The 114,189-nt window shown below is 72.8% G+C and carries 103 protein-coding genes, 1 tRNA gene and 3 pseudogenes (2 of these 107 running past the window's edge); 68 read left to right on the plus strand and 39 right to left on the minus strand.

From position 1 onward, the window contains the following. A protein-coding gene (locus tag KSP35_RS01825) for a hypothetical protein (RefSeq protein WP_216998544.1) crosses the window boundary here: on the plus strand, positions 1-202 show its final stretch. The gene continues 755 nt to the left of window position 1, outside the view; only the last 202 of its 957 coding nucleotides appear in the window; its start codon lies off the left edge, out of view; it ends in the stop codon at positions 200-202. Positions 203-279: 77 nt separating this feature from the next. On the opposite strand, the gene KSP35_RS01830 is transcribed toward KSP35_RS01825, so the two are convergent. The 5 genes from KSP35_RS01830 to KSP35_RS01850 form a co-directional block, all read right to left on the minus strand. Next, a complete protein-coding gene (locus KSP35_RS01830; RefSeq protein WP_216998545.1) occupies positions 280-447 on the minus strand; it encodes a hypothetical protein in 168 nt (55 codons plus the stop codon). 141 nt (positions 448-588) lie between these two features. Further along, the gene (locus KSP35_RS01835) at positions 589-1,896 is read right to left on the minus strand and encodes a hypothetical protein (protein WP_216998546.1); all 1,308 of its coding nucleotides are present in this window, start codon (positions 1,894-1,896) and stop codon (positions 589-591) included. Then, a complete protein-coding gene (locus KSP35_RS01840; RefSeq protein ID WP_216998547.1) occupies positions 1,893-3,254 on the minus strand; it encodes a hypothetical protein in 1,362 nt (453 codons plus the stop codon). Before KSP35_RS01840 ends, KSP35_RS01835 begins: the two co-directional genes overlap by 4 nt. A gap of 420 nt (positions 3,255-3,674) precedes the next feature. Then, a complete protein-coding gene (locus KSP35_RS01845; protein ID WP_216998548.1) occupies positions 3,675-4,676 on the minus strand; it encodes an HNH endonuclease in 1,002 nt (333 codons plus the stop codon). 41 nt (positions 4,677-4,717) lie between these two features. Further along, positions 4,718-5,428 carry a TIGR02391 family protein gene (locus tag KSP35_RS01850; RefSeq protein ID WP_254127148.1) on the minus strand — a complete coding sequence of 237 codons (711 nt, stop codon included), beginning with the start codon at positions 5,426-5,428 and terminating at the stop codon, positions 4,718-4,720. Between the two features lie 652 nt (positions 5,429-6,080). Here KSP35_RS01850 and KSP35_RS01855 point away from each other — a divergent pair. Further along, a complete protein-coding gene (locus KSP35_RS01855) occupies positions 6,081-7,760 on the plus strand; it encodes a phage/plasmid primase, P4 family (protein ID WP_216998550.1) in 1,680 nt (559 codons plus the stop codon). Between the two features lie 68 nt (positions 7,761-7,828). Here KSP35_RS01855 and KSP35_RS01860 read toward each other — a convergent pair whose 3' ends face one another. Next, on the minus strand, positions 7,829-8,152 hold the full coding sequence (locus tag KSP35_RS01860; protein ID WP_216998551.1) for a helix-turn-helix transcriptional regulator: 324 nt from the start codon (positions 8,150-8,152) through the stop codon (positions 7,829-7,831). 127 nt (positions 8,153-8,279) lie between these two features. Here KSP35_RS01860 and KSP35_RS01865 point away from each other — a divergent pair, with 127 nt between their 5' ends. The 3 genes from KSP35_RS01865 to KSP35_RS01875 all read left to right on the plus strand — a co-directional run bounded on the left by KSP35_RS01865 (position 8,280) and on the right by KSP35_RS01875 (position 10,112). Continuing rightward, complete coding sequence (locus tag KSP35_RS01865) at positions 8,280-9,032, plus strand: hypothetical protein (protein ID WP_216998552.1); 753 nt, start codon at positions 8,280-8,282, stop codon at positions 9,030-9,032. Positions 9,033-9,146: 114 nt separating this feature from the next. After that, positions 9,147-9,593, plus strand: a complete 447-nt coding sequence (locus KSP35_RS01870; RefSeq protein WP_216998553.1) for a hypothetical protein — start codon at positions 9,147-9,149, stop codon at positions 9,591-9,593. A 111-nt stretch (positions 9,594-9,704) separates the two neighbouring features. Then, positions 9,705-10,112, plus strand: coding sequence for a hypothetical protein (locus tag KSP35_RS01875; RefSeq protein ID WP_216998554.1), 408 nt, complete (start codon positions 9,705-9,707; stop codon positions 10,110-10,112). A 630-nt stretch (positions 10,113-10,742) separates the two neighbouring features. Here the strand turns inward: KSP35_RS01875 and sigJ are convergent. Beyond that, a complete protein-coding gene (gene sigJ, locus KSP35_RS01880; RefSeq protein ID WP_216998555.1) occupies positions 10,743-11,621 on the minus strand; it encodes an RNA polymerase sigma factor SigJ in 879 nt (292 codons plus the stop codon). Positions 11,622-11,631: 10 nt separating this feature from the next. After that, entirely contained in the window at positions 11,632-12,087 is a 456-nt protein-coding gene (locus KSP35_RS01885) for a carboxymuconolactone decarboxylase family protein (RefSeq protein ID WP_216998556.1), read from the minus strand. Positions 12,088-12,301: 214 nt separating this feature from the next. Here KSP35_RS01885 and KSP35_RS01890 point away from each other — a divergent pair, with 214 nt between their 5' ends. The 3 genes and pseudogenes from KSP35_RS01890 to KSP35_RS25450 form a co-directional block, all read left to right on the plus strand. Beyond that, positions 12,302-13,069, plus strand: coding sequence for an SDR family oxidoreductase (locus tag KSP35_RS01890; RefSeq protein ID WP_216998557.1), 768 nt, complete (start codon positions 12,302-12,304; stop codon positions 13,067-13,069). 29 nt (positions 13,070-13,098) lie between these two features. Next, positions 13,099-13,341, plus strand: coding sequence for a hypothetical protein (locus KSP35_RS01895; protein WP_216998558.1), 243 nt, complete (start codon positions 13,099-13,101; stop codon positions 13,339-13,341). Further along, positions 13,338-13,589: pseudogene (locus KSP35_RS25450) on the plus strand (FAD-dependent oxidoreductase); the annotation flags it as partial. The gene KSP35_RS01895 and the pseudogene KSP35_RS25450, both read left to right, overlap by 4 nt. Positions 13,590-13,654: 65 nt before the next feature. On the opposite strand, the gene KSP35_RS23860 reads toward KSP35_RS25450, so the two are convergent. Further along, positions 13,655-13,981 carry a YciI family protein gene (locus KSP35_RS23860; protein ID WP_254126934.1) on the minus strand — a complete coding sequence of 109 codons (327 nt, stop codon included), beginning with the start codon at positions 13,979-13,981 and terminating at the stop codon, positions 13,655-13,657. 78 nt (positions 13,982-14,059) lie between these two features. Here KSP35_RS23860 and KSP35_RS01905 point away from each other — a divergent pair, with 78 nt between their 5' ends. After that, positions 14,060-14,596 (plus strand): helix-turn-helix domain-containing protein, encoded by a 537-nt coding sequence (locus KSP35_RS01905; protein ID WP_254126935.1) that lies wholly within the window; start codon positions 14,060-14,062, stop codon positions 14,594-14,596. A 430-nt stretch (positions 14,597-15,026) separates the two neighbouring features. After that, positions 15,027-15,221 carry a hypothetical protein gene (locus KSP35_RS01910; RefSeq protein WP_216998560.1) on the plus strand — a complete coding sequence of 65 codons (195 nt, stop codon included), beginning with the start codon at positions 15,027-15,029 and terminating at the stop codon, positions 15,219-15,221. A 255-nt stretch (positions 15,222-15,476) separates the two neighbouring features. On the opposite strand, the gene KSP35_RS01915 is transcribed toward KSP35_RS01910, so the two are convergent. Beyond that, a complete protein-coding gene (locus tag KSP35_RS01915; RefSeq protein WP_216998561.1) occupies positions 15,477-17,009 on the minus strand; it encodes a tyrosine-type recombinase/integrase in 1,533 nt (510 codons plus the stop codon). Continuing rightward, on the minus strand, positions 17,009-17,407 hold the full coding sequence (locus tag KSP35_RS01920; protein WP_216998562.1) for an AlpA family phage regulatory protein: 399 nt from the start codon (positions 17,405-17,407) through the stop codon (positions 17,009-17,011). The genes KSP35_RS01915 and KSP35_RS01920 overlap by 1 nt, the downstream gene beginning before the upstream one ends. 404 nt (positions 17,408-17,811) lie before the next feature. Here KSP35_RS01920 and KSP35_RS01925 point away from each other — a divergent pair, with 404 nt between their 5' ends. Together KSP35_RS01925 and KSP35_RS01930 are read left to right on the plus strand one after the other, a co-directional pair. Further along, positions 17,812-18,645 carry an LLM class F420-dependent oxidoreductase gene (locus KSP35_RS01925; RefSeq protein WP_216998563.1) on the plus strand — a complete coding sequence of 278 codons (834 nt, stop codon included), beginning with the start codon at positions 17,812-17,814 and terminating at the stop codon, positions 18,643-18,645. Between the two features lie 78 nt (positions 18,646-18,723). Continuing rightward, positions 18,724-19,485 (plus strand): VOC family protein, encoded by a 762-nt coding sequence (locus KSP35_RS01930; RefSeq protein WP_216998564.1) that lies wholly within the window; start codon positions 18,724-18,726, stop codon positions 19,483-19,485. Positions 19,486-19,503: 18 nt separating this feature from the next. On the opposite strand, the gene KSP35_RS01935 is transcribed toward KSP35_RS01930, so the two are convergent. Then, the gene (locus tag KSP35_RS01935; RefSeq protein ID WP_216998565.1) at positions 19,504-20,367 is read right to left on the minus strand and encodes an LLM class F420-dependent oxidoreductase; all 864 of its coding nucleotides are present in this window, start codon (positions 20,365-20,367) and stop codon (positions 19,504-19,506) included. Between the two features lie 122 nt (positions 20,368-20,489). On the opposite strand from KSP35_RS01935, the gene KSP35_RS01940 reads away from it, so the two are divergent. The 6 genes from KSP35_RS01940 (at position 20,490) to add (ending at position 26,804) form a co-directional block, all read left to right on the plus strand. After that, entirely contained in the window at positions 20,490-21,452 is a 963-nt protein-coding gene (locus KSP35_RS01940) for an LLM class flavin-dependent oxidoreductase (protein ID WP_216998566.1), read from the plus strand. A gap of 133 nt (positions 21,453-21,585) precedes the next feature. Further along, positions 21,586-22,146: a dihydrofolate reductase family protein gene (locus KSP35_RS01945; RefSeq protein ID WP_216998567.1), complete on the plus strand. Its 561-nt coding sequence runs from the start codon at positions 21,586-21,588 to the stop codon at positions 22,144-22,146. Between the two features lie 63 nt (positions 22,147-22,209). Beyond that, a complete protein-coding gene (locus KSP35_RS01950; RefSeq protein WP_305853095.1) occupies positions 22,210-22,890 on the plus strand; it encodes a response regulator transcription factor in 681 nt (226 codons plus the stop codon). Between the two features lie 43 nt (positions 22,891-22,933). Continuing rightward, complete coding sequence (locus KSP35_RS01955; protein WP_216998568.1) at positions 22,934-24,064, plus strand: GAF domain-containing protein; 1,131 nt, start codon at positions 22,934-22,936, stop codon at positions 24,062-24,064. A gap of 136 nt (positions 24,065-24,200) precedes the next feature. Beyond that, positions 24,201-25,637 carry a multicopper oxidase domain-containing protein gene (locus tag KSP35_RS01960; protein WP_216998569.1) on the plus strand — a complete coding sequence of 479 codons (1,437 nt, stop codon included), beginning with the start codon at positions 24,201-24,203 and terminating at the stop codon, positions 25,635-25,637. Between the two features lie 117 nt (positions 25,638-25,754). Then, positions 25,755-26,804: an adenosine deaminase gene (add, locus tag KSP35_RS01965; RefSeq protein ID WP_216998570.1), complete on the plus strand. Its 1,050-nt coding sequence runs from the start codon at positions 25,755-25,757 to the stop codon at positions 26,802-26,804. A 2-nt stretch (positions 26,805-26,806) separates the two neighbouring features. Here the strand turns inward: add and KSP35_RS01970 are convergent, their stop codons facing one another. Together KSP35_RS01970 and KSP35_RS01975 are read right to left on the minus strand one after the other, a co-directional pair. Next, positions 26,807-27,397, minus strand: coding sequence for a TetR/AcrR family transcriptional regulator (locus KSP35_RS01970; RefSeq protein ID WP_216998571.1), 591 nt, complete (start codon positions 27,395-27,397; stop codon positions 26,807-26,809). Continuing rightward, positions 27,394-29,322, minus strand: a complete 1,929-nt coding sequence (locus KSP35_RS01975) for an NAD(P)/FAD-dependent oxidoreductase (protein ID WP_216998572.1) — start codon at positions 29,320-29,322, stop codon at positions 27,394-27,396. The genes KSP35_RS01970 and KSP35_RS01975 overlap by 4 nt, the downstream gene beginning before the upstream one ends. A 122-nt stretch (positions 29,323-29,444) precedes the next feature. Here KSP35_RS01975 and KSP35_RS01980 point away from each other — a divergent pair, with 122 nt between their 5' ends. The 6 genes from KSP35_RS01980 (at position 29,445) to KSP35_RS02005 (ending at position 38,250) form a co-directional block, all read left to right on the plus strand. Then, positions 29,445-30,470 (plus strand): zinc-binding dehydrogenase, encoded by a 1,026-nt coding sequence (locus tag KSP35_RS01980; RefSeq protein ID WP_216998573.1) that lies wholly within the window; start codon positions 29,445-29,447, stop codon positions 30,468-30,470. Next, a complete protein-coding gene (locus tag KSP35_RS01985) occupies positions 30,467-32,848 on the plus strand; it encodes a CoA transferase (protein ID WP_216998574.1) in 2,382 nt (793 codons plus the stop codon). The genes KSP35_RS01980 and KSP35_RS01985 overlap by 4 nt, the downstream gene beginning before the upstream one ends. 11 nt (positions 32,849-32,859) lie before the next feature. Beyond that, positions 32,860-34,026: an amidohydrolase family protein gene (locus KSP35_RS01990; protein ID WP_216998575.1), complete on the plus strand. Its 1,167-nt coding sequence runs from the start codon at positions 32,860-32,862 to the stop codon at positions 34,024-34,026. Further along, positions 34,026-34,814: an enoyl-CoA hydratase/isomerase family protein gene (locus tag KSP35_RS01995; RefSeq protein WP_216998576.1), complete on the plus strand. Its 789-nt coding sequence runs from the start codon at positions 34,026-34,028 to the stop codon at positions 34,812-34,814. The genes KSP35_RS01990 and KSP35_RS01995 overlap by 1 nt, the downstream gene beginning before the upstream one ends. Positions 34,815-34,903: 89 nt before the next feature. Further along, on the plus strand, positions 34,904-35,800 hold the full coding sequence (locus KSP35_RS02000; protein WP_216998577.1) for an alpha/beta fold hydrolase: 897 nt from the start codon (positions 34,904-34,906) through the stop codon (positions 35,798-35,800). Beyond that, a complete protein-coding gene (locus KSP35_RS02005) occupies positions 35,797-38,250 on the plus strand; it encodes a glycoside hydrolase family 3 C-terminal domain-containing protein (protein WP_216998578.1) in 2,454 nt (817 codons plus the stop codon). The genes KSP35_RS02000 and KSP35_RS02005 overlap by 4 nt, the downstream gene beginning before the upstream one ends. Positions 38,251-38,253: 3 nt before the next feature. Here the strand turns inward: KSP35_RS02005 and KSP35_RS02010 are convergent, their stop codons facing one another. After that, positions 38,254-40,023, minus strand: coding sequence for an ABC transporter substrate-binding protein (locus tag KSP35_RS02010; RefSeq protein ID WP_216998579.1), 1,770 nt, complete (start codon positions 40,021-40,023; stop codon positions 38,254-38,256). Positions 40,024-40,328: 305 nt separating this feature from the next. Between KSP35_RS02010 and KSP35_RS02015 the strand changes: the two genes are divergently transcribed. From KSP35_RS02015 to KSP35_RS02035, 5 genes are all read left to right on the plus strand, one after another. Beyond that, entirely contained in the window at positions 40,329-43,253 is a 2,925-nt protein-coding gene (locus KSP35_RS02015) for a nitrate- and nitrite sensing domain-containing protein (RefSeq protein ID WP_216998580.1), read from the plus strand. Positions 43,254-43,260: 7 nt separating this feature from the next. Beyond that, positions 43,261-43,680: a roadblock/LC7 domain-containing protein gene (locus KSP35_RS02020; protein ID WP_254127150.1), complete on the plus strand. Its 420-nt coding sequence runs from the start codon at positions 43,261-43,263 to the stop codon at positions 43,678-43,680. 40 nt (positions 43,681-43,720) lie between these two features. After that, positions 43,721-44,062 carry a DUF742 domain-containing protein gene (locus tag KSP35_RS02025; RefSeq protein WP_216998582.1) on the plus strand — a complete coding sequence of 114 codons (342 nt, stop codon included), beginning with the start codon at positions 43,721-43,723 and terminating at the stop codon, positions 44,060-44,062. Beyond that, positions 44,043-44,639 carry an ATP/GTP-binding protein gene (locus KSP35_RS02030; protein ID WP_216998583.1) on the plus strand — a complete coding sequence of 199 codons (597 nt, stop codon included), beginning with the start codon at positions 44,043-44,045 and terminating at the stop codon, positions 44,637-44,639. The genes KSP35_RS02025 and KSP35_RS02030 overlap by 20 nt, the downstream gene beginning before the upstream one ends. Before the next feature lie 106 nt (positions 44,640-44,745). After that, entirely contained in the window at positions 44,746-45,174 is a 429-nt protein-coding gene (locus tag KSP35_RS02035) for a PPOX class F420-dependent oxidoreductase (protein WP_216998584.1), read from the plus strand. Between the two features lie 6 nt (positions 45,175-45,180). Here KSP35_RS02035 and KSP35_RS02040 read toward each other — a convergent pair whose 3' ends face one another. Then, positions 45,181-46,704, minus strand: a complete 1,524-nt coding sequence (locus KSP35_RS02040; RefSeq protein WP_371748940.1) for a flavin-containing monooxygenase — start codon at positions 46,702-46,704, stop codon at positions 45,181-45,183. A gap of 104 nt (positions 46,705-46,808) precedes the next feature. On the opposite strand from KSP35_RS02040, the gene KSP35_RS02045 reads away from it, so the two are divergent. Continuing rightward, positions 46,809-47,429, plus strand: coding sequence for a TetR/AcrR family transcriptional regulator (locus KSP35_RS02045; protein ID WP_216998586.1), 621 nt, complete (start codon positions 46,809-46,811; stop codon positions 47,427-47,429). A gap of 44 nt (positions 47,430-47,473) precedes the next feature. Beyond that, on the plus strand, positions 47,474-47,815 hold the full coding sequence (locus tag KSP35_RS02050) for an STAS domain-containing protein (protein WP_216998587.1): 342 nt from the start codon (positions 47,474-47,476) through the stop codon (positions 47,813-47,815). Between the two features lie 36 nt (positions 47,816-47,851). Here KSP35_RS02050 and KSP35_RS02055 read toward each other — a convergent pair whose 3' ends face one another. From KSP35_RS02055 to KSP35_RS02075, 5 genes are all read right to left on the minus strand, one after another. Continuing rightward, on the minus strand, positions 47,852-48,256 hold the full coding sequence (locus tag KSP35_RS02055) for a hypothetical protein (protein WP_216998588.1): 405 nt from the start codon (positions 48,254-48,256) through the stop codon (positions 47,852-47,854). 106 nt (positions 48,257-48,362) lie between these two features. Continuing rightward, positions 48,363-48,749: a zinc-ribbon domain-containing protein gene (locus KSP35_RS02060; RefSeq protein ID WP_216998589.1), complete on the minus strand. Its 387-nt coding sequence runs from the start codon at positions 48,747-48,749 to the stop codon at positions 48,363-48,365. A gap of 115 nt (positions 48,750-48,864) precedes the next feature. Further along, complete coding sequence (locus tag KSP35_RS02065) at positions 48,865-49,800, minus strand: Bax inhibitor-1/YccA family protein (protein ID WP_216998590.1); 936 nt, start codon at positions 49,798-49,800, stop codon at positions 48,865-48,867. Positions 49,801-49,851: 51 nt separating this feature from the next. Continuing rightward, a complete protein-coding gene (locus tag KSP35_RS02070) occupies positions 49,852-50,835 on the minus strand; it encodes a YafY family protein (RefSeq protein WP_216998591.1) in 984 nt (327 codons plus the stop codon). 134 nt (positions 50,836-50,969) lie between these two features. Further along, complete coding sequence (locus KSP35_RS02075; protein WP_216998592.1) at positions 50,970-51,170, minus strand: cold-shock protein; 201 nt, start codon at positions 51,168-51,170, stop codon at positions 50,970-50,972. Positions 51,171-51,393: 223 nt separating this feature from the next. Here KSP35_RS02075 and KSP35_RS02080 point away from each other — a divergent pair, with 223 nt between their 5' ends. The 5 genes from KSP35_RS02080 (at position 51,394) to KSP35_RS02100 (ending at position 55,766) form a co-directional block, all read left to right on the plus strand. Beyond that, positions 51,394-52,908 (plus strand): AMP-binding protein, encoded by a 1,515-nt coding sequence (locus KSP35_RS02080; protein ID WP_216998593.1) that lies wholly within the window; start codon positions 51,394-51,396, stop codon positions 52,906-52,908. Between the two features lie 128 nt (positions 52,909-53,036). Beyond that, entirely contained in the window at positions 53,037-53,519 is a 483-nt protein-coding gene (locus tag KSP35_RS02085; protein ID WP_216998594.1) for a DUF983 domain-containing protein, read from the plus strand. A gap of 162 nt (positions 53,520-53,681) precedes the next feature. Further along, positions 53,682-55,196: an SDR family NAD(P)-dependent oxidoreductase gene (locus KSP35_RS02090; protein WP_217002059.1), complete on the plus strand. Its 1,515-nt coding sequence runs from the start codon at positions 53,682-53,684 to the stop codon at positions 55,194-55,196. A gap of 65 nt (positions 55,197-55,261) precedes the next feature. Next, positions 55,262-55,338, plus strand: a tRNA-Cys gene (locus KSP35_RS02095). 122 nt (positions 55,339-55,460) lie between these two features. Further along, entirely contained in the window at positions 55,461-55,766 is a 306-nt protein-coding gene (locus tag KSP35_RS02100) for a hypothetical protein (protein WP_216998595.1), read from the plus strand. Positions 55,767-55,868: 102 nt separating this feature from the next. Here KSP35_RS02100 and KSP35_RS02105 read toward each other — a convergent pair whose 3' ends face one another. The 5 genes from KSP35_RS02105 to KSP35_RS02125 form a co-directional block, all read right to left on the minus strand. Next, positions 55,869-56,951 carry an aminotransferase class V-fold PLP-dependent enzyme gene (locus tag KSP35_RS02105; RefSeq protein ID WP_216998596.1) on the minus strand — a complete coding sequence of 361 codons (1,083 nt, stop codon included), beginning with the start codon at positions 56,949-56,951 and terminating at the stop codon, positions 55,869-55,871. A 66-nt stretch (positions 56,952-57,017) separates the two neighbouring features. Next, positions 57,018-57,500 carry an Lrp/AsnC family transcriptional regulator gene (locus KSP35_RS02110; protein WP_216998597.1) on the minus strand — a complete coding sequence of 161 codons (483 nt, stop codon included), beginning with the start codon at positions 57,498-57,500 and terminating at the stop codon, positions 57,018-57,020. A gap of 32 nt (positions 57,501-57,532) precedes the next feature. After that, on the minus strand, positions 57,533-57,958 hold the full coding sequence (locus KSP35_RS02115) for a hypothetical protein (protein WP_216998598.1): 426 nt from the start codon (positions 57,956-57,958) through the stop codon (positions 57,533-57,535). Positions 57,959-58,004: 46 nt separating this feature from the next. Further along, positions 58,005-58,367: a hypothetical protein gene (locus KSP35_RS02120; RefSeq protein ID WP_216998599.1), complete on the minus strand. Its 363-nt coding sequence runs from the start codon at positions 58,365-58,367 to the stop codon at positions 58,005-58,007. Next, entirely contained in the window at positions 58,364-58,681 is a 318-nt protein-coding gene (locus tag KSP35_RS02125) for a hypothetical protein (RefSeq protein ID WP_216998600.1), read from the minus strand. Before KSP35_RS02125 ends, KSP35_RS02120 begins: the two co-directional genes overlap by 4 nt. A 136-nt stretch (positions 58,682-58,817) precedes the next feature. Between KSP35_RS02125 and KSP35_RS02130 the strand changes: the two genes are divergently transcribed. After that, entirely contained in the window at positions 58,818-59,483 is a 666-nt protein-coding gene (locus KSP35_RS02130; RefSeq protein ID WP_216998601.1) for a hypothetical protein, read from the plus strand. A 51-nt stretch (positions 59,484-59,534) separates the two neighbouring features. Beyond that, positions 59,535-60,152: a nitroreductase family protein gene (locus KSP35_RS02135; RefSeq protein WP_216998602.1), complete on the plus strand. Its 618-nt coding sequence runs from the start codon at positions 59,535-59,537 to the stop codon at positions 60,150-60,152. A 3-nt stretch (positions 60,153-60,155) separates the two neighbouring features. Here the strand turns inward: KSP35_RS02135 and KSP35_RS02140 are convergent, their stop codons facing one another. Then, positions 60,156-62,138 (minus strand): thioredoxin domain-containing protein, encoded by a 1,983-nt coding sequence (locus KSP35_RS02140; RefSeq protein WP_216998603.1) that lies wholly within the window; start codon positions 62,136-62,138, stop codon positions 60,156-60,158. Positions 62,139-62,464: 326 nt separating this feature from the next. On the opposite strand from KSP35_RS02140, the gene KSP35_RS25165 reads away from it, so the two are divergent. The 6 genes from KSP35_RS25165 (at position 62,465) to KSP35_RS02170 (ending at position 67,818) form a co-directional block, all read left to right on the plus strand. Continuing rightward, complete coding sequence (locus tag KSP35_RS25165; protein ID WP_305853096.1) at positions 62,465-63,049, plus strand: transglycosylase family protein; 585 nt, start codon at positions 62,465-62,467, stop codon at positions 63,047-63,049. Between the two features lie 388 nt (positions 63,050-63,437). Continuing rightward, entirely contained in the window at positions 63,438-64,475 is a 1,038-nt protein-coding gene (locus KSP35_RS02150; protein ID WP_216998604.1) for a sulfate ABC transporter substrate-binding protein, read from the plus strand. Further along, entirely contained in the window at positions 64,472-65,320 is an 849-nt protein-coding gene (cysT, locus tag KSP35_RS02155) for a sulfate ABC transporter permease subunit CysT (RefSeq protein WP_216998605.1), read from the plus strand. Before KSP35_RS02150 ends, cysT begins: the two co-directional genes overlap by 4 nt. Before the next feature lie 97 nt (positions 65,321-65,417). Then, positions 65,418-66,212, plus strand: coding sequence for a sulfate ABC transporter permease (locus KSP35_RS02160; RefSeq protein ID WP_371748941.1), 795 nt, complete (start codon positions 65,418-65,420; stop codon positions 66,210-66,212). 4 nt (positions 66,213-66,216) lie between these two features. Continuing rightward, the gene (locus KSP35_RS02165; RefSeq protein WP_216998607.1) at positions 66,217-67,248 is read left to right on the plus strand and encodes a sulfate/molybdate ABC transporter ATP-binding protein; all 1,032 of its coding nucleotides are present in this window, start codon (positions 66,217-66,219) and stop codon (positions 67,246-67,248) included. Positions 67,249-67,383: 135 nt separating this feature from the next. Beyond that, positions 67,384-67,818, plus strand: a complete 435-nt coding sequence (locus KSP35_RS02170; RefSeq protein WP_216998608.1) for a CBS domain-containing protein — start codon at positions 67,384-67,386, stop codon at positions 67,816-67,818. Between the two features lie 36 nt (positions 67,819-67,854). Here the strand turns inward: KSP35_RS02170 and KSP35_RS02175 are convergent, their stop codons facing one another. Next, positions 67,855-69,021 (minus strand): class I adenylate-forming enzyme family protein, encoded by a 1,167-nt coding sequence (locus tag KSP35_RS02175; protein WP_216998609.1) that lies wholly within the window; start codon positions 69,019-69,021, stop codon positions 67,855-67,857. 77 nt (positions 69,022-69,098) lie between these two features. On the opposite strand from KSP35_RS02175, the pseudogene KSP35_RS02180 reads away from it, so the two are divergent. Continuing rightward, a pseudogene (locus tag KSP35_RS02180) lies at positions 69,099-69,981 on the plus strand (1,4-dihydroxy-2-naphthoate polyprenyltransferase). A 39-nt stretch (positions 69,982-70,020) separates the two neighbouring features. On the opposite strand, the gene KSP35_RS02185 reads toward KSP35_RS02180, so the two are convergent. Then, entirely contained in the window at positions 70,021-70,893 is an 873-nt protein-coding gene (locus KSP35_RS02185) for an alpha/beta fold hydrolase (protein WP_216998610.1), read from the minus strand. A 274-nt stretch (positions 70,894-71,167) separates the two neighbouring features. On the opposite strand from KSP35_RS02185, the gene menD reads away from it, so the two are divergent. Continuing rightward, positions 71,168-73,072: a 2-succinyl-5-enolpyruvyl-6-hydroxy-3-cyclohexene-1-carboxylic-acid synthase gene (gene menD, locus KSP35_RS02190; RefSeq protein ID WP_216998611.1), complete on the plus strand. Its 1,905-nt coding sequence runs from the start codon at positions 71,168-71,170 to the stop codon at positions 73,070-73,072. Here menD and KSP35_RS02195 read toward each other — a convergent pair. Both KSP35_RS02195 and KSP35_RS02200 read right to left on the minus strand, forming a co-directional pair. Beyond that, a complete protein-coding gene (locus KSP35_RS02195; RefSeq protein WP_216998612.1) occupies positions 73,069-74,313 on the minus strand; it encodes an isochorismate synthase MenF in 1,245 nt (414 codons plus the stop codon). The two genes, menD and KSP35_RS02195, sit on opposite strands and share 4 nt — an antisense overlap. Continuing rightward, a complete protein-coding gene (locus KSP35_RS02200; protein WP_216998613.1) occupies positions 74,310-75,014 on the minus strand; it encodes a ubiquinone/menaquinone biosynthesis methyltransferase in 705 nt (234 codons plus the stop codon). Before KSP35_RS02200 ends, KSP35_RS02195 begins: the two co-directional genes overlap by 4 nt. 70 nt (positions 75,015-75,084) lie before the next feature. Here KSP35_RS02200 and KSP35_RS02205 point away from each other — a divergent pair, with 70 nt between their 5' ends. From KSP35_RS02205 to KSP35_RS02255, 11 genes are all read left to right on the plus strand, one after another. Beyond that, entirely contained in the window at positions 75,085-75,804 is a 720-nt protein-coding gene (locus tag KSP35_RS02205; protein ID WP_216998614.1) for a YaaA family protein, read from the plus strand. Positions 75,805-75,845: 41 nt separating this feature from the next. After that, complete coding sequence (locus tag KSP35_RS02210) at positions 75,846-76,856, plus strand: hypothetical protein (protein ID WP_216998615.1); 1,011 nt, start codon at positions 75,846-75,848, stop codon at positions 76,854-76,856. A 43-nt stretch (positions 76,857-76,899) separates the two neighbouring features. Further along, positions 76,900-77,646 carry a class I SAM-dependent methyltransferase gene (locus KSP35_RS02215; RefSeq protein WP_254126938.1) on the plus strand — a complete coding sequence of 249 codons (747 nt, stop codon included), beginning with the start codon at positions 76,900-76,902 and terminating at the stop codon, positions 77,644-77,646. 134 nt (positions 77,647-77,780) lie between these two features. After that, positions 77,781-79,166: a 30S ribosomal protein S1 gene (gene rpsA / locus KSP35_RS02220; protein WP_371748942.1), complete on the plus strand. Its 1,386-nt coding sequence runs from the start codon at positions 77,781-77,783 to the stop codon at positions 79,164-79,166. A gap of 177 nt (positions 79,167-79,343) precedes the next feature. Continuing rightward, complete coding sequence (gene cpaB / locus KSP35_RS02225) at positions 79,344-80,216, plus strand: Flp pilus assembly protein CpaB (RefSeq protein WP_216998616.1); 873 nt, start codon at positions 79,344-79,346, stop codon at positions 80,214-80,216. 122 nt (positions 80,217-80,338) lie between these two features. Next, positions 80,339-81,532: a P-loop NTPase gene (locus tag KSP35_RS02230; protein ID WP_216998617.1), complete on the plus strand. Its 1,194-nt coding sequence runs from the start codon at positions 80,339-80,341 to the stop codon at positions 81,530-81,532. Positions 81,533-81,696: 164 nt separating this feature from the next. Further along, positions 81,697-83,070, plus strand: a complete 1,374-nt coding sequence (locus KSP35_RS02235; RefSeq protein ID WP_216998618.1) for a CpaF family protein — start codon at positions 81,697-81,699, stop codon at positions 83,068-83,070. Next, on the plus strand, positions 83,064-85,007 hold the full coding sequence (locus tag KSP35_RS02240; protein ID WP_216998619.1) for a type II secretion system F family protein: 1,944 nt from the start codon (positions 83,064-83,066) through the stop codon (positions 85,005-85,007). The genes KSP35_RS02235 and KSP35_RS02240 overlap by 7 nt, the downstream gene beginning before the upstream one ends. Positions 85,008-85,014: 7 nt before the next feature. After that, on the plus strand, positions 85,015-85,926 hold the full coding sequence (locus KSP35_RS02245) for a type II secretion system F family protein (protein ID WP_216998620.1): 912 nt from the start codon (positions 85,015-85,017) through the stop codon (positions 85,924-85,926). 22 nt (positions 85,927-85,948) lie between these two features. Continuing rightward, the gene (locus KSP35_RS02250; RefSeq protein ID WP_216998621.1) at positions 85,949-87,442 is read left to right on the plus strand and encodes a hypothetical protein; all 1,494 of its coding nucleotides are present in this window, start codon (positions 85,949-85,951) and stop codon (positions 87,440-87,442) included. 86 nt (positions 87,443-87,528) lie between these two features. After that, a complete protein-coding gene (locus KSP35_RS02255; protein WP_216998622.1) occupies positions 87,529-87,741 on the plus strand; it encodes a Flp family type IVb pilin in 213 nt (70 codons plus the stop codon). A gap of 103 nt (positions 87,742-87,844) precedes the next feature. On the opposite strand, the gene KSP35_RS02260 is transcribed toward KSP35_RS02255, so the two are convergent. Together KSP35_RS02260 and KSP35_RS02265 are read right to left on the minus strand one after the other, a co-directional pair. Then, entirely contained in the window at positions 87,845-88,492 is a 648-nt protein-coding gene (locus KSP35_RS02260) for a response regulator transcription factor (RefSeq protein ID WP_216998623.1), read from the minus strand. 135 nt (positions 88,493-88,627) lie between these two features. Next, the gene (locus tag KSP35_RS02265) at positions 88,628-90,331 is read right to left on the minus strand and encodes a GAF domain-containing sensor histidine kinase (protein WP_216998624.1); all 1,704 of its coding nucleotides are present in this window, start codon (positions 90,329-90,331) and stop codon (positions 88,628-88,630) included. 123 nt (positions 90,332-90,454) lie between these two features. Between KSP35_RS02265 and coaE the strand changes: the two genes are divergently transcribed. Further along, complete coding sequence (gene coaE / locus KSP35_RS02270; protein WP_216998625.1) at positions 90,455-91,006, plus strand: dephospho-CoA kinase; 552 nt, start codon at positions 90,455-90,457, stop codon at positions 91,004-91,006. A gap of 157 nt (positions 91,007-91,163) precedes the next feature. On the opposite strand, the gene KSP35_RS02275 is transcribed toward coaE, so the two are convergent. Next, positions 91,164-92,666: a hypothetical protein gene (locus KSP35_RS02275; protein ID WP_216998626.1), complete on the minus strand. Its 1,503-nt coding sequence runs from the start codon at positions 92,664-92,666 to the stop codon at positions 91,164-91,166. 713 nt (positions 92,667-93,379) lie between these two features. On the opposite strand from KSP35_RS02275, the gene uvrB reads away from it, so the two are divergent. Both uvrB and KSP35_RS02285 read left to right on the plus strand, forming a co-directional pair. Next, positions 93,380-95,413, plus strand: a complete 2,034-nt coding sequence (gene uvrB / locus KSP35_RS02280) for an excinuclease ABC subunit UvrB (RefSeq protein ID WP_216998627.1) — start codon at positions 93,380-93,382, stop codon at positions 95,411-95,413. Positions 95,414-95,455: 42 nt separating this feature from the next. Continuing rightward, positions 95,456-97,165 (plus strand): glycosyltransferase family 39 protein, encoded by a 1,710-nt coding sequence (locus KSP35_RS02285; RefSeq protein ID WP_216998628.1) that lies wholly within the window; start codon positions 95,456-95,458, stop codon positions 97,163-97,165. On the opposite strand, the gene KSP35_RS02290 is transcribed toward KSP35_RS02285, so the two are convergent. Next, complete coding sequence (locus KSP35_RS02290) at positions 97,145-98,317, minus strand: hypothetical protein (protein WP_216998629.1); 1,173 nt, start codon at positions 98,315-98,317, stop codon at positions 97,145-97,147. The two genes, KSP35_RS02285 and KSP35_RS02290, sit on opposite strands and share 21 nt — an antisense overlap. Next, on the minus strand, positions 98,314-99,684 hold the full coding sequence (locus KSP35_RS02295) for an O-antigen ligase (RefSeq protein ID WP_216998630.1): 1,371 nt from the start codon (positions 99,682-99,684) through the stop codon (positions 98,314-98,316). The genes KSP35_RS02290 and KSP35_RS02295 overlap by 4 nt, the downstream gene beginning before the upstream one ends. A gap of 114 nt (positions 99,685-99,798) precedes the next feature. Between KSP35_RS02295 and uvrA the strand changes: the two are divergent. From uvrA to KSP35_RS02320, 5 genes and pseudogenes are all read left to right on the plus strand, one after another. Further along, positions 99,799-102,757: pseudogene (gene uvrA, locus KSP35_RS02300) on the plus strand (excinuclease ABC subunit UvrA). Further along, entirely contained in the window at positions 102,757-103,083 is a 327-nt protein-coding gene (locus KSP35_RS02305) for a DUF952 domain-containing protein (protein WP_216998631.1), read from the plus strand. The pseudogene uvrA and the gene KSP35_RS02305 overlap by 1 nt, the downstream one beginning before the upstream one ends. Positions 103,084-103,146: 63 nt before the next feature. Further along, complete coding sequence (locus KSP35_RS02310; RefSeq protein ID WP_216998632.1) at positions 103,147-104,886, plus strand: hypothetical protein; 1,740 nt, start codon at positions 103,147-103,149, stop codon at positions 104,884-104,886. Between the two features lie 599 nt (positions 104,887-105,485). Then, positions 105,486-106,310 carry a sugar transferase gene (locus tag KSP35_RS02315; protein WP_216998633.1) on the plus strand — a complete coding sequence of 275 codons (825 nt, stop codon included), beginning with the start codon at positions 105,486-105,488 and terminating at the stop codon, positions 106,308-106,310. Next, positions 106,307-108,868 (plus strand): glycosyltransferase, encoded by a 2,562-nt coding sequence (locus KSP35_RS02320; protein ID WP_216998634.1) that lies wholly within the window; start codon positions 106,307-106,309, stop codon positions 108,866-108,868. The genes KSP35_RS02315 and KSP35_RS02320 overlap by 4 nt, the downstream gene beginning before the upstream one ends. Here the strand turns inward: KSP35_RS02320 and KSP35_RS02325 are convergent. Continuing rightward, positions 108,758-109,492 carry a class I SAM-dependent methyltransferase gene (locus tag KSP35_RS02325; RefSeq protein ID WP_216998635.1) on the minus strand — a complete coding sequence of 245 codons (735 nt, stop codon included), beginning with the start codon at positions 109,490-109,492 and terminating at the stop codon, positions 108,758-108,760. The genes KSP35_RS02320 and KSP35_RS02325 overlap by 111 nt on opposite strands. A 98-nt stretch (positions 109,493-109,590) precedes the next feature. Between KSP35_RS02325 and KSP35_RS02330 the strand changes: the two genes are divergently transcribed. From KSP35_RS02330 to KSP35_RS02340, 3 genes are all read left to right on the plus strand, one after another. Beyond that, positions 109,591-110,298, plus strand: coding sequence for a trans-aconitate 2-methyltransferase (locus tag KSP35_RS02330; protein ID WP_216998636.1), 708 nt, complete (start codon positions 109,591-109,593; stop codon positions 110,296-110,298). Continuing rightward, positions 110,291-111,271 (plus strand): GNAT family N-acetyltransferase, encoded by a 981-nt coding sequence (locus tag KSP35_RS02335; protein WP_216998637.1) that lies wholly within the window; start codon positions 110,291-110,293, stop codon positions 111,269-111,271. The genes KSP35_RS02330 and KSP35_RS02335 overlap by 8 nt, the downstream gene beginning before the upstream one ends. Positions 111,272-111,448: 177 nt before the next feature. Next, a complete protein-coding gene (locus KSP35_RS02340) occupies positions 111,449-112,675 on the plus strand; it encodes a hypothetical protein (RefSeq protein ID WP_216998638.1) in 1,227 nt (408 codons plus the stop codon). 25 nt (positions 112,676-112,700) lie between these two features. Here KSP35_RS02340 and KSP35_RS02345 read toward each other — a convergent pair whose 3' ends face one another. Both KSP35_RS02345 and KSP35_RS02350 read right to left on the minus strand, forming a co-directional pair. Next, positions 112,701-113,834 (minus strand): DegT/DnrJ/EryC1/StrS aminotransferase family protein, encoded by a 1,134-nt coding sequence (locus KSP35_RS02345; RefSeq protein ID WP_216998639.1) that lies wholly within the window; start codon positions 113,832-113,834, stop codon positions 112,701-112,703. After that, on the minus strand, positions 113,831-114,189 hold the final stretch of the coding sequence (locus KSP35_RS02350; RefSeq protein ID WP_216998640.1) for a Gfo/Idh/MocA family protein. It continues 703 nt past the right edge of the window; the window shows 359 of its 1,062 coding nt (coding positions 704-1,062); its start codon lies off the right edge, out of view; its stop codon occupies positions 113,831-113,833. The genes KSP35_RS02345 and KSP35_RS02350 overlap by 4 nt, the downstream gene beginning before the upstream one ends.

Consider the following 114,189-nt stretch of genomic DNA (forward strand, 5'->3'; position numbering starts at 1 on the left):
TACGAACGATGCCGTTGCCGCTGAGAACCTGGCGGTTGCTCTCTACGCCTACGTGCTCGTCGCAGTAGAGCGGCGCAAACTTCTCGGGTGGGCGTCGCCCGAGTGGGACGCAACGGTGGACAGGGTGGGGCGACTCGTGATGAAGAGCTTCGAACCCGTCGACGGACACCGCCGTCCGACGAGTGGGTTGTACCTGCCGTGACGATGCAGTCGGTCGAAGTGCGTGGCCTTGCCACTGGGTGCGAAGGCGAGGGGTTGGGTCTGGACGGCCAGTTGCGCTCAGGCGGACGACTCCGTGACGTTTCCATCGCTCATCGGGCGGAACGTCACTGTGACTGGTTGGGTCGGTAGCTCCATGCCGGCGTCGAGGCGTGCTGCGTACTGCTCGATCAGATCGGCAAGTTCGCTCGACTCGAACAGGACAGGACATTTCGCAGCGGCAGCCATGACCCTGACTGTTCGACCATGGACCAGCCGTGCAAGCAGGGCGACCAAACGCGACTCAAGCTCCTGAGCCGCCGGACTTCCGACGCCGGGTTCTCATGGGCCCACACCGCCCTTCGGCGCCCGGCCTGCATCTCGGAGCGGTCACTCGGTCGCTGAGCGCAGCAGCCCGTATGAGGCGGGGAAGACAGGCGAGTTCTCCACCCGGGGCATCCGCCAACACGAGGTGCACAGGAGGAGGTCGGCCACCTCCGGCACCATCAAGGCGAAGTCAACCAAACGCCCGCAGTGCCTGCATGTCACCAGCGAGAGCATCTGCTTGCCGCTGTAGCGCGGGTCGATCGGGTTGTGCAGCGCAGACGGCACGCCTGCCCAGTCCCCAGAGGCCCGGTGGGTCGCAGCCCGCGCAAGGGTCTCCCTCTCCTTCTTTCCGATCAGTTCGCCGTGCATCAGCTCGAGGACAGCATCGCCAGTGGCCGCCCCACCGAGGATCGAGACTGCGTCGATGACAGCTTGGCGCGACTTGCAGGGCCGTGCGTAGAAGCGAACCCAAGCAACTGCGCGATCGATGTAGGTGCTCTCGATGAGCCGGGCGTACGCAGGGTCGACGCTCGGTGCAGGGGCCCCGACCAAGCGGGCCGAGACGACGTCGATGACCTCGGGGATCGGGCAGTCCGCCAGGACCGTGGCGGAGGCCTCTGGCACGCCGAAGGAGACGAGGTGGGTCCGGGCCATCTGCGTCATGGCGTCGCTGGTCCGGATACGCGAGCGGTACTCGAAGTCGAGGTTCGCAGCGGCAGCAAACCGGTGGACCGCTGGGCGGAGGAGCCGCACCGGGTGACGCACGGGCTCGACGGTGAAGCGCAGCGGTCCGAGCCTCACGATCCCGACCGACGCCGGGAACCGCAGCCACCATTCGATCGTGACCTCCTGGGCGCCGGAGTCGACGATCTCCATGTCGGCCACCAGCTGAGACATCGCAAGCGCCTCATGGTCCTCCACCAAGGAGTCGAGATGCAGCATCGCTGCAACCCCTCGTGCGAGGTAGGTGCCGTCAGTAGGGAGCGGTTGCAGGCCGAATGGCTCTGGTTCGTCAGCCAGGGCGTCGAGCTCTGCTTGCAGTTCTTTGGTCTTGCGGTTCGCCCGCGAAGCGTCTGCAAGGAAGTCAGCGGTGAGGTCTGCGTCGTCCGATGCGAGCTGGACGGCAAGGCGACGAGCCTTCTTCCCACTGTTGCGGGCGTCGGCGATCTCCTTCTTCAGGACGGTGCGCCGAATCTCGGAGCGGTCGACGGTCACCGATCGAAGCTCCGAGATGTGGAACCTGCGAAGTCCATCAACAACCTCGAGGGCCGCGCCCTCTCGGATGCCGGCGACGGCCGAGTCGTAGAGGCCACGTCGGAAGGCCTCCTCAGGGATCGCTCCGATGACGGCGCCGGGTAGTAGGTCGCTCACGACTGCACTCCTCGGCCACCAGGCGACGGTTGCCCGACAGGACCGGCTGCGCGCTGGCTTCGGTCGACGACCAGCTCAAGGGCTCCGCTTCGATCGGCGCGCAGGCGCAGCGGTTCTCCGTCGGCGCTCCTGACTCGGACATGGCTGAACAGCCGTCGGATCGGGCCAGCAGCACGGCCCTGGGGGCGCACTTCGATGCGCTCTCCGGTCCCGTACTCCTGCTCCTGCCACGCTTGCAGAGCCGTCTCCAGGAGGTCGGCGTCTGCCCAGCCACCTGGTGGCACGTCCAAGTCGTAGGGGAGCTCCACGAATCCGTGGTCGTCGAGTCCATCCACCCGATTCACGGGAAGTCCAGCGAAGTCGTCGAGCCCGGGAAACGGCACTGCGAGCCGGAGAACCTGCTTCCCCGTGGCGTACAGAGGAAGGAACTTCGCCAGGCCTCGGATCGTGCTGGAGTGGTTCGTCGTGGCGGACAGCGGCCGGCCGCGTCCGGGGCCTGGCTCTCGGCTCCGCAACCCCGCCTTGCCGAGCTCGCCGACTGTCCAGATCGAAGAAGCTCGTGGGTCGGCAAGCAGCTCGATGATCCGCTTGACGGCGCCGACCATCGCTTCGTCGATGGCCAATCGTCGTTCGGTGAGGCAGTAGCCGGGCGGGATCGCGTTGTCGCCGAAGAGCCACTCGCCTCGACGCCACTTGTTCACCTTGCCGATCAGGAGACGCTGAACGATGAGGTTCCGCTCGGTCGCAGCGATCGGCGCGTACGCCGACCAGATGACTCCGCTCATCGCATCGCTGAGCACCAGCTCTGTCGTGCCAAGCCGCACCGTCGACACACGCTGATCGATGCAGGCATGGATCGTGGCGCCGACCTTCACCGACCGCAGCAGCCGAGAGATGCTCGCCGCCGCCAAGATCCGGGGGCGCAGAACGGTGATGAGGTCCACGAGCACGGCGCAGTACTGGTTCTCCGAGTTCGGCCGCCAGATCGCTGCAGTGCCGGTTGCGAGGAAGTGCCAGACACCTCTGTGGCAGTAGATGACCGCCCGGAGCTTGCCCGTCTTGAAACGGATCCGAGGGAACGGGCACTCGTCGTCGAGCAGCGGGCCTAGGCCAGCAGCGACGACATCGGTCATGCCCGGCAGGTCCTTGTTCATCGCCAGGGTGGTGACCTGCATCCCGCGGAGCAGGTCGTAGGACCCGGACGTGCTCTCGCGGTTGAGCACCAACGCCGTCGCCCTGTCGAACAACCGGAGAAGTTCCAGGACGGGACCCTCCGGGACGCCCCGCTTCAGCAGGCGGTTCAGCGCTTCGGTCTCCTCGTTGCCTGCCGGGTGAAGGGCAACCGCGGTGACGGTCATCGGCCTGCCGCCTCAGGAGACTGCGCTGCCGTGTGCGTCTGCAACGGACTCGAACTCCTGGAACTGGGGTTCGTGCGCCGGAGTCCGAAGGGCCGTCGCGTTGGGAGGGGGACCATGTTGTACCTCTTCGCTGGTTGGCCGCGTCGAGAGCGCCAGCGTGACCCAGGCCCGGCAGAGGACCACCTGTTCATAGGCTGTCGATGGCTCCTCGACGAACGGCACGTTCGTAGGATCTAGCGGACGAATCGCAAGTACGCAAGAAGTCGAAGTTGCTCTTGAGCACCTTCGGTTTCGTGAGTACAACCGGCCGCGATGTACACCGTGCGGAGCTGACCCGAGAGCGCAACTGGGTGCCTCTGACCTGGTGATCGTCAGCGCTGAAGGGTTGACCTGTCGTGGCGGCCGCCCGCCTGCGACTGCTTACCTCCCCGGAGTTCGAGCACCCTTGCGCACGTTGCAGATCCAGTGAGCGAGCTGGGTGTTCGCCCGGCTGTGACCGCCGCCGGCAGCCAACGGAAGGACGTGGTCGAGGCTCGCTCCGAGCGGGTCTGGGTGCTTCAACGCGCGGTCGACGGGCTCGTCGCAGAGCTGGCAGATCCACTCGTCTCGCTCGAAGATCTCAAGCGGGTCGAACCGTTCGATGGTCGCAGCATCGAGGCGCACCCGCCGCGCGTGCGCAGCGGTAGATGCGTTGATCCGTGCACGTTGCTCGGACCGGCGCCGGTAGGCCGGGCTCCACAGCGCCGGACCGTGTTCCACCTGTGCGGGTACGCAGACTGCTGCGCGCCACGTGTACTCCTGTCCGTCGGCAGTCAGGTCCCGGATGTGCTCTCGGCACCAGACGAGGTCCATGCCTCGGTAGCGGAATGGGCTGCAGGTCTCCCGGCGTACAGCGTCGGCGTCGAAGTCGCCGTGGATGGTGTCGCCAGGGCTCCCGAGCTCGGTTGCGGCGTAGACGAAGTGGTGTCCGGACTCGTGCGATGCGACGTGGAATCCGTGGCTCGCATACGGCGGGACCTGGGCGGGGTTGTCGGATCGAAGCCACTGGTAGCCAGTGCAGACGCCGTAGCGCTCGACGACGTCACCGTGGCGTGGTCCGAATCCGTGGAACTCGAACGGAAACGGTTCACCGGAGGCTGCATCGTGGCGGAAGACCCTCGGGGTCGGGTCGGTCCGGGGGTCGGCGAGTGGCTCTGGCCTGTCGATACGAAGCGGTGCAGCGCTGGCAAGCGTCCTGCTGAACTGGCGTGCGAGCAGTCGGTTGCATCGCGGCCCGCAGACGTGTCGGTCTCGGTGCTTCCAGTGGGCGTTGGGCGGCACGGTGTTCGGGCACTTGACGCAAGGTCCGCCGCCCGTGGCGCGACCCTCGGGGTGAGCGAGGAGTTGGTCGCGCCACTCCCAGTAGCCGTGCTCGTCCCCCACGGCCGACATGGTCTCAGGTGCAGCAGGGGTGTGCGTTGGATCTACTGGGTGCGCTGCTCGACCCTGTCGAGCAGGCGCATGAGCAGATCGGCGAGGAGAACGACTTCGGCGGCTTCGGTGGGGTCGCCGTAGTCGACCGTTCGATGCGAGGCCGGGTTCTTGAACGTCCCGATGGCACCGGCGAACAGATCCATCGTCGCCTGCTGCTCGCCTCCGTCGGCATCAGGATCAGCTAGGACGCCGCCGTCCTTCTTGAACGCTGAGCGCATCAGCGGCACCCCAAGACCCTCGATCCCAGCAAGGTCGCGGACTCGGACCTCGACGGCCTTCAGCGCAGCGAACGCAGCCGTCTCATGGTCACCGAGCGCGAAGATCGCTCGCACATTCCCGTCGAGCAGTGGATGGAGGCCCATGGTGAGCCGGTCCGCTGCGATCTGAGCTGTCCGGAGGTTCGGGTCCTCGGCTGCTTCCCTGCCGCGGGAAGTGAGACGTTGCCATCCGCCGGTCTGCCGAGGATCAGGTCCCAGGTACGCCTGGGCCTCGAGCCACGCCCAAGCATCAGACAGCTTGGTCAGGAGGACGTCGACGTTAGGTTCGCCGTTGTTTCGGTAGGCCTGCTCGGCTCCGCGAAACGTGTTGTTCGAGTTCAGCGCGCCGCCGTCGCGAGCCAGGTGCTGGAGGAGCAGGAGGGCGGCCTCTGAGGTGGGCAGCGAGCGCAGGTCCGCGGGGTCGACCGGGCCGCTGTAGGTCATGTTCACGGACCGACGATACGGCAGCGACCGCAAGGGAGGCAGGGGAGTGGTGTGCGGTCCGTGGCCGCAAGCGGGTGCCCGGCCTGCGGCCGGGATAACGGTTGGCGGTGGCCAGGGTGCGGCGGTCGCAGCAGGCATCGGCGGCCATGGCACGCCAACCCGCTAGCTGCGGTAGGTCTGTTATCGGCCGTAGGCCGCAGGGGTTGTAGAAGGCGGCGGAGGCCTACCGTTCTCAACTCTGAGACCGGTGCAATGGTTGTCGGTCCCGCCTCTGCCGCTCCGGTGAAGGTCGCCCACGCTTACGTGGAGCGCCGAGCCGGAGCGTTCGAACCTCAGCGAAACTTGGGCTGAGTTGGACGCTACGGACGCGATTACGCCAGGTAAGCCTTGATGGAGCGGTTGGTTCTTTCGAACCAAAGGGTGTCGGCGGGTTGCCGAGAAGATCCGTCCGTACCGTCCGATCGCTCTCGGTTGGTTGTCCTGCTGGGGTCATGGTCTGCGCGATCCGTCCGTCCCCGTGTCCGAAGTGCATCGGAACCTGACGAACCGAAGTTGTTGGACTAGGGACAGGTTTCGGCTCGTCGAACGGCGGGGCGATCGACGGACCGAGAGAGGCATACGGATCACCGTGAGCGTTCACCAGGACGGATCGATGGACGGATCGAACGAGGAGGTGAGCCCGACCGAACCCGTAGAGGCGGTCGATGCAGCCACCACCGACCTCGATGCTCCTGCTGATCCTGAGGTGCGCTTCGGACCTCGAAAGCCTCGGGACAGCAGCCGGGATGGCTGGGCGATCCGACCGGCGGCCCACGAACGTCTCGAGTCCGGCAGCGAGCTGGGCGTGGGCCTCCAACAGGCGCTGTTCTCAGCTCGTCCAGCAGAGAGCCCGAAGGGCCAGGACCTGCGAGACGTCCAGCTGCGCGAGAGCACCACCAGCCCGACTTGGGTCCTGGCCGGCCTCGAGGTCCCAGATGCGATCACCGACGACTCCAACGCCCGCCGATTCGTCGCCGACCACCGGGGCCACCTTCGCTACCGACCGGACCGGGGCTGCTGGATGGCCTGGGCAGACGACCGCTGGGTCAAGCTCGATAAGGCTGAACTCACGCAGTACGCCAGGGTCACGGCTGCGCACATCCAGCGGGAGGCGGCCGCCTCCGGCGATGCGAAGGCGCGGCGCGAGGCTGCAAGCGTCGCAAGTCGACGCTCGTTGTCTGCCATGGTCGAGCTGGCAGCCGGTGACGAAGCCATCCGAGCCGAGGGACGCGTCTGGAACTACGACCCATGGTTGTTGAACACCAAGAGTTCCACGATCGACCTGGAGACCGGCACCGGCCTGACCTACTCGCCGAACAACTTCATCGACCGAATGGCGCCGACGCTGTACAAGCCCACCTCTCCTGCGGAGCGGTCGCCGACCTGGGAGCGATTCCTCAAGCAGATGTTCGAAGGCGATGAGGAGCTCATCGCGTACGTCCAGCGCTTCATCGGGTACTGCCTCACCGCGGTGGTCCGGGAGCATGCCCTGTTCGTGCTGTACGGCCCCGGCGGCAACGGCAAGAGCGTCTTCCTCAACACGATCATGCAGATCCTCGGACCCGACTACTCCGTGCAGCTCGATTCCGACCTGCTCATCGCCAAGGGCGCCATCGGAGACACCAACTATGGGCTCGCCGACCTCGAGGCCAAGCGGTTCGCGGTCGCATCGGAGGTAGACGAGGGTGCCCGCCTGTCCGAGGCGCTCGTGAAGCAGCTCACCGGTGGCGACACCATCCGGGCCCGTCGGATTCGAGAAGCGCCCTTCGAGTTCCGGCCGACGGCCAAGATCGTGATCGCCACCAACCACCCACCCGTCGTCAGCTCCACCGACGACGGCATCTGGCGCCGCATCAAGCTGATCCCGGCTCCCGGGCGAGTCGCCAAACCCGATCCGACACTGCCGGCGAAACTGCTGACACAACGCACGGCGATCCTCGACTGGATGGTCCAAGGGTGCCTCGAGTGGCAGCGCCTCGGGCTTGGGACCTGTGCTGCGGTCGAGGCCGCGACGGCCGACTACCGGGCCTCGATGGACGTCCTCGGCGCCTTCATCACCGACGCCTGCGAGGTGGCGGTCGGCGAGCGAGTCTCGACAAGCGACCTCTACGCCGCCTACGCCAACTGGGCCAACGCCAACGGGTTCCGCCCGTGGACCCAGAACGCGTTCAGCCGCAAGCTGAAGACACGAGGCTTCGAACCGGGGAAGTCCGCGGACGGGAAGCGGCGAATCTGGAAGGGCCTTTCAGTGCGCGTACCGCACGTAGCGGCTCCCGGCGACCCCGTCTTCTGAACGTCGCCCCCGGGTCGCCGATGGTTGGCGGCCCGGGATGGCGGTCGCAGTGTCGACGACGACGGACGTCAGCGAGCCGCCGCCCCGACCGACGGAGCCCACAGGGTGACTTCAAGGGCCTCCTCGAGCTTCATGATCGTGACGACATCGGGCCATGAGTTCCCGGCAAGTAGGTCGTAAACCGTCGTCCTGGCAACGTCAGCGGCCTTGGCCGTCGCTGTGATGCTGCGGCCTTCGAGCGCCTCGGCAAGTCGTTGAGAGATCTCGGCCGACACGATCACGGCACGACGGATGGGTGCGCTCTCTCGGGCCCGCACGCGCCGGCTCGGCCAACTCACGCCGGTCTGGAGGTAGACCTTCGGTGGTCCCTGTACTCCTCGACGCTGCGTCATGCGACCAGCATAGGCAGCGGCTGGGACTGAACCCGTTGCCTGGTACCGATTCGGGACACGAAACCTGTCCCTTCTGTCCCTTCTACCCTACGAGCAACGTCGATGGATTGACCCTACGGTGGCAGGGATGGAGGCAGGAGTCGACACGTCCAGAACGCTGGTTGCAGCGCTTGGCGAAGCGGGGGTCGGCACGCCCGTGTGGTTCTCGTTCGACCCTCGAGCGGAGCATCGCGGCCGGACCTCGGCGCTGACGATGGTGGACAGACTCGGGCGAGAGGCCCATGTGGTCGAGGTCGGCCAGGCATCGGCGGGCGACCTTGCGGAGCTCGCCGAGTCGATTCGTCAAGCAGCGCATGACGCTGGGATCCGGGATGTTGAGCAAGCGACGGTTCGTGAGCTCGAGGCCGTAGAGGATGCGGCGGCGTCGCTGCCCGCAGGCGTGCTCCTTCGGCGGGCCGGACTGCTTCTGCTGCCGCTAGAGCCCCGATCCGTGCTGTGTCCGAGGGGTCACAACGTGGCGTGGGTGCGAGATGGCTCCTACGGGCAGCGGATCGACGTGTCCGCAGCGGATCTCGTGTGCGATCTGCTCGATTGCGACATCGAGCCGCTCAGCGCCTGTCGTGGACCCGGCGGAGCGCTCCGCCTTGAGATCTCCGCTACAGAGGATGTCGCCAGGTTGTTGAAGCTCATAGGAACCGGCGGCGGAGCAGTCACCGTCCGTACGGGGAACCTCGGCTACTCGGTCGGCATTGACATCGTCACGGAGCAGGTGCTCGCGGCCGCGGCAAGCGCCAAGGTCGACGCCATCGACCGCTGGGTCGGCCCGCTTCAACTTGGCCCGGGCAACCCGGGCTGCGGTGGCGGCTCGCAAGACCAGTAGGGGGCGCAAAGCCGAGCAACCTCTCGTGTCCGTCGCAGACCCCTTGACCAGATGAGGCGGGCTGCCGTGAGCTCGGCATGTGCAGACCTCGAGGCGTTCAGCACCGTTCGGGGCATGGACGACCATCGACACATCGGACGGCTGCGGGTCGTGGAAGGGTGGATTCCCGAGATGCCCGCCGGGTACCTGCCGCTGGTGAAGTGCACGGTGCCTGCGGACCCGGAGCTCGAGCTCTTCACGGACTGGGAGCACGCCATGGGCCTCAGAGCGCCATGGCATCGGACTGGACCTGAGGCATGGCAGCTGTTCGAGGGCGAGGACGATCCCGGCACAGGTTGGCCAGTTCACGCTGCGGCAGTCGATGTAGCTGCCGTTCTCGCTGGTCGCCGCGTTGGCTACGTGTGGGAGGACACGCTTGCGCTCATGACGCCAGAAGGGTGCTGCATCGTCGACTTCCTCGTAAGCCGCTACAGCACCGGGGTCGACGTCGCCCGGGGAGCTCGAGAGGCGCTGGTCCTCTTCGGCCGGTACGAATCGCCCGGCCTGCGGATGGGAACGTGAGCGGCCGACACCACCGGCTGCGTCGTCTCCGTCGAGAACGCTGCGGAGACACGCCTGGCATCGTCGTCGACACCGAATGCGCCAGCCATCCGGGCACGCACCGTCGGTGGCATGACCAAGCAGCTGAACCGGGCCGAAGCGGACGCCATGAAGCACACGATCCAGGAGTGGCTCTCGACGATCCCCGACGGCTACGTGCCGGTGGCGGCGGGCGGTGTCCCGGGCGCACCTACGGTCGCCGTCTGCGCCAACGCTGATGGCACCAGCATGCTGACGGTCCTGGGTGCTGGTCTTCGCCGTGAGAACGGTCCCCTGAGCGCTGCCGTCACCTACGCAGCTGCAGTTCACGCACGGCAGATGGCCGGTCAGGTATGGCACAAGGCCATCGCAACGCTTCCTCAGACGGCACGGCGAGCCTTCAACGTGCTGACCGTGCGCTTCGAAGACGGCATGGACCCGGAGGTCGGTGCCCTGTTGGCGCGCAAGCTTCTCGGCGAGGGCGCACCCAGCGACGCCTGAGGACGATCTCCTCGCGCAGGTCGCGCCAGCCGTCTCCCGAGTTTGCAGATGCCGGTGACGGGGTGGGGGCGGGGGTGCGAGTTTCGAACATGGCCGATCTTGCCCAGGGCCACTGACAGCCTCGTTCGGCCTGCGCTGGCCGCGGCCAAGCTTCGAGGGGCTCTCAGCTCCCCTGGGGTCCCTCAGGCCGGGCAGCACCGGTTGCCGGCACGTAGATCATGGCACCGTTCTCCATGAAGACCGCAGAGCGTCCCTGCTCGATTAGCAGCTGGGCGATCGGTGTCGAGGTCGCTGCTTCTGAGATCGCAGCGTCGAGCGCCCTGTCGGTCTGGGACTCGCCGTTCGTGGTCTTGCGGTTCGGTCTCATGTTGCTCCTCGTACCAGTGTGCCTCGCCGGCCCTCTACGTAACGTTGCACCGGTGCCGGCCGGTGACGCCGACGGCGCTCAACCCGCCCCGCCGCATGCGTACGTAGAGCCAGGTACGCACCGATGCGGCGCTGAGGTCAATGGCGGCAGCGGCGATGGCGGGAGCAGCGGCCGGGTCGGCCCACCACCCGGCCAGCGTCGAGGTGAGGATGAGCCCGGCGCCGTCTGTGGGTCCGATGGTCTCCGCAAACTGGTCTGGTTCATCAGCGGAGGTCGGTGAGCTTGGCGGGGTTGCGGACCCAGCGGATCTCTGCCGCGCCCCTGTCGGGGCCTGGTTCGATGAAGACGGCGCCGATGATCTCGCCGGTGGCGGCGGTGACGAGGGCGGCAGGGCCGCCGTTGAGGGCAACGGGTTCCACGCGCCCGCCGTCAGCGAGGCGGCCCATGACGAAGGCGAGGAAGCGGGCGGCGCGGCCGGCGCCGCGGATGGGGTGGCGGGCAGCGGTCTTGATCTCACCGCCGCCGTCCACGGTGAGCACGGCGTCGTCGGTGAGGAGGGCGAGGAAAGCGTCCATGTCGCCGCCTTCGCAGGCGTCGAGGAACCGGTGGAGGACCTCGTCGCGCTGGGCGGGGTCGGCGGCGGCTCGAGGCCGCTCGGCGTCGATGCGCTGGCGGGCTCGGCGGAGGAGCTGGCGACAGGAGGCGTCGGTGCGGCCGAGCATCTCGGCGATGTCGGCGTGGGGGTACGAGAAGACGTCGTGGAGGAGCAGGACGGCGCGCTCGTCGGGGGTGAGGGTCTCGAGCACGACGAGGAACGCCATGGAGAGGGTGTCGGCGAGCTCGGCTGAGGCGGCGGCGTCGGGAGCAGGGTCCGCGGCGATCGGCTCGGGCAGCCACGGGCCCACGTAGGACTCGCGGCGGACCCGGGCCGATCGCTGGTGGTCGATCGCCAGTCGGGTGGTGATGGTGGTGAGGTACGCCGCCGGGGACTCGATGTCGCTGACCTGGGCGCGGTGCGCTCGCAGCAACGCGTCCTGCACGATGTCCTCGGCATCGCTGCGAGACCCGGTCATGCGGTAGGCGAGGCCGATGAGGCGGGGTCGTTCCTGCTGGGCGATGCGGTCGAGCTCGGCGGCATCCACGACGGGGCCGTCAGCCGGCGTGCGCGAGGGCGCTGGGCGGGGTGACCTGGAAGGTCACGCCGAAGCGGTTCCACATGTTGATGAGCCCGATGCCCGCAACGAGGTAGGTGAGCTCGCGGTCGTCGAAGTGGGCACGTGCGGCGTCGAACACGTCGTCGGGTACGCCGTGCTCGCCGAAGCGGGTAGCGGCGTCGGTGAGCCCGAGGGCGGCGCGCTCCTTGTCGGTGAACATCGGGTGCTCCCACCAAGCGTTGAGGCCGAACAGGCGGGCGGTGCTCTCGCCGGCCTCGAGGGCGTCGTTCGAGTGGATGTCGACGCAGTGGCCGCAGCCGTTGATCATCGACGCCCGGAGCTTCACGAGCTCGAAGAGCACCGGGTCGATGTGCTCGGAGATGTGCTTGGTGAGGGCGAACATCGGCTTCTGCAGCTCGGGGGCTGTCTTGTGGGGGTTCATGCGCTCGAACATCGGGGTTCCTTCCGTGGGGGCATCTCGCTGATGCACCCACTTGACGGAACAGCCCGACGGTACGTGACGGCCCCGTCGGAACGACCGGTCTGCGGTGCCGGCGACGGCCGGCGGAGCAGCCCCGTGAGTGGAGACCGGCGTCGTCCGTCACGAACGACCGGGCCGTCCCGTCAGGAGTGGTTGCAAGCGAACACCACCCGAACGGAGCACCGCCATGACCCCCACCGAACCCGCCACGAAGACCGTCACCATCATCGGCTCGACCGGTCTCATCGGATCCCAGCTCGTCCGGAACCTGACCGCCGCCGGGCACCGCATCGTCGAGGTCTCCCAGGAAACGCGGGCCGACGTGTTGACCGGCGAAGGGCTCGACGAGGCGCTCGCGGGGTCCGATGTCGTGATCGACGTCGTCAACTCCGCCACCCCCGACGACTCGGCCCAGGCGTTCTTCGAGCAGACCTCGGCCAACCTGTCCGGCGCGGCCGCCGCTGCCGGTGTCGGTCACTACGTCGTGCTGTCGATCGTTGGCGCCGACCTCGTCGCCCCGGTCGCCGGGTACATGCGGGGCAAGCTCGCCCAGGAAGCCGCCGCCGCTGCATCCGGCCTGCCGTGGACCATCGTGCGCTCCACCCAGTTTCACGAGCTCGCCGAGGGCATCACCGACTCGCTCATCGCCGAAGGCGAAGCCCGCGTCCCCGTGGCCTCGGTCCAGACCATCGCGTCCGCCGAGCTCGTCGAGATCCTCGCTGGCATCGCGACCGGCACCCCGCTCAACGAGATCCGCGAGGTCGGCGGCCCCCAGCGGATGTCCTTCGCCGACCTGGTCCGGACCGTCCTGTCTCACCAGGACCGCGACCTCGACATCGTCGAGGACCCGACCGTCGGCTACTTCGGCCTCCCCATCGAGCAGACCACCCTCGTGCCCGGCGAGCACGCCCAGCGCGGGACCACCACCCTGACCCATTGGCTCGCCAACCGCTGAGTTCAACCGCACCGACGAAGGAGGGAAGCATGGAGATCAACCTGCCGCCAGAACTGGGCCACATCAGCACCGCACATCTCCACCTCGACATCGCCAGGCTCTGCGAACTGGTCGCCTTGGGCTACGAAGTCGATGGCGAGGCGGTGCTGAGCGAGGGGCTCTGGGTCGTCTACGGTCGATCGACCTACGACGGCGAGGTCATCCTGGCCGAGTACACCCACGCTGGCGAAGCCGCAGCCGTCCTCGAGCACGTCCCCACGGTGCTGCGATGACCAGCCGGGGCCGCACCCTTGCATCGACCGTGCTCGTCATCGGGGCCGGCGGATCGGGATTGCGCACTGCGATCGAGGTCGCCGAGCGCGGCGTCGACGTGCTCGTCTTGGGCAAGCGCCCCCGCGAAGACGCGCACACGAGCCTCGCCGCGGGCGGGATCAACGCTGCGCTGGGGACCATGGACCCCGACGACTCCTGGCAGCAGCACGCTGCCGACACCATCAAGGAGGGGTGCCTCCTGTCGGACCGCCCTCGAGTGCCTGCGGCGCCGTGCACCTGCCGGGGATCAGCGGCGAAGCCCGGTGCGCCTGTTCAATCGCCGAGGGGCCAGACCTCGACGACGCCCTGGGCGACGGCGCAGGGCGTGTGCGCGACCAGTTCGACCGCGTCTTCGAAGGTGGGTGCTTCGATGATGGCAAAGCCTGCGATGGGAAGATCCGACACCATGTACGCGCCCTCGGTCAGCGTGATTCCTGCGGCGTCGTGGTTGCGAACCTGGACCGGCGTCCGGGCGATGGCGATCGTGGCCCCTGCCGCTCGGAGGCGGTCGTCGTGCGCATGGGCAGCGTCTCGAACCGCCTGGTCGGTGCGGTCGTAGCCGGCTTGGTCGCCGTACCCGGTGGTCAGGAACTTCGCCATGGTCGTCGTCTCCGTCGTGGCTGTCGCGGTCATCTGCTTGCGATCTGCAAGCGGAGTCACCGTAGCTACACTGGTTGCGTGTCGCAAGCAGATGGCCCCCGCCGGCTCGTCGTCCAGACGGTCCGGTCTGGTTGTCCCATCAACATCACCTCGGAGCTCCTTGGCGACCACTGGAGCCTCGTGGTGCTGCGCGACGTGATGTTCGGTGGGCGCACGCGCTTCCGGGAGCTTCACCGACACTCCTTGGAGGGCATTGCCACCAACGTGCTCGCGTCGCGACTCAAGAAGCTCACCGATGCGGGTCTGCTCGACCGCCGGCCTCATCCCGAGCATCGGCAGGGCGTGAACTACTTCCTGACCGAAGCGGCGATCCAGCTCGTTCCGCTCATGGTCGAGCTGGGCTCGTGGGGGTCCCGCTGGCTTCCCGCTGCACCCGAGCTCGCCCGCCGAGCCAGGTATCTCGCTGACGGCGGCGATCAACTCCAAGCGCAGCTGATGGACGAACTGCGAGCGATCCACCTCGGCCACGAGGCCCACCCCACCGGCAGTGGCATCCTCGACACGCTCGACGCCCTCGGCGGCACCACCGAGAGCGGACCGCCAGGCACCGTGTGAACGCCCGAACCAGCTACCCCTGAGGCTCTCGCCTTCCCGGGGTGAGGGCCCGGACCGACGACAGGGCCAGGTCGATCTGCTCGGACAGGACTGGCCGGGGTGGTGCAAGACGACCCTGACTGGGCCGATCTGGAGTGCACCCGTCGCCACGTTGCGCTCATGTGGGCCGAGCTGAACGAGTCGGTCACCGCCGAGGTTGGTTCCGCCCTCGCTCGTCGCTTGCCCGGCTGGGACGGGAACTGGGAGCCTCAGATCGTCGTAGGCGAGTCAGACGACTTCGACGACGAGTTACCCTCAGCCGGATCAGCCCTACGGCTGGCTACCCCTGGCCAAGGCACACCGGCGAGAAGCCAAGTGGGACTTCCCGCCGACGGAGGAGTCCGGGACCTGGATCGGGTGGTGGGAGCCCGAGCGCTCGTCCGGCTCCGTCGTGACCGGGCTGCTCTCAGCATTCATCGTCGTCTCCAACGGCAACCTTGAGTTCGCTCACACGGTCAAGCGGCGTAGGCGCACGGGCATCGCCAGCAGGCTCGTCGAGCACGCCGCCGCCCATCACGACCTCAAGTTCGCAAGGGGACCCCGGACCCACGACGGCGACGCCTTCGCCCGGGCGCGCGGATTCTGACTGGGCCGAGCCAGGTCAGCTGCCGGCGGCGCCGGACTGAACATGTGAGACCGGTGCAAGATCGGCCGGAGACTGACGCAATCTCGGTCTCACGGGATGCAAGAAACCCGGGTGAGACTCGTACAACGTCAGAGACGTGGTCGGATCAGCGACGAAGTCAGAAGGGCTCGACGTAGGCGGAGCGCAGGTTGTGACCGGCGGTGGTCAGGCCCCTAGCGCTGCGGCCCAGAGGCCGCCATCGGTTCGCGCAGCCCGCTACCCGTCGGAGCGGAAGGGGGGGTGACGGCATACGGGCACGGTGGCGACAACGGTGCGACACCCGAGCCGCTCGGTCAGGCTGATGCGGCCGCTGTCGTCGGCGGGTGAGCGACTGCCGTCGGAATCACTGGCTCCGGCGGGGGGAGTGGTCCACGGGTCAGCGGTGTCGTTCATCGCGGCGGCGACCCGACGCGGCACACCCTCCCGGGCCTGGCAGTAGATGCGGTGCGTCGTGCCGACATCCGCGTGCCCGAGTGCCTCTGCAACGTCGATGGCGTCGATGCCCAGGTCGAACAACATGTACACCGCAGCGCAGTGACGCAGCGTGTGGAACGTCCACCCCGCACGCCACCCGGCCGCCTTTCGTGCCTTCATCCACACCCGTCCGTGGAAGTTCGACCTGGAGATCCAGCCGCCCCCGGGAGCGGGGAACAGCAGGCCCACCTGCAGCATGTCCTCCGGGGTCAACTCCCGACCGGCAGCCTTCGCCGCTGCCACGGCCCGGGCCTCCTCCTCCCGAGCGGCGTTGACCCGCGCCACGACGGCCTCCTGCAGGAACGCCGGATAGGCCGCGGTTCGCTTCTTCCCGCCCTTCGGAAGGCCGATGGACTTGTGGCCACGGTTCGTCTCCGAGACCCGAAGAGCCACCCGAATGGTTCGGTCGTGGACGTCGATGTCGCGCCAGCGCAGCGCAGCGCACTCACCGAATCGAAGCCCCGTCGCTCCTCCGAACAGCACGAGCAGCTGGTAGATGGTGCTCTCGATGCACGCCACCACCTGGTTGATGCGGTCCCAGCCCGGGAGGCTCAGCCGGTTGACCCGGAACTCCGGGTTGTCCTCGTCGCTCTCGCCATGAGGGACCTCACCGTTCTCGTCCCGCTCGGACCGGTCCACGAGACCTTCCCGCATCGCCACCTCGACGGAGGTCTCAGCCGACTTCGGAACCTTGTACTTCCCAGTCAGCTGCCCAGGAAGGAAGTAGGACTCATCGAGCCCCCAGGTCACGATGGCAGCGAGCATCGCCCGGAGGGTCTTGAGGTACGAGAGGGCGAGCGGCCGCTCGTCGGTCTCATCCAGGCGCTTGGCGTCGCTGATGAGGGACTGGATGTCGGCGTCGCTGAGCTGTGCCACAGGGATGGCCCGCACCTCGGCGGTGACGAACCGGCGGACCAGGTCCTCGTTCTTCTCGACGCTGGTACGAACGTTCCAGTCGCCCTCGTGGTTCTCGACCCTGAGGTAGTCCTCGAGCAGCTCGCCGAAGGTGACGCGCTTCCGCTCCGGGTGGGGGAGCCGCTGAACGGACTTGAGCTGGTCGGCCAAGGCCTGGGCGTCCTCCAGGGCGGCGGCCCTGTCCTTGCCGAGGTCCATGGTCTTCTGGCGAGCGTCGCCCGGCAGGTAGTAGCTGGCCCGGAAGTATTTGTGGCCCTCGGTCGGTGCCGTGACCCGCACCGGCTTGTCGTAGGTGTCGATGATTGCGATGGGCGGCTTGCGGGTCCGCTTCTTGGCGGTGCCCTCGGTCGTGGCGGCCATCAGACGATGGCCTTCCGCGGACGCCCGCCGACCCGGCGAGCGGGGCTGGGAGCGGAGGTGCGGCCGAGGGCCGGGTTGCGGCGGGTCTCGAGCCACATGGCGATGTCGGTGTCCCAGTAGCGAACAGCGCGGGCGTTGAGGCGGACCGGGCAGGGGCCGTTGGGACGGGCGAGCGCTTCGCGGGCAGCGGTGCGGCTCAGGCCGACCATCGAGGCGACCTCGCGGAACGACATGAGCTCAGCACCCTCGACCGAGTTTGACGGAGTGGACTGGAACGAGCGCAGCCAGGCGATGAGCTCGGAGCGGTGCCAGAGCACCGTGCGCTTCGAGAGCCGGACGGGCACCGGGGCGCCGGCAGACGACAGCGCAGTCCGGGCTGCGGTTCGGCCCAGCTTCATGAGCGCTGCGGCATCGACGAGCGTGAGGAGCGTGGCGGTGGGTGGGGCAGTGGTGGGCTCGGTTCCCCCCGAGCAGCGTGATCGGCATGGACAGGACCCGTCCGGGGCGTGTCCGCACCGGCAATCGACGTCGTTGCGCCCTGGGCCGACCCCCGGACGGTTATGGGATACCTATGGGAAACCCCCTCGTTCCACCCCCTCTGAGCGGGGGAAACGCCCCAGTGACACGGGTCTTGCCAAGGTGAGGGTCGCCGGTTCGAATCCGGTCGTCCGCTCGGAGCGAAACCCCCTGCTACGCAGGGGGTTTCGTCATTTTGGCCGCGCCCCACCGCTGCGCAGGGGCGTTTGCCGGGTCGGTGCCCGAGCGACGTCCGGATCGGCGCGGCGGCCGCCAGACTGGCGCCATGCGCTTCGCCTTCAAGACCTCGCCGCAGTCCACCACGTGGGACGACATGCTCGCTGTGTGGAAGGCGGCCGACGACATCGACGTGTTCGAGTCCGGGTGGACCTTCGACCACTTCGAGCCGATCTTCAGCGACCGGAGCGGACCCTGCCTCGAGGGCTGGCTCACCCTGACCGCGCTGGCCCAGGCCACCAGCCGCTTGCGCGTCGGCGTGCTGGTGACCGGCGTGCCGTACCGCCACCCGGCGGTGCTGGCCAACATGGCGGCGACGCTCGACCACATCTCCCACGGTCGCCTCGAGCTCGGCCTGGGCGCCGGCTGGAACACCGACGAGGCCGACGCCTACGGCATCGACCTGCTCGGCATCAAGGACCGCATGGACCGCTTCGACGAGGCCTGCGACGTGATCGTCAGCCTCCTCACCCAGGACCGCACCACGTTCCAGGGCGAGCACTACGAGCTCGACCAGGCGTACTGCGAGCCCAAGCCCATCCAGACGCCCCACCCGCCGATCTGCATCGGTGGCAGCGGCGAGAAGCGCACCCTGCGCACGGTGGCCCGCGTGGCCCAGCACTGGAACTACGTCGGCGGGCCGGTGGAGGAGTACGTGCGCCTCAAGGGCGTGATCGCCGAGCACTGCGCGTCGTTCGACCGGGACCCGGGCGAGATCATGACCTCGGCCCACCTGCACCTCGACCGCAACGACCCCGGGCTGCTCACCGGCCAGGCCGAGGCGTTCGCCGCCGCCGGCCTGGACCTCGGCATCGTCTACCTGCCGCCGCCCCACAGCCCGGCCGACCTCGAGACCATCGCCGAGGCCGTCGCCGGCATCTGACCGGACCCGCGCCGGCAGGCGCGGCCGCCGCCCGGAACCCGTGCCCCGCGTGCGGGGCCACGGTGGCAGGGTGGGCCGATGGCCACGGCAGGGAACGGTCCGAGCACGCCGAGCGAGCCGGGGGTGCGGCTCGCTGCGCTGGGCTTCGACGCCCACGATCCGCCGGCCCTGGCCCGCTTCTGGGCCGCCGCGCTGCGCTGGGAGGTGGGCGACGAGGTCGAGGGCGAGGTGGAGCTGGTGCCCACCGATGCGACGTCGTTCCGGATCCGGTTCCTGCCGGCCCCGGTCCGTCCACCCGGCCAGGGCCGCATCCACCTCGACCTGACCACCGCGTCGCTGGCCGACCAGCAGGGCTCCGTCGACCAGCTGCTCGGGCTGGGCGCCACCCACCTCGACGTCGGTCAGGGACCCGACGAGGACCACGTCGTGCTGGCCGACCCGGAGGGCAACGAGCTCTGCCTGATCGGGCCCGAGAACCGGTTCCTGGCCGGGTGCCCGCGCCTCGGTGCGCTCAGCTGCGACGGCACCGAGGCGGTCGGGCGGTTCTGGAGCGCGGCGCTGGGCTGGCCGCTGATCTGGGACCAGGACGAGGAGACCGCCATCCGCGCCCCCGGCGGTGGCTCGATCATCTCCTGGGGCGGGCCACCGGTGGCGCCGAAGCCGCCGAAGAACCGCTTGCACCTCGACCTGGCGCCGGCGATCGGCGTCGCCCAGCAGGCGGCGGTCGACCAGCTCGTCGCCCTCGGGGCCACCCGCACCGACTCCGGCCACGGCGGCGGAGGCCGGGTGCTCCTGGCCGACCCCGACGGCAACGAGCTCTGCGTCCTGCCCGCCTCGTAGGCGGCAGACCGGCCCCGGTCAGAGGCCGAGGGTCGAGGCGGCGTCGGTGAGGGCGGTGATGTGGTCGTCGACGGTCGCGCACCCGGTGCCCATGGTGTTGAGGTCGAGGTGGGTGGCCCCGGCGGCGCGCCAGCTCTCGACCTGGCGCACGGCCGTCTCGGCCTGACCGACGGTCCACGAGAGGCGGCCCGACATGCCGATCGACGCCGGGTCCCGACCCGCCTCGCGGGCGGCGGCGGCGATCACGTCGAGGGCCTCCTCGAGGCCGTGGCCGGGCGTGACCTGGGGGAACCAGCCGTCGGCCAGGCGACCCATCCGGCGGTAGGCGGCGTCGGAGCTGCCGCCGATCCAGATCGGGATCGGCCGTTGGATGGGGAGCGGGGCCAGGCCGGCGCCGGTGACCTGCTCGCTGGGGCCGTCGTGGGTGACCGACTCCTCGGTCCACAGGCGGCGCAACAGCTCGATCTGCTCGCCGCTGCGCCGGCCGCGGTCGCCGAAGGACCGGCCGAGCGCCTCGTACTCCACCGGGTTCCAGCCCACGCCGATGCCGAGGCGGAACCGGCCCCCGGTCAGCAGGTCGACCTCGGCCGCCTGCTTGGCCACCAGGGCGGTCTGGCGCTGCGGGAGGATGATGATCCCCGTCACCAGCTCGAGGTCGGTGATGGCGGCGAGGAAGCCGAACAGCACCAGCGGCTCGTGGAACGTGGTGCGCACGTCGTAGGGGCCACGCCAGCCCTGGTGGACGGCGGGATCGGCGCCGACCACGTGGTCGTAGGCCAGGAGGTGGGTGAAGCCGAGCTGGTCGGCAGCTTCGGCGTAGGCGCGCACCGCGCCGACGTCGCCGCCGATCTCGGTCTGCGGGAAGATCACGCCGATGCGCATGGGGGCTCCAAGGGGTGCTGGTGGGGGAGGGCTCAGGCGCCCGGGTGGAGCGACGGCCGGCCCCCAGCATGGCGGCGGGCGGGCCCGCTGCGTCGGGCGGCCGGCTGGGCAAGGATGCGGCGATGGTCGTCGCACCGCTGGGAGCGGGCTCGGTGTCGCTGCGGCTCTACCCGCACGACCTCGCCCCTGCCGAGGTCGCCGCCGAGCTGGCGGCCCAGGCCCGGCTGGCGGAGCAGAGCGGCTTCGACGGCGTGATGACCAGCGAGCACCACGGCGGCTTCCCGAACTACCTGCCCAACCCGCTGCTGGCCGCCACCTGGGCCCTCGCCGCCATGGACGAGGCGTGGGCGGCGCCGTCGCCCATGCTGCTGGTGCTGCGGCCCTCCTCGCAGGTGGTCGAGGACCTGGCCTGGACCGCGCAGCGGTTCCCGGGCCGGGTGGGTGTCGGTTTCGCCACCGGCGCCGTCGAGGCCGACTTCGCGCTGGCCGGCGTGCCGTTCGAGGAGCGCAGCGAGCGCTTCCGCACCGCCCTGTCCGAGGTCGCCGCCGCGCTCGCCGGTCGGGCCGAGGGCACCCTGGCGCGCGACCCGGCGGTGGCGGCGCTGGCCGAGCGCCCGGTCCCGGTGGCCAGCGCGGCCCAGGGGCCGGTGGCCGCCCGCCGGGCGGCGGGCATGGGGGTCGGCCTGCTCTTCGACTCGATCGTCAGCATCGACCGGGCCGCCGAGGTGTCGGCCGCCCACGCCGAGGCCGGGGGAGCGGGGCGCACCCTCATCCGCCGTGCCTGGGTGGGCACCCCGCCGGGCGAGTCGATCCGCACCCAGATGGACCGCTACCGGGCCGCGGCGCCGGCCGCTGCGCAGGCCCACTGGGCCACCGATGGCGGGATGGTGGCGCACGAGGATCCGGGCGAGGTGGCGGCTCGCCTGCACGCGCAGGTGGGCGCCGCCGGCTGCACGGCCCTGAACGTGCGGGTCTTCCAGGCCGGGGTGTCGCCCGAGGCGGCCCGGGAGCAGATCGCCCGCCTCGGCGCCGAGGTGCTGCCGGCCCTGCGCGCCCTCGGCGGGTGGGCCGCCCCGCCGGGCTGAACCGGTCCGCCCGGACGGGACGGTGCGAGGTATCGGAGAAGATGTTCGTCGATCGTGTCGATCCCGGGCGGGGCCGTTCGTGGAGAGGGTGAGGAACGGTCCTCACCCACCAACCCAGGAGCAGGAGCAGACCATGCGCACCCTCATCATCACCGCCTTCACCAGCCTCGACGGCGTCATGCAGGAGCCCGGCGGCGGCGAGTACCGCAACGCCGGCTGGACCTTCAAGGACGTCGAGTTCGTCCCGGAGGCCTACGAGATCAAGGGCCGGGAGCAGGAGGAGACCGCCGCGCTGCTCCTCGGCCGCAAGAGCTACGAGGACTTCGCTCCGGTCTGGCCGACCATGGACGAGTTCGCCGGCTACAACGCCATGCCCCGCTACGTGGTCTCCACCACGCTCGAGTCCGACGACGATCGGTGGCCGGCCACGATCCTGCGCTCGATCGACGACGTCGCAGCGCTCAAGGAGACCGACGGCGGGCCCATCGCCGTGCACGGCAGCGGGCAGTTGGGTGCCGCCCTGGCCGACGCCGGCCTCGTCGACCGCTACCACCTGCTGGTCTTCCCGCTCCTGCTCGGCGCCGGGAAGCGGCTCTTCAGCGAGGCCGACAAGGACGCCACCAAGCTCGAGCTGGTGGAGCACGACGTCTACTCGAACGGCGTCCAGAAGCAGGTCTTCGACGTCCTCCGCTGACCCGTCGGGCCGTCGGGACCTTCGGCCCTGGTGCGGGGATCCCGCACCGGCGACGATGGGCGGGTGACCAGCGCCGAAGCCCGATCCACCGAAGCGGGCACCGACCGGGTCGGGCCCATCCGGGTGTTCCTGCTCGACGACCACGAGATCGTCCGTCGGGGCGTCCGCGAGCTGGTGGAGCTGGAGGGCGACATCACCGTGGTCGGCGAAGCCGGCTCGGTGGCCGAGGCCCTGGCCCGCATCCCCGGGGCCCGGGCCGACGTCGCCGTGCTCGACGTGCAGCTGGCCGACGGGTCCGGCATCGAGGTTTGCCGTGAGGTGCGCTCGTCGCACCCGGAGGTCGCCTGCCTGATGCTCACCTCGTTCAGCGACGACGAGGCCATGCTCGACAGCGTGGTGGCCGGCGCGGCGGGCTACGTGCTGAAGCAGATCCGCGGCAACGAGCTGGTGGCCGGCATCCGGGCGGCGGCGGCCGGCGGTTCGCTGATGGACCCGGCCATGGCCGCCCGGGCCGTGGAACGGCTGCGGCGCGGCCCCGCCGAGGATCCCCGGATCGCTTCGCTCACCGAGCAGGAGCGCAAGGTGCTGCTGCTCCTCTCCGACGGGCTCACCAACCGGGAGATCGGCGAGCGGCTGTTCCTGGCCGAGAAGACGGTCAAGAACTACGTGTCCAACCTGCTCATGAAGATGGGCATGAAGCGCCGCACCGAGGCGGCCGTCTACGCCGCCCGCCACCAGCGGTAGCCCTCGGAGGGCCGTGAGGGGTGCCCGTGTACGGTTCGTCGCGATGAGCTCGGGCTACGCAGGACCGAAGCAGCTGCGCCGGTTGCTCGATGCGGTGATGAGCCTGGGCTCGGACCTGGAGCTCGACGTCGTGCTGCGGCGCCTCACCGAGACCGCGGTCGACCTGGTCGATGCCCGCTACGGCGCCCTCGGCGTGCTCGACCCCACCCGCACCCACCTGTCGGACTTCATCACCGTCGGCATCGACCCCGAGGCCTCGGCCGAGATCGGGGACCTGCCCAAGGGCCACGGCATCCTTGGCTTGCTGATCGCCGATCCCAGGCCGTTGCGGCTGCCGGACCTCAACGAGCACCCCGACAGCTTCGGCTTCCCGCCGCGCCACCCGCCGATGACCTCGTTCCTCGGCGTGCCGGTGGTGGTCGGCGGCACCGCCTACGGGAACCTGTACCTCACCGACAAGCAGAGCGGCGAGGTGTTCACCGACGTCGACGAGGAGCTGGCGGTGGCGCTCGCCGCCGCCGCCGGCACCGCCATCGAGAAGGCCCGACTGCACGCCCGGGTCCGCGAGCTGGATGTGGTCGAGGACCGCGACCGCATCGCCCGCGACCTGCACGACACCGTGATCCAGCGGCTGTTCGCCACCGGGCTCACCCTGCAGGGCGCCGCTCGGCTGGCCGAGCCCCTGCCGGAGGTGGTGGAGCGGATCCAGGCCTGCGTCGACGAGCTCGACGCCGTGGTGCGCCAGGTGCGGTCGTCGATCTTCGAGCTGCACCCGCCGGACGTGGCGGCCACCGGGTTGCGGCGCCGCCTGGTGGAGCTGGGCGGCGAGCTCGCCGATGCCCTCGGGTTCTCGCCGGCGTTCCACTTCGACGGGCCGATCGACTCCGCGGTCGGCGACGACCTCGCCGCCGACGCCGTGGCGGTGGTGGGGGAGGCCCTCGCCAACGTCGCCCGCCACGCGTCGTCGCCGTCCGCCGCCGTCGCGGTCGTGGTGGCCGACGGGGAGCTGGTCCTCACCGTCGACGACGCCGGCGACGGGCCGGGCGATCGTCGCCTCGGTGGCCGCGGCCTGGCCAACATGGGGACCCGGGCCGCGGCCCGGGGCGGCACGTGTGCGGTCACCGCCCGACCCAAGGGCGGCACCCGGGTCCGCTGGAGCTCGCCGGTCAGCTGACCGCCGGCCCGCCGAGGGCGCGGCAGCGCCGAGGTGACGCGGGTCGCAGGGGTTCGGGACCTTCGGCCCTGCCGGGTGGTGGGACGTGGGGCGGACGATGGGCACCGGTCCCATCCCCACCACAGAAGGCTCGACGATGAGCGCTCCCAACCAGACCCTGCTGACCCGGTTCGCCCTGGCGGCGTCGGTGTTCGCCCTCATGATCGCGGCGGTGGCGGTCTCCGGCCGCGGCGACGCCTCCGGCCCCTCCGCCACCGCCGCCGCTGCGCCGGTCGCCATCTCGCTGAGCGAGTTCGCCCTCACGCCGTCGGCGGTGACCGTGCCCAAGGGCGGGTCGCTGGCCGTCACCAACAACGGCTCCATGGTCCACAACCTCTCCGTCGACGGGACCGGGCTGAAGGTGGCGGACCTCGCCGCCGGGGCGTCGTCCACGCTGGACGTCTCGAAGCTGAAGCCCGGCACCTACGCCATCTCGTGCCAGATCGCCGGCCACGAGGATTCCGGGATGAAGGGCACCCTGGTGGTGTCCGACGGCGGCACGGCCAGCGCCACCGAGGCAGCGGCCCAGACCGAGGAGATGGCCGGCATGGACCACTCGAACATGGACGTGTCGACCATGGAGGGCAGCGACCCGGAGGCCAAAGCCATGAACGAGCGGATGGAGAAGGCCATGACCGGCGGGGTCCAGGAGTTCCTCGACTACGCGAAGCGATACGGCGCCGGCACCATCGAGGCCGGCAACGAGAAGCTGGCCCCTACCGTGCTGGCCGACGGCACCAAGCGCTTCGACCTCACCGCCGCCATCACCGACTGGGAGGTCAGCCCCGGCAAGGTCGTCAAGGCCTGGACCTACAACGGTCGGGTGCCGGGGCCGTGGCTGCGGGTGGAGCCGGGCGACAAGGTGGAGGTGCACGTCACGAACGACCTCCCGATCAGCACCGACGTCCACTGGCACGGGGTGAGCGTCCCGAACGCGATGGACGGGGTCGCCCCGATCACGCAGGACTACATCGAGCCCTACAAGTCCTTCACCTACGCCTTCACGGCGCCGGACCACGACGAGCTCGGCATGTACCACGCCCACATGCACGGCCAGGTGGCCATCGTCAACGGCCTGTTCGCCATCTTCCAGGTGGGCGACGTGCCGCTCCCCGAGGGCAAGCACTTCACGACGATGGACGTGCCCAAGGGCGTGAAGGTGGCCCAGGAGATCCCCATGGTGCTCAACGACGCCGGCGTGATCGGCCTGTCGTTGAACGGCAAGGCGTTCCCCGAGACCGCCCCGATCGTGGTGCAGAAGGGCGACTGGGTGCTGATCCACTTCCTCAACGAGGGGCTGCAGGTCCACCCGATGCACCTGCACCGCCAGCCGCAGCTGGTGGTGGCCAAGGACGGGTTCCCGCTCGACTCGCCCTACCAGGCGGACACGATCCTCATCGCCCCCGGCGAGCGCTACAGCGTCCTGGTGCACGCCACCGAGGTGGGCACGTGGGCCTTCCACTGCCACATCGTCAGCCACGCCGAGAGCGACGAGGGCCTGACCGGCATGGTCACCGCCATGATCGTCCAGTAGCGCGGCCGTCGGCGGGAGAGGCGGGCGCCGCACCGGCGTCGCGGCCGAGTGTGACGAAGTGTGAACGCTCGGTGTCGACCGGCCGTCACGGCCCGAACCGGTCGTAGCTTCGGCGCCGTGACCGACACCGCCGCCTCCACCCCGACCGACCTGGCCGCCTTCATCGAGGGCCTGCCGAAGTGCGAGCTCCACGTCCACCTGGAGGGCACGCTCGCCCCCGACCTCAAGCTGGCGCTGGCCCAGCGCAACGGCCTCGACATCGGCCAGACCACGGTCGAGGAGGTCGAGGCCACCTACCAGTTCGACTCCCTCACCAGCTTCCTCGCCGTCTACTACCCGGCCATGGGCGTGCTGGTGACGGCCGAGGACTTCAGCGACCTGGCCTACGCGTACCTGGCGAAGGCGGCGTCGCTGGGCGTCCGCTACGTGGAGATGTTCTTCGACCCCCAGGCCCACACCGGCCGAGGCGTGCCGTTCAGCACGGTCATCCAGGGCTACCGGCAGGGCATCGTGCGGGCCCGGGCCGAGCTGGGCATCTCCGGTGAGCTCATCCTGTGCTTCCTGCGCGACCTGTCGGCGGAGTTCGCCATGGCCACGCTGATGGAGGCGCTGCCCTACAAGGAGTGGATCATCGGGATCGGCCTCGACTCCGACGAGCGGGGCAACCCGCCCAGCAAGTTCGCCGCGGTCTTCGCTCGCGCCCGCCAGGAGGGCTGGCAGCTGACCATGCACTGCGACATCGACCAGGAGGGCAGCATCGAGCACATCCGCCAGGCCCTGCAGGAGATCGGGGTCGACCGGATCGACCACGGCACCAACATCGTCGAGTCGCCCGCCCTGGTGGCCGAGGCCAAGGAGCGGGGCGTCGGCTTCACGTGCTGCCCGGTGTCGAACAGCTTCGTGACGGCCGACATGAAGGCGGACGAGATCGTCTCCCTGCTCCGCGACGGCGTCCGGGTGACGGTGAACTCCGACGACCCCGCCTACTTCGGCGGCTACATGACCGAGAACTACGCCGCCCTCGCCGCCCATGCCGGGCTCGACGCCGGCGAGGTCCTCGCCCTGGCCCGCAACGCCTTCGAGGTGGCCTGGCTCACGCCCCGCGCCCGCGACGGCTACCTGGCCGAGCTCGACGCCTACGCCGCCCGCCACGGCGTCACCGGCTGAGCTCAGCGCAGGCCGGCGAGGAGGAACTCGTCGACGAAGGCGTGGACGCTGGCCGGCTCGGCGAGGTCGACCGACTCGCCGGGGATGGTCACCAGCGAGAGCACGAGGCGCAGCACCCACTCGGCGGCGCGGGCGGTGTCGAGGTCGGCCCGCACCTCGCCGGCGGCCTTGGCCTCGTCGATGAACGGGTGCCAGAACGGGGTCATGCCCGGGACCATGGCCTTGAGGCCGGAGCCGACCGTGGCGGCGAAGGCGTCGGGCTCTTCGTCCTGGAGCCGCAGCAGCAGGGCCCCGGGTTGGTGCTCCACCGCGATCAGCACGGCGGTGGCCACCCGCGCGGCCAGGCCGTCGGCCGCGGCGACCTTGGTGGTGGCGTCGGCCCAGAAGGCTTCGTCGGTGTGGGCGAGGGTGGCCACCACCAGCGCCGCCTTGTCGGGGAAGTGCTTGTAGAGCCCGGCCCTGGAGACGCCGGCCTCGTTGGCGATCTCGACCATGGTCGTGCGGCGGATGCCGTCTCGGCGCAGGCAGGTCTCGGCAGCGGCCAGCAGCCGGTCTCGCGTGCCGACCGGCTCGACCTCGGCGGGGTCGCTCACCGCACGTCGAAGTCGGCCCAGTCGGGCTCCTTCGTCCACGCCCAGTAGTCGACGATGCGCCAGGGGCTCAGGCCGTGGATCTCGCCGTGGGCGTTCTTGAAGAACGAGTGCTTCACCGACGGCTGGGACCACACCAGGGTCTTGATCTCGGCCTGGGACCGGGCGTGCCAGTCGTCGTAGCGCTCCTGGAGCGGTTCCAGGGTTCGGGCGCCCTCGTCGATCAGGTGCTCGAGGCACTGGGAGATGTAGCGCATCTGGCACTCGGAGTGGAAGATCAGGCTGCCGCCGTGGGCCAGGTTGGTGCCCGGCCCGTACATGCAGAACAGGTTCGGGAAGCCGGGCACCGTGATGCCGAGGTAGGCGGCTGGGCGCTCGCCCCACATGGTGCGGAGGTCGACCCCGTCGCGGCCCGTGACGTCCATGGGGAAGAGGAGCTTGGCGGCGTGGAAGCCGGTGGCGTAGACGATCACGTCGCACTCGTGGCGCCCGCCGTCGACGGTGACGATGGCGTCGGCCTCGATGTGGTCGATGCCGGTGCGGACCAGCTCGACGTCGGGGCGGGTGAGGGTGCGCAGCCAGCTGCCGTTGTCCTGCAGCGTGCGCTTGCCGGTGGCCGGGTAGTCGGGCACGACCTTGGCGACCAGGTCGGGGTCCTCGCCCACCTGGCTGGTGATCCAGTCGGTGAACATCTGGCGGGTGAGCTCGTTGACCTCGCTCACCGCGGTCTGCTGGTCGGGGTAGTCGGGGTCGACCCGGGCGGCCTCGAGGCCCTTGTCGCAGCCGGGCCAGAAGATGAGGAACCGGTACCAGCGCCCGTAGAAGGGGAGGTGGCGAAGGGCCCAGCGCACGCCGGGGCCCACGGTCTCGTGGTAGTTCGGGTTCGGGAACATCCATTGGGCGGTGCGCTGGAACACGGTGAGGTGGCCGACCTCCTCGGCGATCGTGGGCGCGATCTGGAAGCCGCTGGCCCCGGCGCCCACCATGGCCACCCGCTTCCCGGCCAGGTCGACGTCGTGGTCCCAGCGCGCCGAGTGGAAGGCCGGCCCGGCGAAGTCGTCCTGGCCGGGGATGTCCGGGGTGTTGGGCCGGTTGAGCTGGCCGACGGCGGAGATGACCGCCCGCGCCACGAGGGTGTCCTCGGTGCCGTCGGCCGCGCGGGTGCGGACCGACCAGGTGGCCGTGGCGTCGTCCCACACCGCGCCGAGCACCTCGGTCTCCCAGCGCACGTGCTGGTCGATGCGGTGCTTCTCCATCACCCCCTGGAAGTAGGCCTGGAGCTCGGGCTGCTGGGCGAAGAACTCGGTCCAGTGGTCGCTGGGCTCGAAGCTGTAGCAGTAGAAGTGGTTGCCCACGTCCACCCGGGCGCCGGGGTAGCTGTTCTCCCACCAGGTGCCGCCCACGCCGGCGTTCTTCTCGACGATGGTGAACGGGATGCCCGCCTCCTGGAGGCGGATGCCGGCCAGCAGGCCCGACTGCCCGCAGCCGATGACCACCACCGGGAACGCCTCGCGTGCCTCGACGTCGGCGGGCGGCGGCAGCTGGCGGGCGTCGGTGCCGTCGAGCTCCATCTCCTCCATGAGCATCGGCACGTACTCGGCCGGCACGTCCTCCACCACCAGCCAGCGCATCATCTCGTGCAGCAGCTCGGCGGAGATGGGCTCGGGCTCCGGGCAGCCGGCGTCGCGGTAGGCGCGGATGCGATCGAGGGCGAGGGCGCGGACCTCGGTCTTGTCCTCCTCGGTCATGTAGCCCTGGACCTCGTTGAGGAACAGGCCGGCGGGCTTCAGGTGGCCGCGGATCAGCTCGGGGTCGCCGGTGAGGTGGACCAGCGAGAGCATGAGGGTGGGGATGCTCACGTCGAGCAGGGCGGCCGCGATCTCGTCGTCGGAGGACGTGAACGGCTCGCCGGCGTGCGGGTTGCGCATGGCTGCTCCCTGGGGTCGTCGGCGCCCTCCGGGCCCCGTCGGCGGGCAGCGTACACAGATCGACGGATCTGTCTACAGTGACCCCCGGCTGCCGTCAGGGGACGCGGCCGGAGGAGGCAGCGGTGCGCCACGTGGTGATCGACGGGCCGGGCAGCGTGCAGGTGCAGGACGCGCCGGACCCGGTGGCCCCAGGGCTCGACGGCGCGGTGGTCGAGGTGGACGCCACCGCGATCTGCGGGTCGGACCTCCACTTCTACGACGGCGACCTGCCCGCCGGAGGCGGCGTGGCCGTGGGCCACGAGTTCCTGGGCACCGTGGTCGAGGTGGGACCGAACGTCGGGCGCTTCCACGTCGGCGACCGGGTGCTCACGGCGTCGGTGGCCGGGTGCGGCCACTGCGACGGCTGCGCCACGGGCGACCCGATCACGTGCGTCGACGGGCCCAAGGTGTTCGGCTCGGGCGCGCTCGGCGGGGGCCAGGCCACCGCGGTGGCGGTGCCCGCCGCCGACTTCCAGCTGCTCGCCATCCCGCCCGGCATCGACGACGAGGCGGCCCTGCTGCTCACCGACAACCTGGCCACCGGCTGGGCCGGCGCCAAGCGGGCCGACATCCCGTTGGGCGGGACGGTCGCCGTGCTGGGCCTGGGCGCCGTCGGCCTGTGCGCCGTGCGGGCCGCGCTGCAGCTGGGTGCCGGGCGGGTGCTGGCGGTCGACCCGGTGGCCGGGCGTCGAGCCCGCGCCGAGTCCTTCGGCGCCGAGCCCGTCGAGGGCCCGACGGTGGCCGCCGTGCTGGAGGCCACCGGCGGCCGGGGCGCCGACTCGGTGATCGATGCGGTGGCGCTCGACGCCACGCTCACCGACGCCCTCTCGTGCGTGCGGCCGGGTGGCACGGTCTCGGTCATCGGCGTGCACGGGCTCGACCCGTACCCGTTGCCCATCCTCATGGCCCTGCTCCGCAGCACCACGCTGCGCATGACCACCGCCCCGGTCCACCAGACGTGGCGGGAGCTGGTGCCGCTGGTGGCCGCCGGCCGCCTGCGCACCGACGGGATCTTCACCCACCGCTACGCCCTGGAGGACGCCGCCGAGGCCTACGCCGCGGTGGCGGCCCGCACGGCTGACTGCGTCAAGGTCATCCTGCAGCCGTGACCGAGGCGGCGGCGCTGCGGGTGCTCGACACCACGAGCGGCATCGCCGGCGCCTACGCCGCGCTGCTCCTGGTGCACGCCGGCGCCGACGTCGTGCGGGTCGAGCCGAGCGGTGGCGACCCGCTGCGCCGCTGGGCCCAGGCCGACGTGCCCGAGACCGAGGCCGGGGCGCTCCACGAGTACCTGCGCCAGGGGCAGCGGGCCATCGGCGTCGACGGCGACCCGTTCGGCGCCGGCGTGCTCGACGGCGTCGACGTGCTGCTGGCCTCGCCGGCGCCGGCCGACGACGCCGCGCTCCGAGCGGCGGTGGCCCGCGACCCGGGCCTGGTCGCCGTGGCCTTCACCCCGTACGGGCTCGACGGTCCCTACCGGGACCGCCCGGCCACCGACCTCACCCTGCAGGCCGACAGCGGCGCCCTGGCCATCCGCGGCCACGCGAGCCGCCGGCCCTTCCAGATGGGCGGCCGCACGACCGAGTGGCTGGCCGGCGCCTACGCCGCGGCCGGTGCGCTGGCGTTCGTCGAAGGACGGCACCGCGGCAGGGGCGGTGCCCTGCTGGACCTGTCGCTGGCCGAGGTGGCCAACATCGGTGGCGCCAACTTCATGGACGTCTTCCACGCCGTGCAGTCGGGTCCCGGGACCGAGCCGCAGGGACCGCCGCGCACGCTGGAGACGCCGTCGATCGAGCGCACGGCCGACGGGTGGGTGGGCTTCAACACCAACGCCCCCCACCAGATCACCGCCTTCCTCCGCATGATCGGCCGGGACGACCTGGCCGACAGCGGCGAGCTGACCATGGCCGCCCAGCGGGTGGCCCGCATCGACGAGTGGCAGGCCCTGGTGACGGCCTGGACCAGCCAGCGGACGACCGCCGAGGTGGTGGCGCTGGCGGTGGCCCACAAGGTCCCGGTGGCGCCGGTGTGCGACGGGCGGTCGGTGGCCCAGCTCGACACGGTGGTGGACCGGGGCAGCCTGGTCGACGCGCCCAGCGGCCGCTTTCGCATGCCGGGCCGCCCCTGGCGCATCGACGGCCAGGTCGGGCCGGCCCCTCGCCCGGCCCCGTCGCCGCCCGCCGCGCCGGTCGCCTCGCCCACCTGGCCCGGTGGGCGCACGGCGTGGCCGCCGCCGCCCGCCGAGGCCGATGCCGCGCCGGGCCGGCCGCTCGCCGGCCTGCGCGTGCTCGACCTGACCACCTGGTGGGCCGGGCCGATGTCGTCGGGCCTGCTCGCCGCGCTGGGCGCCGACGTCGTCCACCTCGAGGCCCCGGCCCGCATGGACGGGGCCCGCATGGTGGGGGCGTCGTTCTTCGACCGTCCCTCCTGGTGGGAGCTCAGCCCCTTCTTCCTGACCGTCAACGCCGGCAAGCGCAGCCTGGCGCTGGACCTCGAAGCCGATGCCGGGCGGGCGCTGGCCCTGCGCCTGGTGGCCGAGGCCGACGTGCTCATCGAGAACGCCACGCCACGGGTGCTCCCGAAGCTGGGCCTCGGCGGCGACGCCGTGCACGCCGCCAACCCCCGCACGATCGTGGTCCGCATGCCCGCCTTCGGCCTCGACGGGCCGTGGAGCGAGCGGCCCGGGTTCGCCCAGACCATCGAGCAGGCGTCCGGCCTGGCGTGGATGACCGGCGAGCACGACGACCAACCCCGGATCCAGCGGGGCCCCTGCGACCCGAACGGTGGCCTCCACGCCGCCATCGGCCTGCTGGTCGCCCTGCGAGAGCGGGAGCGCACAGGGGAGGGGAGCGTGGTGGAGGCGGCCATGTTCGACGCCGCCCTCGCCGTGGCCGCCGAGCCGATCATCGAGTGGAGCGCCTACGGCAACCTCACCGCGCGCGACGGGAACCGCTCGCCGTGGGCCGCACCCCAGGGCCTCTATGCCTGCGCCGGTCCGGACCGGTGGCTGGCTGCGTCCGTCGACACCGACGAGCGCTGGCTCGCCCTCTGCCGCGCCATCGACCGGCCCGACCTGGCGGCCGACCCGTCGCTGGCCGACCTCGCCGGCCGCCGTGCCCAGCACGACCGCCTCGACGACGCGCTCGGGACCTGGGCGGCCGGACGGGACCTGGACGAGGCGGTCGGGCTGCTCGTGGCGGCTGCGGTGCCCGCCGCACCGGCGCGCGACCCGCGAGCCACCGCCGCCCACCCCCAGTTCCGGGCTCGCGGCTTCCACGAGCCCGTCGACCACCCCGTGGCCGGCGTGCTCCCGACGCCGTCGCTGCCGTTCCGGGTGGCCGGGGTCGAGCGCTGGCTGCGCACGCCGGCGCCCACCTTCGGCCAGCACAACCGGGAGGTGCTGGCCGAGCTGGCCGGCGCCTCCGACGACGAGCTCGCCGCGCTCGCCGAGCAGCACCTGATCGCCGACCGCCCCACCGGGCTCTGAGAGGACACGCCGTGACCGACCTGTTCGACCGCTTCGCCGTCATCGACGTCGACACCCACCTGACCGAGCCCGCCGACGTGTGGACGGCGCGGGTGCCGGCCGCCCTGCACGACCGCGTCCCGCACATCGAGCGCATCGACGGCCAGGACGTGTGGGTGGCCGACGGCAACCGGCTCGGCGCGCCCGGCTTCTACTCCATGGCCGGCTGGGACGGGGTGCTGCCCCTCTCGATCCCGGACACCTACGACGACATCGCCCCGTCGATGTACGACCCGTCCGCCCGGGTGGCGCTGCTCGACGAGGAGGGCATCGCCGCCCAGGTGCTGTACCCGAACGTCGGCGGCTTCGGGAACGGCTACTTCCTGCGCCTCGGCGACCGCGAGCTGGTGCGCTCCTGCGTGCGGGCCTACAACGACTTCCTCACCGACTGGTGCTCGGTGGCGCCCGACCGCCTGGTGGCGGTCACGGCGCTGCCCTTCTGGGACGTCGACGAGGCGGTGGCCGAGTTGCACCGGTGCGTGGCCGCCGGCCACCGGGCGGTGAACTTCTGCAACCAGCCCCAGGACTACGGCGAGCCGCCCCTGGCCCACGTCCACTGGGACCCCATCTGGGCGGCGGCGCAGGAGGCCGGGGTGTCGGTCAGCTTCCACGTGGGCGGCGGGTCGATGGGCACCCAGTTCGACGACACCGCGGGCATGGGGTGGATGACCAACTTCGCCAAGGTCTCGTCACTGATCTTCCTCGACAACATCCGCTGCGTGACCGACCTCGTCTTCGGTGGCGTCTGCCACCGCTTCCCGGAGCTGAAGCTGGTCTCGGTGGAGTCCGGCGTGGGCTGGATCCCGGGGATGCTCGAGACGTGCGACTGGCAGTGGCGCAACGGCGGCGTGCTCGACGAGCACCCCGAGTACGACCTGCTGCCCAGCGAGTACTTCGAGCGCCAGGTGTACGGCTGCTTCTGGTTCGAGCGGGGCTCGGCGCTGGAGGCCATCAGCCGGTTCCCCGACAACATCCTCTTCGAGACCGACTACCCCCACCCCACCTGCCAGCACCCCGGCCCCCGCACGCCGGCCCAGCGGCCGCGCGACTACGCCAGCGAGCTGTTCGCCGGCCTGCCCGACGAGACGGTGGCCAAGGTGCTGCACGACAACGCCGCCCGCGTCTACGGCCTGGCCTGATGGGCGACGCGACGGGCCTGGTGGCTCCCGAGCTCGGCTCGCCCCACCTGGTGGCCGAGGTGCGGGGCCGCGTCCTGCACCTGCGCATCGACCGGGTGGAGCGCCGCAACGCCTTCACCCAGGACATGTACCGCGGCATCAAGCGGGCGGCGGTCTGGGCCGACGAGCAGCGCGAGCTCGACGCGGTGTGCCTCACCGGCACCGACCGCTGGTTCGGCGCCGGCGGCGACATGTCCGGCGCGTCGTCAGACCCGGAGGGCCTGGCGGCGGAGTGGGACCCCACCGACCAGTTCCCGTTCCGCCACCTCGAACGCTGCTCGAAGCTGTGGGTGGCCCGCATCAACGGCCTGTGCCACGCCGGAGGCCTGGTCCTGGCGCTGCACTGCGACGTGACCATCGCCTCGGACCAGGCCCGGTTCCGGGCGCCGGAGCTGCTGCGGGGCATCCCCGACCCGTTCCTCACGGCCCGGCTCGCCGCCATGGTCGGCGTGGCCCGCGCCCGATCGCTGCTGTTCACCGCCCGAGAGGTCTCCGCCGCCGAGGCCGGGGCCATGGGCCTGGTGGGCCAGGTGGTCGCGCACGACGACCTCGACGCCGCCACCGAGGACGCCCTCGCCGCCATCGCCCGCACCGGCCCGGCCGCCCGCGCCGCGGTGAAGCGGGACCTGAACGCCCGGCTGCCGCTGGCCGACGTCGGCCTGTTCTTCCACGCCATCCGCTCCGCCGAGATGGTCGAGGGCATGACCGCCTTCATCGAGAAGCGCGAGCCGGACTGGCCGCGCGGCTGAAGGGCGGTTGACACGACGCCCCGTCCGTGACCGACTGGACCGTCGTCCAGCTGCCACGCCGACCGTCGTGGCCGATCCAGGGGGTCTCCATGTCCAACGTCCCGGCCGAGCCGCGCACCGCCATCCCGGAGGCTGCGGCCACCGACCTGACCCGGCGGTTCGCCGTCGACGGCGTGGAGCTGGCCTGGGACCGTTGGGGCGCCGGCAGCGGCACCGAGCTGGTGCTGTGCCACGGCTACTCCGGCACGGCCCACGACTTCGCCCTGCACGTCGAGCGCCTGGCGGCCGACCGGCCCGTGCTGGCCCTCGACCACCGGGGCCACGGCCGCTCCACCAAGCTGGGCCGGGCCGATGGCTACGCCATCGACCGCCTGGCAGCGGACCTCGTCGCCTTCGTCGAAGCCACGGCCTCCGGACCGGTCGACCTGCTCGGCCACTCCATGGGCGGGCGCATCGCCCTGCTCGCCACGCTGGCCCGCCCGGACCTGGTGCGGTCGCTGGTGCTGATGGACACCAGCCCCTGGTCGTTCCGGGCCGAGGACGCCGGCATCGCCGCGCTGGTCGACGCCTTCCTCGCCGCCTTCGACCCGACGCAGGGCCTGCCCGACCCCACGCTCATGGCCGGACCGGAGGACGCGCTGATCGCCGACACGACGCCCGCCTGGTGGCAAGCGCGCAAGGTCGAGCTCTGGGGCACCTTCGATCCCTACGCCCTGAAGGCCCTCGGCGAGGAGCTGTTCCGGGCCGACGCGCCCTCGCTGCGCGACCGCCTCGGCGAGCTGGCGCTGCCGGTCACGGTGCTGGTGGGGGCTCAGGACCACCCCTACGTCGACCAGGCCCCGGCGGTGGCGGCCGAGGTGCCCGACGGCGAGCTGGTGGTGGTCGAGGGGGCCTTCCACTCGCCGCAGCTGACCCACCAGCAGGCCTGGGCCGACGCCGTCGACGCCCACCTCGCCCGCGCTGCCGGTGCCGGCCTCGCCCCGTGACCGCCTCCTCCGACCTCCCACCCGCCGGCCCCGGCCGCGTCGACGCCGTCCTCGCCCTGCTCACGCTGGACGAGAAGGCCTCCCTCACCGCAGGCGACGACGTGTGGCACCTCCCGGGCATCGAGCGGCTGGGCATCGGTCGGCTGAAGGTGTCCGATGGGCCCTCGGGCGCTCGCGGTGAACGCATCGGCACCAGGCGCTCGATGGCGTTCCCGTGCGGCACGGCCATGGGCGCCACCTGGGACGTCGAGCTCATCGGCCGGCTCGGCGTGGCGCTGGGCCAGGAGGCCGCCGACAAGGGCGCCCACGTGCTGCTGGGCCCGACCGTGTGCATCCCCAGGACGCCGCTCGGCGGGCGCACCTTCGAGTCCTTCGCGGAGGACCCCTGGCTGAGCGCTCGGCTGGCGGTGGCCTACGTCCGGGGCGTGCAGGGCACCGGGGTCGGGTGCTGCGTGAAGCACTTCGCCTGCAACGACCAGGAGCACGAGCGCATGACCATCAGCGTCCAGGTCGACGAGCGCACCTTGCGCGAGGTGCACCTGCCCTCGTTCGAGGCGGCGGTCACCGAGGCCGGTGCGTGGTCGGTGATGTCGGCCTACAACCGGGTCGACGGCGAGTTCAGCGGCGAGCACCGCCACCTGCTCGGTGAGGTGCTGAAGGGGGAGTGGGGCTTCGACGGGGTGGTGGTCTCCGACTGGGGCGGCACCCACTCCACGGTGGCCGCCGCCCTCGCCGGGCTGGACGTGGAGATGCCCGGACGGGCCGACCACCTCGGACCCCACCTGGCTGCGGCGGTGCGCGCCGGTGACGTGTCCGATGCGGTGCTCGACGACCACGCCCGCCGCATCCTGCGGCTGCTCGACCGGGCCGGCGTGCTGGACCAGGCGCCCTCGAACGAGGAGCACGAGCACGACGACGAGGGTCGCCGGCGCACGGCGCGGGCGGTCGCGGTCGCCGGCACGGTGCTCTTGCGCAACGACGGCGTGCTCCCGCTCGACCCGACCGCTGCGCTCCGGGTGGCCGTGATCGGTCCCAACGCCGACCGGCTCGAGGCCGGTGGTGGGGGCAGCTCGGCGGTCGTCCCGCACCGCACCCCGTCGCTGGTGGACGAGCTCCGCGATCGCCTGCCCGCCGCCGAGCTGGCCTTCGAACGGGGGTGCCGCATCGACCGGGGCGTCCCGACGATCGAGCCGTGGGCCCTCGACGACGGCTTCGTGGTGACGTACTTCGCCGACCCAGCGTTCGGTGGCGAGCCGGTCCTGGTGGAGACGGCGGGCCGGGGCCAGCTGGTGCTGCTCGGTGCCGCGCCCGCCGGCCTGGCCCTCGACGCCTTCTCGGCGCGGGCCACCGGCACGTTCCGACCCGACGTGAGCGGGCCCTGGCGCCTCGGCGTGGCCAACGCCGGCGCCGCCCGGCTGCTGCTCGACGGCGAGGTGGTGGTCGACAACACCGAGCCCACCCCGGGCGGGTTCTTCTTCGGCCTCGGCAGCCGCACGGTGGACGCCACCGTCGAGCTGGAGGCCGGGCGGGCCTACGAGCTCACCGTCGACCTGTGGGGCCTCGAAGGCCTGCCGCTCGCCGGCTTCCAGGTCGGCGCCGGCCGCCCCCCGGTGGCCGACGAGCTGGACCGCGCCGTCGCCGCCGCCGAGGCGGCCGACGTGGCCGTGGTGGTGGTCGGCTCCAACGGCCAGTGGGAGACCGAGGGGCGCGACCGGCGGGACCTGCACCTGGTGGGCGACCAGGACGAGCTGGTGCGCCGGGTGGCCGAGGCCAACCCGCGCACGGTGGTCGTCGTCAACGCCGGTGCCCCGGTGGACCTGGCCTGCGCCGAGGCCGCCGCTGCGGTCCTCGTGGTCTGGTACCCGGGGGAGGAGGGCGCCCCGGCGCTCGCCGACGTGGTGGCCGGCCTTGCCGACCCCGGCGGCCGCCTGCCGCTGACCTTCCCGGCCCGCATCGAGGACGGCGCCGCCCACGGCCGCTACCCCGGGGCGGGTGGGCAGGTCACCTACGCCGAGGGTGTGTTCATCGGGCACCGCCACCTCGACGCCCACGGCATCGAGCCGGCCTTCGCCTTCGGCCACGGCCTCTCGTATGCCGCGTTCGACCTGGGCCGACCCGAGGTGGTGGTGGCAGGCGACGGCCGTTCCGCCACCACGACGACGACGGTCACGAACGTCGGCTCCCGTGCGGGCACCGAGGTCGTGCAGCTCTACGTGGGGGCCGTGGCGCCCTCGGTGCCGCGCCCGCCGCTGGCGCTGGCGGCGTTCGCCAAGGTGGCGCTCGGGCCCGGCGAGTCGACCGAGGTGGTGCTCGAGGTGGGCGAGCGGGCCTTCTCGATCTGGGACGTGGAGCAGGCCGGGTGGCGGCTCGAACCGGGTGCGTACGACCTGGCGCTCGGCCGCTCGTCGCGCGACCTGCCCCACCGCACCCAGATCGAGCTGCGGGCCTAGGGCCTAGCGGGCCACCCAGAGGCCCAGCAGGGAGTGGCCGGTGGCCAGGCCCCGGCTGGGCTGCAGGTCGGCGTCGTCGTCAGCCGTCGGCTTGCTGGCGTCGGGGCCGGGCAGCGGCGGACCGAGGATGCCGTGGACGTCGGCGCCCTCGACGACGGCCCACGGCGTGTACCAGGACCAGGCGCCGTGGACCTGGGTGGCCATGCGCTTGTTGAGGTCCTGGTAGATGGCCTTGCGCTTGGCCGGGTCGGGCTCGGAGCGGCCCTCGTCGAGGAGCTTGTCGACCTCGTCGTCGCGGAAGCCGGCGAAGTTCACCAGGTTCGGGCTGAACTTCCCGTCGGTGGTGGTGCCGGAGTACCACCAGACGTAGTTCGAGTCGGGGTCGCCGCCCGGGAAGTTCCGGAACAGGGCGGCCTGGTACTTCTTGCCGATGGCGTCGTTGATGAGCGCGGCCTGGTCGCGCAGCACGATCTTGACGGTCATGCCCGCCGCCTCGGCCCGCTGCTGGATCAGCTCGGCCAGCCGCTTGGTGCTGGCGTCGGTGGTGCCCTCGAGGGTGAACTCGGCCTTCTTGCCGTCCTTCTCGTAGGCGGCCACCAGCTCCTTGGCTCCGGCGAGGTCGTAGGTCGGGAAGCCGGTGTCCTTGACGTAGGCCACCGAGTCCGGGGCGAAGGGGCCGATGGCCACGGTGGGCAGCCCGTTGTTCATGACCTGGTTGAGGGCGTCGTTGTCGACGGCCTTGGCCAGCGCCTGGCGCATGCGCAGGTCGTCGAACGGCGCCTTGGTGTGGTTGAGCTGGGTGAAGGTGACCTCGCCCTCGGCCTCGGACACCATCATGTTGAGCTTGCCGGCATCGCGGAGGTCCAGCAGCTTGGTGCCGATGTCCTTGGCGTCGGACGTGTGGGCGATGTTGACGTCGCCGCTCTCGAGCGCGTTGTCCCGCACGGTGCCGTCGACGATCGGGCGGAACTCGATGGAGTCGGCGTAGGGGTACGGCTTGCCGTCCGGCGCGATCTGCCAGTAGTCCGGGTTGCGCTTGGCGTCGAACTTCTGGTTCGGCGTCCAGCTCTGGAACACGAACGGCCCGGTGCCGATGGGCTTGGTGGCGCAGTCGTCCTTGGAGTCGAGCTGGGCCTGGGCCATGATCCCGAGGCGCGACGAGCTGTAGAGGTAGCTGGGGAACGCCACCCACGGCTTCTTGGTGGTGACCTTCACGTCGAGGTCGTCGACGGCGTCGACCTTGTCGATGTTGGCCAGCACGAACAGGAACAGCAGCGAGCTCCGGCCGGGGTACACGCCGCGGTACGCGTCGAGGTTGTTCTTCACGACCTGGGCCGTCAGGGGCGAGCCGTCGTGGAACTTCACGCCGTCGCGCAGCTCGATGTTCCACTCGGTGTAGTCGTCGTTGTGGGTGATCGCCTTCGCCAGGTAGGGCACGTAGTCGCCCTTGGAGTTCGGCACCGTCAGGGTGTCGTAGACCGCCCGCACCACCATCATCCCGGAGATGGCCAACTGGCCCTCGGAGAGGCAGAAGCCGCCACCGGTGTCGGCCTCGAGGCCGTAGACCAGCTTGCCGCCGCGCTTCGGCTCGCCCGCCTTGGCCAGGCCGGACTCGCCGGCGGCGGCGTCGAGCTCCTTGTCGGCGAGCTTCTCGCCGCCCTTCTTGGCGCCCTCCTTGGTGCCGCCGCAGCCGGCGGCGAGGAGGCTGACGGCGAGCACGCCGGCCACCAGTGCGGTGGTGCGACGGGACGGGGCGAGAGGTCGGCTTCGCATGGGTTCCCCTTGGGCAGCGGCGATGGCGGTGGACCGACCATATCGGTCACTGACTGACCCGGCCGTCAACCGCTCGGGCGACAGGCGCCGGGGAGGCGGTGGGCGATCACCGAAGGCATCGGGGTGCCGGAGCCGGCCGGTTCGGATGCCGCCGGTAGCTGGGCCATATGGCCCAAATCTGTCAAGTCGCCACGTCGTCATCCGATAGTGCGAGGGGGGAGACCCGCGAGCGTCCTGCGCCTCGCCGAGCGATCGGCGGGACCCGCTGGTCGCGTCGCTCGATCTGCGGTGTCGGAGGACGAACGGTGACCAAGAGATTCCCCATCCGGGCGAAGCTGGCCCTGGCGCTGTTCCTGCCCGTGCTGGCCATGTTCGCCGTCAGCATCTACGAGGTGGGCCAGGCCAACCGCCAGGTCGACCGGGTCCGGCAGGACACCGACCTCGCCGGTGCCGCCCTCGGCCCCGGTGGCCTCATCCGCTCGCTGCAGGACGAGCGCAACGACTCCGCCATCTCCGCCGTGGGCCTGCGCGCTTCGGCGGGGCTGGTCACCAAGGACCTGGCCGACTCCCGCCGCGTGGTCGACGACGCCGTCGCCGAGTTCCGCAGCTCGCTGGCCCAGAGCGGCGCCCAGGCCGAGGCGGTCTACCGACCGGCCCTCGACGCCTTCGACAAGACGGTCAAGGCCGCCCGGGCCGAGTACGACGACGCCCCGGGGAAGGCCAGCCTCGCTCGCCTGCCGCTGAGCAACCGGATGTGGGAGGCCTACTCGGTCCCGATCGACGCCCTCATCTCGGCCAACACGCGGCTGACGCTGCTGATCGACGACCCCGACCTGCGCAGCGCCGCCGAGGCGCTCGACGCGGTCAGCCGCCAGTTCGAGGACCTGGGCACCATGGTCCGCACCGGCATCATCTCCTCGCTCGGCGGCTCGAAGATCGAGGGCACCACCAAGAACGACGTGATCCGGGCCATCAGCCAGTTCGAGTCCGACAAGGTGCGGGTGACGCTCCTGGCCGCCGGGCCCTACCGGGCCCAGGCCGCCGGGCTGGCCGACAACTCGGCCTACCAGGACGCCATCGACCTGCTCCAGGCCTACATCGAGACCGACAAGCTCGACACCACCGGGATCATCTCGGCGGTGTCGCGCAAGCCCACCCCCAACCTCGACACCGTGAACACCGCGGTCACCAAGGCGCTGCGGGATCGCTCGGCCACCCTGCGCGACGATGCCCAGACCCGGCAGCGCACCTTCGTCGGCCTGGCCGTGCTGGTGCTCGTCGTGGGCGGCGCCTTCATGATCGTGGCGGCCCGGTCGGTCACCCGGCCGCTCCTGTCGCTCACCCGCCAGGCCGAGGACATGGCCAGCACCCGCCTGCCGGCCGCCGTGCAGGAGATCCTCGACACGCCGCTCGGCGAGGACGTGGTGATCCCCACGGTCGAACCGGTCGCGGTCAAGACGCGAGACGAGGTGCGCGAGGTGGCGGTGGCGCTGAACTCGGTGCAGTCCTCGGCCATCGACCTGGCCGTCGAGCAGGCGGTGCTGCGCCGCAACATCGCCGACTCGTTCGTGAACCTCGGGCGGCGGACCCAGAACCTCATCGGGCGCCAGCTCGACTTCATCACCGACCTCGAGCGCAACGAGACCGACCCCGCCACGCTCAACAACCTGTTCAAGCTCGACCACCTGGCCACCCGGGCCCGGCGCAACGCCGAGTCGCTCGTGGTGCTCGCCGGCCTGGCCACGCCCCGCACCTGGGCCGCACCCATCGCCATGGGCGACGTCATCCGGGCGGCGCTGAGCGAGGTCGAGGACTACCAGCGGGTGGAGATCCGCTCGGTGGGCGAGGCCACGGTGCCCGGTCGCACCGCCGCCGACCTGGTCCACCTGCTGGCCGAGCTCATCGAGAACGGCCTGTCGTTCTCGCCGCCCGGGCGTCCGGTCGAGGTCCACGGCCGGATGACCCGCAACGGCTACGTGCTGGCCGTGCTCGACCACGGCATCGGCATGACCGAGGAGGAGGTCGAGCTGGCCAACAACCGGCTGGCCGGCCGGGAGAGCTACACCGTGGCCCCGTCCCGCTACCTCGGCCACTACGTGGCCGGCAGCCTGGCCAGCCGCATCGGCGTGTCGGTCCGGCTCGACGAGTCGCCCACGGGCGGCATCGCCGCCAAGATCGTGCTGCCGCCCGACGTGCTCGAGCAGGCCCCGGAGCTGGCGGCCCAGCCGGCGCTCGCCGCCCCGCGGGAGCCCGCCGTCGAGGCCGACGCCGTCCCGACCCCCGCCCGGCAGCAGACCGTCGTGCCCGAGGCGCAGCCGGACCACGACGACGTGGCGCCACCCGCACCGGTCGGAGCCGCTCCTCCTGCTGCCTCCTCGCCGCCCCCGCTCGGCTTCGGCCCGACCACCGAGCACGGCCTGCGCAAGCGCGTGCGCCGCTCGAGCACCTCGTCCGACGACCCCACCGCGCCGCTCAGCCCGGTGGGCGTGGCGGCAGCAGCCATCCGAGCCAACGGCTCGGGGCCCAGCGCCAACGGGGCGAGCACGAACGGCTCGACGGCGAACGGCGCCGCGCCCCACGGTGCCAGCGCTGCGGCCCCGGCACCGACCCCGGCTCCGGTCGTGGACGGGCCGGCACCGACTCCGGTCGCCGAGCCGACGGCAGCCCCCGCTGCGCCGGAGCCGCCGGCCGAGCAGGCCGTGCCGCCGGTGCCGCCGGCCGTGCCCGCTGCCGCCCCGCCCGCTCCGCCTCGGACCGACCCCTGGGCCGCCGCGGTGGTCGACGCCGCCCCGACCCCGGCCCGGCCTGCGCCCGGTGGGCCCCACGCGGCGCCGGTCGCCCGGGCCACCGCCGGTTGGGGGACCGCAACCTGGCCCCCCGCCCCTGCGGCCGACCAGCCCGAGCCCGCCGCCCCGACACCTGCGGCCGAGGACGGGCCCGCCGGCGAGGACGCCACCACCGCCAACGGCCTGCGCAAGCGGGTGCCGGGCGACCAGCTGGCCGCCAGCTCGCTGAGCCCCATGATCCGCCGGGCGGCCATCCCCGCCGCCGGTGCCCCCGACCCCGCCGCCTCCACCGGGCGCGCCGGTGCCGAGAACCTCTTCTCCGTGCTGTCGAGCTTCGAGTCCGGCGTGCGGCGCGGCCACGACGACCTGGCCAAGGTGGCCACCCGGCCCGACGACCCCGACGCCGCCGGCAGCCCGGCCGCCCCGAACGAGCAGGAGGTGTGAGGTGACCATGGTCCTGAGCGCAGAGGCCCAGAACTTCAACTGGCTGATCGACAGCTTCGTCGACACCGCGGTGGGCGTCACCGACGCCGTCGCGGTGTCGAGCGACGGCCTGCTCATCGCCATGTCGAGGTCGCTCGGCCGCGAAGAGGCCGAGCACGTCTCGGCCATCGTCACCGGCTTCGTCAGCCTCGGCCAGAGCACCTCGGTGTGCTTCGGCTTCGACGGCCTGAACCAGGTCATCGTCGCCCTGAAGGGCGGCTACCTGTTCGTCTCGTCGATCTCCGACGGGAGCGCCCTCGGCGTGGTCGCCACGTCCGACTGCGACATCGGCCTCGTCGGCTACCAGACCACGCTGCTCGTCGAGCGGGCCGGCGCATCGCTGACCCCCGCCCTGATCACCGAGCTGCGGGGATCGGTCCTGACGTGACCGGTCGCGGCGGCCGGGCACGAGGGGGACCCGCCTCGCCATGAGCACGACCGGGCCCGAGGACGGCTTCATCCGTCCGTTCGTGATCACCGGTGGTCGGACCGCGCACCGCACCGACCTCCAGCTCGACACGTTGCTCTCCGCGGCACCCGCCCGCCGCCCGCGCCAGCTCGGCTTCGAGCACCGCGCGGTCATCGCCCTCTGCGAGCACCCCATCTCCATCGCCGAGCTGGCCACGTCGCTCGACCTCCCGGTCGGCGTCATCACCGTGGTCGTCGACGACCTGCTCGAGGCCGAGCAGGTCGTCGTGCACCGCAACCGATCGGCCACCGTCTCGGCCGACGTCCTCGAGAGGATCCTCAATGGCGTCCGCGCCCTCTGAAGCCCCACCGGCCCCGATCGAGGTGTCCGCCGTGAAGTTCGTCGTCGCCGGCGGCTTCGGCGTGGGCAAGACCACGTTCATCGGCGCGGTGTCCGAGGTCCGGCCCCTCACCACCGAGGCGGCCATGACCGCCGTCTCCGACGGCGTCGACGACACCACCCACGTCAGCGCGAAGACCACCACCACCGTGGCGCTCGACTTCGGCCGCATCAGCATCGACCCGACGCTGATCCTCTACCTGTTCGGGACCCCGGGCCAGGAGCGGTTCGGCTTCATGTGGGACGACCTGGCGGTCGGCGCAATCGGCGGCATCGCCCTCGTCGACACCCGCCGAATCGACGACTCGTTCGTGGCCATCGACTGGTTCGAGGCCCGCAAGGTCCCGTTCGTGGTCGGCGTCAACACCTTCGACGGCGCCGAGCGCTTCGCCATCGAGGAGATCCGCGAGGCCCTCGGCGTCGCCCCCGAGATCCCGGTCCTGCCGTGCGACGCCCGCTCCAAGGCCGAGGTCAAGGACGTCCTCGTCGCCCTCGTCGGCCACCTCGCCGCCGGCAGCGGCGTCACCCTCGACGCCTGACGCGAACTTGTCGCAGTTGGCCGACGCCACGGTCGACGACTGCGACGAGTTCCGGGGTTCGACGCCTGGCGCGCCGATCGCCGTCGGTGGCTGGCATGCTCGGGCGATGGCCATGTCGCTGACCCCCGCCCAAGCCCTCGACTGGATCTTCGCCGAGCCCCGCACGGCGAAGCTCGCCACGGTCACCAAGGACGGCTCGCCCCACGTCGCCCCGGTCTGGGTGGCGCGCGACGGCGACCGGCTGGTGTTCAACACCGGCGCCGACACCCTGAAGGGCCGGGCCCTCGCCCGGGACCCCCGGGTCTCGCTGTGCTTCGACGACGAGCGGCCGCCGTTCGCCTTCGTGATCGTGGCCGGCACCGCCGAGCTCAGCGAGGAGCCCGGTCCGCTGCTGCACTGGGCCACCGAGATCGCCGGCCGCTACATGGGCGCCGAGCAGGCCGAGGCCTTCGGGAGGCGCAACGGCGTCCCCGGCGAGCTGCTGGTGACGGTCACGCCCACCCGGATCACCGGCGCCCTCGACATCGCCGACTGAGCGACCTCAGTCGGCGGCGGTGGCCGGCACCCGGGCGGCGTCGGCGCCGAGGGGGGCGGCGGCGACCACGCGGTAGTGCTCGGGATCGAAGCGGCTGGTGCGCTTCCGGAAGACGAACGTGAAGGTGGGCCAGAGCAGCGTGTTGCGGCCCTGGCGGTCGAGGTACCAGCTCGAGCAGCCGCCGGTGTTCCACACCGTCGGGGCCAGCTGCTCCTGGACGCCGTCGTTGTAGGCCGCCTCCACCTCGGGCTTCACGTCGAGGACCGGCGTGCCGCGCTCGGCCATGGCGTCGAGGGCCTGGCGGATGTAGGCCACCTGCGACTCGATCATGAACACCATCGAGGTGTGGCCGAGCCCGGTGTTGGGCCCGACGATGAAGAACAGGTTCGGGAACCCGTGCACCGAGGTGCCCAGGAAGGCGCTCACCGAGGTGGCGTCCCACTGGTCGGCCAAGCGCACGCCGTCGGCGCCGTAGATGACCTGGGCCGCCGGCATCTCGGTGGCCTGGAACCCGGTGCCGAAGATGATGGTGTCCACCGGGTGCTCGGTGCCGTCGGTGGTGACGATGCTGTGGGCTCGCACCTCGGCGATGCCTGCGGTCTCGACGGTGACGTTGGGCTGGGTGAGCGCCGGGTAGTAGTCGTTGCTCAGCAGGATCCGCTTGCACCCCATGGTGTAGGTGGGCGTGAGCTTGCGGCGCAGCTCGGGGTCCTGCACCTGCCCGTGCAGGTGGGCCCTGGCGAAGCGCTCGGCTCGCTTCAGGATCTTGGGGTTCTTGGCGAAGCCGAAGACCGAGAGCTCCCGGGCCCAGTAGATGCTGGCCCGGGCCAGGCGCTGGGCGCCGGGGACGTGGCGGAAGAGGAAGCGCTCCACCGGCTTGAACGGTCGCGACCGCCGCTCCATGATCCAGGGCGGCGTGCGCTGGAACAGGGTGAGGTGGCCCACCTCGGGCTGGATCTCGGGCACGAACTGGATGGCCGAGGCCCCGGTGCCGATCACCGCCACCCGCTCGCCGGCGAGCTGGTGCTCGTGGTCCCACCGCGCCGAGTGGAACGTGGTCCCCTCGAAGTCCTCGATGCCGGGTACGTCGGGCACCTTGGGCTCGCTGAGCCCGCCGACGCCGGACACGACCACCTCGGCGGTGTAGGTGCCCTGCGAGGTGCGCACGTGCCAGCGCTGCTCGGCGTCGTCCCAGCGCGCCTCCTCCACCACGGTGTCGAAGCGGCAGTGGGGGAGGATCCCCTCCTTCGAGGCGACGTCCTTGAGGTAGTCCCAGATCTCGGGCTGCGGCGAGAACGTGTCGGACCACTCCGGGTTCTGGGCGAAGGAGAACGAGTACAGGAGGCTGGGGACGTCGCACGCGCAGCCCGGATAGGTGTTGTCGCGCCACGTGCCGCCCACCGCGGCGCCCCGCTCGAGGACGAGGAAGTCGTCCTGGCCGGCCCGCTTCAGGTTGGTGGCCATGCCGAGCCCGGCGAAGCCGGTGCCCAGGATGAGGACCCGGGCGTGGGTGGCGGTGGGCTCGGGCATCGGGGTCTTGGTCACCGGGCAGCTCCTCGCAGGGGATCGATCCTTGTTGATCGCCGGTCAACAAGGTAGTGGCGTTCTTGACCGGCAGTCAATAGAGTGGCGACGTGCCTCCCGCCGCCCGCACCCGTCGCAGCCCCGAGGCGCGACGGGCCCAGCTGCTGGAGCTCGGCGTGGAGCTGCTGGCCAGTCGGACGTCGCTCGACGACCTGCCGATGGACGAGCTGGCGGCCGCCGCCGGCATCTCCAAGGGCCTGGTCTTCCACTACTTCGGCTCCAAGCGCGACTTCCAGCTCGCCGTGGCCGAGGCCGCCGCCGACCAGTTCTTCGCCGTCACCGAGCCCGACCCGACGCTGGACCTGGACGCCCAGCTGGAGCAGAGCATCGAGGTGTTCGTGGCCTACGTGCGCGACCACCGCGACGCCTACGTGAACCTGGTGCGGGGGGCATCGAGCGGGGACGAGGCCATGCGGGCCCTGTTCGACCGCAGCCGGGGCCGGTTCGTGGGCCGCATCCTCGAGCGGCTGGGCGAGGCGGAGCCGAGCCCGCTCCTGCGCCTGGCGGTGCGCGGCTGGGTGGCGCTGGCCGAGGAGCTCACCCTGGCGTGGGCCGACGATCCCGAGGCCGACGGGGACGAGGTCCGCGTCCTGCTGCGCGACTCGCTGGCCCACGTCGTCCTGGTGGGCCTCACCGGGCAAGCCGTGATCCCCACCGTCACGCCGCCCTGAAGCACACGTTTGCCCAGGTCGTCCATGGGGCACGGTCCCCAAGCGTGAACCCGAGCCGACACCCCTTCGACCACCGAGGCCCCCTGCCGCTGGAGGTCGAGCGCGAGCGCTCCCACGTGGTGGTGCGCCCGGTGGGCGACCTCGACGCCGCGTCCTCCCCGGCCCTGCGGTCCTGCCTCGCCGGGCTGCTCGACTCCGGCGCCGACGACCTCGTCGTCGAGCTCGGCGCCGTGCCCTTCTGCGACTCCACCGGCCTCGGCGTCCTGGTGGGCGCCCACCGCCGGCTGGCGGTGTCCGGCGGTCACCTGGCCGTGGGCCACCCGCTCCCGCCGGTGCGCCACCTGCTCGAGATCAGCGGCCTCGACCGCGTCTTCGACGTCCGCTGACCGGCTGCGCTGCCGGCCAGCGGACGCCGCCGAGCGCTAGAGCGAGGTCTGCGTCCCGGCCTGCTTGCCGGGGAGCAGCGCCGCCACGGCGGTCACGATGCCGCCGGCGATGCCGAGGAAGTAGCCGAACTTCTGGCTGACCTTCACGTTGGACGGGAAGTTGTCCTTCACCAGGTCGACGATGCTGAGCCAGTCGCGGACCATGGTGCCGATGACGGCGACGCCGATGACGATGGCGGCGATCCGCATGATCGGGCGGGCCTTGCCGGTGAAGAGCAGCACGCCCACCACGAGGGCGGCCAGCCCGAGGACGAGGAGCAGGTACGGGTCCTTGGACTCGAAGCCGATCTTGTCGTCCGTGGCGAGCTGCCAGCCGGTGATGGTGTCGCTGGTCTGGTTGTTGCCGATCCAGGCGGTGAAGAGGCCGACGAGGGTGAGCACGCCGCCGACGAGGGCCGCGAGGCCGCCCAGGGGCGACGGGGCGGCGCTGGTGCTCGACGATGCGGGCGCCGGGGCGGGGGCGCCCCACTGCTGGGCGGCGGGCGGTTCACCCCAGCCCTGGGTGGGCGGCGCCTGTTGCGGCTGCTGCCAGGCCGGTGGTGCGGCGGGGGCCGCCGGCGGCGGGGTCCACGCCGGTGCCGCGGGCGGGGCCTGCGGCGCGTCGGCGGGCTGCCACGGTGCGGCGGGGGCCGCCGGGGGGCTCGTAGCTCGGCGGGGCCGGCGGCTCGTAGGCCGGCGCCGGGGGGGTGAAGACCTGCGTGGCGTCGTGCAGGCCCGGGTTGTCGACGCGGGTGGCGTCTTCCGGGGGCGCCGGTGCTGCGGGAGCGGCCGACGCCGCCGCATCGGCGCCGATCCGGGTGCCGCAGCTGGTGCAGAACGCTGCGCCGGCCGGCAGCGTTGCGCTGCAGTTCGGGCAGGACATGGTGTCGCTCACAGGGGGGTGGCCTCCTCGCCAGGTGGAACGGCCACAGTCTGCCCCGTCGGCGCAGGTCGCGGGTGCAAAGGCGCGGAGCAGGGCCCGGCGCGGCGGCCGGGCCCCGTCCTCGGCCTCAGCGGCTGCGGAGCTTGGAGAGCAGGCGCAGCAGCTCGAGGTACAGCCACACCAGGGTGAGGATCAGCCCGAAGGCGCCGTACCACTCCATGTAGCGGGGAGCGCCGGCCTTGACGCCCCGCTCGATGAAGTCGAAGTCGAGCAGGAGGTTGGAGGCGGCGATGCCGACCACCACGAGGCTGAAGAGGATGCCCACCGGGCCCGAGTCGTGGATGAAGGGCACGTCGGCGCCGAAGATGCGCAGCACCAGGGTGGCGAGGTACACGATGGCCACCGCACCGGTGGCGGCGAAGATGCCCTTGCGGAGCTTGTCGGTGACCCGGATGGTGCCGGTGGCGTAGAGCACCAGCATCATCGTGAACACGCCGACGGTGAGGCCGACGGCCTGGAGCACGATGCCGTCGTACTGCGCCTCGTAGACGTGGGAGATGGCGCCGACGACGATGCCCTGGGCCACCGAGTAGAGCGCCGCGGTGATCCGGGCGATCTTCGGCTTCATGATCGTGACGATGGCGAGGCCCAGGCCCACGAACAGCAGGGCGAAGATCCAGCCCGGCATGTCGGTGTTGGTGATGGGGCCCTGCGGCGTGTTGACCGTGGTCTCGGTGACCGACTGCCAGCCGAACCAGCCGGCGGTCACGAAGATGGCGAGCAGCACGGCGGCGGCGGACATGGTGCCGCCCATGCGCATGGTCTCGCCGCTGCTGTGGTCGAGCGGCGGCGCAGCCGGCGGCTGCTGCCACGTGGGCCGCTCCTGGCCGAGGGCGCCGGGCGGCGGGGGCAGGGTGGAACCGGAGGCGCCCTGGCCACCGAAGAGGCCGGGCGGGACCTCGTCGGCCGGGGAGCCGTAGCCGGGCTCGAAGCCGCCGGAGCGGCTGGCCTTGATCTCCCGCTGGAAGATCGCGTCGTTCAGCGCAGGGTTGCTCGATGGCATGGTCACAGTCTGCCCCAGGAGCAGGCGGTTCCGGCGTTCAGGGGACCCGGTTCACCCGGGATCGCGCTCCGGTGCGGCGGCGTCGTCGGCGTAGGTGGCCGCCAGGGCGCGGCCGAGGTCGCCGAGGCGGGCGCGCAGGGCGGCGGGCTCGGTGACCTCGAGGGAGCCGCCGAAGGCCGCGAGCTCGGCGGCGAGCGACTCGACCGAGTGGCCCCGGACCTCGATGGGCACCCGCTCGCCGGGCTCCGCCGGTCCGATCTGCAGCCGGGTGCCGAAGGCCATGCGGGCCCAGGGCACGTGGTCGGCGTCCACGCGGGCCCACGCCTCCACCGGGGTGCGGAGCCGGTCGACCTCGCCGGTGATGAGCCGCCAGGCGTCGGCGAGGTCGAAGCCCTCGGGGCGCACCACGCGGTCGCCGGTGGGCTCGACGGAGGTGGTGCGGTCGACGCGGAAGGTGCGCATGCCCGCCTCGGTGTCGGCCACGAGGTACCAGTTCTCGCCCTTCGACGCGAGCCCGAGCGGGTGCACCACCCGGCTGGTCTCGGCCCGGTCCCGGGCGACGTAGCCCAGGGTGAGCTGCTGGCCCTCGATGACCGCGTGCTGGATCGGGTCGAGCAGGGGAGGGGTGGGCGGCCCGCCGCCGCTCGGGCGGTCCCAGCCGCCGGGGTCGACCACGATGGCGCCCGACGCGGCCTGGGCGTCCTCCCGGAAGCCCTCGGGCAGGGCCCGCACCAGCTTGCGCAGGGCGGCCTTGACCTCGGGCGTGGCGCTGCTGGACGGCCCGGCCACCAGGAACAGGGCCCGGGCCTCGGGGCCGGTGAGCCCGCTCAGGTCGGTCTTGCCGCCGCCGGCCAGGCGCCAGCCGCCGTTGCGGCCCTGCACGGAGTAGATCGGCAGGCCGGCGATGCCCAGGGCGTCGAGGTCCCGGCGGGCGGTGCGCTCCGAGACCTCCAGCTCGTCGGCCACCTCGGACGCGGTGACCTGGCCGCGGGTCTGCAGCAGCAGGAGGATGGCGACGAGGCGGTCGGCACGCATGGGGCCAGTGTGCCCGGCGAAACCGGTCAGGGGCTGACCGGTTCACCGGGGCGTGGGCAAAACGGGACCAAGCCACCGCCCGGGGGCGGTGGCTCGGTTCGAGGTCTCGGTCGGCGCTGACCGAGAGAGGAGGTTCAGATCACGCGAACGTTCTGGGCTTCCTCGCCCTTGCGGCCGGGGGCGACGTCGAACTCGACCTGCTGGCCTTCGTCGAGGGTCTTGTAGCCGGAGCCCTGGATGTTGGAGAAGTGGACGAACACGTCGTCGCCCTGCTCCCGGGTGATGAAGCCGAAGCCCTTCTCAGCGTTGAAGAACTTCACGGTGCCAGTTGCCATGGTTGTATTTCTCTTCCTTTGTAGGGCCGATCCATGCGATCGGCCCGTTTGGAAAACCCTAACGGGAACGCATGCACAGTGCAGCACGTTCGGTCAAGTTCGCCCGGATGGCCGGTCGAGACCCCCGCTGACCTGCGGTTCTCGCCGGGCTGCGACGCCGCCGGGCCGACGGGACCAGACTGCGAACCCCGTCCGCGACCCACCGAGCACCGCGAGGCCGCCCATGCCCGAGCGCACCGCCACCGACCCCGCGTGGGCGCCCCACCTGCCGGCGGGGATGGCCCCCGACGCGGTCGACCTCGGCGCCGGGAGCAGCCTCACGGGCCGCTGGCTGGCGCAGTGGGGCGCCGACCCGGGGCGGCCCGCCCTGGTGGCCGGCGACGGCGAGGAGGTGTCGGGCGCCGAGCTCGAGGCTCGGTCGCGAGCCGCGGCCGCTCGCCTCGCGGCGCACGGGCTGGTGCGGGGCGACCGCGTGCTGGTGAGCGCAGCGACGTCGGTCGACCTGGTGGTCGCCTACGTGGGCGCGCTCCGGCTCGGGCTGGTGGTGGTGCCGGTCAACACCGCGTACCGGGCCCGCGAGGTGGCCCACGTCGTGGCCGATGCCGCGCCGCGCGCCGCGCTCGTCGACGACGCCGAGCGGGCGGGCTGGGTGGCCGAGGCGGCGGGGGATCGGCCGATCCCGGTGCTCGGCGTCGAGGTGGCCGGGCCGACGGCGCCCACCCCCGAGCTCGGCGCGTGCGTCGGAGACGACCCGGCGCTGATGCTCTACACGTCCGGCACCACCGGCCTGCCCAAGGGCGCGCCGCTGTCGCACGGGAACCTGCTGGCCAGCGCCCTGGCGGTGGGCCTGGCCTGGCGGTGGACGCCGGAGGATCGGTTGGTCCTGGCCCTGCCGCTCTTCCACCTCCACGGCCTCGGGGTCGGCCTGCACGGCACCTTCGCCGCCGGCGCCACCGCCATCCTCCGCCCCGGCTTCGAAGCCGGCGACGTCCTCGACGCGGCGGCGGCCCACCGGGCATCGCTCTTCTTCGGCGTGCCCACGATGTACGCCCGGTTGGCCCGGTCCGGCCGGCTCTCGGAGCTGGCCCGCCTGCGGCTCTGCGTGTCCGGCTCGGCGCCGCTGCCGGCGGAGCTGCACGAGCAGGTGGCGGTCGAGGGCGGCCAGCGCATCGTCGAGCGGTACGGCATGACCGAGACGGTGATGAACGTCTCGAACCCGCACGACGGCGAGCGTCGCCCGGGCACGGTGGGCCTCCCGCTGCCCGGGGTGGAGCTGCGCCTCGCCGCCGGCAGCGGGGAGATCGAGCTGCGGGGCCCGAACGTGTTCGCCGGCTACTGGCAGCGCCCGGAGGCCACCGCAGCCTCGTTCGACGACAGGTGGTTCCGCACGGGCGACGTGGGCCAGCTCGACGACGACGGCTACCTGCGCATCGTCGGGCGCAGCAAGGAGCTGATCATCAGCGGCGGCTACAACGTGTACCCGCGGGAGGTGGAGGACGTGCTGCGGGCCCACCCCGGCGTGGCCGACGTCGCCGTGGTCGGCGCGCCCGACCCCGAGTGGGGCGAGGTGGTGGTGGCCCACGTCGAGGCCGCCGAGGCCGGCGTCGACGAAGCCGCCCTGCTCGCCTTCGGCCGAGAGCGCCTGGCGCCCTACAAGCGCCCGAAGCGGGTGGTCTTCACCGATGCCCTGCCGCGCAACGCCCTCGGCAAGGTCGTCAAGGGCGACCTCCCGGGCTGAGCGCTCGCCGCCCTCGTGGGCAGCGGTCCCCACCGCTCGTCCGGGTCTCGTCAGGGTCTGGTCAGGCATCGCCGGAAGCGATGGGTGGTGCGCGTGGCATCCCTTGACACGATTGGTTCAATGGGGGCGTGAACGCTCCCCGCGCCGCCGCCCGCACCCAGCCCCCGTGGGGCCGGCTCCTGCTCCGAGGCGTGCGCAAGCAGTGCCCGAACTGCGGTGGCCACCCCGTCTACGACACGTGGTTCCGCATGAAGGACCGCTGCCCCGACTGCGGCCTGCGCTTCGAGCGCGAGCCGGGCTTCTTCGTCGGGGCGTACCTCATCAACCTGGCGGTGGCCTTCACGCTGCTGTTCGTGCTGTGCATGGTCTACGTGGGGTGGAAGGCGGCCAACCCCGATGCCGGCGTGCTCGTGCCCATCTCGGTGATGGTGGCCGTGGGCATCCTGGCGCCGCCGTTCTTCTACCCGTACTCCCGCACGGTCTGGTCGGCCATCGACATCGGGATGGCCCCGCTCGAGCCGGCCGAGGAGGCCGACGCCGCCGCCGCCCTCGCCGCCAGCCGCGGCGACGCCCCGCCCGAGCCCGGCATCGACGCCGAGCGCCGCCCCTGAGCGAACCGGGTTGGGATCCGGCCGCCATGGCGACCAGGTCCCAACCCGGTTCGAGGGTGGGCGGGTCGAGGTGGCCGGTTGGGGGGTCGGGGCCGCGGGCCTGGCATCCTGGGCGGCCGAGGTCGGACGAGGTCGAGACGAGCCGTGGCACACGAGGACGACATGGGCGCCCGGCTCCGGGCCGCCACCGAGCTGCTGGAGGCGGTCAACGCCGACCGGACGCTGCTCGACGGGCTCACCGACGCCGAGCGCGTGCGCCTCGTGCAGGCGGCGGGCGACGTCTTCAGCCCCGACGTCGAGGAGCGGCGCAAGCTGGCCAAGGCCCGCCGCAAGGCGGCACGCGCCGAGAAGCTGGCCCGTGACGAGGCCGTGCTCGACGGCACGGGCATCCGCCGGCTGCGAGCCAAGCCGGTCTTCACCACCCCGAACGTGTTCCCGCCCGACGGCTTCGCCCAGGCGGACGTGCCCGACGGCGAGGTGCCCTTCCGAGAGGTGCGCGAGCCCCAGCACTGCTACATCTGCAAGCAGAAGTACGACCTCGTCCACCACTTCTACGACCAGCTCTGTCCGCCGTGCGCGGCGCTCAACCACCGCAAGCGCACCGAGACGGCCGACCTCTCCGGGCGGGTGGCCCTGCTCACCGGCGGACGGGTCAAGATCGGCTACCAGGCGGGCATCAAGCTCCTGCGGGCCGGCGCCGAGCTGATCGTCACCACCCGCTTCCCCCGGGACTCCGCCCAGCGCTACGCGTCGGAGCCGGACTTCGCCGACTGGGGCCACCGCCTGGAGATCTACGGGCTGGACCTGCGCCACACGCCGAGCGTCGAGGACCTGTGCCACCACCTGGCGTCGACCCGGGAGCGGCTCGACTACGTCGTCAACAACGCCTGCCAGACGGTGCGGCGCCCGCCGGAGTTCTACGCCCACATGATGGAGCTCGAGCGGGCGGCGCACGGCGCGCTGCCGGGACCCGTGCAGGCGCTGCTCGGCGGCGTCGACGGGCTGCGCGGCGCCGACCTGGTGGCCGATGCGCCCGCCGACCTGCTGGCGAGCACCTCGGCGGCGCTCGGCTCGTCGCCGGCCGAGCTCTCCCAGGCGGCCCTGCTGCCCGAGGAGCACGCCGGTGCCCAGGGCCACCTGTTCCCCGACGGCCGCCTCGACCAGGACCTGCAGCAGGTCGACCTGCGCGACCGGAACTCGTGGCGGCTGACCCTCGCCGAGGTGTCGTCGGTGGAGCTGCTCGAGACCCAGCTGGTGAACGCAGTGGCGCCCTTCGTCCTCAACGCCCGGCTCAAGCCGCTCATGCTGCGCACCCCCGAGCGGGACAAGCACATCGTGAACGTGTCGGCGGTGGAGGGCCAGTTCTACCGGCGCTTCAAGACGACCAAGCACCCGCACACCAACATGGCCAAGGCGGCCCTGAACATGATGGCGCGCACCTCGGCCGCGGAGTACGAGGCCGACGGCATCCACATGAACTCGGTCGACACCGGGTGGGTCAGCGACGAGGACCCGGTGGCGGTGGCGGCCCGCAAGACCGCCGAGCACCGGTTCCACCCGCCCCTCGACATCGTCGACGGCGCGGCGCGCATCGTCGACCCGATCATCGACGGCCGCAACACCGGCATCCACGTGTGGGGCCAGTTCCTGAAGGACTACGCGCCCACCGACTGGTGAGGCGGGCCGGCGCGCCGGATCGGCTTCCCGGCGCAGCGGGGTGCTCCGCTAAGGTGCACCGGCCTGGCGGCGTGGCCGAGTGGCTTAGGCAAGGGACTGCAAATCCCTGTACGGGGGGTTCGATTCCCCCCCGCCGCCTCCAGCGCCGAGCGCCCCCCTGATCTGGTGAAACCACCTGGTCAGGGGGCGCTTGTCGGTGTCGTCCATCGTCATCCGGGGGCGCCCATCTACCAGCGGCGGCATCGAACCTGAGAGGGTGTCCGCGTGCAGGTCGAACCAGAGGACGTGGTGGTGGAGCTGGCGAGCACCGCCGAGCTCCGCGCCCTGCCGGCGTCGACCCAGGGCATGCTCCGATCCTGGGTGGTCGGGGCCGTCGGCGACGACGTCTGGGAGCGCATGGTGACGCTGCGCGTGCGCGCCGACGGGGAGATCGCCATCCGGCTGTACTCGGTCGCCGACGACGGCGGCTACATCATCGACCTGCCGACGGGGACCGTGGCCCAGGAGGACCTCGTGGCCCGGGCCTCCGGCCCGTTCCCCCTCCACGTCATGGGCTTCATCCGCCCCTGAGCCGGCGCCCGCGCTCGGGCCTGAAGTTGTCGCACTTCCGCACGCATGCGGTGCAGAAGTGCAACAGGTCGGGGGCTCGGACGGGGTGGGGCGGGCGGCAGCTCAGCGGGTGGCGCGGCGCAAGGCCCGGAGGGTGGCGGCGAGGTCGTCGTCGTCGTTCCAGCCGTGGGGCGAGAAGCGCACGGCCCCGGACCAGGCCGCGGCCACCACGCCGTGGGTGACCAGCCGGTCGACCAGCTCGTCGGCGTCGACGGTGGGGAAGCGGGCAGCCACCAGCGACGAGCGAGCGCCGGCGGACCGGTCGGAGAGCACCGTGGCGCCGAGGTCCCGCAGGCCGTCGACGAGGGCGTCGCACCACGCGTCGACGTGGGCCCAGATCTGGGCGGTGCCGGCGCCGGCCAGCAGGTCGGCCGAAGCGCCGAGGCCGCCCGTGCTGCCCACCGCCGAGGTGCCCCCCTCGAAGCGGCGGCCGGTGGGGTCGAGGTCGAGGTCGAGGACGTAGCGGCCGTCGGCGTCGACGGCGTAGGAGCGGTAGCCGGGCTGGAGCGTCCGCAGCTCGGCGCGCAGCGCCGCGGTGGTGTGGAGCAGCCCGATGCCCTCGGGCCCGAGCAGCCACTTCTGGGCGCCGGCGGCGGCGGCGTCGACGCCCCAGTCGGCCAGGTGGACGGGCCGGACGCCGGCGCCCTGGATGACGTCGGCCACCAGGAGGGCGCCGTGGGCGTGGGCCGCCTCCGCCAGGGCGGCGAGGTCGTGGCGGAAGCCCCGGGCGTGGTGGACCCAGGCGACGACGACCACGCGGGCCCGCCCTCGGGACGCAGCGAGGGCGGCCTCGACGTCGGCGACGGCCACCGCGGCCGTGTCCGGGTCGGCGGCCACGCGGATCAGCTCGACGCCCAGGTCCGCCAGCGCGGCCCACGGGGCGGTGGTGAGCGGGTGGTCCCGGTCGATCACCACCACCTGGTCGCCCGGCGCCCAGCGGAGGCCGTTGGCCACCAGGGCCAGCCCCTCGGTGGTGTTGCGCACGAAGGTGAGGTCGTCGGCGGTGCTGCCGAGCAACCCGGCGCAGGTGCGCCGCACGTCCTCGGCCCGCTCGGTGCGGGCCGCCTGGGAGGTGGACCCGAGCATGGTGGCGGCGGAGGCGTCGCGGGCCACGGCGTGGGCCACCACCGTCGGCGGCGCCGCCACGCGCGTGGTTGAGGTAGCGGTAGCGGTCGGCCACCGGGAACTGCTCGCGGGGGAGCGGAGGCGTGCTCATCCCTCGTCGTCGATGAGCTGCTCGATGATCGGCAGGGTGCGCATCCGGATCTGCTCGGTCAGGGCGATCTGGGTGGACGTGCGCATGATGCCGGAGACGTCGAGCACGGCGTTGAGGACCGACTGGAGGTGCTCGTTGGTGCGGGCCACGACGCGGCAGTGCAGGTCGCCCGGACCGGTGGTGGAGTGGGCCTCGGTGACCTCCGGGATGTTGCGGAGGTGGGCGATGACGTCGTCGAGGCGGCCCTGGGCGATCTCGAGCTGGACGAAGGCCATGACGTCGTAGCCGAGGGTGGCGAGGTGCAGGTCGGGGTCGAAGCCGGTGACGACGCCCCGGGTCTGGAGCTTGTCGAGGCGGGCCTGCACCGTGCCCCGGGCCACCTGGAGCTGGCGGGCCAGCTCCATGACGCCCGCACGGGGTGCGCGGCTGATGGCCACCAGGAGGCGGGCGTCGAGCTCGTCGATTCCGGTGGGGAGCATGGGCCAGAACGTACCGGAGGCCGGCCGGTGGGTCAGCCCGGGGGGACGGTGGTGGTGCTGAGGGCGGTGTCCTGGCGGATGCAGGTCCGGACCGCGGTGGCGAAGTCGTCGAAGCCGGGCTTCTCGGTGGGCAGGCCGGAGCCGTCGGTCCCCGAGAGCAGGTCGGCGATGTCGACGCTGGTCTTGCGGCTCACGCACTCGGCCTGGTCCTGCTCCCACTTGATGCTCAGCAGGTAGGCCTCGTTGGCCTTGCGCCGAGCCGCGGAGCGGGCGGCGGCCGGGGCATCGGCGCGGGCGCCGTCGCTGCCCGAGCCCGACGAGCACGCGGCCAGGGCGGTGGCGGGGACGGCCAGCGCCACGGCGAGGGCGAGGGTGCGGCCGGCGCGCCGACGGCGGCGCAGGGGTTCGGGTTGGTGTCGCATCGCGTCCTCCTGGAGGTCGATCACGAGCCCAGCCATCGTGGCACGGTGGGGGTCGGTCGACCGGACCGCTGGTCCCTACCCATCAGCCGGTGGTGGTGGTCGGGGCCGCCGTGGTGCTGGTGGCGCCGCCCGTGGTGGTGGTCTCCGGCGCGTCGGGGTCGGCCACGCAGGCCACGACGGCGGCGCTGTAGTCGGCCATCGCCGCGCTGTCGGCCTCGAGGCCGTTGGTGCGGTCGAGGGCGACGAGGGTCTGCTCGTCGACGCGCTCGAGGATGCAGTTCGACTGGGCGGCGGAGAAGGAGCGCAGGCGTTGCTCGATGCGGTCCCGCCGCTCCTTGGCCGGGTCGGGCTTGGGATCGCTGCACCCGGCGACGAGCAGGGCGGCCGCCACGAGCGCGGCCGCCGGTGCGGCCGTGCGCCGGCGGGCGCGGCGCGGCGAGGTCACGAGATGCAGTCCTTGGCGGCGTCGCGGTACGCCTGGCCCTCGGTGAGGGCCTGCACGTCGGCGGCCTCGACCACGGTCTCCGCGCCCAGGTCGTCGGTGATGCACGCCGCCTGCTCGGCCGTCAGCCCGAAGTCCCGCAGGACCTCGATGGAGCGCTTCCGCAGGCCCGCGGACTCCGGGTCCTTCGAGTCGCTGCTCCCCCCGCACCCGGCGAGGGCGACGGCGAGGGCCAGCGCGACGGCGGTGGCTCGAAGCGGGTGGCGCACGGGTGCTCCAGGAGGTGGCGGGCGGGGGGGCGGGTCGTTCCCCGGCATCCTCCCACGCTGCCGCGACCGGGCGGCGCACCCCCGCCCGGTCTGGCCCCTCGACCTGCCGGTTTGCGTGGCGAGGGCTGGTCGACTGGACTTGTCGAGCACGTATTCGCCCATTTTCCGGGGGTCCTGCAGTCTCATGGCAATCGAGATCGAGACCAAGGACTGCACGGCGCTCGGCGACGCCGAGCTCGCCGAGCTCGCCGACCTGTGCGCCGACGGGCCCAGCCGCTTCGAGATCGGCGTGCTGTCGAAGGCCGCCGAGTCGTGGGTGCTGGTCACCCTCGCCCGGGAGAACGGTCGGCTGTACGGCTTCTCGTTCAGCACGCTCGAGCGCATCGGCGGCACGCCGAGCGTGATCGTCGGGCTGGCGTCCATCAAGCGCACGGCCAAGCGGGACACCGTGCTGCGAGCCATCGTCCACGACCAGCTGCGCCGCGCCGTGCTGGCCTTCCCGGACGAGGACGTGCTCATCGGCACCCGCTTCGCCTCGGTGTCGGGCTACGACGCCTTCAAGGCCCTGCAGGACATCGTGCCCCGCCCGGACTACGTCGCCACCGGCGAGGAGCGGGCCTGGGGCCGCCGCCTGGTGAAGCGGTTCGGCATCGCCAGCTCCCGCTACGACGAGCGCTCCTTCGTGGTGAAGGGCGACGACTCGTACCCCGAGGCGCTCGACCACGACTCGCTCAAGCCCGAGAAGCTCGAGGGCTACGCCCAGTTCTTCGGCCCGGTGAACGCCAAGCGGGGCGATGCGCTCATCGCCTTCGGCTGGGCCATGGCCGACGACCTCGTCAAGCTGGCCTAGCCCGGTCCCGGGCCCGGCCCCGCCGGTCCGCACGCGCCATCCGAGCCTGCCGTGGAGCTCGTCGACGCCGTCCACCGCCGACGCATGGTCCGGGCCTTCCAGGACCGCCCCGTCGACCTCGACGTCGTGGTCGGCCTCTGTGACCTCGCCCGGCGGGCGCCGTCGGCGGGCAACGCCCAGGGCAGCGCGTTCGTGGTCCTGGCGGGACCGGAGCAGACGGCCCGCTACTGGGACCTGACCCTGCCCGAGCCGCGCCGCTCGGCGTTCCGCTGGCCCGGCCTCGTGGCGGCGCCCGTCCTGGTGGTGCTCGCCGTGCGGCCCGACGCCTACGTCGACCGCTACGCGGAGCCCGACAAGGCGGCGACCGGGCTGGGCGAGGCGGCCGACTCCTGGACGGTGCCGTACTGGTGGGTCGACGCCGGTGCCGCCGCCGAGCACCTGCTGCTGGGAGCGGTCGATGCCGGGTTGGGCGCCTGCCTGTTCGGCTTGTTCGACCACGAGCCCGGGGTGGCCGCCGAGCTCGGCGTCCCGGACGGCTGGCGGCTGGTGGCCACGATCGCCCTGGGCCACCCCTTGCCACCGGAGGCCGCCGGAGCCGAGGCCGCGGGCCGGTCCGCCGGGCGCCCCCGTCGCCCGCTGGACGAGGTGGTCCACCTCGGGGGCTGGTGACGCTCAGCGCAGCTGCGCCACCAGGGCCTCGGGCGTGGAGACCGGCTCCCGGCACGTGAACTGCTCGCACACGTAGCCGAGCCCGGCCTGGCGCTGCTCCCAGAGCGGTGAGGGGTACGGCTCGCCCCACGCCAGCACCGAGCCGGGCAGGTAGCGGGTCTGCACGGCCAGCACGAGGGCGGGCGCGTCACCGACCACGGCGACCTCCTGGATGCCGCCGACCAGCAGGTCGACGGCGCCGAGCAGGTGGGCGAGGGCGGTGGGCGCCTTGGCGGCGAGCGGCGCGAGCAGGGCCACGATCTCGGTGCCCTTCGCCCGGTAGCGCTCGTCGCCGGTGAGCGCCGCCAGCCGCAGCAGGGCGACCGCCGCCAGGCTGTTGGCCGACGGCGTGGCGTTGTCGAGCAGGTCCTTCGCCCGCACCACCAGGCGCTCGGCGTCGTCACCGGTGGTGAAGAGGCCGCCGTGCTCCGGGTCCCAGAACAGCGCCAGGAGGTCGTCGGCGACGGCGCCCGCGGCCTGGATCCACCGGGCCTGGCCGGTGGCCTCGGCGAGGCGCACGAAGGCGTCGAGGAGGGCGGCGTGGTCGACGGCCAGGGCGAGGTGGCGGGCCCGGCCCTCGGCGCCGTCGTCCTGCCAGGAGCGGAGCCAGCGACCCTCGGGCGTGCGCAGGTGGGTGAGGAGGAACTCGGCGTTCGCCACCGCGGCGTCGATCCAGAGTCGGTTGCCGGTGGCGGCGCCGGCCTCGGCCAGCGTGGCGAGCATCAGGGCGTTCCACTCGGTGAGCACCTTGTCGTCGAGCCCGGGGCGCACCCGCTCCTCGCGAGCTTCGAGCAGGCGTCGGCGGGCGTCGGTGACGAGCGCCGGCTCCGGCTCCGCCGGGTCGCCGTGCAGGCGGTTGAGGATGGTGGCGCCCTCGAAGTTGCCGCCCTCGGTCACGCCCCACCAGGCCAGGACCGGCTGGGTGTCGATGCCCAGCACGTCGTGGACCTGCTCGGGCGTCCACACGTAGTAGCGCCCCTCGACGCCTTCGCTGTCGGCGTCCTCGGCGGCATGGAAGCCGCCGCCGGTGTGGCGCAGGTCTCGCAGGACGTAGCCGACGGTGTCGTCGAGCACCCGGCGGTGGCGGTCGTCGCCGGTGACCTGCCACGCGTGGAGGTAGGCCCGGGCGAGCAGCGCCTGGTCGTAGAGCATCTTCTCGAAGTGGGGGACCAGCCAGCGCTCGTCGACCGAGTAGCGGGCGAAGCCGCCGCCCAGGTGGTCGTGGATCCCGCCGGCGGCCATGGCGTCGAGCGCGCCGACCGCGGCGGCGAGGGCCTCGGCGTCGCCGCCGCTGCGCTGGTGGCGGCGCAGCAGCAGCTCGACGGCCATGGTCTGCGGGAACTTGGGAGCCGACCCGAAGCCGCCGTGCCGGGGGTCGTGCTGGGCCACCAGCTGGTCCCGAGCGTGCTGCAGCAGCCCGGCGTCGACACCGCCGCCCTCGCCGGGGGGAGCGGCCTGCTCGAGGTGGGCCGTGATCTGGTCCGCCTGCTCGAGCAGCTGCTCGCGGCGCTCGGTCCACGCCTCGTGGACCGCCCGGCACACCTGCAGGAAGCTCGGCCGGCCCGGTGCGGCCTCCGGGGGGAAGTAGGTGCCGGTGAAGAACGGCTTGCCGTCGGGGGTGGTGAAGGCCGTGAGCGGCCAGCCGCCCGCCCCGGTCATGGCCTGGACGGCGTCCATGTAGACGGCGTCGACGTCAGGTCGCTCCTCGCGATCGACCTTGATGCACACGAACAGCTCGTTGAGCACCGCCGCGGTGTCGGGGTCCTCGAAGGACTCGTGGGCCATCACGTGGCACCAGTGGCACGCCGAGTAGCCGATGGACACGAGCAGCGGCCGGTCGGTGGCACGGGCGGTGGCGAAGGCCTCCTCGCCCCACGGGTGCCAGTCGACGGGGTTCTCGGCGTGCTGGCGCAGGTAGGGGGACAGCTCGGACGCGAGGCGGTTCACGGAGGGCACGGTACGGCTGCTACCCGGTGGGCGCCGGGACCAACCGGACATCTCCTCAGCCGATGAGGTCCATCGCGTGAATCGGGTGTGACGATTCTCACGTGACGGTTGGGTTACGAAATGCTCGATTCCGTGACAGACTCGCCGACACCAATGGCACAGCCCGTGTGGACGCACGCCGTCCCCGCTGCGCCCTTCCGCTTCCGTTAGGAGCCCCACCGAAAATGCAACGTCGTTCCGCGCGCCTCCAGGGCGCCGACCAACCTCCGAGTACCTCCGGCACGCCCTCGCGGCGTGCCTCACGCTGGCCCCTGCCGGTCGGCGTCGTGGCGGTGGCCGGCCTGGCGATCGCTGCCCCCATGGTGTCGGCGGAGCCCGCCGCCGCCCCTCGCAAGCCCGTCGTGGCCGAGGCCACCGGCGCCCGGGCGGTGCGGATCGACCCGAGCTCGCCCGGGATCTTCCGCCTCCTCGGCCAGCAGGCCTCGCTCGTCACCGCCGGCTCGGCCGGCAAGGCCGACGCCGCGCTGACCCCGCCCACCACCACGTCGACGACCACCACGCCGCCGACGACGGTGCCGCCCACCACCGTGGCGCCCACGACGGTGCCGCCCACGACCGCTCCGCCCGTCACGGCTCCGCCGGTGACGGCGGCGCCCGCACCGGCGGTCTCCAACGGCAGCACATGGGACCGCCTGGCGCAGTGCGAGGCCGGCGGCAACTGGGCCATCAACACCGGCAACGGCTACTACGGCGGGCTGCAGTTCTCGGCCCAGTCGTGGCACGCCATGGGCGGCTCCGGCCTCCCGCACCAGGCCAGCCGCGAGACCCAGATCGCCATGGGTGAGCGCCTGCGCGCCGCCCAGGGCTGGGGCGCCTGGCCCGCCTGCTCCGCCAAGCTCGGCCTGCGCTGAGCCCCGCGCCGCTCGCCGGCGCAACCGATCGCCGTCGCGCGTCCCGGCCGGCGCCCGCCCATCCGCCCGGGTTCCGCCTGCCCTCGCCCGCTCGTGACGCCCCCACGCCCCCCCCGAACCTTGGGTCCCACACCGGCGCGCGGAGGGGCGTCGGACCCAACGTTCGCCCGGGACGCGCAGACCCCTTCGAACTTTGGGTCCCACACCGGCTCGCGCGGGGGCGTCGGACCCAAAGTTCCTGGGGTGGGGGCGAGGGGGTGGGCGCGCACGGACGAGCCCGCAAACTTGACCCAAGAGGTCGGGTATTCCTATTGTCCCGCAAGCCGGTGGGAAATGTCGGCGCAGGGTCGGAGCGGTTCCGGCCCGGGGACAGAAGGACGAACGAGCGATGAAGATGCGGATCCGGGCAGCGTTGGCCGTCGGTGTGGTGGGCGCGATGGCGTTGGCCGCGTGCGGCGGTGGTTCGGCCAGCGAGGGTGGCTCCGGCGACGGGTCGGGGTCGAGCACCAAGCTGTCGATCGTCGGCTTCGCGGTGCCCAAGTCGGCCAACGACGCGGCCCAGGCGGCCTTCGCCAAGACCCCCGAGGGCAAGGGCACCTCGTGGAAGAAGTCCTACGGCCCCTCCGGCGACCAGGCCCGGGCCGTGATCGCCGGCCTCAAGGCCGACTACGTGCACCTGTCGCTGGAGGGCGACGTCCAGAAGCTGGCCGACGAGGGCATCGTGGCCAAGGACTGGAAGGACGGGCCCAACAAGGGCATCGTCTCCCGCTCGGTGGTGGTCATCGCCGTCCGCAAGGGCAACCCGGAGAAGATCAAGGGCTGGGACGACATCGTCAAGGGCGACATCGAGATCGTCACGCCGAACCCCGGCTCCTCGGGCTCGGCCCGGTGGAACATCCTGGCCGCCTACGGCCACGTGCTCGCCCAGGGCGGCAGCGAGGCCGACGCCAAGGCGTACCTCACCAAGTTCTTCGAGCACGTCGTCGCCCTGCCGGGCGGTGGCCGCGACGCCACCACCGCGTTCACCGGTGGCACCGGCGACGTCCTGATCTCCTACGAGAACGAGGCCATCCTGGCCCGCCAGAGCGGCGAGGACTTCGACTACATCGTCCCGGACCAGACCCTGCTCATCGAGAACCCCGGCGCCGTGACGGTCGACAGCAGCCCGAAGGCCCAGGCCTACCTGGACTTCGTGCTCTCGAAGGCCGGGCAGACCGAGTTCGTGAAGAAGGGCTTCCGACCCCTCGTCGACGGCATCGACGTCGAGGTCGAGGGCGCCAACGACCCGTCCGACCCCTTCCCGACGCCCAAGGACCTGCTCACCATCGACGGCGACTTCGGGGGCTGGAAGGCCGCCGGCGACAAGTTCTTCGACGAGGAGAAGGGCCTGGTCCCGGCGATCCAGAAGGCGACCGGCAAGTCGTGACCGCGGTCGACGTGGCGGCGCCGGCGCGGACCGCGCGCCGGCGCCGCTCCGGTCGGGCCAACGGGCTCACCGCCACCTCGGGGCTCGGCCTCGGGGTGTCGGTGATCTGGTTCAGCCTCCTGGTGCTCATCCCGTTGAGCGCGGTGCTGGTGAAGACCTCCGAGGGCGGGTGGTCGGGCTTCTGGACCACCATCTCCAACGAGCAGACCGCCGCCGCCCTGCGCCTCACCGTGGGCCAGGCGCTGCTGGTGACCGTGGTCAACGTCTTCATGGGCACGCTCATCGCCTGGGTCCTGGTGCGCGACGAGTTCTTCGGCAAGCGCGCCCTCGAGGTCGTCATCGACATCCCGTTCGCCCTGCCGACCATCGTGGCGGGCCTGGTCCTGCTCTCGCTCTACGGGGCGAACAGCCCGGTCGGGGTCAACGTGGCCAACACCCGCACCTCGGTGTTCGTGGCGTTCCTGTTCGTGACCCTGCCGTTCGTGGTCCGCACCGTGCAGCCGGTGCTGGCCGAGCTCGACGCCGACGTCGAGGAGGCCGCCGCCTCGCTGGGCGCCAGCCGGTTCACGATCTTCCGCCGCATCATCCTGCCGGCGCTCGTGCCCGCCATCAGCGCCGGCGCCGCGCTGTCCTTCGCCCGGGCCATCAGCGAGTACGGCTCGCTGGTCCTCTTGTCGGGCAACCTGCCGCTGCGCACCGAGGTCACCTCGGTGCGCATGCTCAGCTACATCGAGAACGGCGACCTGGCCTCGGCCTCGGCGGTGGCCACCATCCTGCTGCTGGTGGCCCTGGTGGTCATCGTGGCGCTCGACGTCATCCAGCGCCGGGTGTCGCGCCGTGGCTGACGTGCTCGCCACCCGGCCGGACCGGCAGCCGGCGCTCCCGGTGGGGATCGCCGCCCCCCGGCGCCGGCGGCCCCGCCGTCGAGCCCGCTCGGTCCTCCTGACCTGGCTGTTCCGCCTGATCGTGGTGACCTACCTGTTCTTCCTGGTGGCGTGGCCGGTGAGCCTGGTGGCGCAGAAGACCTTCGAGGACGGGTTCTCGGCGCTCGACACCGCCCTGAGCGACCCGTCGATCACCTTCGCCCTCAAGCTGACGGTGATCGTCGCCCTGCAGGCCGTGCTCATCAACCTGGTGTTCGGCGTGGGCATCTCGCTGCTGCTGGTGCGCTACGAGTTCCGCGGCAAGCGCCTCCTGTCGGCGCTCATCGACCTGCCGCTCTCGGTGTCGCCGGTGGTGGTGGGCCTGGCCCTCGTGCTGGTCTACGGCGGTCGCGACGGCTGGTTCGGCCCCGCCCTCCAGGACGCCGGCTTCCAGGTCATCTTCGCCACCCCGGGCATCGTCATGGCCACGACCTTCGTGTCGCTGCCGCTCGTCATCCGCGAGGTGGTGCCGGTGCTCACCGAGATCGGCACCGAGCAGGAGCAGGCCGCGCGCAGCCTGGGCGCCAACGCCGCCCAGACGTTCCGCCGCATCACGCTGCCGGGCATCAAGTGGGCCGTCGTCTACGGCGTCGTGCTGAGCCTGGCCCGGTCCCTCGGCGAGTTCGGCGCCGCCAAGATCGTGTCGGGCAACTTCGAGGGCCAGACCCAGACCGCCACCATGGCGGTCGAGCAGAAGTACCAGGACTTCCAGCAGGCCAGCGCGTACGCCACCGCCTTCCTGCTGGCCGCGGTGTCGGTGGCGTGCATCGTGGTGGTCTCGATCATCCGCCCCAAGCAGGAACGGAAGCGCTGAAGCCATGAGCATCGAGGTGCGCAACATCGACAAGCGGTTCGGGGACTTCATCGCCCTCGACGACGTGTCGCTGACCATCCCCAGCGGCCAGCTGACCGCGCTGCTCGGCCCCAGCGGCGGCGGCAAGTCCACCCTGCTGCGGATCATCGCCGGCCTGGAGTCGGCCGACACCGGCACCATCCAGATCGAGGGCCGCGACGCCACCGACCTGCCGCCGCAGAAGCGCAACGTCGGCTTCGTGTTCCAGCACTACGCGGCCTTCAAGCACCTGACCGTGGCGCGCAACGTGGCCTTCGGCCTCGAGATCCGCAAGCGGCCCAAGCCCGAGATCCGGGCCAAGGTCGTCGAGCTGCTCGAGCTGGTGCACCTCGACCAGTTCGCCGACCGGCTGCCGTCGCAGCTCTCCGGCGGCCAGCGCCAGCGCATGGCCCTGGCGCGCGCCTTGGCCATCGAGCCCACGGTGCTGCTGCTCGACGAGCCGTTCGGCGCCCTCGACGCCAAGGTGCGCAAGGAGCTGCGCGACTGGCTGCGCCGGCTGCACGACGAGGTCCACGTCACCACGGTGTTCGTGACCCACGACCAGGAGGAGGCGCTGGAGGTGGCCGACGAGATCGTGGTCATCAACGAGGGCCGTATCGAGCAGGTCGGTTCGCCCGACGAGCTCTACGACCAGCCGGCCAACGACTTCGTCATGAGCTTCCTCGGCCCGGTCACCCGCCTCGACGGCAACCTGGTCCGCCCCCACGACCTGTTCCTCGCCACGAGCGACCCGGGCGACGCGTCGGCGGTCGGCACGGTGACCCGCCTCGTGCGGGTGGGCTTCGAGGTGCGCGTCGAGCTCGACGTCGCCGGCCAGTCCGTCCAAGCGGTGGTCACGCGCGCCGAGGCCCGCAACCTGGACCTCCGCGAGGGCGGCACGCTGTGGATCCGCCCCGTGGCCGGCGCGGTCATCGTCGAGGCCACCGAGCGGTTGGCGGTCGGCGACCTCGACGGCATCGACGGCGACGGCGCCGACGCGGTGCCCGTCGGCCGCTGAGCGGCGGCGGGGGCGGGTCTCCCGGCTGCTCGCGCCTCGACCTCCGCAGGTCAGCGGGGTTTTGGTGGTGACCCCTGTCACAGGCGGGTCGGCTGTGCTTCGCTGGTGGGACCCCCGACGAGGAGGAGACCCGACATGCAGGTCAGCATCGTGCTGCAGGGCAAGGGTGCCGAGGTGGTCACCGTCAAGCCCCGAGACCAGGTGGCCGCCGTGCTCGCGGTCCTCGCCGAGCACCACATCGGCGCCGTCATCGTGTCGGCCGACGGCCAGCGGATCGACGGCATCTGCTCCGAGCGCGACATCGTGCGGGCCCTGGCCGGCCACGGCGCCGCGGTGCTCGACGCCACCGTCGACAGCTTGATGACCACGCGGGTGGTGACCTGCCAGCCCGACACCACCGTCGAGGAGCTCATGGCCACCATGACCGACCACCGCATCCGCCACGTGCCGGTGGTGGTCGAGGGCTCGCTGGCCGGCGTGGTCAGCATCGGCGACGTGGTCAAGGACCGCATCGCCGCCCTCGAGCACGAGACCCAGGTCCTGCACGACTACATCGCCAACCCGTTCTGACCCCCTCGCGGGGGCGACGGGGTTCGGGCGGAGCCGTCAGGTCGGGAGGGCCGAGCGGCGGACCTTGCCGAGGGCGGTGCGGGGGAGCCCGGCGCTGAGCACGAGCGCCCGGGGTGCGGCGTGGGCGGGCAGCGTGGCCTTGGCGTGGGCGCGGAGCTCGGCGAGCGTCGGCGGGTCCGCCGGGTCGGTCGGCACGACGTGCGCCGCCACCCGCTGGCCCCACTCCGGGTCCGGCTGGCCCTGCACCGCGACCTCGGCGACCTTCGGGTGCGTCGCCAGCGCGGCCTCGACCGTCGCCGGCCAGACGTTCTCGCCACCGCTGACGATGAGGTCGTCGGCCCGCCCGTCGACCTCCAGGCGACCCGCTGCCGTCCAGCGCCCGAGGTCGCCGGTGGCGAGCCAGCCCTGGTCGTCGGTGAGGGAGACGACGGTGCCGTCGCGGGTGCGGCGGCCCCGGGCGAGCATGGGCCCGGCGAGCGAGATGGCCCCGTCGGCCGCGACGTGCACCTCGGCGCCGGGCAGCGGCGTGCCGCCGTAGACGATGCCACCCCCGGTCTCGGTGAGCCCGTAGGTGTGCACGACGTTGGCCGGGCGGACGGTGGGGTCGGCCGAGCCGCCCAGCACGACCCAGCGGTAGGGGCTGGGGTCGATCCGATCGAGGGTGGTGGGCACCAGCGAGGTGAGGGTGGTGCCGAGCGTGCGGGGGGCGTCGGCCACGGTCGCCGCGTCGAAGCCGGGGAGCACGTCGACCGGGGTGTCGGTGAGCAGCGAGCGCAGGACCACGCCGAGGCCCCCCAGGTGGGCGAGGGGCAGGCAGGCCAGCCAGCGGTCGCGATCGGCGTCGACGCCGAGGTGGGCGTGCACGGCCCGGGCGTGGGCGGTCAGACCGTCGAAGGTGTGGACCAGCAGCTTGGGGGCGCCGGTGGTGCCGCTGGTGGCGATGACCAGGGCATCGGTGTGGTGGAGGGTCGGGGCGCCGGGGTCGCCGGGCCGATCGCCGTCGGCGGTGCGGACCCGGTGGGGGCGGGCGGCGGCCAGCAGCTGCTGCGCGCCGGGCCGGGGAGGCGCTGGTCGACGGGGAGGACGGCGTCGCCGCCGTCCCAGGCCTGGCGGACCGCGTCCACGAAGGCCGGTCCGCCCTCCAGGTCGATGGCCACCAGCTCGTGCACGACGAGCAGCCTCCCACCGTTCGCGCCGGACCACGGCACGACCGGTGCGGCGCCGTTCGACTGCCGCCGCCCGGCGGCGGGCGGCCAGACTCTCGGGATGGAGCAGTCGCGGTGAACGTGTGGGTGGCCGGCGCCCGGCCTCGGACCCTGCCGGCGGCGGTCGTGCCGGTGGCCGTGGGCACGGCGTGCGCCGTCGGCCAGGTGCCCGGCGGGCTGATCTGGTGGCGGGCGGTGGCGGCCATGGTCGTGGCGCTCGCGCTGCAGGTGGCCACCAACTACGCCAACGACTACAGCGACGGCATCCGGGGGACCGATGCCGACGACAAGCGGGTCGGCCCCGTCCGGTTGGTCGGCCAGGGGCTGGCCTCGCCGTCCGCGGTGAAGAAGGCGGCGCTGGCCTCGTTCGCGGTGGCCGGGCTGGTGGGCACCGCGCTGGCCCTCGCCGTGGGCCCGGAGCTGTTCGTGGTGGGGGCGGCGGCGATCGCCGCGGGCTGGTTCTACACGGGGGGGGCCGCGGCCCTACGGCTACGCCGGCATGGGCGAGGCATTCGTGTTCGTGTTCTTCGGCGTCGTGGCCACGGCCGGCTCGACGTACGTCCAGACCGGCTCGCTCACCGCCCTCTCGCTCGGTGCGTCGGTCCCCGTCGGGCTGCTGGCGATGGCCCTGCTGGTGGTCAACAACCTGCGCGACATCCCCGGCGACACCGAGGTCGGCAAGCGCACCCTGGCGGTGCGCCTCGGCGACCAGCGCACGCGGCACCTCTACCTGGCGTGCCTCGTCGTGCCGTTCGTGTGCGTGCCGCTGGTGGCCGGCCTCGGGTCGCGGCCGGGTGGGGCGTTGGCGCTGGTGGCGGTGCTGCTGGCTCGCAAGCCGGTCACCGCCGTGCTCTCCGGGGCTCGGGGACCGGCGCTCATCGCCGTGCTCGGCGCCACCGGCCGGGTGCAGCTGGCCTACGGCGCGCTGCTCACGCTGGGCATCGCCCTCACGGCCTGAGCCCGCTCCTCCCGGTCGCGGGCGGCCCTGGGTCCGTGCTCAGGCGGTGGGTGCCCGGCCGGCGGCGAGGCCGACGTCGGGCAGGGCGGCGACGAACGCTCGCACGAGGCTGGCGAAGGCCTCGGGGGCTTGGAGGTGGGCGGCGTGGCCGACGCCGGGCAGGGTGGCGAACCGGGCGCTCGCGCCGGCGCCCGCGCCGAGCTCGTGGGCCAGGCGCTGGCCGAGGGCGGTGAACTTGGCGTCCCGCCCGCCGGCGAGGACCAGGGTGGGCACCGAGCTGGCGGCGAGCTCGGGCCACCACGGCGGATCCATGGTGCCGGTGCCGGCCAGGCGGAGCGAGGACGCCAGGCCGGCGGGGGAGTTGGCCTTGCGGGCGGCGAGGTCGTCCGGCGCCGGGGCCAGGTCGGCGAACAGGGGCTGGGCGAGCCAGGTGCGGAGGAAGGCGTCCACGCCGTCGCGCTCGAGGCGGTCGGCCAGCGCGCCGTCGGCGTCGCGTCGGGCAGCGCGCTGGTCCGGGTCGTCGATGCCGGCGGTGGCGCCCAGCAGGACCAGGCCGCGGACAAGGTCGGGCCGATCGAGGGCGAGCCGCAGGGCGAGGCGGCCGCCCATGGAGTAGCCGACGTACACCGCCGGCTCGGCCGGTTCACCCGGTCCGGGGCTGCCGGAACCGGCTCGGCCGACGAGGGCGGCCCCGGCGGGGAGGTCGGCTCGGACGCCGGCCGAACCGCCGTGGCCGGGGGCGTCGACCGCAGTGACCACGTGGTCGACGGCCAGGTCGGCGGCCACCGGGGCCCAGCTGACGTGGGTCTGGGTGAAGCCGTGGACGAGGACGACCGCCGGGCCGGCCGAACCGGACCGCACGGCGTGCAGCGTCTCGCCGTCCGGGCGCTCGGTCGCGGGGGTGGGGTCCACGCCCGGCATGGTGGCACCCCTGGCCGGTGCGCGTGGCCGCGCCGGCGGCCTGGGTGTCTCATATGCCTCGGGAGGCATACGTGTCTCATATGCCTCCCGAGGCATGCGTCGACGAGCCCCGTGCCGCCGGCCCCCGCCCAGGTCAGCGGCCCCTTCGTCGCGTGCGGCGTGATTGGCGCCGATTCTGCGCAGAATCGGCGCCAATCCGCTCCCGTGCGCGCGAGGTGGCTCGGGAGGGGGTGGCGGCGGGGGGCGGAGCGGCCAAGATGGCCGGGTGACCGACGACGATGCCGACGACGCCCGAGGCCCGATCGAGCCGTCCGACCCGTCCGGCGCCGCCGACCCGTCCGGCGCTGCCGACCCGTCCGGCGCCGCCGACCCGTCCGGTGCCGCCGACCCGGCGGGCGGTCCCGCCGGGCTCGGGTTGGCCGACCCGGCCACGCTCACCGCCACCTTCTGCGCCACGCTCGTCGACGAGTGGATCCGCGGCGGCATCACCGACGCCGTCGTCGCCCCCGGCTCGCGCTCGACGCCGCTCGCCCTCGCTCTCACCGCCCGGCCCGAGCTCGCCGTCCACGTCCACCACGACGAGCGGGCCGCTGCCTTCACCGCCCTCGGCCTCGGCCTCGCCACCGGCCGCCCCGCCCTCGTCCTCACCACCAGCGGCACCGCCGCGGTGGAGCTGCACCCTGCGGTCGTCGAGGCCCACCAGGCCGGCGTCCCGCTCATCGCCGTCACCGCCGACCGGCCGCCCGAGCTCTTCGACGTCGGTGCGCCGCAGACCGTCGACCAGACCCACCTCTTCGGCTCGTCGGTCCGCTGGTTCGCCGAGCCCGGCCCGCCCGTCGCCGCGTCGGCCGGAACGTGGCGCTCGCTCGCCGCCCGCGCCGTCGTCGAGGCGGTCCACGGCGCCGGGGGTCCGGGCCCGGTCCACCTGAACCTCGGCTTCCGCGAGCCGCTCGTCGGCTCCCCGGCCGTCCTGCCCCCCGGCCGCCCCGACGGCGCGCCCTGGCACGCGGCCGGCAGCCGCCGGGTGGCGGTCGACCGCACCGGCACCCAGCAGCTCACTGCCCTGCTCGACGCCGACCGCGGCGTGATCGTCGCCGGAGCCGGCTCGGGCGAGCCCGCCGCCGTCCTGGCGCTGGCCGCCGCCACCGGCTGGCCGGTGCTGGCCGACCCCCGCTCGGGCTGCCGCACCGACCACCCCAGCGTCGTGGCCCACGCCGACGCCGTCCTCCGCCACCCCGCCACTGCGGCGGCCCTTCGCCCGGAGGTCGTCCTGCGCCTCGGCGCCCTCCCGGCCTCGAAGGTCCTCGGCCAGTGGCTGGCCGCGAGCGGGGCCCGGCAGGTGGTGGTCGACGCCGCCGACGGCTGGCACGACCCCGACCGCACCGCCTCCCTCGTGCTCCACGCCGACCCCACCGCCGCGGCCACCGCCCTCGCCCGCCTCATCGGCCGTCCCGCCAGCGCGGGCTGGGCCGGTGCGTGGGCCGCTGCGGAGGCCGCCGCCACCACCGCCGTCGACGTCGCACTGGCCGCCCACCCCGAGCCCACCGAGCCCGGCATCGCCCGGACGCTGCTCGCCACCCTGCGCGACGGCGCCACCCTGGTGGTCTCGTCGTCCATGCCGGTGCGCGACGTCGAGTGGTTCGGCGGCCGCACCGACGGCGTGCGGGTGCTGGCCAACCGGGGCGCCAACGGCATCGACGGCGTCGTGTCCACCGCCGTCGGCGTGGCCCTGGCCGCCCGGGGCACCGGCGAGGCCACCGTCGTGCTCGTGGGCGACGTCGCCCTCCTCCACGACAGCAACGCCCTGCTCGGCGTGGCCGCCCGAGGCATCGACCTGACGATCCTGGTCGTCGACAACGACGGGGGCGGCATCTTCTCGTTCCTGCCCCAGGCCGGCGCGCTCGGGACCGAGCGCTTCGAGCTGATCTTCGGCACGCCCCACGGCGTGGAGCTGCCCGTCCTCGCCGCCGCCCACGGCCTGCTCACCATCGAGCCGGCCGGCGCCGCGGAGGTGGCCGACGCCATCGGTGCCTCGGTGGCCTCGGGCGGGGTCCGCCTCGTGCGCGTCCGGACCGACCGGCGGGCCAACGTGGCCGTCCACGACGAGCTCCAGGCGGCGGTCTCTGCCGCCCTCGATGCCGGGGCGCCCGGCGCCCCCGACCAGCCCTAGGGGCGGACGATCGCCGCGAGCATCGCCTGCAGCTTGGCCCGGGTCTCGATGAGCTCCGTGGCGGGGTCGGAGTCGCCCACGATCCCGTTGCCGGCCACCACCCGGGCGACGGACCCCTCGATCGACGCGCCCCGGATGCTCACCGCGAACTGCCCGTTGCCGGCGCGGTCGACCCAGCCGACCGCGCCGGCGTAGCGGCCCCGGTCGAGGGCCTCGAGCTCCTCGATGACGGCGAGCGCAGCCGCGCGAGGCCGCCCACAGACCGCCGGCGTGGGGTGCAGCGCGCCGACCAGCTCGAGGATCGAGGCGGGCGGGTGCGACAGCCGGCCCTCGACGCTGGTGGCGAGGTGCTGCACGTTGGCCAGGGCCACGACCGAAGGCTCCGGCTCGTAGTCGACGTAGGACGAGAAGGCGAGGAGCCCGTCGTGCACCGCGTCGATGGTGACCTGGTGCTCCTGGCGGTAGGTCGGCGAGGCGAACAGGCTGGCGGCCAGCTTGGCGTCGGCGGCCGGATCGCCCCGGCGGGGGGCGGTGCCGGCCATGGGCTGGGCCCGCACGACGTCGCCGGAGCGGCCCACCAGCAGCTCCGGGCTGGCGCCGCAGAATCCGTCGACCAGGTACAGGAAGCAGTCCGGGTACGCCTGCGACAGGCGCAGCAGCACCGTCGCCACCGGGATCGGCGCGTCGGCCGTGACCACCACCTCTCGCGCCAGGACCACCTTGTCGAGCGCACCAGCGCGGATGCGAGCCGTGGCGGTGGCGACGGCGTCGGTCCACGCCTCCGGCGGCCGCGACGAGCGGACCTCGAACTGGCTCGGGCCGGCCACGGGCGCACCAGCTCCCACGGCGAGCTCGGCGTCGAGCGCCGCCACCGGATCGGCAGCGCCCGCCGAAGCCGGACCCACGGTGGTGACCCAGCGGGTCCCCTCGCGGTCGCGCCCCACCAGCAGCGCGGGGACGACGAGGTCGGCCGGCGCGCCCGGCAGGAAGGGGAGGGCGCCGAAGGCGACCGGCCCGGTGCCCGGTCGTCCCAGGTCGTCCTCGATCGGGATGGCGGCCAGGGTCGCGGCGACCTCGGCTCGCGGCACCCGCAAGGCGACGCCTCGACCGCCGAAGCCCACCCGGTCGCGGCTGAACAGCACGCCGTCGGCCCCGGCCACCGCCAGGAGGTCGACGTCGCGGTCGAGCCGCACGGTGCGGGCGACCAGGCCCGAGGCGGCGCCCACGGCTGCGGTGCTCATGCCCGCGTGGCGGTGATGAGCTGGGAGATCCCGGTGGAGAGGAGCTGGCGGTCGACCCGGTCGAACCCGACCCCGGCGAGCATCTCGAGCATGGCGTCCGGCTCGGGCAGGTAGGCCACCGACTTCGGGAGGTACCGGTAGGCCGCCGCTGCGTCGGGCGAGAGCAGCCCGCCGATGCGGGGCACCACCTTGCCGAAGTAGATGCCGTGGCCCCAGCGCAGCACCGGGTTGGCCGGCTCGGCCACCTCCAGCAGGGCGATCCGGCCGGCCGGTCGCACCACGCGGGCCAGCTCCTCGAAGAAGGGCCCGAGCTCCTTGAAGTTCCGCAGGGCGAACCCACAGGTCACGCCGTCGACGGAGCCGTCGGGCACCGGCAGCCGCAGCGCGTCGCCCTGGACGAGGGGCACCTCGGTGCGGGCGGCGGCGAGCATCCCGTAGGACAGGTCCATGCCCACGGGGCGCAGCCCGGCACCCGCCAGGCCCCGGCAGAAGTCGCCGGTGCCGCACGCCAGGTCGAGCACGGTGGATCCGTGGGGCAGACCCAGGTCGCGGATGGTGCGCTTGCGCCAGCCGACGTCCATGCGGAACGTCATGACCCGGTTGACGAGGTCGTAGCGCGGGGCGACGGCGTCGAACATGGACCGCACCGCCGCCACCTTCTCGTCGCCGGTCGGAAGCGGTTCGATCTCGGTGCGGGCCATGGCCCGATGGTACGGCCGCCCTGCGGGGAGCGGCGAAGCCGCCGACGGCCCGGCGCTACGGTCGCCCGCCATGGCCGCCCGCACCGTGATCCTCCTGCCGCCGTCCGAGGGCAAGGCCCCCGGCGGGCGGGGGGCGCCGTGGGCACCGGGGCGCCTCGTCCTGCCTGAGCTCGACGACCGCCGGGCCCAGGTGCTGGCGGCGCTGGGGGAGGGGCACCCGGCGCGCACGAGCGGCACCCGGCCGGCCATCGACCGCTACACCGGCGTGCTCTACCGGGAGCTCGACGCCGCCTCGCTCGACGGCGCGGCCCGGAACCGGCTCACCCGCCAGGCGCTCATCGCCAGCGGGCTGTGGGGCGTGGTCGGGCCGCGCGACCCCATCCCGGACTACAAGCTCAAGATGGGCGCCCGGGTGGCGCCGCTGGGCACCCTGTCGGGCTGGTGGCGACCGGCGCTCACCGCCGCGCTGCGGGACCGGGTGGGCGGTGCGGTGGTGTGGGACCTGCTGCCCAACGAGCACGCCGCCGCCATCGACTGGTCCCAGCTCGCCCCCCGCACCCGGGTGCAGGTCCGGTTCCTCGACCGCCAGGGCAAGGTCGTCTCCCACTGGAACAAGCTGCTGAAGGGCTCGATCGTGCGGTGGCTGGTGGAGACCGGCACCAACGACCCGGCTGCGCTGGCCGGCTTCGACCACCCGCAGGGCTACCGGCTCGACGGTGCCGCCTCCACCTTCGCCCGCCGAGAGGTGTCGCTGGTCCTGCGCGAGGGCGAACCCTCAACGTTGGGCTGAACCCGCCGAAGGGACCTCCGATCCCACGGCGAAGGTGACCGGTGTACCTCTACGAACTCGCTCTCGAACTCGACGAGCACTCCACGAAGCTCGCCACCCGCGCCCGGGAGGCCGGACTGGTCGGCGCCGGCCCGAGCACGCTGCTGACCAGCGCCCAGATCGCCGCGCTGCGAGGCGGCGTGCCCATGCCCCCGCCGCCGATGCCGGCCGGCGCCCCGGCCCCGACGTCCACCCCCGGCGCGCTCACCTGGGGCGGCGGCGCGCCGTCGGCCGCCGCACCGCCGCCGCCTCCGCCCCCTGGCGCCGCGGCGCCGAGCGCCGTCGGCCCCGGCACGGCCGCTCCGGGGGTGGTGTCCTCGTTGGCGCCGCCGCCCGGCCCGCCGCGGGGCGCGGCCCCGGGCGCGCCCGTGGCCCCCGCCCCGTTCGGTCCCGGCGGTCCGAGCGGTCCGGCCGCTGGCGGTTCCTCCTTCGGCGCCACCAAGGTGGCCCTGGTGGTCGTGGCCGCCCTGGTGGTGGTCGGGATCTTCGGCTACTTCGTGCTCGGATCGACCGACGGCAACGAGCGCCGCCGCGAGCTGGCCGCCGAGAACGCCCGGATCGATGCCCAGACCAAGGCCGACGCCGCCGCCGAGGCCAAGGCCTCGCTCCAGAAGCGCTTCACCGACGCCGTCGCCGCCGAGAAGGCCAAGGCGGGCCCCGCGGGCTCCGGCGTGGTGGACAAGGTCGCCTACTGCGGGGCCATCCCGGCGGTGAACGCCCTCGAGTCCGGGCTCATCAACAGCCTGCGGGTCGACTGGCAGGGCGCCATCGCCCGCGCCGAGGCCCAGCGGCCGTCCTGGCGGGCGGCGGTCGACGCCATGGTCGGCGCCACGGAGGGGTCGGCCCAGGCCGATGTCGTGACCTACCGGACCGACTACACCGTCGCCCTCGATCGCATGGCCGCCGCCCGCTCGGCCGCCGAGCTCCAGGAGGTCCTGCGCACCGCGCAGACCCCGGCGCTCCAGGCCGCCACGGCGCGGCTCAACGCCAGCCTCGCCGCGGTCTGCCGCTGAGCGCACGAGCCGGCCGGCGGACCGGGTCTGGCAAGCTCGACCGGTGAGCGATGCGCCCCGGGAGCACTGGGAGGACCTGGCCGACCACCTGGGCTCGGCCTACCTGCGCTACTCCTTCACCAAGGGCACCGAGCAGGAGGTGGCGTTCCTCGTCGAGGCGCTCGAGCTCGAGCCGGGCATGCGGGTGCTCGACGTGGGCTGCGGCCCCGGCCGCCACGCCCACGCCCTGGCCCGCCGGGGGATCGAGGTGCACGGGATCGACATCAGCGAGCGGTTCGTGGCCCTCGCCATCGGGTCGGCTCCGCCGGGCGCCACCTTCGAGCGGCTCGACGCCCGGGCCCTGGCCTTCGACGGGACCTTCGACGCCGCCATCTCGCTGTGCCAGGGCGCGTTCGGCCTGGCCTACGGCGCGTCGGCGGGCGACACCCCGCTCGACCCCGACGGCCTCGTCCTCGACGGCATCGCCCGGGCCCTGCGACCGGGTGGCCGACTGGGCCTGAGCGCGTTCAGCTCGTACTTCCAGGTGCAGTGGCTCGACCCCGACCGGGGCTCGTTCGACGCCGAGCGTGGGGTCAACCACGAGCGCACCGTGATCAAGGACGAGCAGGGCACCGACGCCGAGGTCGACCTGTGGACGACCTGCTTCACGCCGCGGGAGCTGCGGCTGCTCGCGGCGCGGTCCGGGCTGGTGGTCGACCACCTGTGGTCGGTGCGGCCGGGGGAGTACGGGCCGAACCCGCCGGACCTCGACCACGAGGAGCTGCTCCTGGTGGGCCGGCGCCCGGCCTGACCTGGCCCGGCCCGTGCCTCCTCTGGAGCGGGGCGGGGGAGCGGTGGTAGCTTCGTGGCTTCCCTGCGTGCGATCCCGCACGCTTCGCCTACTCCATCCATCCGAGAAGAGAACCTCCCTTGTCCGACCAGACGATCACCGCCCCCGACCAGGACCTCGAAGAGGCCTACGTACCCCGACAGATCATCGCCAACGACCTCGACGTCAGCTTCGAGGAGGCCATCTCCGGGACGCTCGTGTCCGTGGAGGACGGCCAGATCGTCGAGGGCACCGTCGTCAAGGTCGACAAGGACGAGGTCCTGCTCGACATCGGGTACAAGTCCGAGGGCGTGATCCCCAGCCGCGAGCTGAGCATCCGCAACGACGTCGACCCGTCCGAGGTCGTGTCGCTCGGTGACGAGATCGAGGCCCTGGTCCTCACCAAGGAGGACAAGGACGGCCGTCTGGTCCTCTCCAAGAAGCGTGCGCAGTACGAGCGGGCGTGGGGCGACATCGAGAAGAAGAAGGAAGAGGACGGCGTCGTGTCCGGCCCGGTGATCGAGGTCGTCAAGGGCGGCCTGATCCTCGACATCGGCCTCCGTGGCTTCCTCCCCGCCTCCCTGGTGGAGCTCCGCCGGGTGCGCGACCTCGCCCCGTACGTGGGCCGCACCCTCGAGGCCAAGATCATCGAGCTCGACAAGAACCGCAACAACGTGGTCCTGTCCCGCCGTGCCTGGCTCGAGGAGACCCAGAAGGAGCAGCGCGAGGAGTTCCTCGAGAACCTCAAGCCCGGCGAGATCCGCTCCGGCGTGGTGTCGAGCGTCGTGAACTTCGGCGCCTTCGTCGACCTCGGCGGCATGGACGGCCTCGTCCACGTGTCCGAGCTGTCCTGGAAGCACGTCGACCACCCCGGCTCCGTCGTGGCCGTCGGCGACGAGATCACCGTGCAGGTGCTCGAGGTCGACCTCGACCGGGAGCGCATCAGCCTCTCGCTCAAGGCCACCCAGCAGGATCCGTGGCAGGAGTTCGCCGGCAGCCACCGCGTGGGCGAGCTGGTCTACGGCCGGGTCACCAAGCTGGTGCCCTTCGGCTCCTTCGTCCAGGTGGGCGACGGCATCGAGGGCCTGGTCCACATCTCGGAGATGTCGGCGCACCACGTCGACCTCCCCGAGCAGGTCGTCACCCCCGGCGAGGAGCTGTGGGTCAAGATCATCGACCTCGACCTCCAGCGTCGCCGGATCAGCCTGTCGATCAAGCAGGCCGCCGAGGGCGGCGTCGTGTCCGCCGAGTACCAGGAGCACTTCGGCGAGCACGCCTACGACGAAGAGGGCAACTACATCGGCGGCGACTCGTCGGAGGCCCAGGAGGCCTGGGCCGAGTACTACGCCGAGCACCCCGAGGCCCTCGAGGCCGGCACCGAGGCTGCGGCCGAGGGCGAAGCCGCCGTCGAGGAGGCCACCGAGGTCGTCGCCGAGGAGGCGGCCGAGGCTGCGGCCGACGACGCCGCCGCCGAGGCCCCGGAGGCCGACGCCGAGGCCTGAGCCCAGCGCCAGCAACGGTTTGCACCGGCCCCGCCCTTCCGGGCGGGGCCGGTCCGCGTCCGGAAGCGGACAAATTCCCCCCCCTGAAACCCTTGCCCGCCCGGAACGACGGCCGAAAGGTACCCGTCGCCAGACGGCCCCTCGTGGGGTCAGTCGTTTCCAGTCAGGGGTTCCACGGTGAGCCAACGCCGGACTCTCATCCTCGCCGCCGCAATCGTCATCGGTGCTCTCGCGTCGTTCCTCGTGTGGAACTACGTCAACGGCGTCCAGGACGAGGCCTACAGCAACGCCGAACAGGTGCCCGTGTACCTGGTCAAGCAGGCGGTCCCCCGCGGGACCCCCGGGCTGCAGGCCCAGGCCTACATCGCCAAGGAGAACATCCCCCGGAAGTTCAAGCCGGGCAACGCGATCACCAACATCGAGGACATCACCGGCAAGATCGCCGTGAGCGACCTGGTGCCCAACCAGGTCGTGGTGGCCGACATGTTCGTCGACGCCTCCGACCCGGCGGCCCGGGCGTCGTTCAGCGAGAAGCTGGCCCGGATCCGCAACAAGGACCAGGTGGCCGTCACGATCAGCCTCGACCAGGTGCGCGGCGTGGCCGGGCTCATCGCCCCCGGCGACTTCGTCAACATCATGGTCACCCAGGTGGTCCAGGTCGGCAACACGAGCGACGGCGCCACCTCCGCGGACACCTCCAACGAGTCCGGTGATCGCCTCTTCGCCCAGCAGGCCCGCTTCCTCTACCAGAAGGTCGAGGTGCTGGCCGTCGGCCAGACGGCGGTGCCCGAGGCCGGCGCCACCACCGACACCGCGGCCGACGCCGCCGCCGCAGCGGCGACCAACTCCGGGATGATCACGGTGATCGTGCCCACCAAGGCCGCCCAGTACATCGCCTCGGTGCCGCCGGAGCAGCTGTACCTGGTGCTGGTGGCCCGGGACTACAAGCCCGTCGCCCAGGACCCGATCGACCTCAACGCCCTGCTGCCGGGCGAGGATCCCAGCCAGCTGACGCCCTACGGCAAGGACGGGCCCGAGAGCTCGAACTGAGCCGTCGGCGGTCCGACCGCAGGTCCCTCCCTCCCCCCTCCCACGTTCGGACACCCACCATGAGCGAGTACCTTTGGGCAGACGATGCGCCCGGCGACCGCCCGGCGCCGCTGACAGGAGCCATGTCAAACCTCCCTGCTTCTGAACCGAGCGCTCCGCTGGTGGTGGTCGAGCCCGACCCCGCCGTGCGGAGCCGGCTCGCCATGCAGCTGGGGGAGCGCGCCGTGGCCCTCGAGGTCCTCGACGGGGTCGAGGAGCGCTACGCCGGCTCTCCGCTCCTGCTGGTCCTCGGCCCGTCCTGCGCCCGGATCCCGGGCATGGCCGGGGCCGAGGCCCTGCTCGGCCGCCGCCCCGACGTGGGGGCCATCCTCATCGCCGACGACCTGTCGACGGACCTGTTCCAGCGGGCCATCCGCAGCGGCGTCCGCGACGTGCTCGGCGCCCCGGTCGACACCGGCCAGCTCAACGAAGCCGTGCGCCGCGTGAGCTCCAGCCTGGTCGGGGTGGCCCCCCGCCCGTCGAGCCCGGCCACCATCCACGCCGACGACGAGCCGGGTGCCGGCGGCCAGGTCATCACCGTCTTCTCCACCAAGGGCGGGGCCGGCAAGTCGATGCTGGCCACCAACCTCGGCGTGCTGCTGGCGCAGCGGTCCGAGGGCCCGGTCTGCCTGGTCGACGCCGACCTGCAGTTCGGCGACATCGCCGTGATGCTCAAGCTCGCCCCCCAGCACACCATCGTCGACGCCGTCGGGTCCTACGACCGCCTCGACGTCGGCTTCCTGGAGAGCCTGCTCGCCACCCACCAGCCCTCGGGGCTCAAGGTCCTGCCCGCCCCGCTCGAGCCGGCGTTCGCCGACCAGGTCGGGGCCGACCAGATGAGCCACATCATCGCCCTGCTGCGCTCGTTCTGCTCGTTCGTGGTCGTCGACACGCCGGCGTACTTCAACGACGTCGTCCTCAGCCTCATCGAGGACAGCGACGACGTCCTGCTCGTCGCCGGCATGGACATCCCGAACATCAAGAACGTGAAGATCGGCCTGCAGACCCTGCGGCTGCTGAACACACCCATGCAGAAGATCCACCTGATCCTCAACCGGGCCAACTCCAAGGTGAAGCTCGAGGTGAGCGAGGTCGAGCGCACCCTGCAGGTGAAGGCCGACGCGCTGATCCCGAGCGACATCGTGGTGCCGCAGTCGGTCAACAAGGGCACGCCCGTGGTGCTCGACGCCCCCCGGTCGGCCATCGCCAAGAGCCTCGAGCAGCTCGCCGACCGCTTCATCGAAGCGCCGGCCGGCAAGCGCCGCGGTCGGCGCTGAGCGCCGCTCCGCCCGGCCGCCACCGGCTGCGCCGACCGGTCCGGTCGGCACCCTCCACCTCCGACGTCTCCACCGGATGCGGCCCTCGGGCCGCATCTCGTGCGTCCGGGCCCGGTTCTCGCTCCATCCGCTCAAGGGCCGGGGACCGGAGCCGATAGATCCGTGTGTCCCTCTACAAGCGCCTCCACGAACAGCAGGGCAACGGTTCTGGCCCGGGTGCCGTCGCCACCAGGCGACGTGACCCCGTTCTGGACGAGCTCCGGCAGAAGATCCACCACCACCTGATCGACGAGCTCGGGCCGATCCTCTACGACAAGCGGCTCACCGAGGACGACCTCCGCCGCCGGGTCCAGGAGCAGCTCCAGTCGGCCCTGGCCCAGGAGCGGGCACCGCTGTCCGCGTCGGACAAGGCCCAGCTGATCCAGGACGTCTCCGACGACATCCTCGGCTACGGGCCGATCGACCGGCTGCTCAAGGACGACGACGTCACCGAGGTCATGGTCAACGGCCCCGACTTGGTGTTCGCCGAGCGCAGCGGCAAGGTCGAGAAGACCGGCGCCACCTTCGTGGACGAGATGCACCTCCGGCGCATCATCGACAAGATCGTGGGCCAGGTCGGCCGGCGCATCGACGAGGCCCAGCCCCTCTGCGACGCCCGCCTCCCCGACGGCTCCCGCGTCAACGCGGTGATCCACCCCCTCGCCATCGGCGGCCCGTTCCTCACCATCCGGAAGTTCTCCAAGGACCCGTACCAGATCGACGACCTGATCCGGTTCGGCACCCTGAACGCCGCCTCGGCCCGCTTCCTGCAGGCCATGGTGGTCGGCAAGCTGAACATCATCATCTCCGGCGGCACCGGCACCGGCAAGACGACGGCGCTGAACGTGATGTCGTCGTTCATCCCCGCTGACGAGCGCATCGTCACCGTGGAGGACGCCAAGGAGCTCCAGCTCCACCAGGAGCACGTGCTGGCCATGGAGGCCCGGCCCCCGAACATCGAGGGCAAGGGCCAGATCACCATCCGCGACCTGGTCAAGAACTCCCTGCGCATGCGCCCCGACCGGATCGTGGTCGGGGAGTGCCGTTCCGGCGAGGCCCTGGACATGCTCCAGGCCATGAACACCGGCCACGACGGGTCGCTGACCACCGTCCACGCCAACACCCCTCGTGACACCCTCGCCCGCCTGGAGACGCTGGTCCTCATGGCCGGCTTCGACCTGCCGGTGCGGGCCATCCGCGAGCAGATGGCCTCGGCCATCGACTGCGTGGTGCAGCTGACCCGCCTCCGGGACGGCACCCGCCGCATCACCCACATCACCGAGATCCAGGGCATGGAGGGCGACGTCATCACCACCCAGGACGTGTTCCTCTTCGACTTCGGCATGGGCGTCGACGAGCACGGGCGCTTCCGGGGCCACCTCAAGGCCACCGGCGTGCGCCCGAAGTTCGCCGAGAAGCTGGCCGACCAGGGCATCCGCCTCGGCCCGGAGGTCTTCCAGCCGGAAGCCTTCGCCAAGCGGGCGGCAGGTGCGTGGTGAAGCCCATCCGCACCCTGCGCCTGCTCGGCGCCGCCGGCCTCGTGGCCGGCCTGATGGCCCTCTCGGCCGCCCCCGCTGCAGTCGCCCAGGAGGCCAAGGGCCTCCTCACCGTCCGCAGCATCGACGCCACCGACAAGGCCCACGTCGGGGTCACGTTCCTGTGGACCGGGACGCCCACCGATCTCGAGGGCCTCACCATCCGCGAGGACGGTGCGGTGAAGAAGGTCGACTCGCTGGTCGACCTGCGCAAGACCGACAAGCGCATGGGCACCGTCGTGGTCGTCGACCTCTCGGGCTCGATGCTCGACGACGGTGCGCTGGCGCGGGCCAAGTCCGGCGTCGAGGCCATCGCCGCCGGCCTGCCCGAGGGCGACCAGATGGCCGTCGTCGGCTTCAACGACGAGGTCGTCGTCGAGACCGGCTTCACCAGCGACCAGGGCCAGATCGACGCCGCCCTCGACGGGCTGGCCGCCCCTCGCGACGGCAAGACGGCGCTCTACGACGGCCTGCGCAAGGCCGCCACCCTGTTCGAGTCCCGCCCCGGCCTGCAGCCCAACGTGCTCCTGGTCACCGACGGCGGCGACGACGCCTCCACCTCGGACCTGGGCGCCGCCCGGGCGTCGATCGTGGGCTCCGGCGCCGCGCTCTTCGCGGTGGACCTCTCCCACAAGGGCGAGACCGACACCAAGGCCATCCAGTCGATCATCGATCGCACGGGCGGCACGCTGGTGTCCGGCTCGAGCCAGGCCGAGGTGGCCAAGGCCTTCACCACCGTCGACACCACCATGCGCAGCCAGTACGTGGCGACGTATGCGTCGACGGCCACCCAGGGCGCGGTCAACGTGTCCGTCGCGGTGGGCAGCGTCGAGCAGCAGGCCTCGTTCGTGGTCGGCTCGTCCGTCCAGGGCGCGGCCACCGGCCAGAGCGTCACCGCCGACAAGGCCTTCGGCCCCGAGTGGCTGCGCAGCTCCGGCGGCGCCCTGCTCGCCCTGGTCCTGATCGGCCTGGCCGCCGGCCTCGGCGCCTTCTCGATCGCCGCCCTGGCCACCAAGAACGACACCGGCCTCTCGGCGATGCTGCGCCCCTACGAAGAGGGCGGCGTGTCGCCCGACGACGCAGGAGACAGCGCCCTCGCCCAGACCGCCCTCCTCCAGCGGGCGGTGGAGATCACCGAGGACTTCGCCCAGCGCCAGGGGATGCTCGAGAAGGTCGAGAACCTGCTCGAGCGGGCGGACCTCCCGCTCCGTGCCGCCGAGGCCCTCTTCTTCTACGCCGCCGGCGTGCTGGTGGTCGGCCTGCTCGGCCTGGTCTCGTTCGGCCCGATCGGCGGCCTCGTGCTCCTGATCATCGCAGCGCTCATCCCGCCGGCCGCCCTGTCCTTCATCGCCGGGCGCCGGGGCAAGGCCTTCGTCGGCCAGCTGCCCGACACGCTGGGCCTGCTGTCGGGCTCCCTCCGGGCCGGCTACTCCCTCATGCAGGGCGTCGAGGCCGTGTCCCAAGAGGTCGAGGAGCCCATGGGCAAGGAGCTGCGCCGGGTCATCACCGAGGCCCGCCTCGGCCGGGAGATCGAGGACGCCATGGACTCCGTGGCCGAGCGCATGGCCAGCCCCGACTTCGCCTGGGCCGTCATGGCCGTCCGCATCCAGCGGGAGGTCGGTGGCAACCTGTCCGAGCTCCTCATGACGGTGGCCGACACCATGGTCCACCGCGACCGGCTCCGACGGGACGTGGCGGCGCTCACCGCCGAAGGCAAGATCTCCGCCATCATCCTCGGCCTCCTGCCGATCGGCCTGGGCCTCTTCATGTGGCTCTCGAACCCGGAGTACATGGCTCCGCTCGGCAACACCTTCCTGGGCAACGTCCTGCTCGGGGTGTCCTTCATCTCCATCTGCATCGGTTTCGTGTGGATGAAGAAGACCATCACCATCGAGATCTGAGGCCCGCATGTTCCCCCTCGCCCTCGCCCTGCTCGCCGGCGCCATCGGCCTCGGCCTCTGGACCGTCCTCGGTGCCGCCGACGAGAAGGCCACCGTCCGCGCCTCGCTCCGCCAGCTCGACGGCTACGAGGTCGACAACGTCCGCGACCAGGAGCTGCTCAAGCCGGTCAGCGCCCGCACCGTCGCCCCGATCATGGAGCGCCTGGTCGAGATCGGCTCGCGGTTCACGCCGGACGGCTACGTCGAGAAGGTCCGCGACCGCTTCATCTCCAGCGGCAACGGCTCGGTCGACGCCGTCGACCGGTTCATCGCCCTCAAGGTGGTGGCCGTCGCCCTCGTCCCCGTGGTCTTCATCGTGACCTTCGGCGTGCTCGGCATGTCCGGCCTCATGGGCTTCGCCCTGGCCGGCATCTTCTCCGCCGTGCTCGTCATCGGCCCCGACGCCACCCTCAACCGCAAGATCGCCGAGCGCCAGCACGACATCCGGGTGAAGCTGCCCGACGTGCTGGACCTGCTGGTCATCAGCGTGGAGGCCGGCCTCGGCTTCGAGCAGGCGCTCGACCGCACCGTCAGCGCCGTGCCCGGGCCCCTCACCCAGGAGTTCGCCCGGATGCTGGGCGAGACCCGCGCCGGGGCGTCCCGCGCCAACGCCATGCGGGCCATGGAGAAGCGGTGCAACGTCGCCGAGCTCCGGTCCTTCGTGCTCGCCATCCTCCAGGCCGACACCTTCGGCGTGTCGATCGGCCGGGTCCTCCGGGCCCAGGCCGACGAGATGCGCATCAAGCGCCGCCAGATGGCGCAGGAGCAGGCCCAGAAGGCGCCCGTGAAGATGCTGATCCCGATGGTGTTCTGCGTCTTCCCCCCGCTCTTCATCGTGGTGATCGGCCCGGCCATCATCAACATCACCAACAACTTCTGACCCGTCGGCCAGCATGGTGTCCATGGACGTGGGGCTGAGGGGCGACGGGGCGGCGACGGCGGACGTGGGGGAGGGTGACGAGGGGTCGTCGACCCCCGCCGACGAGGCGCCGAGCCCCCGTCGGGACTGGCGCCACCCCTCGGTCGAGGCCGCCGTCCTCTGGCTGCTGGTGGCGGTCGGGCTCCGCATCGGCCTGTCGCCGCTGGGCGACAACAGCTTCCTGACCCACCTCGCCACCGGGCGGCTGATCCTCGACGACCACGCCATCCCGCGCACCGACCCCTACTCCTTCAGCGCCCACGGCCACGCCTGGACGGTGCAGAGCTGGGGGGCGAGCGTGATCTACGCCCTCAACGAGCGCACCGTCGGCCTGGTGGGCATCCGCCTCGTCGACGCCGTGCTCTGCGTGGGCCTGGTCCTGCTGCTCTGGCGGCTGAGCCGGGTGGGCACCAGCTTGGTGGCCCGCATCCTGGTGGCCGGCCTGGTGGTGTCGATGTCGACCGGCCTCTGGGTGGAGCGGCCCCTGCTCTTCGGCGCCTTCTTCCTCGCCATCGTCCTGGTCGCCGCCGAGGGCGAGCTCGACCCCCGCTGGCTGGTGCCGGTCATGTGGCTCTGGGTCAACATCCACGGCTCGTTCCCGTTCGGAGCCGGGATCCTCGTGCTCTACGTCATCGGCCGCTGGCTCGACGACCGCGAGCGCCCCGTGGTGGAGCTGCGCGCCCTGGGCTGGGCGGTGCTCGGCACCCTGGTGGGCGCCCTCGGCCCGCTGGGACCGAAGCTGCTCCTGTTCCCGCTCGACCTGCTGTCGAACCGCGAGGCGTTCAAGGGGATCGCCGAGTGGGAGCCGCCGCACTGGCAGCGTGGCGTCGAGCGCTTCTTCGCCATCCAGCTCGGGCTCACCATCGTCCTGGTGCTGTGGCGCGACCGGCGGTGGCGCTCGATCCTGCCCACCGTCGTCTTCGGGCTGGCCGCGGTCACCAGCACCCGCAACATCCTCCAGGCCAGCATCGTGCTGACGCCGATCCTCGCCGCGTCGCTCCACGGCCTCGGCACCATCGACGGCACCCGCCGGCCCCGGCTGGCCCGCCCGGTCGTCATCGCCGTCGCCGTGCTGGCCGTGCTGGTGGGCGTGATGGGCGTGGCCGGCCCCAACACCGCGCTGGCGCCGTACCCCGAGGACGCGGCGGCGTGGATGCGCCACCGCGGCATGCTCGGCGTCGACGACCGCGTGGTGTCGCGCGACTACGTGGGCAACTGGCTCGAGTACGAGTACGGGCCCGACCAGGTCCGCACCTACATCGACGACCGCGTCGACATGTACCCGCTGCCGGTGATCCGCGACTACACGCAGCTCCTGGCCGAGGACGGCCACTTCCAGGCCGTCCTGGACCGGGCCCGGGCCACCTCGGTGCTGTGGGACCGCAGGACGCCGCTCGGCCGCTGGCTCGAGCGCTCCGAGCGGTGGAAGGTCGTCCACCGCGACGAGAAGTGGCTGGTGGCCGTCCCCGAGCCCTGAGCCAGGAATGGTTCGCATGGCCTATCGAGGCTGTCGCCCGAAGTGCCGATGGTGAGGGAGAGGTACCCCCCCAGGAGGACGCTGCCATGCACAACCATCCCAAGTTCACCGGCGTGCTCCGCAAGGACGAGCGAGGTGCGGGGCTCATCGAGTACGCCCTCCTGCTGGCCCTCATCGCCGTCGTCGCCTTCAGCGCAGTGGCCTTCTTCGGCGAGTCGAACAGCGGCGGCTACGGCAAGTCCAAGGACTGCATCTCGGCGGCCTACAACGGCCAGGCCCTGCCGGCCAACTGCCACTAGGCCAAGACCTCCCGCTTGCGCGGGGTGGAGGGACGAACGGAGAGGTGGGCCCCCGGGTGCCGCCTCTCCTTCGCGTCCGGGCCGGTCGATCGGCCCGGTCAGGTCAGCTCAGGCGGACGATGCCCATGCGCACGGCCTGGAGCACCGCCTGCGTGCGGTCCCGGGCGTCGAGCTTGTGGTAGATCGACGCCAGGTGGTTCTTCACCGTCTTCTGGCTGATGAACAGCTGCTCGGCCACCTCGGGGGTGGAGCAGCCGTCCGCGATGAGCTGCAGCACCTCCACCTCGCGCTTGGTCACCACCCGGTCCGACTCGTCGGCCGGCTCGGGGTCGATGCGGCGGACCTCGTCGAGCATGGCGCCGGCCAGCGCGGGGGAGAGGGCGGCGTCGTCGCTGGCGGCCATGCGGATGGCATCGGCGATCTCGTCGGTGGAGCAGTCCTTCACGAGGTAGCCCACCGCACCGGCCCGCAGCGCGTCGGCGATCACGCCCTCGTCGGCGTGCATGGTGAGCATGACCACGCGGATCTCCGGGTGCAGGCGCTGGAGGCGCCGGGTGGCCTCGACGCCGTCGACGTCGGGCATCGTGACGTCCATCAGGACCACGTCGGGCCGCAGCTCGGAGGCCAGCCGCACGGCTTCGTCGCCGTCGGCCGCCTCGCCCACCACCTCGAAGCCCTCTTCCGAGAGGCTGCGGCGCAGGCCCTCCCGCAACATGCGGTGGTCGTCGGCGAGCATCAGGCGGACTGCCACGGGGACTCCCTCTCTCGGCGGCTCGGGCTGGTCCCGAGGCCGGGCCATCCTCGCACAGGGTGGGCTAAATGGGCGCGATGTCGGGAAGGGGCGGTAGGTGCGGTTCGTCGGGCTCGGGCGCCGCGGCGAGGGCGGTCAGACGACGCGGATCTCGCACCGGACGGTGGTCCCGGCGCCGGGCTTGCCGGCCACGTCGAGCGAGGCGCCGATGCTCGCGGCGCGCTCGCGCATGCCGAGGATGCCGTAGCTGTCGAGGCGCCCGGCCCGACCCTCGGGGAACCCGACGCCGTCGTCGGCCACCAGCAGGATGGCGTGGCGGCCATCGCTCTGCCAGGTGACCACCACCCGGCTCGCCTTGGCGTGGCGCTCGACGTTGGTGACCGCCTCCTGGGCGATGCGCCAGAGCTCGCGCTCCTGGAGGAGCGGGAGGCGGCCCGACACCCGGGTGTCGAGGCGGGTCTCGAGGCCGCTGCGCGCCTCCACCCGGTCGAGGAAGCCCTGGAGGATCAACGTGACGTCCTGGGAGTCGGTGACGTCGGTGCGGAGGTCGTAGAGCGTGTCGCGGACCTCGCCCACCACGCTGCGCACGTCGCTGCGCAGGTGGTCGAGCTGCTTGGTGACCGAGTCGCCCTTGGCGTCGGCCTTGACGATGCGGTCCAGCTCGAAGGCCAGGTACGCGAGCGACTGGCCGATCCGGTCGTGGAGGTCGCGGGCGATGCGGGTGCGCTCCTCGTCGGCCCCCACGGTGCGCAGGCGGCCGAACCAGCGGGCGTTGTCGATGGCCAGCGCCGCCGGCTCGACGAACCCGTCGAGCAGCTCCTGGTCCCGCAGCCGGAAGTGGTGGGCGTCGCGGTGCTCCAGCGCCACCAGCCCGACCGTGGAGTCCCGGGCGGGTAGGGCGGCGTAGAGGCCCGAGGCCATCTCCACCGACATGCCCGGGCCGTCGACGAGGAGCTCCGACACCATCACCGGGTGCTTGAGGCTGATCGCCTCGGCGAGTGGCGTGGGCAGCTCGCTGGTGGCGTAGGAGGGCGCCGGTCGGGGGCCGTCGAACCGCGACACCACCCAGGTCCCGTCGGTCTCGTCGAGGACCAGCAGGGTGATGCCGTCGCTGTCGAACAGGTCCCGCAGCCGGCTGATGGTGGTGTCGAGCGCCTCTTCGAGGTCGAGCGAAGCCGGGAGCGTCTGCGCCACGCGGTGCAGGGAGTAGAGCAGGAGGTTGGCGTCGGCCAGCCGGCCCAACCGGTCGAGGGCCAGCGTGTGCTGGCGGTCGGCCTCGCCGGTGACCCGCCGGGCGTAGCCGGCGATGAGCGCCACCAGGATCAGCTCGACGGTCCACTGGGTGGCGGTCCGCAGGTCCTGGACCCCGGCGCCGTGGGAGACGAGGAAGGGGATGGCGACGCACAGCGCCGAGGCGATGCTGACGCGGAGGGCGAAGGCGAAGCCACGCGCGAAGCCCGCCACCATCACCGCGGTGATGAGGGCGAAGACGAACGGCGAGTCCCAGTAGCCGGTGGCGGCCACCACGATCACGTGCAGCGCGACCTCGACGATGACCCGCACCAGGCTGGCGGTGTCGTCGATGTAGCGCAGCGGCTGGACGATGCGGAAGACGTTGTAGCCCACCACCACCGCGCACCAGCCGACGATCCACCACTCCTTGTTGGCGAACGACGGGGCGGCGAGGGCGACCGAGATGGCGGTGGTGCCGCCGCGGATGCCGAGGATGGCCGGCCGGAAGGTGGCCACCTGGTCGTGGCTGGTGCGCCCGAGCTCGGCGTCGAGCGGGCCGAGGGCCCGGCGGGCCCCGGGGCTGGCGGCGGTGGGGGCGATCGCCATGGGACAGCAGGTTACGACCATCGGCGCGTGGCCGGTGGGGATCGGGGCGGGCCCGGGCGCCTACGGTTCGGCCCATGTTGCTGATCGGGCTCACCGGGGGGGATCGGGTCGGGGAAGTCGTCGGTGTCGGCGCGCCTGGCCACCCACGGCGCCGTCGTGATCGACGCCGACGCCATCGTCCGCGAGGTCCAGGAGCCGGGCCAGCCCGTGTTCCTGGCCATGGTCGAGCGGTTCGGCCCCGGCATCGTCGGGCCCGACGGCGCCCTCGACCGCCAGGCCGTGGCCGACCTCGTCTTCACCGACGGCGAGGCGCTCGCCGCCCTGAACGCCATCGTGCACCCGGCGGTGGGCGCCGAGATCGCCCGCCGGTTGGAGGCCGAGGCCGCCACCGACCACGTGGTGGTCCTCGACGTGCCGCTGCTGGTGGAGTCCGGGCGCGACGACCTCGCCGCCCTGCTCGTGGTCGACGTCGACCCCGAGCTGGCCATCGAGCGCCTCGTGGCGCACCGGGGCTTCCGGGAGGACGACGCCCGCGCCCGCATCGCCCGCCAGGCCAGCCGCGCCGACCGGCTCGCCAAGGCCGACCGCGTCATCGACAACGCCGGCACCCCCGAGCAGCTCGACGCCGCCGTCGACGCCACCTGGACCTGGATCGAGTCGCTGCCCCGCCCCTGACGCCGGTCCGAGCGGCGGGCCGGCGGTGCGGTCGCCGTCTGTGTGCCAGGGTCCGCGACCAAAGTTGCTGGCGGCCGTTTTGGTTGCGCGAGCGGTTCAGGACTGCCCGTCGTTGCGACCGGAGTTGCTGGCGGGCGGTTTTGGTTGCGCGAGCGGTTCAGGACTGCCCGTCGTTGCGACCGGAGTTGCTGGCGGGCGGTTTTGGTTGCGCGAGCGGTTCAGGACTGCCCGTCGTTGCGACCAGAGTTGCTGGCGGCGGTTTTGGTTGCGCGAGCGGTTCCATGGCACTTCGTGTGCGACCCCTGCGACCAATGCTGCGGATCGAGCTTTGGTCGCGCTGCTGGTCGCTCGACGACGCCTGCGGGGACCAAGGCCGTCGGCCAGGCTTTCGTCGCAGATGCGGTTTTCGGTGGTCCCGTCTCGCATCCGGTCGTGCGACCAGACGCTTCCGCTGGACCTCTGGTTGCGACGCTGGTCGGTGGTCGGCCCTTGGGGCGGCCGGAGTCGTCGGCGGGGCTTTGGTCGCACGGGGCGCGGGGGCGCAGACCGAGCGCGCCGGTGGATCGAGCCCCGGCCGTGCTCGGTCGCCGCCCGCGGCACGGCGGTCGGTGCGGCAGATGCGTCCGGTGCTCGTCGCCCTCGTCGGCTGCTCTCGAGCGCGGGCCAAGCGCGGGCCGACGGGGTGCTCGGTTGCGGTCGAGCTCGGGCGGGCCCGACGGGGTTCGTCAGGCGGCGCTGCGCAGGCCCAAGGCGGCGGTGACGTCAGCCACCAACCGGTACGGGTGGTGGACGATGTCGTCGTGGGTGAACTTCGAGGACCCGCTTGCCGGCGAGGGTGAGCCGACGACGACGGGCAAGGTCGTTGGCCATCTGGGCTCGAAGTTCGGTGCCAGCGGTACCCGCTCACCTCCATGACGACGTCACCGGTGAGGTACGTGAAGTCGACCCGGGCCACGAAGCCGCCCTCCGCCGGGATGCGCACCTGGCAGTCCGGCAACGGGAGCCCGGCGCCGCGTAGGCGAACGATCGTCTCGCGCTCGAGCCAGCTCTCCGTGACCGCGCCTCCTGCGCGCTCGGCCAACACCTCGTCGTACGCCGCGACGCCGTCTCGACCCGAGGCCCGGAGGCGCTCGAGGTGCCAGCGCAACCACCGCTCCGACGCCTTGCGCTCGGTCACCGCCTGTTCGACTGCGCCGGCGAGCACGTCGATGCCGAGGCGGTCGGGGACCCGTGCGGCCAGCGACGCGAAGGTCCGGGCGAGGTTGAGGCACGGGATGCCCTGGACCACGAGCACGTCCTCGTCGGGAAGCCAGCGGGTGGAGTGCACCTCGGCGAGCAGCGATCGCCGCCGTTGGACCGGTCGACGGACCAGCACGGTCGGCGGGTCGCCGGGGCCGAACCCGTCGAGGCGGTGCAGCCACGCCGCGGACGGACCGGCCGCCACGCCGCCCGCATCGAGGCAAGCAGCGAGGACGGCCTGGTGCGCGGTCTCCGGTGCTCCACCGATCCGGTGGAGCCGCGGCGCGATCCGGACCAGCTCCCCGCGGGCGATCAAGCCGCGGCGCTGGCCCGGTGTGGTGCCGAGCTCGTCGAGGTCGCCCCGGGTCAGCAGCGCGTGCTGCACGGCGGCTCGGGCTCGCAGGCGTTCGGTGTTGGGCATGACCGGAGTCCAGCAAGGGGGTGTGACACTTTTGGCGCTGTTCCAGGTCCTTCGGTGGTTCCGGTGCCGCCTCGCAGGAGCGCCGCCTACGACCAGAGCACCGGTCAGGCCTCTGGTGTGCTGTGCGGCCCCCGAGCAACTCGTGGCGCGCCCGGAGGAGCCAGGCGGCGTTCGGTCGCAGGTTGGGCCCGAGGGGTGCATGGGGGTGCGGCGGCCGGGAACCGGTGGGGCGATGTCCCGCGTCGAGCGCGATGGGCAACGGGGCACGCGCCTCGACGTGGGGGCGGCGGAGGCGCGACCAGAGCGGGTCTGGCGGTCTTTGGTCGCAGGGTCGGGTCCGACGAAGCCCGAAGGGCGACCAGAGCGGGTCGGGCGGTGTTTGGTCGCAGGGTCGGGTCCGACGAAGCCCGAAGGGCGACCAGAGCGGGTTGGGCGGTCTTTGGTCGCAGGGTCGGGTCCAACGAAGCCCGAGGGGCGACCAGAGCGGGCCAGCGCGCCTTTGGTCGCCCCGAACCGTCCACGAGCCCCACGCCCAGCAGCGCCGCTCCGGCCCACCGGATCCGCGAACGGTCCAGAAGCCGGCAGGAAGGCGAGCGCCTGCAGGTCCTCCCAACTCGGGCTCGAGACCGTGGCCCGTCCCTGCCCCGCGCCTGGGCCCGGGTCGGAGCGGCGGGGCCGGCGGTTCTGTCAGAGGGGGTCCGTACACTGCGACGATGGCCCTGACCAACGTCCCGTTCGAGGTCGTCTCACCGTTCGGCCCGGCGGGAGACCAGCCCAAGGCCATCGCCTCGCTGGCCGAGGGGATCGAGGGCGGGGAGCGCTACCAGACGCTGCTCGGCATCACCGGCTCGGGCAAGAGCGCCACCATGGCGTGGACGATCGAGCAGATGCAGCGGCCCACGCTGGTCCTGGCGCCCAACAAGTCCCTGGCCGCCCAGCTGGCCAACGAGTTCAAGGAGTTCTTCCCGAAGAACCGGGTCGAGTACTTCGTCAGCTACTACGACTACTACCAACCCGAGGCCTACATGGCCTCGTCGGACACCTACATCGAGAAGGACTCGTCGGTGAACGACGAGATCGAGCGCCTCCGGCACTCCACCACCGCCTCGCTGCTCACCCGGCGGGACACCATCGTGGTGGCCTCGGTCTCCTGCATCTACGGCCTCGGCTCGCCGGACTCCTACCGGGAGCACCTCCTCACCCTGAACGTGGGCGAGGAGATCGACCAGCGCCAGCTGCTCGGCAAGCTCATCGACATGCGCTACGACCGCAACGACCTCAACCTCACGCGGGGCAAGTTCCGGGTCCGGGGCGACACCATCGAGCTGCACCCGGCGTACGACGAGACGTGCGTGCGCATCGAGCTGTTCGGCGACGAGATCGAGCGCCTGGTGATCTTCGACCCGCTCACGGGCGAGACGCTGCGCGCCGTCGAGGACTTCTCGCTGCTGTCGGCCACGCACTACGTCACGGGGGAGGAGCGGCTGCAGGCCGCCATCACCCGGATCGAGGCGGAGCTGCAGCAGCGCCTGGCCCAGTTCGAGGCCGAGGGCAAGCTGCTGGAGGCCCAGCGCCTGCGGATGCGCACCCAGTACGACCTCGAGATGATGCAGGAGATGGGCTTCTGCAACGGGATCGAGAACTACTCGGCCCCGCTCGACGGGCGCGGCCCCGGCGAGCCGCCGTTCACGCTCCTCGACTACTTCCCCAAGGACTTCGTCGTCGTGATGGACGAGAGCCACCAGACGGTGCCGCAGCTCAACGGCCAGTACGAGGGCGACCGGTCCCGCAAGGAGCAGCTGATCGAGCACGGCTTCCGCCTGCCGTCGGCGGCCGACAACCGCCCGCTGCGGTTCGAGGAGGTCATGGAGCGCATCGGCCAGGTGGTGTTCCTGTCGGCCACGCCGGGCCCGTTCGAGCTCCAGGTGTCCACCAACGTGGTGGAGCAGGTGGTCCGGCCCACCGGCCTCATCGATCCCGAGATCGTGCTCAAGCCCACCAAGGGCCAGATCGACGACCTGCTCGAGCAGATCAACGCCCGGGTCACCAAGGGGGACCGGGTGCTGGTGACCACGCTCACCAAGAAGATGTCGGAGGACCTCACCGACTACCTCCTCGAGCTGGGCGTGAAGGTCCGCTACCTCCACTCCGAGGTCGACACCATCCAGCGCATCGAGATCCTCCGGGACCTGCGCCTCGGCGAGTTCGACGTGCTGGTGGGCATCAACCTCCTGCGGGAGGGCCTCGACCTGCCGGAGGTGTCGCTGGTGGCCATCCTGGACGCCGACAAGGAGGGCTTCCTCCGCAGCGAGACCTCGCTGATCCAGACCATCGGCCGGGCCGCCCGGAACGTCGACGGCCAGGTGATCATGTACGCCGACAAGATGACCAACTCCATGCAGCGGGCCATCTCGGAGACGAACCGCCGCCGAGGTCTGCAGCAGGCCTACAACGCCGAGCACGGGATCGACCCGCAGTCGGTGCGCAAGGCGGTCACCGACATCCTCGACTTCCTCCGGCCGTCCACCACCGCGCCGATCCCCGGGAAGGGCAACCGGCGCGACAGCGACCTCGATCGCAAGCGCCGCATGGAGCTGGCCGAGCTCCCCGGCGACGAGCTGGCCCGGCTGATCCACACCCTCGAGGAGGAGATGTCGGAGGCGTCGCAGGACCTCCGCTTCGAGTACGCCGCCCGGCTCCGCGACGAGATCAAGGACCTGCGGCGGGAGCTCCACCAGGTCCAGTAGCGGTCCCCGCCGCGGGCCACCGGGCGGGGCAGGATGGCGGCCATGACCGACGGCCCCGCCCCCGCACCGTCGACGCGCCCCTGGCGGCTCGCCGTGCTGGTGGTGGCCAGCCTGGCGTTCCTCGGGATCGGGCTGCTCCAGGCGTCACGCGACGCGCCCACCGTCGACGAGGGGGTCGACGTGTCGTCCGGGGTCACCAGCCTGGTCCGCCACGACCTCCGCCTCGTGCCCGAGCACCCGGCGCTGCCCAAGGCCGTCGCCGCCCTGCCGGCGCTGCTGGCCCAGCCGGTGGTGCCCGACACCGCGGCGTACCGCGAGGGCGACTGGTTCGACTACTCCGACGACTTCATCGCCGCCAACGCCCGGGCCGGCACCCTGCGGCCGATGCTGGTGTGGGCGCGCTCGGTGGCGCTGCTCGAGTCCATCGCCTGCGCCGCCCTCATCGCCCTCCTGGCCAAGCGGGCCTTCGGCGCCGACGGCGGCCTGCTGGCCGCGTTGGCCTGGCTGACCACGCCGTACGTGGTGGGGCTCTCGCACTTCGCCATGATCGACGTCGCCTTCACCCTCGCCGTGCTCGGCCTGGCGCTGCTGCTGCTGCGCTGGCGGGAATCACCGACGCTCGGCCGCGCCGCGGTGCTCGGCCTCGGGCTCGGCGGGGCCCTGGCCAGCCGGCACACCGGCCTCGTGCTGCTGCTCGTGGTCGTCGGCGTGATCGCCTGGACGCTGCGGGCCGACGTGCGGGCCGCAGCCAGCCAGGTCGTGGTGGCCGGGCTGGTGTCGGTGGTCGTCGTGTGGGCCGTGTACCGCGGCCTGTCACCGAGCGGGCCGCCGCCGTCGGTGGCGGCCAACTTCGAGGGCATCATCGGCGCCGGGTCCGACGGCTCCGCCGCCACCCGCCTGGCCACCGCCCTGCCCCTGCCGCTCGAGTGGCGGGCGGGCTTCGCCTACCTCGACCTCACGTCGACCGCCCGGCCCGCCTCGCTCTTCGGGCGCAGCTGGGACGGCGGGCGCTGGTGGTACTTCCCGGCCAGCGCGGCGCTGAAGCTCCCGCTGACCCTGGTGCTGGCGGTGGTGGCCGGCTGGGTCGTCGCCGTGCGCGACCGGCAGGTCGACCGGCGGCGCCTGGCCCAGGCGGTGGCGCTGCCGGCGGTGGCGCTGTGGCTGCTGCTCGTGGGCCAGCCGCTCGACCTGGGCCTCCGCCTGGCGATGCCGGTGGTGGCGCTCGCCCTGGTGGGCCTCGGCGCCCTGGCCCGCCCGGCGCGACGCCATCGACCGGTGGCGATGGCCGTGGGCGTGCTCCTGCTGGTGCAGGTGGCGGCGTCGGCGGTGGCGGCGCCGCACTCGTTGGCGTGGACGCCGGTGCCCTGGACCCCGGCGTACCGCTGGGTCAGCGACTCGAACCTCGACGCCGGCCAGGCCCTCTACGAGGTGCGGGACTGGGCGCGCGCCCACGACCGGCCCTACGTCGCCCTCGACGCCACCCGTGGGCTCGACGTGGAGGGCGGGTCCCGGTCGCTCGACGACGTCCGGCCGGCGACGGTGCGGGGGTGGGTGGCCGTCGGTGTCACCCCGCTGATGCAGACCCGCCGGGACGACCTCGCCTGGCTGCGTGGCTACTGCCCGGTCGGCACCCTGGGCGGGGGCAGCGTGCTGGTCTACCGCTTCACGGCGGCGCCGGACCCGGCGCCGGGGCCCGAGCGGCCGGTGCCGGCCTGCATCGGGGCCCGGGCGTCAACCCGCGGCGACCGCTGAGGGCTGGGCGGGCTGCGGCCGGCGCTCGGGCGTCGGCTCCGGGTCGGCCGCCTCGATGCCGGCCGTCCGCTCGTCGTCGCCGGCGAGGGCCCGGGCGGCGTGCGGGGTGAACAAGGTGATGGCACCGAGCACCATGACCGCCATGGCCATCCGGGTCCCGCCGAAGTTCATCGTCACCGGGTTGAGGCCCATGATCGAGAGGAACGCCAGCTGGATGGCGATGGCCCAGCCCAACGGGTGGCGCAGCCGGCGCAGCGCGAGGGCGAGGACGCCGATGGCGTAGCCGCCGGCGGTGCACGCCAGGCCCACCAGCTCGTGGCCGCGGCTCCACTGGGCCCGCCACCCGTCGACCAGGCCGACGAAGGGGAGCCCGAGGTCCGACGGGCGCGACGGGTCGGCGGGGAACTGCACGTGCAGCCAGCCCATCCAGGCCGCGGCCACGGCACCGGGCACCAGGAGCAGCAGGGCGTCGCGGCGGGTGCGGCGGTGGAGGGCCCAGCCGGCGAACACGAGGATCACCGGCTCCTTGGCCAGCACGGCCAGGACGCCGAGCACGACGGCCGGCACCTGCTTCTGGCGCTGGGCGAGGGCCAGGGCTCCCAGGGCGAGGGCGAGGGCCAGGGCGTCGGACACGGTGACGCGGAGCGACCAGTAGGTGCCCGGCAGCAGCGGGAACAGGGCGGCCAGCCAGGTCGGGCCCCGCAGCTGGGCCGACAGCGCACCGGTGGCGAGGGCGCCGCCGAACGCGCCGAGCAGGCCCACCAGGAAGAACCCGGTGACCAGGCCGACGCCGCCGCCGGTGGGGTGCACGCCCCAGGCCAGCCAGGACAGCAGCGGTCGCTGGAGGCGGTACCGGGGGGCGTCGAGCTGCTTCGCGGTCTGGTCGAGGTGGAACGGGTCCCGGGCGACGGCGTAGTACATCTGCCCGTCGAGGCCGCTGCCGTCGGGCTGCTCCAGCTCGGGGAAGTCGCGGGCGATCACCTGGGTCGACGGCCCGCCCGTGCCGGGCTGGATCAGGCTCACCGGGTTGTTGCCGCCGTAGCGGTGCACGTCGACGAGCACCAGGGCGAGCAGCACCACGGTGCCCACGAGCGCCCAGCGGACGATGGCCCGCCAGGGCAGGGGAGCGGGCGTGGTCGTGGTGGTGGTCATGCCGGCACCGCCTGGGTGGTGGGGAGGGTCGACGGGTCGGTCGCCTCGGGCAGCATGGCCCGGCGCACCAGGCCCAGCCAGATCGCGCTGAGGGCCAGGCCGGTCGAGAACGTGTACGGGAAGGCGTCGAGCACCAGGAACGGCAGCATGGGGACGGTCAGGGCTAGGGCCCAGGTGCCGCGGCGCAGGGCCCGCCACACCAGCAGGGCGAGCAGGGCGAGGGTGGCGGCGCCGCCGAGCACGCCGAGCTCGGCCGCCTCGTGCAGCACGACGTCGTGGGCCGGGAGGTAGGTGGCGCGCGGCTCCTCCGCCAGGGCCGTCACGTAGCGGCCGGGCCCGACGCCGGTGATCGGGTCGCCCCGCAGCAGCTCGAGGCTCTCGTCAACCCGCTGGCCTCGGTCGCTCGACGGGTTGGCCCCCACCGACACCTCGCCGCGGGCCACCCAGCCGTCGCCGAACCCGACGGCGCCGACCAGCAGGCCGAGGGCGATGGCGGCGGCGATGGGCAGGAGCTGGCGCCAGCGCCGGCGGTCGACGGCGAGCACGGCCAGCAGCAGGACCTGCCCGATGAGCCCGGAGCGGGTGTAGGTCACGGCGATGGCCGTGCCCAGCAGGGCCAGGGCGGCGAGCCACGGCCAGCGGCGCGGCGCGTCGCGGAGGGCCAGGATCGCCGCCCCTTGGGCCACCACCAGGAGCACGGCCAGGTGGTACGGGTGGCTCAGGCTGCCGGGCACCATCACCGAGGAGCCCACGGGCAGGAGGGGGAAGGGGTAGTCGATCGGGCTGATGCCGAAGGCCTGGCGGCGGGTGGCCTGGGTGAGGGCCAGGGCGGCCTGGGCGACCCCGACGCCGACCACCACGCCGAGGGTCAGGGTGCGGGCCCGCTGCTGGGAGGTGGCCAGGCCGACGGCGGCCACCACGCCGAGGCCGGCGGCGAGGCGGAGGCCGAAGGCCACCCCCAGCCAGCTCGGGTGGCCGGCGAGGGAGAGGGCGAAGGCGGCGACGTAGGCCCCGGCGCTGGCCAGCACCACGCGGCTGCCGGCCAGGCTGCGCACGAGGCGGTGGTTGGCCACCGCCCACAGCAGGGCGATGGCCGAGATGGCGTCGAAGGGGGCGATCGAGACCCGGCGGTTGAAGTCGCCGGCGCCGCCCGGCGAGGCCCAGGCGGAGCGCGACACGGCCAGGGGCACGGTCACCGCGAGGGCGGCGACCACCACGAGGGCCACGCGCACCGCCCGGTCCTGGTCGGCCTCGACCGGCGCGTCGGTCGAGGCGTCGGCAGGGGCCGAGCTGCGGTTCGCGGCACCGGAGCGCCCGGGGAGGACGGCCCCGCCGGCGCGGTGCATCGAGGTGGCGGCGGTCGACATGGCCGCTTCCCATCGGCGCCTCGGCCACGGTCATGAGCACCCCGTACGGGTGTGGATGGGCTCGGGAACACGTGTTCGACATCGACGGTGGCCGGGCCGGTAGGCTCAACCCTCGTGTCTGACTCCCTCGTGATCCGTGGCGCCCGAGAGCACAACCTGCGAGACGTCTCGGTGGACCTGCCCCGAGACAAGCTCATCGTCTTCACCGGCCTGTCCGGCTCCGGCAAGTCCTCGCTGGCGTTCGACACCATCTACGCCGAGGGCCAGCGCCGCTACGTCGAGTCCCTCTCGTCCTACGCCCGGCAGTTCCTGGGCCAGATGGACAAGCCCGACGTCGACTTCATCGAGGGCCTCTCGCCGGCCATCTCCATCGACCAGAAGTCGGCCTCGAAGAACCCGCGGTCCACCGTCGGCACCGTCACCGAGATCTACGACTACCTGCGCCTGCTCTTCGCCCGGATCGGGGTGCCCCACTGCCCCGAGCACGGCGTGGTGATCTCCCGCCAGACCCCCCAGCAGATCGTCGACCGCATCCTCGAGCTGCCGGAGGGCACCCGCTTCCAGGTCCTGGCGCCGGTGGTCCGCGGCCGCAAGGGAAACTACGAGACCCTGCTGGCCGACCTCGCCACCCAGGGCTTCGCCCGGGCCCGCATCGACGGCGAGCTGCACGACCTCGGCACCGGCACCAAGCTGGACCTCGCCCGCTACGAGGTCCACCACATCGAGGTCGTGGTCGACCGCCTCGTGCAGCGCGCCGGCATCGAGCGGCGCCTCACCGAGTCGCTGGAGACCGCCCTGCAGCTGGCCGAGGGCGTGGCCGAGGTGGAGCTGGTCCCCAAGGAGGGCGAGGGCGACGGCGAGATCCTCACCTTCTCCCAGCACCTGGCCTGCCCCATCGACGGCAAGAGCTACGAGGAGCTGGCCCCCCCGGAACTTCTCGTTCAACTCGCCCTACGGCGCGTGCGAGCGCTGCGACGGGCTGGGCACGCAGTTCGAGGTCGACGTCCACCTGGTGGTGCCCGACCCGGACCAGACCCTGGCCGGCGGGGCCATCTCGCCCTGGGCCGGCGGCCACCTGCAGTACCACCAGCGCCTGCTGGAGGCCATCTGCGAGGAGAAGGCCATCCCCATGGACGTGCCCTTCTCCGCCCTCACGGCCAAGCAGCAGAAGGTGCTCATGTACGGCACCGGCAGCGCCAAGGTCCAGGTCCGCTACAAGAACCGCTACGGCCGCACCCGCAGCTACCAGGCCAGCTTCGAGGGGGCGGTCACCTGGATCCAGCGCCGCCACGCCGACACCGAGTCCGACAGCCAGCGCGAGCAGTTCGAGGGCTACATGCGCGAGGTGCCGTGCCCGGCGTGCGAGGGCGCCCGGCTCAAGCCGTTCACCCTGGCGGTCACCGTCGGCGGCAAGAGCATCCACGACATGGCGTCCATCCCCATCGCCGACGCCGCCACCCTGTTCGCCGAGCTGGAGATCAGCGACCGCGACCGCATCGTGGCCGACCCCATCCTCAAGGAGGTCAACGCCCGCCTCGGCTTCCTGATCGACGTCGGCCTGACCTACCTCTCCCTGCACCGCTCGTCGGCCACCCTGGCCGGCGGCGAGGCCCAGCGGATCCGCCTGGCCAGCCAGATCGGCTCGGGCCTGGTGGGCGTGCTCTACGTGCTCGACGAGCCGTCCATCGGCCTGCACCAGCGCGACAACCGCCGCCTGATCGACACCCTCATCCGCCTCCGGGACCTGGGCAACACGGTGCTCGTGGTCGAGCACGACGAGGACACCATCGCGGTGGCCGACTACATCGTCGACATCGGCCCCGGCGCCGGCGAGCACGGCGGCTCGGTGGTCTACGCCGGGCCGGTCAAGGGCCTGCTCAAGAGCAAGGACTCCATCACCGGCCACTACCTGTCGGGCAAGAAGAGCATCCCGGTGCCGGCCGGTCGGCGCCCCCCGTCGGGCGACTGGCTCACCGTGCAGGGCGCCCGGGAGCACAACCTCCAGGGCGTCGACGTCGACTTCCCGCTCGGCGTGTTCGTGGCCGTCACCGGCGTGTCCGGGTCGGGCAAGTCCACCCTGGTCAACGACATCCTGCTGCGCTCGCTGATGCAGCGGATCTACAAGTCGAAGACCCCGCCCGGCCTGCACAAGAAGGTCACCGGCATCGAGCTGCTGGACAAGGTCATCAACATCGACCAGTCGCCCATCGGCCGCACGCCGCGCTCGAACCCGGCCACCTACACCGGCGTCTGGGACCACGTCCGCAAGCTGTTCGCCCAGACCACCGAGGCCAAGGTGCGCGGCTACCTGCCGGGCCGGTTCAGCTTCAACGTCAAGGGCGGGCGCTGCGAGAACTGCGCCGGCGACGGCACCATCAAGATCGAGATGCACTTCCTGCCGGACGTGTACGTGCCCTGCGAGGTGTGCAAGGGCGCCCGCTACAACCGCGACACCCTCGACATCCAGTTCAAGGGCAAGAACGTGGCCGAGATCCTCGACATGCCGTGCGAGGAGGCGCTGACCTTCTTCGCCAACCAGCCGGTCATCGCCCGCCACATGCAGACGCTCGTCGACGTGGGGCTGGGCTACGTGCGCCTCGGCCAGAGCGCCCCCACCCTCTCCGGCGGCGAGGCCCAGCGCATCAAGCTGGCCTCGGAGCTCTCGAAGCGCTCCACCGGCCACACCATCTACCTGCTCGACGAGCCCACCACCGGCCTGCACTTCGAGGACATCCGCAAGCTCCTCACCGTGCTCGGCCGCCTGGTCGACCAGGGCAACACGGTGCTCGTGATCGAGCACAACCTCGACGTCATCAAGACCGCCGACTGGATCATCGACATGGGGCCCGAGGGCGGTTCCGGGGGCGGCACGGTCGTGGTCGAGGGCACGCCGGAGACGGTGGCCGACACCCCGGCGTCCTACACCGGCCGGTTCCTGCGGCCCCTGCTCGGCCTCGAGGGCGAGGTCGGCGCCACCGCCGGCACCCGGCGGGCCAACGGCACCAAGCCGGCTGCCGCCAAGGCCAAGCCTGCCGCCCGCAAGGCGCCGGCCAAGGCCCGGGCGGGAGCCTGATGGCGCTCGACGAGCTCCGCCCCGACGCGCTGTACCACCTGGCCTCCAGCGCCGAGTGGGCCGAGCACCAGGCGGCCGGCGAGATCGCCCCGCCGTCCCTCGGCCTCGAGGGGTTCGTGCACTGCTCCTACGGCCGCCAGGTGGCGGGCACGGTGGAGAAGCACTTCGCCGGGGCCACCGACCTGCTGGTGCTCGAGCTCGACCCGTCGGCCCTCGGCGACGTCGCCCTGGTCGAGGAGGACTCCTACGGCTCGGGCCAGGCGTTCCCCCACGCCTACGGGCCCATCCCGGTCGCCGCCGTGGTGGCCTCCGTGCGGGTGCGCTGAGCGCCGCCTGCGGTTTCACAACCCGGGCGGCGGTGCCGATGGGGTGGGGTGGACGAGGCAACCGTGGCTGAACGAGCGCCCGAGGAGGTCGCCCCGCCGGTGGCCGACGTCGCGCCGCGCCGGCCCCGCTGGGCCCTGCACGCCCTGGTCTACCTGCTCGCGCTCGGCGGCCTGCTGGCGGTCACCGACCTCGACAGCAGCTGGACCTTCGACGACGGGGCCTACGCCACCCAGGTGCGGGTCCTGGAGCACCACGGCGACTGGGCCTACCCCTACCGCTGGAGCGAGCGGGACCCCCGCAGCGAGTTCGCCCCGGTGCCCCACGCCACCCTGACGCCCACCGCGATCTACTCCTACACCAAGCGCCCGGCCTGGATCCTCGTGCTCCAGGCCAGCACCCGGCTCTTCGGGCGGGTGGTCGGGCTCTACGTGCCCTCGGTCCTCGGCGCGGTGGCCGCCGCGCTGGTGGCCTGGGCGTTGGCCGAGCGGCTGCGCCCCGGTTCGGGGGCCCTCGGCTTCTGGGCGGTGGCCCTCGGCCCGCTCCTGGTGCACAGCTCGGCCATGTGGGCCCACACCTGCGGCGCCGCGCTGGGCGGGGTGCTGGCGCTGGTGGTGGCCGACCGGGCCACGGGCCGAGCGCGGGGCTGGCACCTGCCGGCGCTCGCTGCGACGGCCGCCCTGCTGGTGTCGTTCCGCACCGAGGGCGCCATCGTGGTGCTGGCCGCCGCTGCGGTGCTGGCCGCGCTCGCCCTCCGGGAGCCCACCTGGGCCCGGCGGGCCCGTGCCGCGCTGGGCACCGCCGCCCCGCTGGTGGTGGTGGCCGCCGCCACGTTCCTGGCCACCAGCCGTTGGTCGGCCCGCCTGGCGCCGGGCAAGGAGCTGCCCGCCTGGGACCTCAACCCGGCCGACCTCACCTACGTGCAGTCCCAGTGGGGCGGGGCGTGGCGCACCTTCCTCGACGGCGGCGGCGCCTCTCGCTCGGGCACGGTCCTGGCCGCCCTGGTGGTGCTGTGCTGGGTGGCCGGCGCCGCGCTGCTGGCCCGACGCGAGGTTCCCCAGCGGGTGGCGGCCGCGGTCCTCGGCGCCGGCGTGGCCCTGCTCGCCCTGCGCCAGTACGCCGTCGCCCGCTTCGACCTCGGCGGGGCGCTGCTGGCGGCGCCGCTGCTGCCGGTCGCCCTCGTCGCCCTGCTCGCCTCGGGTCGCGTGCGCCGGCCCGGGCGGGCCCCGTCGAGCGCCCCACCGGCCACGTCGACCACGTCGCCCGCCTCGGTCTGGCTCGGCGCCCTCGTGGCGCTGCACGTGCTGGCCACCATCGCCACCCAGTACCCCGAGGGCGGCGGCGGCGACTGGGGCGGCCGGTTCCTGTTCGTGGTGCTGGTGCCGGCCACCGTGCTGGCCGCCCTGTTCGTGGTGCCGCTGGTGGCCGACCGAACCGGCCTGGCGGCCCGCCACGCAGCGGTCGCCACCCTGGTCGCCCTGGTGGCGCTGCCCACGGCCCTGGGGTGGGCCAGCGCCAACGACTTCCGGGGCGCCGTCGGGCGCACCGCCGACGCCGTCGAGGCGCCGAAGGGCGACACCGTCATCCAGCTCGACCGCCACCTGGCCCGCGGGGCGTGGCGGCTGCTCCCCGACGTCGACCTGCTGTCGGCCGAGGTCAGCTCGGCGCCCCGGGCCCTCGCCATGCTCCGCCCCGGCCTCGACCACGACGTCGTGGTGGTCGGCGCCGGTGCCGATCGGGTCCGCGCCCCGGGCTACGAGCGGCGGGTGGTCGCCACCGACCGCGTGGTCTTCACCCCGGCATGAGCCGGCCCGACCACGCTCCGGGGTCCCCGAGCCCCGCCAGCCCCACTCGTACGATGACGCCGTGAGGAGGGGCGCGCGCTACTTGACGTTGGTCGGGCCCGTGCTGGTGGTCCTGGCCCTGAGCAAGGTCCACGCCGCCTGGATCGCCGATCCGCCGTACGACTTCACCGCCTCGTTCCGGCTCCCGTGGGCGCTCACCTACGCGGTGGCCCTGAGCCTGGCCGCCTACGGCGCCGGCCTGCCCGAGCTGCCCCGTCGAGGCCGGGCCACGCTGGTCTCCGCCGCGGCCGCCTCGGGCGGAGCCGCCCTCGTGGTCTCGGTCCTCCAGCTGCTCGTGGGCGACGCCCTGCTGCCCCGCTTCGTGGTGCTGGGCTCGGCCGTGCTGGTGGTCGGGCTGCACGTGGCGGTGGGCGCCATCGCCCGCCAGGGCCGGACCACCGACGAGGGCCGCGACCGCGTGGTGCTGGTGGCGGCCCAGGCCGAGGCCGAGCGGATCACCCACGAGCTGGCCCGCGCCCGAGCGGCCGGCGTCGCTGGTCACCCACCTGCTGCCGGCCGCCGCAGGCGCCGACCCGGACGACCCCCTGCGGCGGCCCCTCGTGGAGCAGCTGCTCCACGACCGGGGATCGGTCATCGTGCTCGACCGCGAGGCGCTCAACGACGAGCGGGTGGTGGCCCAGGCCGCGGCGCTGCACGAGGCCGGGCTGCGCGTCCGCACCCTGCTCCAGTTCTACGAGGAGTGGCTGGGCAAGCTGCCCGCCGCCGAGCTCGAGCGGGCGTCGCTCCTGTTCGACATCGGCGAGCTCCACCGGTCCCGCTACGGCCGGTTCAAGCGCCTGCTGGACCTGCTCTGGGGCGCCTTCCTGCTCGTACCCCTGGTGGTGGCGGTGCCGTTCGTGCTGCTGGCCAACCTGGTCGGCAACCGGGGCCCGATGCTCTACCGCCAGACCCGCGTGGGCCGCGGCGGCGTGCCGTTCGAGATCCTGAAGTTCCGCACGATGGTGGTCCGCCCCGACGTGCCCTCGGCCGAAGGCGCGGTGGGCGCCAGCGAGTGGACGGCCCAGGACGACCCCCGCATCACCGCCTTCGGCAAGGTGCTCCGCGCCAGCCACCTCGACGAGCTGCCCCAGGCGCTCAACATCCTGCGCGGCGACCTCTCGCTGGTGGGGCCCCGGCCCGAGCAGCCCCGCTACGTGGTGGAGCTGAGCGAGAAGCTGCCCTTCTACGGCATGCGCCACCTGGTGCGCCCCGGCCTCACCGGCTGGGCCCAGGTGAAGTACGGCTACGCCGGCAACGAGGATGATGCCCTCGAGAAGCTGCAGTACGAGTTCTTCTACCTCCGCCACCAGGGACTGCGCTTCGATGCCCGGGTGATCGGCCGCACCGTGCGCAGCGTCACCGGAACGATGGGAGGGGGACGATGACCGACCCCGAACGACCGCTGGTCACCGTGGTGATCCCCATGCTGAACGAGGACGGCTACATCGGCCCGTGCGTCGAGGGCTTCCTGGCCCAGACCTACGGCGCCGATCGCCTCGAGATCCTGGTGATGGACGGGGGCAGCACCGACGGCAGCCGGGAGACGGTCGCGGCGCTCGCCGAGCAGCACCCGCAGGTCCGCCTGGTCGAGAACCCGAAGCGGTTGGCGGCGGCGGCGGCCAACGTCGGCATCGCCGAGGCGTCGGGCGAGATCCTCTGCTTCCTCTCGGCCCACGGCGTGCCCGACCCGGACTACGTGGCCACGTCGGTGCGCCTCCTCCAGGAGCTCGACGCGGTCGGCGTCGGCGGCCGCTACCTCCACGTCGGCACCGACCCGCGCTCGCGGGCGGTGGGCCTGGCCATGGCCTCGCCGTTCGGCATGGCGTCGCCGCACCGCTCCTCGGGCGAGCGGGGCGAGGTCGACACCATCAGCCACCCCACGTTCCTGCGCCAGGCGCTGATCGACGTCGGCGGGTACGACGAGACGTTGCTGCGCAACGAGGACTACGAGCTCAACTACCGGCTGCGCCGCAACGGGGGGCCGGCTGGTCTTCTGCCCGGAGATCTCGTCGGTGTACCGGCCCCGCGGCTCGCTCGCCGCGGTGCGCCGCCAGTTCTTCGACTACGGCCGCTGGAAGGCCACGGTGATCGCCCGCCACCCGGAGGCCACCAAGCCCCGGCACCTCGTGCCGCCGCTCGCCGTGCTCGGGCTGGGCGCGGCGCCGCTCCTGGCCGCGTCGCCGGCCGGCCGCAAGGCGCTCGCCGCCGGCGCGCTGGGCTACGGCGCGCTGCTGGCCGCCGCCGTCGCCCGGGCGCGGCCCGACCGCCGGGAGGTCTCGGTCGCCACCTTCGTGGGGGCGTTCCCCGTCATGCACGTCTCCTGGGGCGCCGGCGTCCTCGCCGGGGCCGCGCTGGACGTCGTCGCGGCGGTCCGCGGCTCGTCGCAGCCGCCTCGCCGGTGACCGACGCCGCGCCGGCGCCGGCGGCCGACGAGCGCGCTGGCGGCTGGGAGCACGGCGTCGCGTCGCGCCTCACCAACCTGGCCGCCGCACGGGTGGTCGCCCAGGTGGTCGGCCTGGGGTGGTTCCTCTACGTGGCCCGGCAGTTCGGGGCCCGGGACTTCGGGGTGCTCAGCAGCGGCCTCGCCCTCGTCATCGTCATCGGCGGCCTGTCGGACCTGGGCACCACCCGCACCGTGGTCCGCCACGTCGCCGCCGACCGGGCTTCGCTGCGGCCCACCTTCGCCCGCGCCGCCGGCCTGCGGGCCGGCGCCGGCGCCCTCGTGGGCGTGGTCGCCGCCGTCGCCATGCACGCCATCGACGGGTCCCTCCCGGTGGCCGTCGTCGGGGCGGCCGCCCTGGTGGCGGCGGCCAGCGGGATCACCGAGATCGGCTTCGCCGCCTTGCGCTCGGTGGGCCTGGTGGGGGCCGAGGTCGGGCTGCTGGTGGGGGAGCGCCTCGCCTTCGTGGTGCTGGCCGGGGCGCTGGTGGTGGCCGGCGGCGGACCGGTCGCCGTGCTCGGCGCCTACGCGGCCACCAACCTGCTCAGCGCGCTGGCGGTCACCTGGCAGGTGGCCCGCCACGGCCGGGGGCCGACGTCGCCCGCCGGCGCCCTGCTCGACCGCGAGGGCCGCCGCACGGCGCTGAGCTCGACCCTGGTCATCGTCGGGCCGCGCATCAGCGTGCTGATCCTCCTGCTCGCCTCCACCCCCACCGTCCTCGGCGCCTTCACCATCGCCCAGAAGGTGCCCGAGGCGCTCGGCACCCTGGGCACCGCGGCGCTCATGCCGGTCCTGCCGCTGCTGCGCGAGGCCCTGGTGGGCGGGCGCTGGGACGCCTCGCTGCGGCGGGCGGGCCGCATCGCCGCCACCGTCGGCGCGGCCATCGCCCCGCCGGTGGTGCTGCTGTGCGTCGACGGCCGCCGCGTGGTCGACGTCCTCTTCGATGCCGGGCACCGCTCGGGCGTCGTCGCCGCCCTCGGCTTCCTGGCCGTCGTGGCCCTGCTGTGGGTCATCCGCACGCTGGGGGAGATGGTGCTGCTGGCCGAGGAGCGGGCCTCCGCCTACCTGCGGGCGCTGGTCTGCGGGCTGGTGGCCAACGTGGCCGTCGGCGTGCCGCTGGTGTCGCGCTGGGGCGCCAGCGGGGCCGCCGGCGCCGCCCTGGTGGGCGAGGTCGTGGTGCTGGTGGTCGTGGCGGCATCGGTGCGCTCGGTGGCCGGCCTGCTGGCCCGCCCCCTCGCCGCAGTGGTCGCCGCGGCCGCCGCGGGCGGGGTCGTGGCCGTCGCCGGGCGGCACCTGCCGGTGCTGGCGTCGGGGGCGCTCACCGCCGCGGTGGCGGGCGGTGCGCTGCTGCTGACCGGTCGATCGATCCTCGACCGGTCCGGGCGCTCGGCCCTAGCGGCGCCGGGCGACGACGCCGATGTTGGCGCACAGGTCCGATGGGACCTGGGAGGAGATGGCGTTGAGACCGTCGAGCACGGACCGGGGCCAAGCCAGCATCTGTGAGTTGGCCAGCGGCTTCACGAAGTAGCCGAAGTCCGACACCACCTCGAAGCCGGCGCCGCTCAGCTCGTCTCGCAGCTCCGCGAGGTCGTACACCCGCTGGTGGCCCACGAGGTGGTCGCGCTCGGACAGGTCGTCGAGGCGCTCCTGCAGGCCCATGGCCACGCCGAGCTGGCGGTGGATGGAGCGGGCGTTCGGGGTGACCGCCACGAGCAGCCCGCCGGGGCGGAGCCAGGTGGCCAGGTGGTCGAGGAGGTGGCCGGGGCGGTCGACGTGCTCGAGCACGTGGAGGGCCAGCACGGCGTCGTAGGGCTGCTCGGGCACGTAGCTCTCGAACATGCCGAGGTGCACGGCCAGGCCCGGGTGCTGGGCGACGGCGTGGTCCCGCAGGGCGGGGCTGCCCTCGACGACCTCGACGGGGACGCCGGCGGCGAGCAGCTCGCGGGTGATGAGGCCGGTGCCGTAGCCCATCTCGAGGACCCGCTCCACCGACCCGAGGGCGTCGACGATCATCGGGATCGAGTGCTGCTGCGCGAGCTCCTCGATGTCGACGTCGTCGATCTCGGCGTTCAGGTAGTAGGTGCTCGCGAACCGGTCCAGGTCGGCGGGGCTGAGGTCGGTTGGCATGTGCGCTCCTCCAGGTGTCCCGGACCCATCGGCAGTTCCCCGCCAGCATCCAGGATGTCCGCTTCGACCGCCTGGTCGGAACCTATCCTGAGCAGCCCATGAGCTACGCGGACCGGTACGATCCCGACGAGGACTTCGACCGGTGGTACACCACCGCCACCGCCCGCGAGGTCGTCCGCTGGCTGCGCCCCGGTGACCCCGTCCTCGAGCTCGGGTGCGCCACCGGCCTCATGACCGCCTCGCTGGCCGGGGCGGGCGCGGTGGTCACCGCCGTCGACCACGCACCGAGCTACCTCGAGCGGCTGCGGGCCCGGGACCTCCCGGACGTGGTGGCCGTCGAGCACGACATCGTCACCATCGACCTGGGCGCCCGCTTCCGCCACGTCGTGCTGGCCAACGTGGCCCACGAGGTGGCGGACCCGGCGGCGCTGTTCCGCACCGCAGCCGCCCACCTCGTGCCGGGCGGCCTCCTGCACGTCACGCTGCAGAACCCGCGCTCCATCCACCGACTGGTCGGCTTGGAGCTGGGCGTCATCGGCGACCTCCAGGAGCTCAGCGACCGGGGCAAGGACCTCGACACCGTGCAGCTCCTCGACGCCGACCGCCTCGCCGCCCTGGGCCGCGCCGCCGGCCTCCGCGGCGTGCACCGGGGCGGGATCATGCTCAAGCCGCTGCCGAACGACCTGATGGCCGCCCTGCCCGAGGCGGTGCTGGAGGGCTTCGTGGCCGCGGCGCACCACCTCCCCGAGCACGCCTCCATGTCCTACCTGGTGCTGGAGCGACCGACGGGCGCCGACGGTGGTTGACCGCCTGCTGCTCGAGGCCTCCGAGCTCCTGGCCGCCACCGCAGCCGATCCCCGCGAGCCGCACCTGGTCCTCTGGAACACGTCGGCGTACTACGACCTGCGGCCCGGCCAGCTGGAGCGCCGGCGCCAGATCGACCTCCACGACGGGGACCGGCTGGTCGGCTCGTTCGTGGTCGGGGTCGACGACGACGGCGCCGCCACGTCCGGCTTCGGTGCGCCCTTCGGCGGCCCGGACCTGGCCCGCTCGGCCGAGGTGGTGGGCCACGTGGAGGCCCTGGTCGACCAGGCGGTCGCCGAGCTCGAGGCGGGCGGCGCGCCCTCCATCGCCGTGCGGGCCAAGCCGGCCCACTACGGCCCGAACGAGGCGGCGCTCGTGTTCGCCCTCGTGAACCGGGGCTTCGCCGTGGTCGCCTGCGACCTGAACGCCCACCTCGACCTGCGCGGCATCGACTCGGGCGACGCCTACGTCGCCTCGCTCAAGCCGGCCGCTCGCAAGGCCCTCCGCCGGTCCGTCGACCAGGGCATCGGCCTGTCGCAGGTCGCTCCGGACGACGCCGCCACGTGGGCCGAGGCCTACGAGGTCCTCCGTCGCAACCGCGTCGACCGAGGCCGACCGATGCACCTGCCGCTGGCCTACGTCGAGGCCATCCGCGACGCCTTCCCCGGCCGGGTCCGCCTCCTGGTGGTCGACCACGGCGACCGGGTGGTGGCCGCCGCGCTCCTCTACCGCGTGGCCCCCGGGCGAGACGTGGTGCAGTACTGGGGCGACGCCCTCCACGATCTGGCGCTCTCGCCCATGAACCTCCTGGTGCGCGGCGTCGTCGAGCACGCCCTGGCCTCCGGTACGGCGACGGTCGACATCGGCATCTCCAGCGAGGACGGGGTCACCAACGCCGGGCTCATCCAGTTCAAGCGGACCGTGGGGTGCGACATCGAGCCCCGGTTCGTGCTGCGCCGCACCGCAGAGGGCTGACCGTGGCCGCCTCGGAGCCGATCGTGGTGGTGGGCGGCAGCGTCGCCGCCCTCGTGGCCGCCGACGCGCTCGCCGCCGCCGGTCGGGCCGTCGAGCTGCACCTGCCGGCCCGGGGGGTCGGCGGGGGGGTTCCTCCCGGCCGAGATCGCCGGCCGGCGCCTCGACCTGGGGCCGCGCGTGCTCGAGCTCCAGTACGACGACGACGGCGCCACCGGCGCGGTGCCGCCCCTGGGCGACTACCGACCCGGCCCCCACGGCCACCGGCCCTACCTGACCGCCATCGACGCCCTCGTGCGGGAGCTGGCCGGCGACGACCTGGTGCAGGTCTCGGCCGCCCAGGTCTCCGTCGGCGGACGCCGCTGCACCGACTACGTGCTGGCCGGCGACCTCACCGGCCTGCCCGCCGTGCTCGACGACGACCAGGCCGCCGCCCTCACCGCCGGGGCCGCCGCGGCGATCGAGGCCATCGGTCCCCACGGCGCGTTCGCGCCGGACGCCGGCGGCCTGCCGTGGGACCGCACGTTCCACGACATCGGCCGCCAGCACACGGGCGCGCCGTTCCACGACCTGCTCATCGAGCCGCTCGCCGCCAAGGCGCTGCCCGGCGGCACGTCGAGCGTGATCGCCGCCCTCCACCGCAAGATCTGGCTCCCGCTCTTCCACCCCGTCACCGCCTGGGAGGCCAGCGCCGACCGGCTGACCTACCGGCCCGAGCGGCCGTTCTGGTCCGTGGCCGGCGGCGGCATGGGCGAGGTCGTGCGCCGGTTGGTCCAGCGGGTCACCGATGCGCCGCTGGTCCGGGTTCGACACGAGGGCCCGCTGGTGGCGGTCGCCGCCGAGGGGGGCCGCACGCTCCTGCGCTTCGAGAGCGGCGCCGAGCTGCCGGCTGCGACCCCCGTGCTCGGCGTCGGGCCCGAGGAGCTCTTCGCGGCGGCCGGCCAGGCCTACGCGGTCGACAAGGTGCCGGCGGCCATGGTCTGGATCGACGTGCCCGACGGCGACGTGCACGACCTGCCCAGCGTCCTGTTCTCCGCCGAGCCCGAGGTGGGCGCGTTCCGGGTCACCGAGAGCCTGGCGGACGTGCGCCCGGGCTTCCGCACCGTGTGCGTGGAGGTGGCGTGCACCGTCGAGCGCGAGCGCTGGGAGGCGACGGCCCAGGCGGCGCTCGAGGACCTGGGCGTGGTGCGGCCGGGCGCGGCGGTCGAGGTGGTCGCCGCCGCCGGACGGCCCGCCTTCGCTGTGCCGTCGGCGGCCAGCCGGGCGGCGTTCGCCGTGGCCCGCGCCGGGCTCGACGCCCTCCACCTGCCGGCCCTGGTCGTCGGTGGGGCCACCGCCTTCGCGGTCGACTCGTTCAACGAGCAGGTGGTGCAGGGCCTGGCGGCCGCCGAGGCCCGGTCCGCCTGACCCGAGGCTCGTCCCGGTCGCGCCGTCAGCCGGCGGTGCGGGCCACGGCGGCGAGCAGCACCTCGACCACGCGGTCCTGCTGCTCGGCGGTGATGCCCGGGAACAGCGGCAGCGAGACGATCTCGCGGGCGGCGGCCTCGGCATGGGGGAAGTCCCCGGGGCCGTGGCCGAGGTGGGCGAACGCCGGCTGCAGGTGGATCGGCACGGCGTAGTGGATCCCCGCGCCGACCCCGGCGCCGTGCAGCTCGGCCAGCACGGCGTCCCGGGCGGCGACGCGCACCGGGAAGAGGTGCCAGACGTGGACGTTGCCCGGCGCGGTGGCCGGGAGGCCGATGCCCTCCTGGTCGGCGAGGGCGCTCCGGTACCGGTCGGCGGCGGTGCGCCGGAGGTCGTTCCACCGGTCGAGGCGGGCCAGCTTGGCCGACAGCACCACGGCCTGGAGCGTGTCGAGCCGGGAGTTCATGCCCATCAGCTCGTGCTGGTAGCGGACCTTGCTCCCGTGGTCGGCGGTGGTGCGCACCCAGTCGGCCAGCTCGGCGTCGGTGGTGAGCACGGCACCGCCGTCGCCGTAGGCGCCGAGGTTCTTGCCCGGGTAGAAGCTGGTGCCGGCGATGCGGGCGAGGGTGCCGATGCCGGCGCCGTCGCTGGTGGCCCCCTGGCTCTGGGCGGCGTCCTCGACCACGGCGCAGCCGGTGCCGGCCACCGCCTCGGCGAGCTCGCGCAGCGGGGCGCACTGGCCGAACAGGTCGACGCCGACCACCGCCCGGGCGTCGCTGGCCGCCACCGCCGCCGCCACCTGGGTGGCGTCGATGAGCTGGAACGTGGGATCGCAGTCGACGAGCACGGGATCGGCCCCGGCGCGGTCGACCGCTTCGGCGGTGGCGATGAACGTGTTGGCCGGCAGCACGACCTTGTCGCCCCGGCCCACGCCGCAGGCCCGCAGGGCAAGCTCCACGGCGTCGGTGCCGTTGGCCACGCCGACGACGTGGGCGGCGCCGGTGTAGGCGGCGAACGCCTCCTCGAAGGCGGCGACCTCGGGGCCCTTCACGAAGGCGGTTCGGGCCAGGACGCTGGCGAAGCCGGCCTCGACCTCGGCGGCGACCTCGGCGTGCTGCCAGGCCAGGTCGACCAGGGGCACAGGCGGCGGCGCGGCGGTCATCGGACCGGCACCAGCACGCCGTCGGCGGCGCGGCTGCGGTCGACGGCTTCGAGCACCTCGAGCACCCGGACGCCCTGCCAGCTGTCGGTGCGGGGCGTGCCTCCCTCGCGGATGCAGGTGGCGAAGTCCCGCACCAGGGACTGGAGGGCCTCGGCGTCGGTGAGCGCCGGGGCGTGCATGTCGCCCGTCCGGTACTGGAACATCAGCTGGCGCTGCTCGTCCTCGTCCTCGATCTCGGCGATGTCGACGCCGCGCTCGTAGGTGGAGATGCGCTGGGTGGGGTCGGTGTCGTTCCAGACCAGGTGGCGCAGCGAGCCGCCGATGACGACGTTGCGGATCTTGACCGGGCTCAGCC

Source organism: Aquihabitans sp. G128 (genome assembly GCF_019048865.1).
Taxonomy (GTDB): Bacteria; Actinomycetota; Acidimicrobiia; order Acidimicrobiales; family Iamiaceae; genus Aquihabitans.

Bases quoted from the DNA above. Each gene is read 5' to 3' on its own strand.
- KSP35_RS01830 (WP_216998545.1), bottom strand. From the start codon at position 447: ATGGCTGCCGCTGCGAAATGTCCTGTCCTGTTCGAGTCGAGCGAACTT.
- KSP35_RS01840 (WP_216998547.1), bottom strand. From the start codon at position 3,254: ATGACCGTCACCGCGGTTGCCCTTCACCCGGCAGGCAACGAGGAGACC.
- KSP35_RS01850 (WP_254127148.1), bottom strand. From the start codon at position 5,428: ATGACCTACAGCGGCCCGGTCGACCCCGCGGACCTGCGCTCGCTGCCC.
- KSP35_RS01855 (WP_216998550.1), top strand. From the start codon at position 6,081: ATGGACGGATCGAACGAGGAGGTGAGCCCGACCGAACCCGTAGAGGCG.
- KSP35_RS01860 (WP_216998551.1), bottom strand. From the start codon at position 8,152: ATGACGCAGCGTCGAGGAGTACAGGGACCACCGAAGGTCTACCTCCAG.
- KSP35_RS01865 (WP_216998552.1), top strand. From the start codon at position 8,280: ATGGAGGCAGGAGTCGACACGTCCAGAACGCTGGTTGCAGCGCTTGGC.
- KSP35_RS01870 (WP_216998553.1), top strand. From the start codon at position 9,147: ATGGACGACCATCGACACATCGGACGGCTGCGGGTCGTGGAAGGGTGG.
- KSP35_RS01875 (WP_216998554.1), top strand. From the start codon at position 9,705: ATGACCAAGCAGCTGAACCGGGCCGAAGCGGACGCCATGAAGCACACG.
- KSP35_RS01885 (WP_216998556.1), bottom strand. From the start codon at position 12,087: ATGTTCGAGCGCATGAACCCCCACAAGACAGCCCCCGAGCTGCAGAAG.
- KSP35_RS01890 (WP_216998557.1), top strand. From the start codon at position 12,302: ATGACCCCCACCGAACCCGCCACGAAGACCGTCACCATCATCGGCTCG.
- KSP35_RS01895 (WP_216998558.1), top strand. From the start codon at position 13,099: ATGGAGATCAACCTGCCGCCAGAACTGGGCCACATCAGCACCGCACAT.
- KSP35_RS23860 (WP_254126934.1), bottom strand. From the start codon at position 13,981: ATGGCGAAGTTCCTGACCACCGGGTACGGCGACCAAGCCGGCTACGAC.
- KSP35_RS01915 (WP_216998561.1), bottom strand. From the start codon at position 17,009: ATGGCCGCCACGACCGAGGGCACCGCCAAGAAGCGGACCCGCAAGCCG.
- KSP35_RS01920 (WP_216998562.1), bottom strand. From the start codon at position 17,407: ATGAAGCTGGGCCGAACCGCAGCCCGGACTGCGCTGTCGTCTGCCGGC.
- KSP35_RS01925 (WP_216998563.1), top strand. From the start codon at position 17,812: ATGCGCTTCGCCTTCAAGACCTCGCCGCAGTCCACCACGTGGGACGAC.
- KSP35_RS01930 (WP_216998564.1), top strand. From the start codon at position 18,724: ATGGCCACGGCAGGGAACGGTCCGAGCACGCCGAGCGAGCCGGGGGTG.
- KSP35_RS01935 (WP_216998565.1), bottom strand. From the start codon at position 20,367: ATGCGCATCGGCGTGATCTTCCCGCAGACCGAGATCGGCGGCGACGTC.
- KSP35_RS01940 (WP_216998566.1), top strand. From the start codon at position 20,490: ATGGTCGTCGCACCGCTGGGAGCGGGCTCGGTGTCGCTGCGGCTCTAC.
- KSP35_RS01945 (WP_216998567.1), top strand. From the start codon at position 21,586: ATGCGCACCCTCATCATCACCGCCTTCACCAGCCTCGACGGCGTCATG.
- KSP35_RS01955 (WP_216998568.1), top strand. From the start codon at position 22,934: ATGAGCTCGGGCTACGCAGGACCGAAGCAGCTGCGCCGGTTGCTCGAT.
- KSP35_RS01960 (WP_216998569.1), top strand. From the start codon at position 24,201: ATGAGCGCTCCCAACCAGACCCTGCTGACCCGGTTCGCCCTGGCGGCG.
- KSP35_RS01975 (WP_216998572.1), bottom strand. From the start codon at position 29,322: ATGCGCAACCCGCACGCCGGCGAGCCGTTCACGTCCTCCGACGACGAG.
- KSP35_RS01995 (WP_216998576.1), top strand. From the start codon at position 34,026: ATGGGCGACGCGACGGGCCTGGTGGCTCCCGAGCTCGGCTCGCCCCAC.
- KSP35_RS02000 (WP_216998577.1), top strand. From the start codon at position 34,904: ATGTCCAACGTCCCGGCCGAGCCGCGCACCGCCATCCCGGAGGCTGCG.
- KSP35_RS02010 (WP_216998579.1), bottom strand. From the start codon at position 40,023: ATGCGAAGCCGACCTCTCGCCCCGTCCCGTCGCACCACCGCACTGGTG.
- KSP35_RS02020 (WP_254127150.1), top strand. From the start codon at position 43,261: ATGGTCCTGAGCGCAGAGGCCCAGAACTTCAACTGGCTGATCGACAGC.
- KSP35_RS02025 (WP_216998582.1), top strand. From the start codon at position 43,721: ATGAGCACGACCGGGCCCGAGGACGGCTTCATCCGTCCGTTCGTGATC.
- KSP35_RS02030 (WP_216998583.1), top strand. From the start codon at position 44,043: ATGGCGTCCGCGCCCTCTGAAGCCCCACCGGCCCCGATCGAGGTGTCC.
- KSP35_RS02035 (WP_216998584.1), top strand. From the start codon at position 44,746: ATGGCCATGTCGCTGACCCCCGCCCAAGCCCTCGACTGGATCTTCGCC.
- KSP35_RS02040 (WP_371748940.1), bottom strand. From the start codon at position 46,704: ATGCCCGAGCCCACCGCCACCCACGCCCGGGTCCTCATCCTGGGCACC.
- KSP35_RS02065 (WP_216998590.1), bottom strand. From the start codon at position 49,800: ATGCCATCGAGCAACCCTGCGCTGAACGACGCGATCTTCCAGCGGGAG.
- KSP35_RS02070 (WP_216998591.1), bottom strand. From the start codon at position 50,835: ATGCGTGCCGACCGCCTCGTCGCCATCCTCCTGCTGCTGCAGACCCGC.
- KSP35_RS02075 (WP_216998592.1), bottom strand. From the start codon at position 51,170: ATGGCAACTGGCACCGTGAAGTTCTTCAACGCTGAGAAGGGCTTCGGC.
- KSP35_RS02080 (WP_216998593.1), top strand. From the start codon at position 51,394: ATGCCCGAGCGCACCGCCACCGACCCCGCGTGGGCGCCCCACCTGCCG.
- KSP35_RS02090 (WP_217002059.1), top strand. From the start codon at position 53,682: ATGGGCGCCCGGCTCCGGGCCGCCACCGAGCTGCTGGAGGCGGTCAAC.
- KSP35_RS02110 (WP_216998597.1), bottom strand. From the start codon at position 57,500: ATGCTCCCCACCGGAATCGACGAGCTCGACGCCCGCCTCCTGGTGGCC.
- KSP35_RS02115 (WP_216998598.1), bottom strand. From the start codon at position 57,958: ATGGCTGGGCTCGTGATCGACCTCCAGGAGGACGCGATGCGACACCAA.
- KSP35_RS02125 (WP_216998600.1), bottom strand. From the start codon at position 58,681: ATGCCGGGGAACGACCCGCCCCCCCGCCCGCCACCTCCTGGAGCACCC.
- KSP35_RS02130 (WP_216998601.1), top strand. From the start codon at position 58,818: ATGGCAATCGAGATCGAGACCAAGGACTGCACGGCGCTCGGCGACGCC.
- KSP35_RS02150 (WP_216998604.1), top strand. From the start codon at position 63,438: ATGAAGATGCGGATCCGGGCAGCGTTGGCCGTCGGTGTGGTGGGCGCG.
- KSP35_RS02165 (WP_216998607.1), top strand. From the start codon at position 66,217: ATGAGCATCGAGGTGCGCAACATCGACAAGCGGTTCGGGGACTTCATC.
- KSP35_RS02170 (WP_216998608.1), top strand. From the start codon at position 67,384: ATGCAGGTCAGCATCGTGCTGCAGGGCAAGGGTGCCGAGGTGGTCACC.
- KSP35_RS02195 (WP_216998612.1), bottom strand. From the start codon at position 74,313: ATGAGCACCGCAGCCGTGGGCGCCGCCTCGGGCCTGGTCGCCCGCACC.
- KSP35_RS02200 (WP_216998613.1), bottom strand. From the start codon at position 75,014: ATGGCCCGCACCGAGATCGAACCGCTTCCGACCGGCGACGAGAAGGTG.
- KSP35_RS02205 (WP_216998614.1), top strand. From the start codon at position 75,085: ATGGCCGCCCGCACCGTGATCCTCCTGCCGCCGTCCGAGGGCAAGGCC.
- KSP35_RS02230 (WP_216998617.1), top strand. From the start codon at position 80,339: ATGTCAAACCTCCCTGCTTCTGAACCGAGCGCTCCGCTGGTGGTGGTC.
- KSP35_RS02245 (WP_216998620.1), top strand. From the start codon at position 85,015: ATGTTCCCCCTCGCCCTCGCCCTGCTCGCCGGCGCCATCGGCCTCGGC.
- KSP35_RS02250 (WP_216998621.1), top strand. From the start codon at position 85,949: ATGGACGTGGGGCTGAGGGGCGACGGGGCGGCGACGGCGGACGTGGGG.
- KSP35_RS02255 (WP_216998622.1), top strand. From the start codon at position 87,529: ATGCACAACCATCCCAAGTTCACCGGCGTGCTCCGCAAGGACGAGCGA.
- KSP35_RS02265 (WP_216998624.1), bottom strand. From the start codon at position 90,331: ATGGCGATCGCCCCCACCGCCGCCAGCCCCGGGGCCCGCCGGGCCCTC.
- KSP35_RS02275 (WP_216998626.1), bottom strand. From the start codon at position 92,666: ATGCCCAACACCGAACGCCTGCGAGCCCGAGCCGCCGTGCAGCACGCG.
- uvrB (WP_216998627.1), top strand. From the start codon at position 93,380: ATGGCCCTGACCAACGTCCCGTTCGAGGTCGTCTCACCGTTCGGCCCG.
- KSP35_RS02285 (WP_216998628.1), top strand. From the start codon at position 95,456: ATGACCGACGGCCCCGCCCCCGCACCGTCGACGCGCCCCTGGCGGCTC.
- KSP35_RS02290 (WP_216998629.1), bottom strand. From the start codon at position 98,317: ATGACCACCACCACGACCACGCCCGCTCCCCTGCCCTGGCGGGCCATC.
- KSP35_RS02295 (WP_216998630.1), bottom strand. From the start codon at position 99,684: ATGTCGACCGCCGCCACCTCGATGCACCGCGCCGGCGGGGCCGTCCTC.
- KSP35_RS02305 (WP_216998631.1), top strand. From the start codon at position 102,757: ATGGCGCTCGACGAGCTCCGCCCCGACGCGCTGTACCACCTGGCCTCC.
- KSP35_RS02320 (WP_216998634.1), top strand. From the start codon at position 106,307: ATGACCGACCCCGAACGACCGCTGGTCACCGTGGTGATCCCCATGCTG.
- KSP35_RS02325 (WP_216998635.1), bottom strand. From the start codon at position 109,492: ATGCCAACCGACCTCAGCCCCGCCGACCTGGACCGGTTCGCGAGCACC.
- KSP35_RS02330 (WP_216998636.1), top strand. From the start codon at position 109,591: ATGAGCTACGCGGACCGGTACGATCCCGACGAGGACTTCGACCGGTGG.
- KSP35_RS02345 (WP_216998639.1), bottom strand. From the start codon at position 113,834: ATGACCGCCGCGCCGCCGCCTGTGCCCCTGGTCGACCTGGCCTGGCAG.